A 114,386-nucleotide genomic window follows, 5' to 3' on the forward strand; every position below is an offset into this window, starting at 1 on the left:
GCGCCGCATCAGCGCGTGGATCCGCATTACCGCGCAAACCTGCGACGGTTGGACGAGGCTGCGACGCTGGAACCGCCCCACACAGCACTGGGACCTCGCCGTGACCATATGCCGCGCTCAGTCGGCCACGATTTGTCGGCCGGTGCCGCCCAGCACAAAGGCATCACGCGCGGCCAACACAGAAACCGCGAACAGCACGGCGAACACGCACAGCAAAGCAATGATCGGCACGGTCCAACCACCGCTCAGCGAGTGCAGTGCACCCATCCCAATCGGCCCGGCAGCTGCCAGAATGTAGCCGAAGCCCTGCGCCATCGTCGACACTTTCGCGGTCAGAAGCACTGACGGGGAGCGCCACACAATGAAGCTCAGGCACAGCGCCAACAGCGCACCTTGGGCGAATCCCATGAGCGTCATCCACACGTACGGGGCGGCCAGGGGTGCAAACAGCAGGCCCGTGAAGCTGCTCATGCCCAGTCCGACCGCAATCAGCATCGGCAGCCAGGTGGGCCGAACCCGCTGGGCGAATATGGGCGCCAGCAGCGATGTGACGGTTGACGGAAACACGGTGAATGCCACCATCCAGCCGGCCTGCTGTGCTGGCATACCGGCGGCCATGAAGATCGAGGGAACCCAGGTCAGCGACGCGTAGTACGTCATGGACTGGATGCCCATGGTGAGGGTCACCGCGATCGCCACCGGGTCTGCCAGCAGCTGCCGCATGCCTGCGCCCGTATCGCCGCCGCGGGCTGCTGGACCGGTCTCGCCCGGGCCCGCTTCCCCCGCCGAGGTGCCGCTCGGTTTGCCGCTGCCGCCTCGTCGGAGAAGCTGGGGAACCCAGGCCAGCAGCGCGAACACGGCCAGGCCGGCCCACGCGGCCAGCGCCCAGCGCCAGCTGCCGCCGAAGCTCTCCCGCAGCGGCACCGTCAGACCGGAGCCAAGCGAGGCGCCGATGCCGATGAACGCGGAGTACAGGCCCATCATGAGGCCGGATTTCGCAGCGAAATCGCTTTTGATGACTGCGGGGATGACCACGTTGCCCACTGCAATGGCGGCACCGACGAGGCACGTGCCGAGGAACAGCATCTGGAGTCCTGGCACGCTGCGCAGAAGAATGCCCGCGGCCAGGACAAGCAGCACGAGTCCCAGGAGTCGGCGCATCCCCAAACGCTGTGAGAGCCCCGGCGCCGCAAAGGCGAAGATGCCGAAGGCAACAACCGGGATTGTCGTCAGCAGGGATGCTGCGGCTGCCGAAAAGCCCAGATCAGCGCGGATGTCGCCAATCACCGGCCCAATCGAGGACACGGCGGCGCGCAGGTTCAGCGAAATCGCCAGCAGTCCGGCGGCGGTTATCCATGCCGCAGCGACGCCTGAAGTCCTGGGTCCGGTCATGGAGCGACTGTATCCGATACGACGGAGGCAGCCTGTCGTCGCCGGTGGCCCCGCCGCCAACCGCGGCCCGACGATGCCGCAGCCCGTCGACGCCAGACTCACGCTGTAATGCAGCTTTGCGCTGTAATGCAGCGCATTAACGCGTGAATCTGCACTACAGCGCACATCCGGACCATCCCGAACGCACAATCAGACGCCGCCGGAAGCAGCGCGCAGCCAGGCTTCAGGAACGATGCGTGCGCGGGCCGTCTTCAGCCGCACCAGGTGCTGCGTCCGCACCTTCAACTTCCGCGGCCTCTTCAATCGCCGCAATGTCATCAATCATGCTCGGCTCAGCAGAAGCGTCGTCAGCAGTTTTTCTGCGCCGACCGATGAGCGCGCCGATTTTCTTCAGCGAGCTCAGGCTCTTCCGGTCTTCGCGCAGACTGGTTATACGCGGATCGGTTTCGGCGATGAAGTCTCCCGGCATGGGGCCAAAAGCACCTGCTGCGCTTTTGATGACGACGTTGGCCATTGAGCGGTTGACCATGATGCCGACGGCAGCGCCCAGCCCGAATGGCAGAATCCGGCCGACTGTGGAGCCGACGGTTTTGGTGCCGTAGCGTTTGATCATTTCGTCGCGCATCTTTTTGATGAGCGAGTTCAGCAGGTTTGACGGGATGGTCTGTGTGACCGTCGACGCCCAGGCCCGCCCGGTGCGTTCGACGTTTGTCTGGCCTGCGACCCCGGTGTCTTCGGAGAATTGACGCACCAGCTTCCGTCCGGCTTTGCCCAGCATGAGGCCCAGCACCAGGGCGTTGGCGCGGGGGCGGTCGACAATCGTCATGCCGTGCAGTTCGGCCATGGCCTGCGCGTACAGTGCGGAGGCTTCGAGGAATCCGGCGGTTTCGGCGGCTGAGACTCCCAGGGCGGCGGTTGTGCCCAGTCCGGGGAAGACGGCGACGGCGCCGACTGCAGCACCGGAGCCCATGGCCACGTTGCGGTAGTGCTTGCCGATGATGTCGGCAAGTTCCTGTGGCGAAGCGCTGGGGTTGCGCCTGCGCATGGTTCGCAGATAGGCCAGCACCATGGGCCGCTGCACGCTGAGCAGTTTGCTCAGCGAAACCTCGACGGCCGGCTGAAGGGTGCCATCGCGGCGCACGGCGAACCCTGCGGCTTTCTGTGCGCCCTGGAGCGCTTTGCTTGTCTTAGACACGGGCCCCACTGTAGTGGTCGGTTCTGAACGGCTCCTTAGACTGGCCGTCATGAGCTCAGAACGCCGGTTCCACAAACCTGTGAGACGTCCCAACCTCGACGGCAGCGATTCGCGCCCCGGCCCGGCTGAACAGTCCGAGCTTGCCCACGAACTTGCCGGGATGGTCATCAGCGACCGCTCCCGCAAGCGGGATTCGGCCAGCACTGAGCGTTTTGTCCGTTTGGCTGACGAGCACGGCTTGGAGCAGATTGCGCAGCTGTGGGCGCGGTCTCCCGCGGTTTCGCTGCCGGGTGCGCTGTGGCGCCTGTACGCGCTGCGCACCTGGATCCGCCGCCGAGGCGCCGAAGCCTCCCGCTGGTACCGCACCGGTCTTGCCGACGGGGCTGCCGCTGTGTCGGAGGCGATAGCGGGTGCTCCGCCAATGCCCACTCCGGATGAGCTTGCCGATGTTGTCGATGAGATTATGCGCGGAGCTTTCCGCGGGGATTTCGCAATCGCCCTTGAACGGGCTTCTGCTTTTGTTTCGATTGTCACACGTGGGCGAGCTGACGATGATGCCGACGACAGCAGCCTTCGGTCTTTTGCGCAGATGAGCGAGGACTTGCGAATCTGTGCTGGCCAGTTCCGCGAGGGCCGCTTGGTTTAGCGGGACAGCACAACTGGTCTTCGTCCCACTGGGCGCATACAGTGGAGGTGTGCTCTTCGGAGCACGGGTGTCGGGCCGCTAGATGCCCCGGGCTCCAACATTTGCCGCTTCGAGCGGCCTTCCGCCGAGAGGCGCACTCGGCCCGACACCACCCCTCAGGTATTGAATAGACGAGGACAGGACATGGCCCGAAAGTCCGCGAGTGCGGTTTTCTTCGATCTGCTGGCCCAGCTGTCCTTCGCCATGCAGGAAGCCAACCTCGTCTTAGCCGAACTGTCCGGCATCGAAGCCGAACACCGGCGCAAAGCACAGGCGCAGCTGGAAGTCATCGCCGCCAACGCCGATGACCACTTCGACGCTCTGACGCGCTCCCTGCGCGAGTCCTATCTGACTCCGATCGACCGCACGCTGCTGTATCGGCTGGCCGCAGCTATGCGCGACTGCTGCTATGAGCTGCGCTCGGTCGGCTTTGCTCTGACCTCATCGGCTTTTGACGAACTTCCCGCCGGTGCGCTGGAAATGCTCGCACTGCTGTCGAACTACGCGGACAACACCAAGCGCATGACGCAGCGGCTGCCCGCCAAGTTCGACCAGTGGGAGTACACGGCTTCCGTGCACACTCTGTCCAAGCGCGCCCTCGCCCTGCGCCAGCAGCTCTCAGACACTGTGCCGGCTTCCCGCAAGGGTTCCGTGTACCTCAGTGCGGCAATTCAGCTGAGCATGACATTCCGAGACGCGTGCAACTCTTTTCAGGAGGTCGGACGCATCGTGGCAGAGATTGCTCTGACGGAATCCTGACGTGGACCCGCTGCTTGTGGCGGCCGGCCTTCTGTGCTTGGCCTACGGTGTCTCCAATGGCTTCCACGATGCCGGTGTGCAGGTGGGCAACGCAGTGGCCACGCGCACCCTGCGAAGGCGCCAAGCGCTCTTCCTCTGTGCTGGGTTCAACTTCATCGGCGCGCTCTTGGGCCAGGGACTCCTGCTGGCTCTCACCGGCCATCTGCTCACCGCGGAGACCCTGGGGCATGACCTTCTGCTCATCCTGATTCCGGGGCTGTTCGCAGCGCTTGTCATCAACACCTCAACGTATTTTCTTGCAGTCCCGATTTCGGCAACGCACTGCCTTTTCGGCGGTCTGCTGGGAGCAGGTTTCGTCTACGGAGCTCAGCCGCTCAACACAGACCTGGTCACCGACTCCCTCTTCCGCCTGGCCATCAGCCCGATCGTCGCACTGCTGGTGGCGTGGCTTGCCCTCACCGCGGTCGTTCCACTTCTGCTCAACCGCGCACCGAAACCCGTATTCCGCGTGTTCCGCCAGGGCACCGCAGTGGGCACGGCCGCCCTGTCAGCCGCCCACGGTTCACAAGACGCACAGAAAATCGGTGCGGTGTTCATAGCCGCGTGGCTTTCTTCACGCGGCAACACCAGCATGGACCAGCTGCCGGGCTATGTCCTGTGGATCATCATTGTCACGATTGCCCTGGCAATTGCAGGAGGCACCCTCCTGTCAGGGTGGCGCGTTGCCGACACGGTGTCGAGGCGACTGTCCACCCTCGACCCCGTGGGGGCAGGCACCTCGACCATGGTGGCCGCGGTCTTGTCCTATCTGGCCGCTTTCGTCTTCCGCGTGCCGATCTCAATGAGCTTCCTGGTGGTCGGCACAAACATCGGCGCCGGACTCGCCTCACCCCACAGCCGGATCGGCTGGCGCAGCCGAAACCGGCTGCGGACCCTGGTGTTCGTGCTGTCTGTGTGGCTGATGGGCATGCCCGCCAGCGCCCTGCTGGGTGCGGCATCCGCTGGGGTTTTCCGCGCAATAGCCGCCTGACATCTTTCCCGCCGACACCAGGCAACACACAAAGGAGAAGTAGTGCAAAGGGGCGCGCAGACCTTAGCCAGCACGCCCCTTCGGATCTCAGCGGACTCAGCCGTCAAGCAGCCAATCATTGGGTGCGAACAGCTCGAAGTGGACGGCATCATCTGTGAAGCCTGCCTCGCGCAGCTGACTGCGCGCATCTTCGAGGAATCCGGTGCCGCCGCACACGTAGACCTGAGCGTCCTTCGGCAGACCGAGCTTGTCGATTGACAAACGCTCAGCACCGTCAGAGTAGACGCTTTCTGCCCGGGCGTTCTCAAGATCGTCAACGAGCGCGCTGCGCTCAGCTGCGAAGACATCGGCCTTTTCGTTCGCTTCGCAATGGGCGACGACTATCTCTCGCTTCGAGCCGTGGGCGTGCAGTGCTGCGAGGATGCCCATCATCGGCGTCGTGCCGATGCCCGCTGACAGCAGAGCCACAGGCTCGGTCCCGTCGATGTCGACCACAAGGTCGCCGAAGGGAATCGTGGCGTCCAGCTGCATGCCGACCTCAGCGTTATCGCCCAGCCAGTTCGAAACCTCGCCTGCGGGAGCATCGCCTTCAGCCAGCACCCGCTTGACGACGAAACTCAGCGTGCCTTCCTCGGCGGCCACCAGCGAGTACTGGCGCAGCTGGCGGGCGCCGTCAGGCAGTTTGACGCCGACGGAGGTGTACTGGCCTGCACGTCCGGCAGGCAGCGCCGTCCCGTCGACGGGCTTGACGGTGAAGCGGACGATCGTGTCGGAAAGATCTTCGCGTTTGTCGACGACAACGCGGCGGAAGACGTCTCCGGCTTCAACTCCGGCGGAACTGTAGAGGTCCTTTTCAAAGTCGACGAGAACGCGGGCCATGATCCAGTAGACGGCATCCCAGGCTTCAGCGACTTCTGGTGTGACAGTGTCTTCCCCGAGAACCTCGACGATCGCCTCGAAAAGGTTGTCATGGACGATCTGGTACTGGTCTTCGGTGATCCCCAGCGATGCGTGCTTATGCCCGATCCGCTCAAGAAGATCGCGCGGATCCGCAGCGTCAGGGTTGACCAGCATGGACGCGAAGGTGGCGATGGAGGCAGCGAGTGCTCGCTGCTGCGCGCCGAGCTTCTGGTTGCCCCGGTTGAAGGTGTCGGCGATCAGCTCGGGGTGCTTGGCGAACATCTTTGAGTAGAACAGGGGTGTGATCTCGTCGATCTTCGAGCCGACCAGCGGCAGGGTTGCGCGGATGACGTCGGCGTGTTCTTCGGAGAGCTCGGTGCGGTCGATATCGGCCAGGTGGGGCAGCGGCTGGGTGGTCATCAGGTCTCCTTCGAGGTGGAAGAGGACGGTGTGCTCGGGGCCAGAAGGTCCAGAGCGGATGATCGGCGGACGAGTCCGCCGATCTGAACGCCGTCGAGGTGGCTGAGGAACGCCTCTTGCGCTGCGGCGAACTCGCTTCGCAGCGCACATCCGGACAGAAGCGGGCATGGAGTCGGGGTCGTGCAGCCGACGACATCGCCATCGCCTTCGAGTTCGCGGACGACAGCGCCGACCGTGGTTTCGAGAGCTCCGGGTGCCAACAGCAGTCCCCCGCCACGTCCGCGGCGCGAATCGATGAGCCCCATTCCGGCAAGCCGCGCGACGACTTTGGCCATGTGGGCCTCGGGCGCTCCTATGAGCTCGGCAATGTGCACAGTCGAGACCCGCTCGTTCGCACGGGCTAGGACCATGAGCGTGCGGAGGCTCAGATCTGTGAATCGCTCAAGCTTCATGAATCCCACGCTACATAATCTGACTTATAGACTCCAATTAAAAACCGCGGCCCCTCGCAGAGCCAGCCGGTGTTTCAGTATCCGGTGTAGCGGCCGGGCCTGTGGTTGGTGGCAAGCACCACATTGAGCACAACAACGCCGATGACGGACACCAGCACCGTCTGCCACGGACTGACAAAGAACGATGCCACCACGATGACCCCGTCGAGCACCATGAGAACAGCGCCGGCGTTCAGCCCCGCCCGCTCCTGCAGGATAAGAGCCAGGATATTGAATCCGCCCAAAGATGCTCCGTGGCGGAACAGAATGAGAATGCCGACTCCAGAAATCAGACTGCCGGTGGGAACCCCGTAGAGAATCGGGAGATCGTGAAGGCCGAGCATTGCCTCGTTGAAATCGGCCAGCGCACCCACGACCGACACTGCCAGCAGGGTCCGCAAGGTGAACCCCCAGCCCTTCTTCCAGATGGCCAAAGCGAAGAAGGGCAGATTGACCAGCGGAAACAGCAGCCCGATGGGCAGATCGACAACATAGCTGACAAGCAGCGCCAGCCCGGCTGTCCCACCTGTGACAGCTTCAGCCGAATGCAGAAGAGCCAAGCCGATGGACGTCAGATAGCTGCCGGTGATGAATCCCAACAAGTTTTCGTACCAGCGGTGGCGCACCGGGGCGGGAAATACCGGCGGCGGCACTGGGTTTTCAGCAGTTTTCGGCACTGGGCAATAATAGCCACCATGCCGCAGCAGCATTCGCGTGGAAGAACCCTTGCCGCCATCACCGCTCTCGCAGCCGGCACTTTCGGCATAGGCACAACGGAGTTCGCCACCATGGGCCTGCTTCCGAACATTGCGGAAGCGTTTTCAGCTTCCCTCACCGAAGCCGGGTCTGCGGTGACCTTCTACGCTCTCGGCGTTGTCATCGGCGCCCCGGTCATCACTGCGTTCGGCGCGAAGCTCAATCGCAAAATGCTGCTGGTCATTCTGGCCTGCATTTTCACCGTCGGCAATATTGCCGTGGCCGCAGCACCCACCCTTCCAGTTCTGCTGGCGGCCCGCTTTTTCACGGGTCTGCCGCACGGAGCCTATTTCGGGTTGGCGGCGGTGGCTGCCGCCGGAATCGTCCAGGAGGGAAGACGCGCCCGCGCCATGGCCGCCGTCGGCTTGGGGCTCACGGTTGCCGCGATCCTCGGCGTTCCCGCGGCAACCGCCGTCGGATCCCACCTCGATTGGAGGCTCGCCTATCTGCTGATCGCCGCAATCGGGGCCGTCACCGTCGTGGCCATCCTCATCCTCGTTCCCCGTGTCCAGCCGACGACCCCGCCGTCAGTGCGCGGTGAGGTTCGCTCACTGGCCAATCCGCAGGTCATCCTCACCTTGCTTGCCGGAGCGGTCGGCTTCGGCGGCATGTTCGCCGTCTACACCTACATCGCCCCCGTCGTCACCGACTTGGCTCACCTTCCCGGAGCAGCCGTGCCGTGGATCCTCGTCACCTACGGGGCCGGCATGACGGTGGGCCAGATGATTGCAGGCCCGCTGGCAGACGCCTCCATCGAACGAGGCGCCATCACCGGGGCTTCCCTCATGGGGTCCGCTCTGGTCGTCTTCGCCTTCACGGCTCACCTTCCGGTCCTGCTGTTTCTGTGCGTGTTCACACTGGGGATCTCTGGCTCTGTTTTCGTCACCGCCCTGCAGATGCGCCTGCTGCGCGATTCACATGATGCCCCGAATCTGTCAGCAGCAATGAACCATGCGGCATTCAACACCGCGAATGCGGCAGGAGCGTGGCTTGGCGGAATCGTCTTGGCCGCCGGCTACGGCCTGCGGGCTCCCGCAATTGCCGGCATCGGGCTCAACGCGGTCGGCCTGGGGCTTCTTCTGACCGCTGTTGCCCTGCATCGCAGATCACGTGCTTCGCGACAGATTCTGCCGCTGTGATTCCGCTACTCTGAAACTGTGAGCAGTGCCGTGCCGCGCACTGCCGAACACGAGAGGAGCAGCCATGCGGATTGCCCTGTTCGCCACGTGCATTGTCGACGCAATGTATCCCGAAACGGCGAAAGCAACCGTCGCGATCCTGGAACGTTTGGGCCACACCGTGATCTTTCCCCGCAAGCAGGCCTGCTGCGGGCAGATGCACATCAACTCCGGTGCTTTCGCCCAGGCCTACCCGGTCGTGAAGAACCACGTCGAAGCCTTTGAATCAGAAGAGTGGGACTGGGCGGTCGCCCCGTCGGGTTCCTGTGTGGCCTCACTGGGCCACCAGCATGGGATGATCGCCGAGTCGCAGAACGACGAGTCTCTGAAGTCGCGCGCAGATGACATCGCCGGGCGCACCCTTGAACTCGCCCAGTTCCTTACGGACGTCGCCGGGGTGAAGAACTCGGCTGATGACCTCGGCTCGTACTTCCCGCACACCATCGCCTACCACCCGTCGTGCCACGGCATGCGCCTGCTGCGTTTGGGCGACCGCCAGGAGCGGCTGCTCTCAACCGTCGAGGGTGCAACCGTCATCGCACCGCAGAACCAGGAGTCCTGCTGCGGTTTCGGCGGCACGTTCTCGGTGAAGAACCCACAGGTGTCCTCCGCGATGTTGCAGGACAAAGTCGAAGCTCTCGTCTCGACCGGAGCGTCAGTGTGCTCCGGCGGTGACGCCAGCTGCCTTATGCACATCGGCGGCGGCCTGCAGCGCCAAGAGGAGCTCATGCCGGTCATGGGCGAAACTCCCGCAACCGTCCACATGGCCCGCATTCTTGCATCGACAAAAGACAATCCGCTTGTTCTCGACCGCACCAAGGTCACAGGAGGTGCTCTGCGATGAGCCAGACATTCCTCGGCATTCCGTCCGTTCCACCGCCGGGCAAGGGCTTCCTCACGGAAGCCACCCCGTTTCCGCAGGTGGCAGAACACGAACTGACCAATGCGCAGCTGCGCGCTTCATTGACCAACGCCACCGGGACCATCCGCCACAAGCGAAACCTTCGGATCAGCGAAATGCCGGACTGGGAGGCTCTGCGCGCTGCCGGTGCGGCGACAAAGGCTCATGTCATGGCGAACCTGCCGGAGCTGCTGCAGCAGTTCGAGGAGGCCTTCACCGCCGCTGGCGGCACGGTCCACTGGGCCCGTGATGCCGACGAAGCCAACAGGATCGTCGAAGAGCTCGTCGTCGAAAACGCCCCCGTGCTCGCAGACGGCCGCCGTGAGGTCATCAAGGTCAAGTCGATGGCCACGCAGGAAATCGGCCTCAACGAATACCTCGCCGAGCACGACATCGACGCCCTTGAAACCGACCTGGCCGAACTCATCGTCCAGTTGGGCGATGACCGTCCCAGCCACATCCTGGTGCCTGCCATCCACCGCAACCGCAATGAGATCCGCGAAATCTTCAAGCGCGGCATGCCGGATGTTCCCGAAGACCTGTCGAACAACCCGGAAGACCTCGCGGAAGCCGCGCGAAAGCACCTGCGCCGCAAATTCCTCGAAACCAAGGTCGCGGTCTCCGGAGCGAACTTCGGCATTGCCGAAACCGGCACGCTCTCAGTGGTCGAATCCGAAGGCAACGGCCGCATGTGCCTGACCCTGCCGGAAACCCTGATCACGGTCATGGGAATCGAAAAGCTCCTGCCGAGCTTTGACGATCTCAGCGTGTTCATGCAGCTGCTGCCCCGGTCCTCCACCGGTGAGCGCATGAATCCCTATTCCTCGCTGTGGACAGGCCGGGCCGATGGCGACGGCCCGCAGAACGTCCACGTGATTCTGCTGGACAACGGACGTTCGCGCGTACTGGCCGACGAGGCCAGCCGCGAAGCGCTTCACTGCATTCGCTGTTCGGCGTGCATGAACGTCTGCCCCGTCTACGAACGCACCGGCGGCCACGCCTACGGTTCGGTCTACCCCGGCCCGATCGGCGCGATCCTCACTCCGCTGCTGACGGGAGTCGAAGAGGCCGCCAACGGCTCCCTGCCATACGCATCGAGCCTGTGCGGGGCCTGCTACGACGCCTGCCCCGTGAAGATCAACATTCCCGAGCACCTGGTGCGGCTGCGCAACCAGGATGTCGAAGCAAAGGAAAAGAAGAAGCCCGTCAAGGTGCCCACAAACCAGCTCGACGCTGCGCTGAGCGCGGCCAGCTGGCTGATGAGCGACGGTGACCGCTTCGGCAAAGCACAGAAGGCCCTGCCCCTGGCCAACCTCGTGTCACCTAAGACCGGGGTGAAGGCCCTGCCCGGTGTTGGCGGCAAGTGGACGCATTCGCGCACACTGCCCACCCCGCCGAAACAGTCGTTCCGCGAATGGTGGAAGAAAGAGCGAGGAGACAACGCATGACCGCCAAGCACGCAATCCTCGACCGTCTGGCCTCAGCGCTGGGCCGGCCCGTCACGGAGGGCAGCACCGAACCCGTCAGCACCGAAGCGATTCCTCGGGACTACCGCGTGAGCGCAGAAACGGGTGAAGCTGAGCGGATCGAACTTCTCACCGATCGCCTGCTCGACTATGACGCCGGCGTCTACGAGGTGCCTGCTGAGCAGGTGCCGAAGAAGGTCGCCGAACTGCTAGGCGACGCCTCCAGCATCGTCGTTCCGCACGACCTCGACTTCGGCTGGACTGAGAAGACCGGCGCGGAAGTGCTGAAGGACTCGGGTGATGAGCCCCTGTCGATTGACACGCTCGATTCGGTTGACGCCGTTGTCACGGGTGCGACAGTCGCAATTGCCGACACCGGCACCATCTGCCTGGCCGGCGAGCGCACGGGACGGCGGGCTATCACGCTCGTACCGGACCACCACATCATCGTGCTGCAGAAGAAGGACGTCTGCACGATCGTTCCCGAAGGCATCGGAGTGCTTGAAGAGCGCGGGCTGACCACCACTCCGCAGACGTGGGTGTCCGGCCCCTCAGCCAGTGTCGACATCGAGTTCCAACGCGTTGCCGGTGTGCACGGGCCGCGCACACTCGATGTCATCATCACCGACTGACGCAGGCGTCTCAGCAGGTCAGGGCTTCAGAACGAACTTGTTCTGAAGCCCTGATCTGTGTACGGACTCCAGTGCACGGCGGGCCTGCCTGAACGCGGCGGGTGAACTTTGCGAGAAGAAGCTGGGAGTTTAGGCTGAGGAGTCAATCTGACGTCCGCGCCACAGCCGGCGCAGCACAACCGGGAGGCTCTGTGAGCACCACTCAGCCGTCAGGCGGCAATGCGCATATCGCCGCCATTTCCTCAATGTCACCGGAAGACCAGGCGAGAACCGCTCGCCGGGCCGCAACCGCCGCCCTTGTCGGCACCGCAATGGAGTGGTACGACTTCTTCCTGTTCTCCACGGCTGCGGCCATTGTCTTCAACATCCACTTCTTCGCATCTGACGACAAGGTCACCGCACTGCTGGCCTCCTTCGGAACCATGGCCGTCGGCTTCGTCGCCCGGCCCATCGGCGGAATCATCTTCGGGCACCTGGCTGACAAGGCCGGGCGCAAGCTCGTCCTCATTGTCACCGTCACCGCCATCGGCATAGCCACCGGGCTCATCGGCATCCTGCCGACATTCGCCACAATCGGCGTGTGGGCACCGACCCTGCTGATTGTGCTGCGCATTGTGCAGGGGCTTGCCGTGGGCGGTGAATGGGGTTCGGCCGTCACGGCGGCCGTCGAATCCGCCCCACCGGAGAAGCGTGCACGCTACGCGGTCATGCCGCAGGTCGGCTCTCCCATCGGAACCATTCTGTCCTCCGGCGCGTTCTTCATCATCGGAGTGCTCCTGCCGCCTGAAAGCTTCGAAGCCTGGGGCTGGCGCATCCCGTTCCTCGCCGCCATTCCGCTGCTGCTGATTGCACTGTTCATCCGCAAGCACCTGGATGAAACCCCCGAATTCCAAAAGCTCATTGCAGAAGGCGAAAAGGAATCAGTCCCGTTCTTCAAGCTGCTGGTGGAAGCTCCCCTGGGAATCATCGTGGGCTTTATGACCACACTGCTGGGCGTGGCAGGCTTCTTCGTCGTGACGACCTTCGCCGTGTCCTACGGCAAGAACTTCCTTGGGCTGCCTGCCAACCTCATGCTCGCGGCGACCATGGTCGGCGCGGCCATGCAGATCGTCGTGATGATCCTCTATGGTCGCGTCGGCGAAAAGATCGGCTCGGCCCGCGCCTCGATGATCGGCGGCCTGCTCACCATCGCGTTCGCGTTCCCCATGTTCTGGATGATCGAAACCAAGTCCGCGGTGCTCGTCATCTGCGGTGTCGCAGCCGGCATCACGATCGTGTCACTGTCCTACTCCGTCAACGGCTCACTCATCACGGCCTTGTTCAAGCCCGAATACCGAACCTCGGGTGTTTCACTGTGTTCGAACCTCGCCGCCATCGTGGCAGGCTTCATGCCGATGCTCGCCACCCTGTTCCTCGGCGTAGTCGACGGCGCCTGGTGGCCTGCGCCCCTCATGCTCATGACACTGGCTGCGATCACCGCAGTCGGTTCAGCACTTGCCCCAAAGGTCAGCCTGCAGATTGAGGGGTACCGCCACTGAGGCGAATTTTCATACACCCCGTCAGCTGCAGCTGACAGAACAGAAGCCGGGCCCCGCATTGCCGAGGGCCCGGCTTCTTCGGTTCCCGGCACCTCGCGCCCTTCCCGTCCGGCACGAGAATTCTCACGGGGGTGCAACCGACCCCTCATCAGTATTGAGTTATTATACTGTCTAATGCATATTCATTAATCTGTAGGTGAGGGGCCGATCCCTACCTACAGCGGCAGCCGCTGCCGCACACCACTAGGAGCAACCGTGAAAAAAGCCCTCGCAGCACTGACTGCCGCAACCGCACTGACCCTCACAGCCTGTGGAGGCGGCGAAGCCGACGACAGCGGCCTGGTGCAAAGCGGCAAGCTCACCGTCTGCTCCACCGTGCCCTACGAGCCGTTTGAGTTCGTCAAGGACGGCGAAACCGTCGGCTTTGACATCGACCTTGCAGACAAGCTCGCTGAACGCCTCGATGTCGAAACCGAAGTGCTGAGCACCCCGTTCGAGGGCATTCAGTCGGGCACTTCGCTCGACACCGGCAAGTGCGACATCGCCATCTCCGGCATTTCGATCACCGATGAGCGCAAAACCAAGATGGACTTCACCGACCCCTACCTCAACGACAACCTCGGCATGGCCGCAGCGAAGTCGGACGGCTTTGCGAGCCTGAAAGACGTCAAGGACAAGAAGGTCGGTGTGCAGGCTGCAACCTCTGGCGAAAAGCACGCACAGGACGAAGGCATCACAACGGTGCAGTACGAAAACGGCGGCATGCTCACTCAGGCGCTCATGGCAGGCAAGGTCGATGCCGCTGTCGGCAACATCTCCGTCATCTCCGCAGCAACCAAAGCCGATGACAAACTCGAACTCGTCGAAACCTACGAAACCGGCGAACAGCTCGGCGCGGCTGCCAAAAAGGGCAACACCAAGCTGACCGAAGAATTCAACGCCATGTTCAAGGAAATGCTGGACAACGGCGAATACAGCAAACTCGTCGAGCAGTGGTTCGGCGACGAAGTCTCCGAAAGCCTCAGCGTGGCCAAGAACTCCTAAGCGGCTCCGGCGCGGCAGGCAACAATTTCTGCACCCGGATGAATTAGGCCCAGGAACACCCCAAATGTGACCCGCAGCACTGTATGGTTTTTTCTCATGAGGCGGCACGAATGGGCCTGCCGCGCTATCAAGGAGACATCGTGAAGAAAGCACTCTCGATCGCCGCTTTCGCTGCGGCAGCATCCTTCGTCCTCGTCGGCTGCGGCAGTGGAGGGGGCGACAGCTCCGCGGAAAGCAACGGAATCGAACTGATTCAGAACGGCAAGCTGATCGTCTGCTCCGACATCCCCTATGAGCCGTTTGAGTTCGTCAAGGACGGCAAGACCGTCGGCTTCGACATCGACCTTGCAGACAAGCTCGCCGAGCGTCTGGGTGTTGAAGCTGAAGTCGTCACGACTCCATTCGAAGGCATCCAGTCGGGCACCTCACTCGACACCGGCAAGTGCGACATCGCGCTTTCGGGCATTTCGATCACCGACGAGCGCAAAACCAAGATGGACTTCACCGACCCCTACCTCAACGACAACCTCGGCATGGCCGCAGCGAAGTCGGACGGCTTCAAGAACCTCGACGACGTCAAGTCCAAGAAGGTTGGTGTGCAGGCAGCGACAACCGGCGAAACCTACGCCAAGGACAAGGGAATTTCACCAGTGCAATACGAAACCGGCGGCATGATGACCCAGGCGCTCATGGCTGGCAAGGTCGATGCCGCTGTCGGCAACATCTCCGTCATCTCCGCAGCAACCAAAGCCGATGACAAACTCGAACTCGTCGAAACCTACGAAACCGGCGAACAGCTCGGCGCGGCTGCCAAAAAGGGCAACACCAAGCTGACCGAAGAATTCAACGCCATGTTCAAGGAAATGCTGGACAACGGCGAATACAGCAAACTCGTTCAGCAGTGGTTCGGCGACGAAGTCTCCGACAGCCTCAGCGTGACCGAAGACGCCAAGGGCTGACACTTCGCCCCACGGGGTGCCGCTCACCGCGGGTGGGCGGCACCCTTTCCCGAGCAGACTCCCCCATTCCCACCCCTGACCAGGAGGCACCGTGGCTCTGAGCATGAAGCAGCGCCGGCGCACATCCCTGACGATCCAGTACGCAATCTTCTTCATCGTCATCATCATTCTGGCCGTCACAATCGACTGGCCGAACATCGTCGACAAGTTCTTCAACTTCCGGATCATGGCCCAGCAATTCCCGGCCGTGATCACCACAGCACTGAAGAACACGATCATCTACACGGCCCTGGGCTTTGTGTTCGCCATGGCACTGGGCATTCTGCTGGCGCTCATGAAGCTGTCTTCGGTGGGCCCGTACCGGTGGATCGCAACGGCGTACATCGAATTCTTCCGAGGCGTCCCGGCACTGCTGGTGTTCCTCGCCTTCGGGTTCGGCATCCCCACCGCATTCCAGGTCAACCTGAACAACTACCTCACCGTCATGCTCGCGCTGGGAATCGTCGGCTCTGCGTACATTGCAGAAACTCTGCGCGCCGGCCTGCAGGCCGTGCCGAAAGGCCAGTACGAAGCGGCCCGCTCGCTGGGCATGAGCCACTCCAGGGCAATGATTTCGGTGGTTATCCCGCAGGCATTCAAAATCATCCTGCCGCCGCTGACCAACGAAATCATCATCATGACGAAGGACTCTTCGCTCATCTACCTGCTGGGTCTGCTGCCCAGCCAGTTCGAGCTCGCACTGTTCGGCAAGAACGCAATCGCCGCTCCGGAAGCCGGCCTGACGCCGCTTGTGATCGCAGGTGCCTGCTACCTCGTCATCACACTGCCCCTGGGCTGGCTGGCCCGCAAGTTCGAATCCCGCCAGCAGAAAGCGAATGGAGCCTGACATGACTGCCGAACAGACCACAGCCGTCAAACCGGCTGTCAAAATCACCGACCTGCACAAGTCCTACGGCGACGTCGAAGTCCTCAAGGGCATCAACGTCGAGGTCCTTCCCGGCGAAGTCGTCTGCCTCATCGGCCCATCGGGTTCAGGCAAATCGACCCTTCTGCGCTGCATCAACGTGCTCGAACAGTCCAACAGCGGAACAATCGAAGTCGCAGGATTCACCGCCACAGATCCCGACACCGACCTCAATGTCATGCGGCAGCACGTGGGCATGGTGTTCCAGAGCTTCAACCTCTTCTCCCACAAAACGGTTCTGGAGAACTGCACGATCGCACAGATCAGAGTTGCCAAGCGCGCCCCTGCCGAAGCGCAGAAGATCGCCCTGGAAAACCTCAAGGTCGTCGGTCTCGACCACTTGGCAGACCGCTACCCCGACCAGCTCTCCGGCGGTCAGCAGCAGCGCGTGGCGATCGCCCGAGCCCTGTGCATGAACCCCGAACTCATGCTGTTCGACGAACCGACCTCAGCTCTCGACCCCGAAACGGTCGGCGATGTCCTCCAAGCTATGCGCCGACTGGCAGGCCGGGGCATGACGATGGTCGTTGTCACCCACGAAATGAACTTCGCCCGCGAAGTCGCGGACAAGATCGTCTTCATGGACGGCGGAGTCGTCGTCGAAATGGGCCCACCGAATGACGTCATCGGCAATCCGCAGCACAAGCGCACGCAGAGCTTCCTGAAACGTGTGCTCGACCCTGACCACATGGAACACGAAATTGAATAGGAACCGAGTCAACGTAGTATCGAGGCATGCGCCTTGATCTGAGAATTGACAATGCCCACCTGCTGACAATGGAGTCCGCAGGCGAAGCCGACCCCTACGGCACCCGCGCGAAGCTGGGCTCCATCGGCATCATCGGCGATCGGATTGTGACCGTGGGCGATGAAGCCCGCGAAACCGCAGCCGATCGTGTTCTCGACGCCGACGGACGCTTTCTCACCCCCGGCTTCAACGACGTCCACTGCCACACCGCCTGGTACGGCATGACGCTGCTGGACGTCAGCGTTGAAAAGCTCGGCAGCATGGACGCCGTGTACGCAGCACTCGAAGCTGCCGTGAAGGAAAAAGCCCCCGGAGAATGGGTGACCGCCACCGGGTTCAGCCAAAACGACTACGACGGCCAGTACCCCGACATCCGGGTGCTCGACCGGATTGCCGACGGCCGTCCCTTGTTCATTCGCCAAGTGTCCGGCCACGCGGCGATCGCCAACACGGAAGCACTCGAACGCGCCGGGGTTTTCCGCAACGACTTCGAAACACCCGAGGGCGGCAAGATCGTTCGCGACGAAAACGGTCAGCCCACCGGGCTCATTGAAGAAACAGCCCAGGCGCTCGTACAGGACCTCATCCGCCCCTATTCGCGGTCGCTGCTGGTCGACGCTATTGATGCCGCCACCTCGTCCTACGCCCAGCAGGGCCTGACCAGCTTCGGCGATGCGGGCATTGCCGCCGGGTGGATCGGACATTCGCCCACGGAACTCGGCGCCTACCAGGAGGCCCGCCAGAACGGACGCCTGCACGCGCGCGGCCAGCTCATGCCGATGGCCGATGCTCTGCGACCAGTCCACGCCCACGACGACGACCACAACGGACTGGGACTCGACCTCGGCGTCGTCAGCGGATTCGGCGATGCCATGCTGCGCCTGGGACCAATCAAGATCTTCATGGACGGCGCGATGAGCTCCGAAACCGCCGCCATGTACGACAACTACGAAGGCTCGGATTCCCCCGGCTACTTCCAGGACGACCTCGAAGTGCTGCGCAGGCAGATTCTCGACACCTACCGGGCCGGGTGGTCTCTGGCGGTGCACGCTATCGGCGACAAGGCCGTGGCAAAGGCCATCGAGTTCATCTGCGAAGCCCAGGACACGTACGGTTTCCCCGCCCAGCGCCAGCCGGGACACACCATCCCCAACCGCATTGAACACGCCGCCATGGTCAGCGACCCCCAGCTTAGAACCCTGCGCGAATACGGCATTGCGGTCACCCCGCAGGCAGCCTTTGCCGATGCAATCGGCGATGCCCAGAACGCTTCTCTGGGCGAGGCTCGACGCCCCCTGCTCTATCGGGCCAGGGCATTTTTCGACAGCGGAGTTCTCCTGCCTGGCTCATCCGACCGTCCGTGTGCCGACGGCACACCCCTGCGCGGTATCCAGGCTTTTGTCGACCGGCGCACCCGCTCCGGCGACATCATGGGCTCTGCCGATGAATGCCTCACTCCCCAGCAGGCGCTTGCCGCATACACCTCGATCGCGGCGGAGGCCTCCGGCGATCTTGCCGACAAGGGAACCCTCAGCCGCGGCAAGCTGGCCGACATCGTCTTCCTCGATGACAACCCGACCGCGGTTGATCCCACCACAATCAAGGACATCAACGTCGCGGCCACCATGCTGGGCGGCCGCTTCACGCACGGAAGTCTCAACTGACCATCCCGCCCACAGCAGAAAGGAGCTGACGGTGTCCGCAGACGCCCAGGCCCAAGAATTTCTCAACGACTTTGCCACCATGAGCGGCTTCGGGCAGACCGCCCGCGGCGGTGTGGACCGGGAAGCAATGACCCAAGCGGATGTCGACCAGCGCAACTGGTTCGGCGACTGGCTCAAAGAGCGCGGCTTCAGCGTCGAAGTCGACAGGGTCGGCAACCAGTTCGGACTGTACCGCTTCCACCCCGATGCCCCGTTCGTTTTGTTCGGTTCGCACATGGACTCACAGCCGACCGCCGGCCGCTTCGACGGCGCCTACGGTGTGCTCGCCGCAGCACACGCCGCCCACCGTGTGATCGAAGCCCACCGGGAAGCGGGAACCACCCCGAAGCACAACATCGGCGTGGTCAACTGGTTCAACGAAGAGGGCTCTCGCTTCGAACCTTCGATGATGGGTTCGGGTGTGTACACCGGCAAACTCGACGCCGACACCGTGCTCAAAACCGAAGACCTCGACGGCACGTCCGTTGAAGACGCCCTGCGCGCCGGAGGATACCTCGGAACCGGCGACGGACCAGAGGCCGCGGCCTACGGTGAAATCCACGTGGAACAGGGCCGCCTCATGGAAGACGCGGGCAAGCAGATCGGGCTTGTCGAAGCCACCTGGGCTGCGCACAAATACCACCTGATCGTCCACGGCGAACAGGCCCACACGGGATCCACCGTCATCGCCGATCGCCACGACGCTCTGCTCGGCGCATCCCACCTGGTCATTGCGGCACGCGAAATCGCCGACCAATTCGGCATCCACTCCTCGGTCGGGCAGATGGTCGTCCTGCCCAACTCCCCCGTCGTTGTGCCAAGCGAAGTCCGCATGCACATGGACTTCCGCTCCCCCAGCCAGGAAAAGGTCGAACAGGCCGATGCGAAGCTGAAGGAGCGCATCAAGCAGATCGAAAGCATCGCCTCGGTCCGCATCGAAGAGGGCACCGCCCACGCGTGGGACAAACAGGCCTACCACGACGCCGGGGTAGAACTCAGCCGACAGGCGGCCGAAGATCTGGGGCTGTCGCACATGAACATCATGACCGTCGCCGGACACGATTCGACGAACATGAAGGACGTTGTGCCGACCGTCATGCTGTTTGTGCCGTCAGTTGAGGGTGTGAGCCACAACGAAGAAGAGTTCACCACCGATGACGACATGCTTGCCGGTGTCACGCACCTGACCGAAGTCGTCCGCCGCATGGCCGACGGAGCACTCGACTGAACGTGAGGCTCGAAGACTCTGCCGAGCAGCTGCGAGCGGCTCTCGCACAATTCCCCGTGGAGAGCTTCCGCAGCGTGGCCGGTGTCGGTTCGGCGACCCTGGAGATCAAAAAATCCGAGTTCATCGGCCTTGTTGCGCCTGCATCGACTGAAGAAGAAGCGCGGCGGATCATCGACGAGCAGAAACAGCTGCACCCCAAAGCCCGTCACTGGTGCACCGCCTACATTCTGGGTCCAGACGCACGCACACAGCGGTCCAATGACGACGGCGAGCCAGCAGGAACAGCAGGCGCTCCGATCCTCGATGTTCTGAACGGCAGCGGACTGACAGACACTGTTGCGGTTGTGACCCGCTACTTCGGCGGAGTTCTGCTGGGTGCCGGTGGGCTTGTCCGCGCCTACGGTTCGGCTGCTTCCGAAGCTCTTGCGCGGACGAAGATCATCACCCGCAGCCTCATCGTCCCCGTCAGTGCGCGTCTGGACTATTCGACGGCGGACACTGTTCGAGCACGCGCCGAACAGCGCGGCTGGAAGATCATCGATGCCGAGTACGCGGCGGATGTCACCGTGCACACGGGAGTTCCCGCTGACGATGTCGATGACTACGTGCGCATGCTGGCCGACCTCAGCGCCGGTGCTGCACAGCCGCTGATCGGCACACCCCGCTACGTATAGCTGTTCGCTGCGCGCAGGGGCCGTCAAGCTGCGGTCAGTCGAGGGTCGCTATTCGGCCGACTTTGGCCTGGGTGAGTGACACGATGTCCTCGGGCTGCATTTCCACCTGCAGGCCGCGCTTGCCGGCTGACACAAACACCGTCGGATAGTCTGCAATTGTCTTGTCAGCTATGACGGGGTGCTGACGCCGCTGCCCGAAGGGGCTCACTCCCCCTGTGATGAATCCGGTGCGGCGCTCGGTTTCGGCCACGCCCGCCAGCTGGGCTTTGCGGCCGCCGACGGCAGTCGCAGCGGCTTTGAGGTCCAGCTGCCCCGATACGGGCACCAGCGCGATCGTCGGCTGTCCGTCGACGAGGATCATCAGGGTTTTGAACACCCTCCCGTATTCGACTCCCAGTTTGTCAGCCGCTTCCGTTCCATAGCGGCGAGCCGCCGGATCGTGCACGTATTCGTGCAGAGAGTAGGAAACTCCCTTGACGTTGAGCACTTTGAGTGCGGTTGTCGATGCGGTCTGGGTCTTCACGAGGCTTCCTCCTGCACGGCTGCGCGTGCGGGCACAATTCCGTTTGGTCTGCCGTTAACCATATGAAAACCCGTTCGATGGCACCAAATACGGGCGAGTCTCGGTGTTTCGCCTTCAGGTAGATAAACCCTTGCGTGAACGCGAAAGCACCCCGCCGACAAGCGACGGGGTGCTTCCTTTAAGGCAGTACCGCTATATTGCGATGCTCATCTGGCCTATCATCCCTGGCCGGTGAGGATGGCGATGAGCTTCTGGATCAGGTTCATCCGCTCGTTGCCGTCTTCGGAGCCCTTTTCATTGGATTCTTCAGTGTTCTCAGTCGGCTTTTCAGGCTGAGTGGTCTCCGGTGCCTTCGTGCTGTCGGACTTCTTCGGGTCCTTCGACTTGTTCGAGTCATTGGTGTTCTTGGAGTCCTTGGACTTCTCCGACTTCTTGTCGGACTTGGACTTGTCCTCAGGCTTTGTGCTCGGTTCAGTGGTGCTCTTGTCCGACTTCTTTTCGGTCTTGCGCTTTTCACCCGCAGGGGTGAACGTCGCGTCGTCGAAGGTGATCTTGTCACCTTCAGCCTTCGGGTAGAGCGACTTGTTCGCCTTCGTCGTCCACAGGTTCACCCGAAGCTGCTGGGTTCCGTTGTCCCTCGGGACACGCTTGGTCTGAGTGTCATCCGAAAGGACAGTGCCATCTGCAAGCGATGTGATAACCCGCAGGTAGTTCTTATCCCAGACGGCTTTTGTCTTGATTGTCTGAACGCCCTTGGGGATATCAAAGCGCTTGTGGGGAACCCGGTCGCCGAAGCCCTTAAGGTCATCAGGGTAAACAGTTACCATACCGAAGGTTTTGGGACGGTCCGCGCTGCCCCAACGGGAAATCTCAATGAAGTCGATTTCCGAGCTGCCCTTCATATTGGTGTGCTTTTCCATTCCGGGCGTACGGTCAATGGCAACTTCTGCAGTGTCGTACGTAAAGATTCCAAGAACGTTGCTCGGATCCATTCCGTCGAAATCTCCGGTGTAGCTGAATTCGTATGTGCCATAACCGGTTGATTCCGTAGCAATCAGCTCAACGCCGCCGTCAATGCCCTTATTCTGAACAACAAGCTCGTCTTTGCCGTTCACATGGGCACCCTGCACCCACTTACCTTCGCCATCGCTGGGGTGCGGAGCCTGCGGACCACCCCAGCCCATGACATCATTAGTGGAGCGAATAGCCCAGTCCTGACCTGAGAATTCGATCGTCTTGAACTTGTAGTCGGTTTCAAACCGACCGCTCTCATAGGAGATCTTCGGAGGAGCGGCCTTTGCCTCTACCGCAATAGAAGCAGGAAGGACGAGCCCCATCGCCAACGGAACAATTGCATACTTTGCAAGATTCTTTTTGGTGAACACCTGCGGTCTACCCCTTCGGCTTAAATGTTTATTCAGCATCAAAGTAACATCTGGATAACATCTTTGAGCGAGTCCAAAGCGTAGCACAGCGAATTCGGCGTCCGCGATGGCAAAACCGGCTGGAAAATCGCCGAAAACAGGCATTTAGACCTATTGATTTTGGGCCCCTGGCCCCACCCTTTTTGACAGCTGCTTGAACGGCTTCCGCGTGTACTCTGGCAAAGCTCAACTCAGGAGACTTTCCGAGGCTTTTCGAAAATCACTCAAACTTTGGGTACAACGCAGGCTCGACTCGATACGGCCTAGGACTCAGCGTCAACCGAGCTCAAACGAAGCTAGGCCCAGCCCAGTTCATGCAGGCGTTGGTCATCGATCCCGAAGTGATGCGCGATTTCGTGGATGACGGTGATGTAGATCTGATCGCGCAGATCGTCGTCATCTATGGCGAAGGCGACCAGGTTGTTCTTATACAGACTGATGGTGTCCGGCGGAACGAAGCCATATGAGGAGTCGCGCTCAGTAAGCGCCACACCCTCATAGAGTCCCAGAAGATCAGGCTCTTCCAGCGGAGCGTCGTCCTCGATGAGGATGGCGACATTGTTCATGGCCTCGCGCAGCTCGACCGGAAGGTCGCTCAGTGCAAGCTCAACGACCGCAGTGAACTCGTCGTCCGAAATGCCCTTCTCCACACATCCTCCACTCTCCGTCTGACTTGGCAGTTTAGGCCGGCTCAGCGCATCAGCCGAGCCCGAATCCCCTCCGCCCAAAGTGCCGCCGCAGCCCGCGTGGCCAAGGTCACGCCGGGGCACCGCCCTCGATTTTGCATTCTCTCAAAGCGGCCTATATAGTTATCTCTGTTGCTCACCGCGGAAGCGGTCAGAAACACCAGGCCCCCATCGTCTAGCGGCCTAGGATTCCGCCCTTTCACGGCGGCGACACGGGTTCGAATCCCGTTGGGGGTACTCGAAACTTCGGTTTCAATTTAAAAGAATAAGGCCCTGTGGCGCAGTTGGTCAGCGCGCCGCCCTGTCACGGCGGAGGTCGCGGGTTCAAGTCCCGTCAGGGTCGCGGAGCACAGGGCTCTTCTGCTTCAGAAGAGCCTTTGTTCTATCGACTGAACAGCCAGTCGATGGCTCTGTAGCTCAGTTGGTAGAGCGTTCGACTGAAAATCGAAAGGTCACCGGATCGACGCCGGTCGGAGCCACCAAGCAAAACCCCTGCTTCGGCGGGGGTTTTCGCGTATTCGGACATCGTTCTCACTCCCCCTTGAATACATAGTTTGAGAGGGCCCGCTGCAGCTCCCACCCACGCGCCGCACAGCACAGCAGACCGGACAGCGCGCACAGGCTGCGCTTCCGATCTGCACAGCATGCAGGCTTTGTTAAGACCCGTTAAGATTCCTGAGAACACTCTGTGTCGCCAATCACTGCTCTGACTCCTGTTGCAGATCGCAAAGCCGCGGCAAAGCGGAGCCGGAAGGAACCACATGTCTGAATTCACTCCCTGGACTCTTCTCACTGACGCGGGAATGATCGGGGCCCTGTTGGCTGTCGGCGTGCTTCTGCGCGCGATCATGAAAACGCTCCAGTCACTGCTCATCCCGGCATCGTTCATCGCAGGCTTCCTCGGCCTGGCGCTGGGACCCAACGGCTTCGGCCTGCTGCCGTTCTCCGACGAGCTCGGCACCTACGCTTCCGTTCTGATCGTGGTTGTGTTCGCGTGTCTGGCCATGTCAGATGACTTCGACTTCCGCAAAATCAAGGGCCCCATCGTGAGCTTTTCCGCATACGGGGTGCTCATCTACACCGCCCAGATTGCGATCGGCATTCTCGCCGTCATGCTGCTTTTGGGCCCCGTGTTCGGCGCGGACCTCACAATCGGCACACTGCTGTTCGCGGGCTGGGCCGGCGGTTTCGGCACTGCAGCGGCTATCGGAGATGTCTACGCCGGTGCAGGGCACGAAGATCTGCGCTCCCTCGCTTTCACATCAGCAACCGTCGGCTTGCTCGCAGGCATTGTGGGCGGCATCATCCAGGCGAAGATCGGCGCTATGCGGGGCCACGTCAAAGAGTTCGCCGGCATGGAGTCCATTCCGAAGGACATGCGCACAGGCGTGCTCACCGGAGAAGACCGTCGCACACCCATCGGGCAGCACCGTTTCTCCGGTTCCAGCATTGAGTCCCTGGGCTTCCAGGTGGGCATAGTTCTTGCTATCGCAGGTGCTGCCTACGGCGTGACTACGCTGTTGGGCAGCTGGTTCCCCGCTGTCAGCTTCCCCACCTTCTCGGCTGCCTTCCTCGTCGGCCTGGTGGTCCGCGGTCTGTTCAAAGCAACCCGCACCACTAAATTCGTCGACCGTGACAGCCTCACCTCGATTTCCGGTTCCGCAACCGACATTCTCGTGGTCTGCGGTATTGCGTCCATTCAGATGCAGGCTGTCGCCGACAACCTCCTGGTGATGTCAATCCTGTTCGTCGTCGGTCTTGTGTTCTGCCTGGTTCTCGGTCTGCTGGTGGCGCCCCGCACCCTGCAGGACGGCTGGTTCGAAAAGCAGATCTTCACGTGGGGTTGGGCAACAGGTGCTGTCAACACCGCGATCGCCCTGCTGCGCATTGTCGACCCCAAGCTGAAATCCGGAACACTGGAAGACTTCGCCATCGCCTACATTCCGGTTGTGCCGGCCGAAGTCACCGCGGTGACGTTCGTTCCGGCGCTCGCCATGGCAGGCTTGGCCTGGCCGATCCTTGGCATTTGGGGCGGTATCGCCGCTGCTGCCGCGGTCATCTTGGCGATCGTCGCGGTCCGCAACCGCTCCGCCGTACCGACCGCCGCGTAGCCGCCCGCATCCCGCATAGATCCTGAAACGCGCCCGTCACCGATGGTGGCGGGCGCGTTCTATGACAACAGCTGCCGAGGTGCGGCTTCCGTGCACCTCTCTCCTACCCCATGACGAGGCGGAGGACGGCTGCCCGAGCTTCTTCGGCTGTTCCTGCCACTGCGGTGCGGAACTGTGCACCGGCGGCAATCAGCGCCGCTGTTGCTGCTCGCGGGTCATTGCCCAGATCGAGCACCGCTTTGGCTTCGCCGCAGGCATCGGCCTGTTCGGCGGTCTCAACGAGAACTGCTTCAACCGCTGTGCCCTGCGGGGCTCCCACGGCGAAGATGCGCGGCCGGGCAACATCCGCCTCGAGCACGGCAATGTTCTCCCACACCCTGCGACCAAGCTGGTCAGCACCGCTGACCGGTGAATCGACCTCGCCTAACGCTGGCTGACGCTCATCAATCTGCACCCACACGGTCCCGTCAGCGGCCATAAGTCGCAGGACCTCGGAATAGGCGTTGGTGAGCACATCGACCCACGCCTGCCCCGCGGCATCATCGGCCAGTCCCCCGGCAAAAGCCCGAAGAACAGATGCTGGACCGGCGAGAACCGGCCGGATTTCGACCCCTTCCTCATCGAATGCTTCGGCCCGCAGATCGAAAAGCCGTCCCGGACGCACTGGCCCGGCACTCGGGGCCGCAGCACCGGTCAGACCCGCGGGTGGTTCAAGATCGAGCTCAGCACGCAGACTCACGTGAGAGCTCGAACCGCCGATGAGCCCCAGCACAATCGCGGTCGAAACCAGCAGCGAACCGTGCGCAAAGTCGGCCGGAATCGCATGCGGTTCATACAGCCCATCATCAGCCAGCTGGCGGTACGCTGACAGTCGGGCGGCACGCATATCGGATTCATATTCGGCCTCGTCAATTTCGCCCGCGAGAAGCCGCGCAATTCCTGCATCCCGAACGTCGGCAAGGAGCTCCCGCGGAACCGACAGAGTCGTCGCGGCGGGAAAAGCACGGGAAAAGTCCACTTACATCCAGCCCTTTTTCTTGAACACCACGTACAGAACCACGGCGAGCGCGACCATCGCACCAATCGCCATCGGGTAGCCGAAGGACCAGCTGAGCTCCGGCATGTCCGTGAAGTTCATACCGTAGATCGCGCCGATGAGCGTTGGGGCAAAGAGAATGGCCGCCCAGCCGGAGATCTTCTTCATGTCGTCGTTCTGGCGCTGCGAAACGAGGGTCGAATTGACCTGCAGAATCTGATTGAGCGCATCCCGCAGCTCAGAGATGTCAGGAATAACGGTCGCCAGGTTGTCAGACACATCTTCCAGATATGTCTGCAGCTCTTCGTCTTTTCCATAGCCGTGCCGGGTGATGCCGAGCAGCAGACGGCGAATCACGCCCATCATCGACGACGAGGCCTGCTGCAGTTCGATGACCTCACGCGACAGGCGGTAAATGCGCTCGGCAACCGCGGGATCACCCGAAAACACCTGTCGTTCAATCTGCTCTTTGTCGAGTTCAAGCCCCCGCAGAACCGGAGGATAGTCATCGACGAGGGAATCCAACAGACCGTGAATGACGGCCTCCGGGCCGTGTTCCAAGAGGCTGTCGTGTTCAGACCAACGTTGAATGAAATCGGCCGAACGGCTGTGCCACGCTTCTGCGGCCGCAGCGTTCTGACACAGAATAGCCACTTGGTTGTCGCGCATGAGCACGTGAATTTCGCCGACGTCGATATCTTCTTTTGAGTCCCGGTAGACAACCGAGTTGACCACCACGAAAAGAACATCGCCATAGCGTTCGACCTTGGCGCGCTGCTCTTTGGCCTCAAGGTCCTCCACCAGCAGCGGGTGAAGATCCCACACGTCCTCAAGTTCACTCAGCTGTGCTGCAGTCGGCCGGTCAACAGCAAATGCGACCACACGGTCCTCGTGCTTGCGCGCAAGCGTGTCAATTGCCGTGATCTCGTGTTCCATGTCGATCGAACGCAGACCGAACTTGTCAAAGGACACACCCCGAATGTTGTGCCGCACGGGGGCCGGCGCAGCCGTCTTCTCACGACTTCGGCTGGCAACGCGAGGAAAGCGGAGCCGACGACTGGAACTGGAGTTGTGAGCACGAACCATGCCCTCATTCTCACACGTCCCAGCCGTCAATCCGCGTCCACTCAGAAGGCTGAGAGCAGCGGACCCTCAGACATGAGCGGCCGCAGCGACGCCAGCTCCCTGCCTAATGCCCAGCAAAGCGGCACGAGCGTGCACCAGATTGCGCAGCGACGCCTCGGTCTCCCGGTAGCCGCGCGTCTTCAGACCGCAGTCCGGGTTGACCCACAGGCGGTCTGGGCCGATCGACTTCAATGCCGCTCCCAGCAGATCCTCCAATTCGGCCGTTGACGGCACGCGCGGCGAATGGATGTCCCACACACCCGGGCCGATCTCAGCGTGGAAGCCGTCATCGAGAGCATCCAGCAGCTCCATACGCGAACGCGCCGCCTCGATCGAGGTGACATCGGCATCGAGTGCTTGAATTGCCGTGATGACCTGACCGAACTCGGAGTAGCACAAGTGGGTGTGGATCTGCGTGTCCACACGAGCTCCCACAGCGCACAGTCGGAAAGCGCGCACAGCCCACTGAAGGTATTCAGCACGGCGTTCTTCGCGCAGAGGCAGCAGTTCGCGCAGAGCAGGTTCGTCGATCTGGATAATCGGGATACCTGCGTCTTCAAGGTCGCTGACCTCGTCTGCCAGGGCGAGCGCAATCTGGTCGGCGGGCACGCTGAGCGGTTCGTCGTCGCGCACGAACGACCACGCAAGAATCGTCACCGGTCCGGTGAGCATGCCCTTGACAGGTTTGTCGGTGAGGCTGGCCGCATAGGACGACCACGGGACGGTAATCGGCTCGGCACGGCTGACATCGCCGAACAGGATCGGCGGGCGCGTACAGCGGCTGCCGTAGGACTGGACCCAGCCGTTGGCTGTCGTAACGAAGCCGTCGAGGTGCTCTGCGAAGTACTGGACCATGTCGTTGCGTTCGGGTTCACCGTGGACGATGACGTCTAGCCCGATGTCCTCCTGCAGGTCGACAACGCGTTTGATTTCGGCCCGCATGGTGTCGGTGTATTCGGCCTCGTCGATCCTGCCGGCGCGGAAAGCCGCACGAGCCTTGCGGACGTCATCGGTCTGCGGGAAGGAGCCGATTGTGGTTGTGGGCAGATCAGGCAGACCCAGGCGGGCTTTCTGCGCGGCACGGCGCTCATTGACATCGCCGCGGCTGACTTCGGCTGGCAGGGCTGCCGTGCGCTGTCGCACCGCATCATTGTGGGTGCGGGCGGATTCGGTGCGGGTGCGCTGTGCTCGTGCGGCACGCGCGAAGGCAACCTCACGGCTCTGCGTGGTTCCGGTGGCGAGTGCTTCTGCGAGTGCTTCGATTTCCGTGACCTTCTCTTCTGCAAAGGAGAGCCATCCGGCGACGTCAACGGGGAGGTTCACTTCGCCTTCAAGGGTGTAGGGCACGTGCAGCAGCGATGTCGAGGTACTCACGGATACCGGCCGGTCGAAACCGCGCAGTGTTTCCAGTTGGGTTTCGAGGTCTGCCGCCCAGATGTTGCGGCCGTCGATGATGCCGGCCACCAGGTGCGTCAGCTGGGGTACGGCCGCCGTGATCCGTTGTATGTAGTCCGGGTCGGCTTGCAGAGTAGGTTTGGAGATGTCGACTGTGAGAGCTTCGGGAGCGACTGAGGCAAGCGCATCGAGGCCTGCCCGCAGTGAACCGTAGGAGGCGGTGACTGCGATCTGCGGGCGCTCATCGCCGACCGCGGCACTCAGCAGAGTGCTGTAGGCCGATTGTGCAAGACCGGCCAGTTGGTCATCATCAGCGGCGTCGAAGTCGGCGACAAGGGCCGGTTCGTCCAGCTGCACCCATTCGACTCCCGCTTCTGCCAGGGCAGCAAGAACCACCGCGTAGTTCTTCACCAGATCGTCAAGCCGGTCCAGGGGCCGGAAGTTCGGGTAGTCTTCCGCAGCCTTTGACAGTGCCAGCAGAGTCACCGGCCCCACCAGTACGGGACGGACAGTGTGGCCTGCCGAAGCGGCTTCTTCCACGAGCGCCGTCACTCGCTGTGGGCGGGGAGTGAAAACGGTGTCGGGACCGATTTCAGGAACGAGGTAGTGGTAGTTCGTGTCAAACCACTTGGTCATTTCAAGGGCCGGGCGGTCATCGGTGCCGCGAGCAAGGGCAAAGTACTCTTCCCAATCGAGGTCTCCAGCCGCACCGCCGAGAACTCCGACGGCCGCGGCGGTTTCAAGAACCTGGTCGTAGGCGGCGAAGTCGGCAGGCACAGCGTATGGCTGATTCAGGCCCAGTTCTGTCAGTCGGCCGTAGGTTTCCAGCCGCACGGAGCGTGCCGCTGTTTCAAATTCAGCAGGCGAGATCTTGCCTGACCACAGAGCTTCGAGGGCTCTCTTGAGTTCGCGGTTCGGTCCGATCCGCGGGTAGCCGGTGACGGTCGCAGTGGGGTAAGCGGCCCAGGTGCGTTCAGTGTGAGACATGTGCGTCCTCTCATAGCTGTACCGGAAGCCGCAGTCTGACTTCCTTCGCTTGCGACACTAAAGACGATGGGCCGGTGGGCTCCCCTCTGCTGTCATCTGGCGGTCACGGAAGATCACAGTCCGTCACACGGGTTCACACAGCTTCACGACCGACCGCACCGACAGTCCTCGCGGCGATGCCCAGTCGGTTGAGCACTTCGAGCGTTGTCCGCGGGTCATTGAAGGTGTAGAAGTGCAGGCCGGGAGCTCCCGCGTCGAGAACCCGCTGGGCGAGTTCCACGGTGGCGGCCAAGCCGATGTCGCGGGCGTGTGCGGGGCTGCGGGCTCCTTCCAGCTGCTCGGTCAGCCGCTGGGGCGGCACCAGACCGGACAGGTGGGCCATTCTGTTCAGCCGGGCGGACGAGGTGATCGGTAAGATCCCGGGAATGATCGGCATGGTGACGCCGGCCAGGTGGGCTGAGCGCAGCAGGCGACTGTACGCCGAGGTGTCGAAGAACAGCTGAGTGATGGCGAAGTCCGCACCAGCCCGCTGTTTCGCGGCGAGGACGTCGAGGTCTTCGTCCGGACCGCTCGATTCGGGGTGGCCCGACGGATACGCGGCAACCCCCAGGGACAGCCTGCCACCGCAGAAGCGGGCAGCGCTGCGTTTTTCCAGCTGCCGCACACGAGTGACGAGAGCATCCGCGTGCGGCAGGTGGTTCTCCGGTGGACGGGTCTGTCCGGCGGCCAGGTCCCCGCGAACTGCGAGGAAACCGCGCACCCCGGCGTCAATGAACTGCTCCACCCATTCCAGCAGCTCGACCGTGGGAGCGGCCGTACACGCCAGGTGCGCCAAAGGCCGAAGCCGGGTGGTTGCGGAAAGCTCGCGAACAAAATCTGCCGTCCCCTGTACCCAACCGGATTTCGCTGAAGATGTGATCGCCACGTAGTCGGGCCCGTACGCTTCTAGAGCGCTGATCAGCTCCGGCAGAACCTCACGCGCCTGAGGTGTGCGCGCAGGCATGACCTCGAAAGACAGTGCGGGGCGCACGGGCCTCGGGAACCGCAGCTCGGCTGCAAAGTCTTCGGCCAGTGCGGGCGCAGATGCGGATTGTCTGCTTTGGTGTGCGTGTTCCATACGGTCACACTAGAAATCCGGCCGCGACGGCGTTCATCAATCGTCACGAAGCCGCCGCGAACAGTCAGAAAGCGTCACACGTCCCAGCCGACACGCCTCAGCGAACGTGCGGTCCTTCAGCTGGAACGGGAAAACAGGCCCAGCTTCTCCCAGCTTTCCGTGTACAGGTTGAAGGCTGCGACAGCGCTGTCAAAGTCATCGGAGTCAAGCGCATCCACCCACGAGTCAACGTAGTCCTGCGCCTGCTCAGGATCGAGCACACCCGTCATGCCGCCCAGGTCGAGCTCAAGAACCGCGTTCGGATCAAAAGTCTCCAGCCACTTGCCGAACTGGGCCGCGGATTCGACAACAGCGCGCAGCCGGGACTTCTCCCGAACCACAGACAGAGCCCAGCCCACACGAGCAGAGGCAGCCACAATGTCCGTCCTGATGAAGGTGCGCTGGGAGCCGTCCTCCGCCTCGTCAGTGCGGACCCTGTCAGCGTCGAGGTCAAAGGCGAGCCACCACACGGGTGAAACCTCCCAAGCGGCGGTGCGGGTGAACACACGGTCATCGGGGTCGTCCTGCAGCCACTCCACACGCCGGGCAGCGGCACGCCTGCGCGCGGACTTCGGCACAAGGGTGTCGAGTTCATCGCGTGAAACGTTCTCCGCCAAAGCGTCAACAGCGTGCCACGAGCGAATATCGTCCTGTACCGGGCAGACCCGCGTAATGCCATCGCCCCACTCTTCTGCCGTGAGGAAAATCGGAGTGCCGCGATAAGAATCGGCAATAGGGTCCGGTGGGAAGCTGATCAGCCGGGCGTCAGCATCGGCTGCAACAAGCTCCTCGATCATCGCGCGGTTGTCCGACACCGGATAGTCGCCGAGTTCCGGATGTGCGTCCAGCGGTTCGAAAACCCTCAGACAAACCTGATACCTGCGCTCATAAGCCATACCGTCCAGCCTAGCCGCACGGCTGAGCAAACGGCGTCTTATGGCCCGTCTCAAATGGCAAAGTGCATAGGGGTCCGATAGAATGACGCCGAACTGAAGCACACAAACGCAAACCGGGGCCTATCTTGGGTGCCCTGGATCGACGAAGAGGGGGTCGACGCCTGTGGGTCGCGGCCGCGCTAAGGCAAAGCAGATCAAGGTAGCCCGGAAACTCAAGTACTACAGCCCCGAAACCGACCTTTCCGCCCTTCAGCGGGAGCTTTCCGGCAAATCAGGATCGAACGACTACGATCAGTACGACGACGATCCCGACTACTCCGAGTACGCAGAAAAATACGCAGACTACGATTCCGACGAAGACTGACGGGCCTTAGTCTGCACGGACAGTGGGGGCAGCCAGCTTGGTCTGGCTGCCCCCACTGCTTGTTTTAGCTGGCCTGTTTTGGTCGGCGCACCGCCGGGCGCTGGTGAACTGCCGAGGTGCCGCCCCAGTCAGGCGGCACCGCTGCGGGACAGTCTCAGTCCAGCAGGATGGCCGCACCGCCGTCGACGCCCTTGGCGCCGGTGACGTAGAAGCTGTCGGATGAGTGTTTGCCGGTGTCTTCGGCAACCTCGCCTAGAATCCACGAACCGCGGAAAGAGCCCAGCACATCGTCCACGCGGTCGGCGTCGACGACGAGCACCATGCCCACACCCATGTTCCACGTGCGCTCACGGTCAGCCTGCGGAACACCTCCCAGGTCGCCCAGCACGCTGAACACCGGGGGAACCTCCCACGTGCTGCGGCGCATAATGCCGATCGAACCGGCCGGCAGGACGCGAGCCATATTTGCCGATAGGCCGCCGCCGGTCACGTGCGACATGGCGTGCACCGCTCCGGGCTGGTTTTCCAGAAGTTCGAGCAGCTGGCCGGTGTAGACCCGGGTAGGCACCAGGAGCTCTTCGCCCAGGGTGCGGCCGAATTCATCAACGCGCGCGTGCAGGTCCCAGTCGGCATCCGCGATGACGCGCCGCACCAGCGAATACCCGTTTGAATGCAGACCGGAAGCGGGAAGTCCGATGAGGACATCGCCCGTCTGCACTTTCTGCGCACCGAGCATATCGGCGGCCTCAACGACTCCCGTGGCAGCACCGGCAACATCGTATTCGTCTTCGCCCAGCAGGCCGGGGTGTTCCGCGGTTTCACCGCCGACCAGCGCAACATCGGCTTCGCGGCACGCTTCGGCAATACCGCGGACGATGTCGGCGATCCGTTCGGGAACGAGCTTGCCGCAGGCAATGTAGTCGGTCATGAACATCGGCTTGGCCCCACCGACGATGATGTCGTCAACCACCATGCCCACGAGGTCCCAGCCGATAGTGTCGTGAATGTTCATCTGCTGGGCAATTGCAACCTTTGTGCCCACACCGTCAGTGGAGGACGCCAGAAGCGGGCGGTCGTAGTCCTTGAGGAAAGAAACGTCGAACATGCCGGCGAAACCGCCCACACCGCCGACGACGTTCGCGTTGTGGGTTGCCGCCACAGCGGACTTCATAAGTTCAACGGCACGGTCACCGGCTTCGACGTCGACACCCGCCGACGCATAGGTGGTTTCGGGCCTGTCGGTCAGACGGTGGCCGTCTTCATCCGCTTGGCCTGTAGATGCAGCCGGTCCGTGCAGGGGGCCAGTCGCGGAATTCGGCGGAGTCATGTCAGCTGTCCTTTGTTCCAGATGTTCCAGAGAGTTCTGAGTCAGTCAGATCGGCTTGCGGTGGAATCGGAATCCTGTAGTCACCGGAGAAGCAGGCCGTGCACAGCTCACTGCTGTTCTGCGTTGTTGCCTCGATCATGCCGTCCAGGCTGATGTAGCCGAGCGAATCAGCCCCCAGAGAACGGCAGATCTCCTGGGTGTCGAGGCCGTTGGCAATGAGTTCGGCGCGGGTGGCGAAGTCAATGCCGAAGAAGCACGGCCACTTGACCGGTGGTGCGGAGATCCGCACGTGGATTTCCTTGGCGCCGGCTTCGCGGAGCATGCGGATGAGCGCGCGCTGCGTGTTGCCGCGGACAATCGAATCGTCCACAACTACCAGGCGCTTGCCCTCGATGTTCTCTTTCACCGGGTTGAGCTTGAGCCGAATGCCCAGCTGGCGGATGGTCTGCGAGGGCTGGATGAATGTGCGGCCGACGTAGGCGTTCTTCATCAGCCCCTGCCCAAACGGGATGCCGGATTCTTCTGCGTAGCCGACCGCGGCGGGCGTACCGGAGTCCGGGGTGGCGATCACGAGGTCGGCATCGACTGGGTGCTCACGGGCCAGACGGCGGCCCATTTCGACCCGCGAACTGTGCACCGTTTTGCCGTTGATGACGCTGTCGGGCCGAGCCAGGTAGACGTATTCGAAAACGCAGCGGGCAGCCTGCTCCTGGGCAAAGCGGTGGCTGCGCAGACCGTCTTCGTCAATTGCTATGAGTTCGCCGGGCTGGATTTCGCGCACGAACGACGCTCCGACGATGTCAAGAGCGGCGGTTTCTGATGCCACAACCCAACCGCGGTCGATCTTGCCCAGCGCCAGCGGTCGCACACCGTGGCGGTCACGCGCGGCGTACAGGGTGTTCTCGTCCATGAACACGAGGCTGAAAGCTCCCTTGATCTGCGGCAGGAGGCCCAGTGCGGCGTCAGTCAGATTGTCGGCATCGGATGATGCGAGCAGCTCCGTGATGAGCGATGTGTCAGACGATGAGTCGCGGTGGGCGCGTGTGCGCCGCGGTTTCTGCTTGTGGGCGGCAACGATTTCGCGGTGCTTGTCCAGTCGCTCATCGGCCAGGCTTTGGAGTTCGTCGAAGTTCGTGAGGTTGCCGTTGTGGCACAGCGCAACAGATCCGTAGCCTGTTGGGCCCAGGGTGGGCTGGGCGTTTTCCCAGGCGTGCGCGCCGGTTGTGGAATAGCGGGTGTGGCCGATGGCCATGTGGCCCGGCAGGGTTTCGAGGTCGTTTTCGTCAAACACCTGGGAGACGAGCCCCATGTCGCGGAAAACGAGGATCTGCTCACCGGTCGAGGCGGCAATGCCAGCCGATTGAGTGCCGCGGTGCTGCAGGGCGTAGAGGCCGAAGTAGCTGAGCTTGGCGACTTCCTCACCCGGTGCCCACACACCGAAAACGCCACATTCGTCTTGGCCTTTGTCGGCGGAGTCAACAACAGCTGTCAGGTGTCCATCTGCACGTGCCACAGTCGCTATTGTTCCACACGCTCTGCCGGATTCAGCCCTCTCGGTCTGCGCGGGTCTGTTCGGCGGCAGTCTGGTCCCGCTGCTCTTCTGGGCTGGTTTCGAGCGAGGTGCCGTCGGCTTCCTCTTCTTCGGCTTGGGCTGCCCGGGAGCCTTCTGCTGCGTCAGCTTCTGGTCCGCCCTGCTCTTCGTAGTGGCCGGTGACTTCCACGGTGCGCGCCTTGCGCCGCAGAACCGCATCCAGAATCAGTGCGACCCCGGCACCCAGCACGGCTCCGGTCAGCGCGAGCAGAACAACTCCCATGCCGACGACCGCGCCGCGGCTGTACTCCTGGCTCAGCTCGCCCATGTCGAAGGGAAGAAAAGCCAGCACACCGGCGATGAGAACTCCAACAAGCGCCCCGACGGCAGCGAAGGACCCGTACTTCGGGGCTCGACGGACGGAGACGAGGGCGGTTTTCTTCATCGGGTTCTCCAGACGACTGGGCTTGAGGCAGTTTGCGGACCGGCAGACGATTCTAGAGCACGCCGCGAAGAGGCAGATGCTCGCTCAGGTCTGAGCGGGTGCCGGAGGCTTCCACCCGGCCAGCCTTCACCTCGTCAGCGAAGTCAGCCTGCCCCGTGACCAGCAGGAGCCAGGTCTCCGGCTGGACCTCGACGACATTCGGGGGTGTTCCGCGGGAGTGCTTGGGACCCTCGATGGCCTGGGCGGCGGCAAACGGCGGGATGCGGATTTCGACCGCACCACCGGGGTTGCGCTCAGCGAATTCCTCCACGGCGTAGCGCACGGCGGTGGCGAGGGTCGCTCGGTCGACGTCACCGCTTTGGTGGTTGCGCCACTCCTGCCAAACCTCGAGTGCTCGACGCCCTTCTTCGGGATCAATGCGACGGCGGATGCTCATGCTGCTCCTCAGTGCTGTTCGGTGCGGTTCAGTTCGGGTCTCAGACCGGGAGGTCTTCGCGGTCGGCGGCTGTGCCGGTCGGGGCGTCCGGCCTGGATGCGGCGAGTTTGGATTCCGCGGCCAGCAGGCCCGCGCCGGGCAGAACTTCACCAGCATCGAGCGCGCGTCCGTGTTCGTCTGCCCCGCCCGTAACGCGCGGGGCAATATCGGACAGAACCCCCAGCGCGGCCTCCATGTTCACCGCACCTGCGGATGCAAGCAGGCGCAGGGCGACAAGTGAGGCCGGGCGCGAAGAACCGTCGAGCACTTTGACCGCAGCCGCCCAGCCATCGGGTGTAGCCATGACACACACGCCCTCGGCGCCTTTTTTGGCGAGGATGCCCAGCCGTTCGATGACGACCGAGTTCTCTTTGCCGCGGCCTTCGATTGCCCACGGGCTGCCCAAAACGGCAGACATCAGCTGATGAGCGCTCTCGGTTCTTCCAGCGGCCGCGCCGGAGATTCCGCGGGCCAGACCGGGCAGGCTCAGCGCATACACGGGGGCTCCGCACCCGTCGATTCCAGCAGCGCTGACAGCTTCACCGCAGAAGTCCTCCACTGTCTGCCGGACCTGCTTCTGCACGATCGAATCGGGGCGCAGATAGTCTTCCGGCCGTGAACCTGCGATCTTCTGTGCCATGAGGAAGGCGGCGTGTTTGCCGGAGCAGTTGAAGAACAGCCGCGATTCAGCCCGGCCGCTCATGCGCATAGCCGCCCTGTTGTCAGCATCAGCCGGTGCGCAGGATGGGCACTGGAGGTCGTCTTCGCCGAGGTTGACCGACGACAGCATGCTCGTAACAACCGACACGTGTTCGGCTTCTGCACGGTGGCTGGCGCTTGCCAGAACCGCGGCCTCCCCGGAAAGCGGCACGCCCAGCTGCATGCACGCAATCGCCTGCAGCGGTTTGAGGCACGACCGGGCGAACACCGGCTCCGCAGGGGCCCCTATCGCTGCGACGACAGCACCGCTGGGGTCTACGAGAGCCGCCGAGCCGATGTGCCGCGATTCGACGAAGTCAGAGCGGGATACGACGGCGAGCTCTTCGGAGCTGTCTGCGGTGAAGGTCTGCATGCCGTACACCCTAAGCGCACGCCGCCACGAGGTCACGTCAGAGCCCGTGCGATGTTGACGGCTAAACTTTTCGGTGTGAAGGTCTTGGTTTTGGGTTCGGGCGCCCGCGAACACGCCCTTGTCACCGGTTTGGCCGCCGATCCCGGAGTTCACGCGCTCTTCGCAGCGCCCGGCAATCCGGGTATGGCACAGGAATGTGAGATCCGCGGCGTAGAACTGACCGACCCTCAGGCGGTTGTCGCACTTGCCCACGAGCTTGCGGCAGACCTCGTGGTGATCGGCCCCGAGGCTCCCCTGGTTGCCGGTGTCGGCGATGCGCTGCGGGAAGCGGGGATCGCAGTCTTCGGCCCGGATGCCGCTGCGGCAGAGCTTGAAGGCTCGAAGGCCTTTGCCAAGGAGATCATGGAAGCTGCGGGAGTTCCCACATCGCAGTCGGTTGCCGCGGCCTCACTTACCGAATGCGAAGAAGCATTTGACCGATTCGGTGCCCCTCACGTGGTCAAAGCCGACGGTCTGGCCGCCGGCAAGGGTGTTGTCGTCACATCTGACAGGGACGAAGCTCTGGCCCACGCCCGCGCGTGTCTTGCCGAAGCGGACCGCGTTGTCATCGAGGACTTCCTCGACGGGCCCGAGGTGTCGCTGTTCGTGCTGTGCGACGGCACCACCACGGCTCCGCTGGCCCCGGCGCAGGACTTCAAGCGGGCACTGGACGACGATGAGGGCCCCAACACCGGCGGCATGGGCGCCTACACTCCCCTGCCGTGGGCTCCCGCGGGGCTGGTCGACGACGTCATTGCGCAGGTCGCACAGCCGGTTGTCGATGAAATGGCCCGCCGCGGAATGCCCTTTGTGGGCCTGCTGTACTGCGGGCTGGCGCTGACGAAGAACGGCATTGAGGTCATCGAGTTCAACGCCCGGTTCGGCGATCCGGAAACCCAGGCTGTTCTGCAGCGGCTGACAAGCCCTCTGGGCACTGTGCTGCACGCCGCGGCAACCGGTCGGCTGGCACAGCTGCCGCCGCTTGAATGGGCCGACAAGGCGGCCGTCACGGTTGTCATGGCCGCGCAGAACTACCCGGCCAGCCCCGCCAAGGGCGATGTCATCACCGGCATCGACCAGGCCAACGCACTGGAAGACGTGCACGTGTTCCACGCTGGAACGTCAACGACTGAAAGCGGCGAGCTTGCAACCAGCGGCGGACGCGTTCTGTCGGTGACCGCACTCGGTGCCGATCTTGCCGACGCGCGCAGCCGCGCCTACGAGGCCGTTGACCTTATTGAGTGGCGCGGCGAGCACCATCGCACCGACATTGCCCAGGCCGCGGCAGAAAACCGCATCACGATCCCGCAGGGAGGAAGCCGATGACAGGCCACCAGGTTGAGGCAGTCGCCGTTCCGGGCTGGAAGCACGTCTACTCCGGCAAGGTCCGCGACCTCTACGTGCCCGAAAGCGCCGAGTCGATTGAGGTCGCCCCGTCACTGCTCATGGTCGCATCCGATCGCATCTCCGCCTACGACTTCGTACTGGAATCGGAGATCCCCCACAAGGGCGCCGTCCTCACCGGGCTGTCCGCCTGGTGGTTCGACCAGCTGGGGGACATCGTCGGCAACCACGTGGTGAGCGCCGATGTGCCCGCTGAGGTTGCCGGGCGCGGACTCATCTGCGAACCGCTCACCATGTTCCCCATCGAGTGCGTGGCACGGGGCTACCTGACCGGATCGGGGCTGGCCGACTACCAGCGAACCGGAGCTGTCTGCGGAGTGGCGCTGCCCGAAGGGCTCGGCGAATCCGATCGTCTTGCCGATCCGATCTACACGCCCGCGGCAAAAGCCGAGGTCGGCCAACACGACGAAAACATCACCTTCGAGAAGTCAGCCGACATGCTCGGCGAAGCTGATGCACAGGCTCTCCGGGAGCTCACGCTCAAGGTGTATGCGCGGGCTGAGGAAATCGCCCGCGAGCGCGGCATCATCCTGGCTGACACGAAGTTCGAGTTCGGCCGCAACGGTGCCGGTGACATTGTGCTGGGAGACGAGGTGCTCACCCCGGACTCCTCGCGCTTCTGGGACGCACACGACTATCAGCCGGGCAGATCGCAGGCGAGTTTCGACAAGCAATTCGTCCGCGACTGGCTGACCAGCCCCGCATCGGGCTGGGACAAGAACAGCGGACAGCAGCCCCCACAGCTGCCCCAGGACATCATCGAAAAGACCTCGGCACGCTACATCGAGGCCTTCGAAAGGATCACGGGCGACCCCTTCCCAGAGCGCTCGACCACCGTGTGACCGCACCGGCCGGAAAGTGGGCCTGACGGCCTACGGGGCCCGGGTCCAACACCTGGTGAGGCGGCTGCGCGGCTCATCGTAAGTGCCTTCGTACGTTGTTAAGATGATGGCGCCGTCATCACCGGAGCGAACGAAGGAGCGCAGGTGGCACGTTACATCGTCGAGGTCATGCCGAAACCCGAGATCCTCGATCCCCAGGGCAAAGCCATCGGGGCGGGACTCGATCGTCTGGGATTCTCCGGTTTCGCGGTTCGCCAGGGCAAGCGCTTTGAGCTTGAGCACGACGGCGAACCCACGGACGAAGTCCTCGAACAGGTGAAGAAGGCAGCCGAAACGCTGCTGGCCAACACCATCATCGAAGACGTTGTCGGCGTCTACCCCGCTGAGGACGGCAACAAGTGACCGCCACCCGCACCGCCTACACCGACGGCGGACCACTTATCGGAGCCCAGCGCTCAACCACGGTGCTCGAGGGGGCCCAGAACGTGCGCATCGGCATTGTCACGTTCCCCGGCACCCTCGACGACCGCGACGCCGCTCGGGCCGTCACGCTCTCGGGAGCACAGGCCGTGAGCCTGTGGCACGCGGATGCAGACCTCAAGAGCGTCGACGCTGTGATTCTGCCGGGCGGCTTCAGCTACGGCGATTACCTGCGCTGCGGCGCTATCGCCCGCTTTGCTCCCGTCATGGAGTCCGTGACCGCCGCAGCCGAGGACGGCATGCCCGTCCTGGGCATCTGCAACGGCTTCCAGGTTCTGTGCGAAGCCGGACTGCTGCCCGGAGCTCTCGTGCGCAACTCCGCCCAGCAGTTCATCTGCAAGGACCAGGAACTCGAAATCGTCAACGCCGACACCGCCTGGACCCGCGACTACGAAGCCGGCGAAAAGATCATCATCCCGCTGAAGAACGGCGAAGGCTCCTTCCAGGCTCCCGCTGAAACCCTCCGGGAGCTCGAAGCGGACGGCCAGGTGCTCGCCCGCTACGTGGGCGCCAACCCCAACGGATCAATCGACCTCATCGCGGGTGTGACCAACAAGCGCGGCAACGTCGCAGGACTCATGCCCCACCCCGAACACGCTGTCGAAGCCGGCTTCGGCCCCGATTCCGCTTCCGGCATGCGCCAGGGCGTCGACGGTCAGGGGTTCTTCACGTCCGTGCTGCGCACAGTTTTGGAGAAATGAGTTCATGAGCGAAATGGATACCCTGCTGCGACAGGCTGCTTTCGGATCGGTCGAAGCCCAAAGGACCTTTGAATCTCTTCTGGCCCAGACCAATGGCGAATGGGAAGTCGACCTGCAGCGCGGGCACATTGTGTTCGGCGATCAGCTGCACGCCGACGTCCATCTTCTGGGTTCCACCGACACTGTGTCCGGAACCTGGCGGTGGGCGTGGTCGGAGCTCAGCGACTTCTCCGGTCCCGTTGTCGAACTGGCCAACGCAGTGCGCGACTACGGTCAGAGCGAGGGGATCAACGACCTCACGCTCGATGAGTTCAAAGCAGGTGATGACGACGCCCTCGGCCTGGTGATCGCCGCCAAGCGGATCACGGGCCACTGGGTGCACTACCCGCTGAAAACCGGCACGATGACCGTCTGGACTCTGCTGGACGTGCACGGACTGGGCGAGCTCGGACCGACCATCCGCTCCGTCGTCAAAGCGCTGGCTGCCGGTGTGAAGTCAGGAAGCATCACCGGTCACAGGCAGGCGCTGCTTGACTATGCGGCGCTGCGCGGCTTTGCTGTCGCTCCCCTGGAGGGCACCAGCCTGCGGATCCTGCTGACCGACGGTTCAGCTGACATCGACTTCGACAAACACTCCCGCCTGACCAGCTGCCAAGTTCACGCACCGCTGGCTGGCGAAGCTGAGGCGCAGTTCACCGCCGCGCAGCCGGTTGCACCGCAGTCGGTGCCGATCGAAGTCGACTTCAGCGTGCTTGAACAAGTCGATGAAGAACCGCGTGCCGAAGAGGCCACCCCCGCCCCGGGCGAACACTACTCGGGCGTCGGCGAAGTCAGCGAACCAACACCTGCACCCACGGAACCCGAAGAGGCCGAGGCGCCGCAGGCTCCCGATTCAACCGAGGCTCCTGAAGCCGCAGAGGCTCCCGAAAAGCAGGAAGCGCCTTCGGAGTCGGCAGAGGAAGACACATCGGAACCCGAGCCCAAAACCGAGAGCCCGGCACCGGTCGAAGACCAGCCCAAGAAGAAAAAGGGATTCTTCGAAAGGCTGTTCGGCCGATGACGAGGACGGAAGCGGCCTTACCGGCTGCTGCTATTGCGGCTCTGCTGCGCTGACGGGTCGCACCCGCGAGCCCCCTTTGTGTCTGGGGTCACTTTGCGCCGGTAGGGTGTCGGCATGACCGAAGAAGCTCACTCCCCCGCATACATCCCCACCCTCACGTCACTTCTCGATGCGCCGCGCACCACTGGTCTGAGCTGTCGCCGTGACGGCGGTCCCCTGTTGGCCTCCGTACAATCGCTGGACGGCACGGGGCGCTCCTACGCCACGCATCTGGCTGAGCTCGCCGGTGATAAGAACACCGATTACGCGACCCCACGGCGTTTGACCCGCGGAGCAGCTTCGATCGGTGCGACAGATATCGCCGACGACGGCTCGGTGTTCTTCACCGCCAAGCGTGCCGGTGATGACGGCGAAGAACCCGGCGACGCCGCACTGTTTCTGCTTCCGGCCCGCGGTGAGGCGCGTCGCATTGCCACACGCCCCGGCGGTTTCGGCCAGGTCGTCTGTCGCCCCGGTGTGCTTGTGGCACAGCTGGCAGTGCACTCGCAGGCGAACAGCGAAGAAGAACACGCTGAGCTTGCCAAGAAGCGCTCAGACGCGAAAGTCTCCGGCATCCTGCACGCTGAGTTCCCCACCCGCCGCTGGGATTCCGACCTCGGGCCGAGTGTGAACCGACTGGCGGTGGCACAGCTGCCGCAGGATTTGGGGAAGCTGAGCTCCACCTCGGACGATTTTGCGCTCAAGCGCGACGGCGACGGCCTTCCGCCGCTTCTGGACTTCACATACCCGCAGATGCCGGACGGCACTCTCATCGCGTGGGAGGTTTCCGCCGACGGCGCGTGGGCGCTGGTGACAGTGCGGCGGACACTCATAGACCACATCGACCAGGTGAGCATCCACCGGGTCGACCTGACCGGCGAACACGCGCCCCAGCAGCTGCTGACGTCCCAGCCCACGGACGCGCGCTGGCTGGGTGCGCTCAGCCCGGATGATTCGCGCGTAGTCATTGAACACGTCGCCGAATGGATGCCCAATCAGGATTTGGACCCTCAGACCTACGTCCACTCCGTTGACAGGGCTGGCGGGTTGACCGGTGAGCAGCGCCTGTGGCCGGAGTTCGACCAGTGGTTTGACACTGTGTGGCTCGATGACAGCACGCTTGTGGCCGCATCCGATGACCACGGCCGCGGTTCCGTGTGGATCGGTGGTCTGAACGATTCGGCCCCGCGCAGGCTGGCTGGCGGTCCGGGGCAGAAGTACACCTACTCCGGGCTTGCCGTACACGACGGCCGCGTGGTGGCTCTGCGCTCTGCCATTGACTGCCCACCGCAGCCGGTGGCAATCGACCCGACCAGCGGTGAGGTCACCGAACTTGCCAATCCGACCGGAGCGGTCAAGGTGCCGGGTCGGCTTGACGAGGTCACTGCGACTGCTGAGGACAGCACCGAGATTCGCGCCTGGCTGTCGCTGCCGGAAGGCGACGGCCCACACCCGCTTGTTGTGTTTGCACACGGTGGTCCGTGGGGATCGTGGAATGCGTGGACCTACAGGTGGAACCCGGCACCGTTTGTGGCTGCCGGCTTTGCGGTGCTCCTGCCGGATCCCGCGATTTCCACCGGCTACGGCCAGAACATGATTGCCCGCGGTCAGCAGCAGCTGGGCGGCACACCTTTCACCGACATCATGGCTTTGACCGACGCGACCGAAAAGCGCGCTGACATCGACTCTGTGCGCACGGCTTTTGCCGGTGGGTCCTACGGCGGCTATATGACCAACTGGGTTGCTGGGCACACGGGTTCGCGCTTTAAGTGCGCTGTCACCCACGCGTCCCTGTGGAACACGGAATCCATGGGCCGGACAACCGACAATTCTTCGTGGAACGACGCGATGGCCGGTCAGTCGCGGGAGTACTCACCGCACCTGTACGCTGCCGACATCGAAATCCCCATGCTCGTCATCCACGGCGACAAGGACTACCGGGTGCCCATCGGCCAGGGTCAGGAACTGTGGTTTGACCTGCTGCGCAAGACGAAGACCCCAGCTGGGCCGGACGGGCTGACGCAGCATCGCTTCCTGTACTTCCCCGACGAGGGCCACTGGATTTTGGGCCGCGGCAATGCGGAGGTCTGGTACCGCACATTCATCGACTTCCTGCGCCACCACGTGCTGGGCGAAGAAACCCAGACGGCAGCGGAACTTGGCTAGGACAGACTCGCCGGGTCATGGCCGACTGCTGCGGCCGGGTGTGCTGTTCACGTACACCTGGCCGCCGCTGCTCGCGGCAATCGGCAGCGTCGTCTTAGGAGTAACCGACTCGCTGTTGATAGCGCACTATTCGACATCGGCACTGGCCGGTGTGGCTCTGGGTGCGGCACTGTATGAACTGCCCATCAACGCGCTGCTCGGCGCACTCATGGCCTACCGTATTTTGGCCCCTCGTCAGCCACAGGGTGACGATGGCGGCCTGGAAACAGGTGGTTTGGCAATCGCCCTGAAGCGAGTTCTGCCGTTTGCCGCCCTGCTCTCATGCGCTGGCGTGGCCGCGTCCGCCTGGGGCTTTTTCACGCTCAGCGACGCCACATGGTCGGCGGCTCTGTCATACAGTGCGGGCCGCGCACCGTCCCTCGTCACAGAAATCGCCGGGGCAACCATGGCGATTGCTCTTGTGGCTTGGGGTCGGACGAGCGTCCCACTGATCGCCTTTTTGATTTCCGGTCCTGCAAACCTTCTGCTGGACGCAGTGCTCATCTACGGTCTCGGCCCTGCACCGGAGCTCGGGGCCTTCGGAGCTGGTATTGGGAGCACCATCAGCACAATCCTGCCGCTGTTTTTCCTCGCGGGCCTCATCGCAAGACACCGCACACAGAACAAACCGAGCGCCGAAGTCCGCAGGAGCTATGCCGAGTGGCCAAAGCTCGCCTGGCCTGCAGTGGGCTCCGCGGTCGTGGACTACGGCGGAAATGTTGTCTTCACGCTGATTCTCGCCGCCTCGGGCACAGCCGCACTGGCGGGAATGCGCTTTGGCGTGCAGGCCCATCTGCTCGCATTCATCTTTGTATCCAGTGTGTCGTCCGCAGCCCTGTACATCCTCGGCAAGGTCTATGCGGAAGACCCGAACACCATCCGAGGCGGAGCGAGGGAAGTGCGCAGAACGTTCTTCTTGATCGGAGCTGCTGTCGGCTTTCTCGTGCTGCTGGGTGGATTTGCTGCCGCACCGTTTTCGTCACCTGATTCCGATGTCGTCTCCGCCGTCCGTCTCTCGACTGCTGTCGTCGCGCTGCTGTGCCCCATCGCGGGATTGACGTACGGCAATGTCACTCTGCTGCGGCTGTTCGGGATGACGAACCGCGAGTTCGTCAGCAATGCGCTGGGTGTGTGGTGCGCGCAGATTCCCCTGGCCCTGCTTTTCGTTCTGCTGGCAGACGGAGTGCTTCCCTTTTTCGGCCTTTTAGCCTACTGGGCCCTTCGCTGTGCGGTGAGCCACCGCCAGGTGACACGGCATGTACTCGCGCGCAGCCTGTAAGGCAGCCAACCCGCTTGTTACTGTGAAAACGATGACAACCGCTATCGAAGGAGCATCGTGAAAACTGCACGCCTACTCACCGCTCTCAGCGTTTCCGCTGTCATGCTGTTCACCGGCTGCAGCGGAGGAAGCGGGGGCACCACTGAAGCGAACAAGGATCGCGACTGGGGCGACTGCACGCCCGCGGAAAACTCCAAACCGCTCGACGGCGTTGAAAGCGCAGAAGACGAAGACAAATCCGTGACCGTCGCCGCGTTCAACGGTTGGGATGAAACGATCGCGACCGCGCACCTGGCCAAATATCTTCTGGAGAAGAACTACGACTACTCGGTCGAAGTCAAGATGTTCGATCTGGCCCCCGGCTTTGTCGCCACCGCCAACGGTGATGTCGACTGGATGTCATCGTCAATGCTGCCGGTCACCCACGCAAAGTACATCGAGGAATACCAGGACAAACTCGAAGACCAAGGATGCTGGTACGACCAGGCCCAGAACGTCGTGGCCGTCAACGAAGATGCCCCGATCACCAAACTCAGCGAGCTGAAGGACCACAAGGACGACTTCAGCGGCGAGATCGTCGGCATCGAAAAGGGCTCAGGCCTCATGGGCGCAATGGAAAAAGACGTCATCCCAGAATACGGCCTGGAAAACTTCAAGCTCATCTCATCGTCGACCCCGGCAATGCTCGCAGCTTTGAGCAAGGCTGAGAACAGCGGCGACAACATCGCCGTCACTCTGTGGCACCCGCACTGGGCGTACGACGAGTTCAACATCCGCGACCTCGAAGACGACCTCGGTGCCTTCGGCGACCCAGACTTCCTCTACTCGTTCTCACGTGTCGGCTTTACGGATGAACACCCGCAGGCAGCGCAGGCCCTGAAGAATCTGGCGCTGACCCCAGAACGTCTGGAGGGCCTGGAGAAGGTCATGGCCAAAGACTACGACGGCAAAGAACCGCAGAAAGCCGTCGATGAATGGGCTCAGGACAACCAGGACTTCTTCGACGAATGGCAGGGCGGCGGCCTCAGCGCAGACAGCTGATTTCCGCCGCATAACGTCATCTTCACTTCACGGCCCGTCATACACCCGTCATGTATGACGGGCCGTGAAACTGTGTGACCGCTTAAGCTCCCCACGAGGCAGGGCTCTGGAAGCCTCACAGCTATGACTGGACTGCACACACCCCTTTCGCCGCTGAGCTTCCTTGAGCGCAGCGCCCGCGTCTACCCCAACCGCACAGCCGTCATCGACGGCGAAACCGCACGCACATTCGCCGAGTTCGCCGCCGATGCCCAACACCGCGCACAGCTGCTGGCCGACCTCGGCATCCGCCCTGGCGACCGCGTGGCCTACATGGCGCCGAACACCCTCGAAATGGCAACCGCTCAGTTCGCGGTGCCGCTGGCCGGTGCTGTCCTCGTCCCGCTGAACATCCGCCTGACCAGCGCAGAAATCCACTTCATCCTCGAACACTCCGGCGCAAGGGTCTTCGTCATTGACGCCGAATACATCCCGGTTGTCCAACCGCTGATCGGCCAGCTCACAACCGTCGCGACCATCGCCGTCGACCGCACTGCCGACCCCGCCGCACACCTGCCTGAAGGCTTCGTCGACCTTGCGGACCTCCTAGCCCAGACCCAGCAGCCGGGAGCAGACCAGACCGGGCAGGCACCTCGTGAGTTTCAGTGGGCGCCCCACAGCGAACTCGACCCGCTGGGCATCAACTACACATCCGGCACAACAGGCAATCCCAAGGGCGTCATCGTCACCCACCGTCAGGCGTACACAAACGCCATCAACCAGGTGATCCACTCCCGCTTCGACACCGACAGCGTCTACCTGTGGACCCTGCCGATCTTCCACTGCAACGGCTGGTGCGGCGTGTGGGCGCTCATCGCAGCCGGCAGCACCCAGGTGTGCCTGCGGGCAGTGCGCGGACCGAAGATCTGGGAGCTCATCGACCGCCACCGGGTCACACATTTCAACGGCGCACCGACCGTCGTGCGCACTGTGCTGGCCACCGACGAAGCCCACCGGCTGAACTACACACTGCGCGTCACCTGCGGCGGAGCGCCTCTGGACCCGCGCACGCTGGCCGATGTCGAAGCCCTCGGATTCTCCGTCACCCACTCCTTCGGCATGACCGAAACAGCCGGTCCTTACACGATCGCCTACGAACAGGACGAGTGGAAGGACCTCCCTGCTGAGACCCGGGCGGCTCTGCTGGCCAGGCAGGGTGTGGGGCAGATCGGCTCCAGCGAACTGCGCGTTGTTCAGCGCGAACCCGACAGCGATGGCCTTCTTGTCGATGTGCCCGCCGACGGAGCGACAATCGGCGAGGTCGTGGTGCGCGGCAACACCGTCATGGCCGGCTACTACCGCAACCCCGAAGCCACCGCGAAGGCCTTTGCAGGTGGCTGGCTGCACACCGGGGACCTCGGCGTTATGCACGCAGACGGCTACGTCGAACTGAAGGACCGCGCAAAGGACATCATCATCTCCGGCGGCGAGAACATTTCGACCATCGAAGTCGAGCACGCCCTGGGCGCGCACCCGCTGGTGGCCGAAGCCGCCGTTGTCGGAGTGCCCGACCCCAAGTGGGGCGAACGCCCGCGCGCCTACGTCGTCACCCGCGAAGGCGCAGAGCTTGAGGACGATGTGCTCACAGCACACCTGCGAGCCCGCCTTGCCGGTTTCAAAGTTCCGCGCGAATACCGCTACGTGGCTGAACTGCCCAAAACATCAACGGGCAAAATCAGCAAGGTCCAGCTGCGGGAGGGCTGAAACGCCGCGCCCAACAGCGCCGCCGACTACACGGCAAGCTCAGCAGCCGCACGGCAGGCTCAGCCGCCCCGCCCTCACATGCCGACTGACACGCAGCTGCCGCACGTGGGGTGCAGGCCCGCGCGGGTGCACGCTTCGCAGCGCAGGAACTGCTGGCGGCAGCTTTCATTGGCGCAGTTGACGAATTCCGGGGTGCGTTTGCCGCACTCCAAGCACGAGCCCAGAGACTCCGCACCGGAGCCGAACTCCATGTGCATGCGCTTGTCGAACACGTACAGCGAACCGTCCCACAGGCCTGAATTGCCGTAGGTTTCGCCGTAGCGGACAATCCCGCCGTCCAGCTGGTAGACCTCGTTGAAGCCGCGGTTCTTCATGAGCACCGACAGCACTTCGCAGCGGATGCCGCCGGTGCAGTAGGTCACCACCGGGCGGTCCTTATATTCGTCATATTTGCCGGATTCGATTTCGTCAATGAAGTCCCGCGTGGTCTCGACATCCGGCACGATCGCACCGCGGAAGCGCCCGATTTCGGCTTCCATTGCGTTGCGTCCGTCAAAGAACACGACGTCGTCACCGCGTTCGTCCATGAGCTTGTGCAGGGCACCCGGTTTGAGGTGCTCTCCCCCGCCGATCACACCGTCGGCATCGACCTTGATTTCATCCGGCGCAGTGAAGGTGACAAGCTCGGGCCGGACTTTGACCGACAGGCGCGGGAAGTCGTCACCGTGGCCGGTTGACCATTTGATGTCGGCCTTTTTGAACGGTTCGTAGCTCTTGGTGATGCGCACGTACTTTTTGACGTCGTCGATGTCCCCGCCGAGCGTTGCGTTGATCCCGTCTTTGGAGATGATGACGCGGCCTTTCAGCCCGCACCCTTCGGCGAGCGCGTGCTGCCACAGGCGCACGGCTTCCGGGTCAGCAAGAGGGGTGAATACGTAGAAGAGGACGATTTTCTGCACCGACATAGTCTCAATTGTATTGAGCACCCCAACTGCCGAAGCGCCGGTCACTGCCCGCGGCCCCGCTCTCCAGAGGCTGGACGCACCGGTTCCCGTCAGCTGTTTCGTCGCATGAGAGCCGTATGAGACCTGTGCCACAATGCGCGTATGGACGTTTTCTTCAAGCGAGGCGGCGCGCACAGCTTCACGGCCACACAGCACACCTCGGGAGCGTGGAACCCGAAAGAGCAGCACATTTCCCCTGCTCTGGGGCTCATCACCCACATCATCGAATCTGACGCGCAGGCTCGCGGGCAGGAGCACCTGCAGATTTCGCGGATCAGCTTCGACATCTACGGCGTGGTGCCGATTGCAGCCTTTGACTACAGCGTCGAGGTGCTGCGGCCGGGCCGGACCATCGAACTGGTCGAGGTGCTGCTCACCTATGACGGGCGGGTCATTGTGCGGGCTCGTGCCTGGCTGACTCTCGAGGCGGAGACCGCTCCTCTTGCCGCCTCGCCTTTTCCGGAGCTCACCCCGCTTGCGGACATGGAGTGCTTTTCCGGTTCGAGCGTGTGGCCGGGTGACTACATTGCCACTCTGCGGGCTTACCGGCACCAGTTCGAGCCGGGGCGTGCGCACTTCTGGCTGGCTTCCACGGCCGATCTCGCCGATGAGCCCACCTCGCAGTTCGCCAAGTCTGCTGCCCTGTTCGATACCGCCAACGGAATGTCAGTCCGCGAAGATCCGCGGAAGGTCGCATATCCCAATGTCGAGCTGACCGTCACGTACATTCGCAAACCCCACGCCCCCGTACCGGGAATCACGCCGCAGCCGGTCCCCCAAGACCCTGTCGGTCTGCCCTGGCAGGCCGGGGATGTCAGCGTCAGCTTCGGACCCAGCGGCATCGGCTTAACCCACACTGTGTGGCATGACGCCTACGGCCCGTTTGCCGTCGTCACACAGTCCCTGACAGTCCGGCCGATCAGCTGAGCGGCACCTCGTCATCTTCGGACAGCAACCCGGTTCAGCCCCCTCGGCCACATGCCCCACGAAGGCACCCGCGCGGTAGGATGACCACGTCAATCCCCGTCATCCCGCGCACCCGGATCCGCGCAAGCAGCGCACCAACGAGAGGACGTCGACAGGCATGTCATCCACGAACCCCTCCGCCGACAAAAAGGTCAAGGAGACCGTCGAATACGCGGCCGCCAACCCGGATGTCGAACAGGACTGGGCGTCACTCGGTCTGAAGGAAAACGAGTACGACGCGATCCGCGAAGTCCTCGGGCGCCGTCCCACCTCGGCAGAGCTGGCCATGTACTCCGTCATGTGGTCCGAGCACTGCTCCTATAAGTCCTCCAAGGTGCACCTGCGCAAGTTCGGCGAATACCTCACCGAAGACATGAAGAAGCACATGCTCGTGCCGATCGGCGAAAACGCCGGTGTTGTCGACATCGGGCAGGACTGGGCTGTCACGTTCAAAGTCGAATCCCACAATTCGCCGACCATGGTCGAGCCCTACCAGGGTGCCGCCACGGGTGTCGGCGGCATTGTCCGCGACATCATCTCCATGGGTGCGCGCCCGGTTGCCGTCATGGACCAGCTGCGCTTCGGCGCGATCGACCACCCGGACACCGCCCGCGTGTGCCACGGAGCCGTGGCCGGCATCGGCGGCTACGCCAATTCGCTCGGCCTGCCGAACATCGGCGGCGAAACCGTCTTCGACCCCGCCTACCAGGGCAATCCGCTGGTCAACGCGCTGGCCGTCGGAATCATGAAGCACGATGACATCCACCTGGCGAATGCCTCCGGTGCAGGCAACAAGGTTGTTCTGTTCGGTGCGCGCACCGGCGGCGACGGCATCGGCGGTGCCTCCATCCTGTCTTCCGAAAGCTTCGAAGAGGGCTCTGAATCCAAGCGCCCCGCCGTGCAGGTGGGCGACCCGTTCAGCGAAAAGGTGCTCATCGAGTGCTGCTTGGAGCTGTTTGCAGCCGACACCGTGGAGGGCATCCAGGACCTCGGCGCGGCCGGTATTTCCTGCGCGACCTCGGAACTGGCCTCCAACGGCGACGGCGGCATGCACATCGCACTGGACGACGTCCTGCTGCGCGACCCCACGCTGACCCCCGAAGAGATCCTCATGTCGGAATCTCAGGAGCGCATGATGGCAGTTGTGCGGCCTGAAAAGCTCGACGAGTTCATGGAGATCGTGGGCAAGTGGGAAGTCGAAACTTCGGTTCTCGGCGAAGTCACCGACACCGGCCGCCTGGTCATCGAATGGCACGGCGATGTCATTGTCGACGTTCCCCCGCGCTCCGTCGCCCACGACGGCCCGGTCTACGAACGCCCCTACAGCGAACCGTCCTGGCAGGCTGAAACGCAGGCCAACACGGTCGACGCCGCAGGACTGGCCCGCCCCGAAGGCGGCGATGAACTGCGCCAGACCCTGCTGGACCTCGTGGCCTCACCCAACCTGTGCTCGAAGGAATGGGTCACCAACCAGTACGACCGCTACGTGCAGGGCAACACCGCTCTGGCCTTCCCCGACGACGCCGGTGTTATCCGCGTCGACGAGGAAACGGGCCTGGGCATTGCACTGGCGACCGACGCCAACGGCCGCTACACCTACCTGGACCCGGCAACCGGCGCCCAGCTGGCACTGGCCGAGGCCTACCGCAACGTCGCCACCACCGGTGCGCGGCCAATGGCGGTGACCGACTGCCTCAACTTCGGTTCGCCGGAAGACCCCGCAATCATGTGGCAGCTGGCCACCGCAATCGAAGGTCTCGCCCAGGGCTGCCAGGCTCTCGGCGTTCCCGTCACCGGCGGCAATGTGTCGCTGTACAACCAGACCGGCGACACCGCGATTCTGCCCACCCCGGTTGTCGGAGTCATGGGCGTTTTCGACGATGTCACCCGCGCCACCCCGTCGGGCTTCACGGGTGCTGGCCACGCCATCTACCTGCTGGGCGAAACAGAAGAGGACTTCGGCGGTTCGGCGTGGGCGGATGTCGCGCACGGCCACCTGGGCGGTCTGCCGCCTAAGTTCAAGCCCGAAGCTGAACGCGAACTCGGCGAAATCCTCATCAACGCCAGCCGTGACGGCATGATCGACACCGCGCACGACCTCTCCGAGGGCGGCCTGGCGATCGCCGTGGCCGAAGCGGTCATGCGCTTCGGCATGGGTGCGCGCATCTGGCTGGACGAAGTCATCAAGCGCGACGGCGTGGACCTGTTCACCGCGCTGTTCTCCGAAACCGCAGCGCGTGCAATCGTCGCCGTGCCGCGTTCGGAAGAAGTGCGCTTCACCGATATGTGCACCGCCCGGAACTTCCCGCACGTGCGCATCGGCATGACTGATGCTGGAGAAGACAACCGGGCGAGCCTCGAAGTGGTCGACCAGTTCACCATCGGCCTGCAGGAGCTCCTGGAAACCTCCAAGGGCACCATGCTGAAGCACTTCGGCTGACCGTAAGCCAACTTACGAGGTGCCGCTCACCTGACAGGTGAGCGGCACCTCGTTGTCTGTGCGCCGGGAAGGGCGGTGGGCGCGGCTGGGGTTCGGCGGGGAGGCCGGATGGAATGTCCGAGGGTGCCGATAGTGTTGACCATGAGAGAACTCAGACGACTAAGGAGGGTCCATGAGCTCGAACTACGCGGTGACAAACCCGGCCGACGGCCAGGTCACAGCCGAATACGACACCATCTCCGACGCCCAGCTGAGCCAGGCGCTCGACACAGCGGTCGAAGCCCAAAGGCAGTGGGCTGCGCGTCCCATAGAAGAACGCGCAGCCATTGTGAAGAAAGCCGCCCAGCTGTTCGACGAACGCGCTGACGAACTCGGCCACATCATCGGAAAGGAAATGGGCAAGCGCCACTCAGAAGGCGCAGAAGAAGCCCAGTTCTCCGCTGAAATCCTCAACTACTACGCGGACAACGGCGCAGAGTTCTCAGCGGACAAGAAGCTCGACACCCCCGGCGGCACCGCTGTGCTGCAGAGTCGGCCCATTGGGGTTCTGCTGGGCATTATGCCGTGGAACTTCCCGTACTACCAGGTGGCCCGCTTCGCTGCACCGAACCTGGTGCTGGGCAACGGCATTGTGCTCAAGCACGCCGAGATCTGCCCCGAATCCGCGCAGGTCATCGAAGACATCTTCCGCGAGGCCGGTCTGCCCGAGGGCGTGTACACCAACGTCCGGGCATCTCACGACCAGATTGCCGAAGTCATTGCCGATAGCCGCATTGCCGGTGTATCGCTGACCGGTTCGGAACGCGCCGGCGCCATTGTGTCGGAGCAGGCGGGCAAGGCTCTGAAGAAGGCCGTGCTCGAACTCGGCGGTTCCGACCCGTACGTCATCCTCGACACCGAGGACGTCAAGAAGGCAGCGCAGGACGCCTTCGCCACCCGTATGTACAACACGGGCCAGGCGTGTGACTCCAATAAGCGCCTGATCGTCATGGACGACGTCTACGAAGAATTCGTCGACGAACTGGTCCGCCTGGCCGCAGACATGAAGCCCGGCGACTACACGAGCGACGATCCCACGGTCTACCAACCGCTGTCCTCGCGCCGCGCGGCCGAAAACCTCGCAAAGCAGATGGAGCAGCTGAAGGAGGCCGGAGCCACCATCCGCACCGGCGGCGAACTCGCCGACGGCCCCGGCGCCCACTTCAGCCCCGCCGTCGTAACGGACGTTCCGGTGGGCTCAGATGTCTACTACGAAGAGCTGTTCGGCCCGGTGCTCGTTGTGTACCGCGTCAGCTCTGACGAAGAGGCCCTGGAACTTGCCAATGATTCTCGCTTCGGGCTCGGCGGCACCGTGTTCAGCACCGACACCGCGCGGGCCGAAGCGCTGGGCAGCCGCCTGCACGTGGGCATGGCCAAGGTCAACTCCTACGACACCGATTCGGCCGCTCTGCCCTTCGGCGGTGTGAAGAACTCCGGCTACGGACGTGAGCTCGGCCCCGTGGGCATGGACGAATTCGTCAACAAGCGCCTGTTCTACACCAAGGAGGACTGAATGAGCATGGACTACAAGGTCGTCAACCCCGCTACGGGCGCGACCGTCGAAACGTTCCCCGCCATCACCGACGACGAACTCGAAGCGGTTCTCGCCAAAGCAGAAAAAGCCCAGCGCGCATGGGCTGAGCTCGACATGAGCGAACGGTCGAAGATCGTCAGCCGGGTTGCCGACCTCTACGATGAGCGCGCCGAAGAACTCGCCGACATCATCGGCGTCGAAATGGGCAAGCGCCGTTCGGAGGCCGTTGGCGAAGCCCAGTTCTGCAGCCGCATCTACCGCTACTACGCCGACAACGCTGCAGAATTCACCAAGGATGTCCCACTGGATGCACCCGGCGGCAAGGCTGTTATGCAGCACCGGCCGGTCGGCACCATTCTGGGCATCATGCCGTGGAACTTCCCGTACTACCAGGTGGCCCGCTTCGCAGCGCCTAACCTCATGCTCGGCAACGCGATTGTGCTCAAGCACGCCGAAATCTGCGCAAAGTCTGCCGGTGTGATGGAAGAGATCATGCTGGAAGCAGGCGTGCCCGAAGGCGTATTCCAGAACATCTACGCCAAGCACGACCAGATTTCGAAGGTCATTGCCGACGACCGCATCGCCGGTGTATCGCTGACCGGCTCCGAACGCGCCGGTGCCGCAATTTCGGCGCAGGCGGGCAAGGCCCTGAAGAAGGCCGTGCTCGAACTCGGCGGTTCTGACCCGTACATCGTGCTGGACTCCTCCGACGTCAAGGCCTCGGCTCAGCTTGCCTACAAGACTCGCCTGTTCAACACCGGCCAGGCGTGCAACTCCAACAAGCGGATCATCGTCATGGACGACATGTACGAAGAGTTCGTCGACGAACTGGTCCGCCTGGCATCTGAGGCCACCCCCGGCGACTACACGAGCGAAGACCCGAGCGTCTACATGCCGCTGTCTTCGCGTGCGGCAGCGGAGAACCTCTACGACCAGATTCTCCGGGCCAAAGACGCAGGCGCCACCATCCGCACCGGCGGGCAGATCTCCGACGAGGGCGCCTATGTGTCGCCCACTGTCATCACCGACATCCCGGTGGGTTCGGACATCTACTACGAAGAGTTCTTCGGTCCGGTGCTCGTGGCCTACCCGGTTTCATCTGACGAAGAGGCCCTGGAACTTGCCAACAACACCCAGTTCGGCCTGGGCGGCACAGTATTCAGCGAAGACGTCGAACGCGCCCAGAAGGTCTCTGACCGGCTGGAAGTCGGCATGGCTTCGGTCAACATCCCCAAGGCCGGTGGAGAACACCTGCCGTTCGGCGGTGTGAAGCGCTCCGGCTACGGCCGTGAACTCGGACCGGTCGGCATGGACGAATTCGTCAACAAGCGCCTGTACTACGTGGCTGACTGACACAAGCCGTGCTCAGCTGAGCACAGCCAATCCAGCCAAGCGGCGCCTCGTCATTTTCTGGCGGGGCGCCGCTTGTGTTACGCGAATGTTCCAAAATGCGTCAACGCCCCAGCACGCATGTTCGCCCGTTCATATGATGAAAAAAATTTCTTCAAGGAAGGAGCACCATGACCATTCGCGTTTCCCACGCCGGCTCGCTGCCGCGCACCGACAAGCTCATTGCCGCCAACGCCGCACGCTTTGACGACTCCATCGACAAGGAAGAATTCGGCCAGCTGCTGACCGATTCCGTGGTTGACATCGTCAAGCGCCAAAACGACATCGGCATCACCGAAGTCAACGACGGCGAATACGGCCACGCAATGGCCGCCGAAAGGGACTACGGCGCCTGGTGGCACTACTCCTTTGAACGCACTTCGGGCTTGGAGCTGCAGGAAGTGCACTTCCACAACGCTCCCCCGGTGCGTTCCGAACCGGGCAAGGTCGTGCTGACCAGCTTCCCCGACCGCCGTGACCGCCACCTGTTCCCCGGCGTGTACGGCGACGCGGAAGCTTCTGGCGCTGACACCGGCCAGCAGCAGCAGTTCCCAGTGGCCGTAGAGCCGGTGCGCTACGTCGGCCAGGAGCTCATCCAGCGTGACATCCAGAACCTCAAACAGGCCTGCGAGGCAGCCGGAATCGACCCGTCGACCGCCTACATCAACTCACTGGGCCCGAGTTCCGCAGCACGCATCCAGAACGGCTACTACGACAGCGACGAAGAGTTCATCTGGGCCATGGCCGATGTCTTCCGCGAAGAGTACCTGGCGATTGCCGAAGCCGGTTTCATCATCCAGATCGACGACCCTTCCATCGCTGAGAACTGGGACCAGATCAACCCCGCACCCAGCTTCGAAGAGTACCGCGAGTTCACGCGCCCGCGCATCGAAGCGCTCAACCACGCTCTGCGCGGCATCGACCCGCAGCAGGTGCGCTTCCACACCTGTTGGGGCTCCTGGCACGGCCCCCACGTGACCGACCTTCCGTTTGAGGAAATCGTCGACGACGTGCTGAGCATCAACGCCGCAGGCATTACCTTCGAGGCTGCGAACGTCCGCCACGAACACGAATGGCGCATCTGGGAAGACACTAAACTGCCCGACGGCAAGTACATCATTCCCGGCATCGTGTCGCACTCGACGAACATCGTGGAACACCCGCAGCTGGTCGCAGACCGCATTGAGCGCTTTGCCCGCCTGGTAGGCCCGGAGAACGTCGTCGCATCCACCGACTGCGGTCTGGGTGGGCGCATCCACCCCGAGATCGCCTGGGCGAAACTCGAAAGCCTCGCACAGGGCGCTGAAATCGCCTCCAAGCGCCTGGGCAGCTGACCCAAATCAGCTGCGCTCACCAAACATCGGCACGCAGCCAAGCGGCGCCTCGTCATTCATCTGACGAGGCGCCGCTTGCCTTTTCCCTAACCGCCCCTCACCCGCGGGCACCGGTTCTTCGAACCGGCGGCCTACCGTTTGTCGCGGGAGGCGATGACGGCGAAGACCGTGCCGAAGATGCCGATGAAGATCTGCCCGCACAGGCCCAGCAGAGACATCATGATTGCCCCGCCTTCGCTGACCCACACGGCCAGGACAATCGTGCCCAGCAGCGCAATCCCGGCGATCCAGGGGGCTGCGGCAATGTAGATGAACGCAGCCCGGTGGGCGCGCTGCCACACTTCTGGTGACCGGCGGGTGGCGCCCATGCGAATGCCCCAGCGGTCATTGGGGCCCAGGCGGCCGGCGGCCGCCGCACGTGTCGGCACCCACAGAACCGCGGCCAGGCCGATGCCCAGCAGTGTGAAAACCGCCGCTGTGATCAGCCCCGGGCTCATTGTTCACCGCTTTCAGCCAGGCCCAGGCGGTCGAGCATCCAGGCGGTCCAGAACGCTGCTTCGCGCCACGCGTCATAGCGTCCGGAGGCCCCGCCGTGACCGGAGGTCATATCGGTTTTGAGGATGACGTCCGCGCCGACTTCGCGCAGACGGGCAGTCCACTTAACCGGTTCGACGTACAGAACCCGGGTGTCGTTGAGTGAGGTGATCGCGAGAATCGGCGGATACTGCTGCTGTGTGACGTTCTCGTACGGCGCGTAGCTGCGCATGTACTCGTAGAACTCCTTCGAGTGCAGCGGGTCGCCCCATTCTTCCCATTCGATGACGGTCAGCGGCAGTTCCGGCATGAGCATCGAAGTGAGCGAATCGACGAAGGGAACATCCGCGATGATCCCGGCGAAGCGATCCGGGGCCATGTTCGCCACCGCACCCATGAGCAGTCCCCCGGCAGAACCGCCGCGGGCAACCATGCGCTCCGGCGATGTCCAGCCGGTGCTGATCAGGTGGTCGGCCACGTCAATGAAGTCGGTGAAGGTGTTCTTCTTGAACTCCATGCGGCCCTGCTCGTACCAGTGGCGTCCCATTTCACCGCCGCCGCGAATGTGGGCGATTGCAAATACGACGCCGCGATCCAGCAGGCTCAGGCGGACCGCTGAGAACGCCGGGTCCATGGAAGCCTCATAGCTGCCGTAGCCGTACAGGTTCAGCGGTGCCGGGCTGCTGCGGTCAATCGCGTCGGTGCGCCATACGAGACTCACCGGAATCTGTGTGCCGTCGGCAGCCGTCGCCCATTCCAGGGTCTGCGAATATGCGCCGAGGTCAACACCGGGAACCTCTGTCACCTTGCGAATCTGCTTGCTGTCCGGAGTGCAGTCGGCAACCGTGTGGGGGCGCACGAGCGAACCCATGGTGACCCGCACGTGCGGCTGATCGAAGGAGTGGTTGTCCGCTGCTATGAAGCGGTAGCCCGCGTCTTCACCCGAATCAACTTCCGTCATGGGCCGAACACCGTCTTCGGCCGGTGCGCTCAGGTCGATGAGGCCGACCCGGGCGAAGCCCGCGCGCCGGTAGCCCACGGCAATAAGACCGCTGAACGCCTGGACTTCCTCAATGCGCATGCCGCCCACATCACGCAGCACTTGGGACGGCTGTGCTGTCGGATCAGCTGCCGGAACATCGGCGATGTCGAAATCGGCCCTGTCGCGGTTGTGGACGATGAGGAAGCGGTCCTCACCGTCGATAACAGCGTGTTCGACCGAATAGTCCACGTCCTGTTCTCGCGGCCACACCGGCTGCGGTTCGGCTGTCGGGTCTGAGGTCGGAATGAACCAGGTGCCCGAGGTGGTCTTCGCTTCGGTTGAGATGAACAGGAAGTCACCGGTGCGGCTAAGCTCAGCGCCGACGAAGAACCTTTCGTCGTCTTCTCGGAACACAACTACGTCGGCGTCAGTTGAGTCTCCCAGGGTGTGCCGCCACACGGTGTCGGGGCGCCAGGAATCGTCAACGGTCGTGTAGTAGACGTGGGTGCCGGTGCCGTCGAAGCACGCGCCGTAGAAGATGCCGGGGATTTCGTCGGGCAGGTCTTCACCGGTTTCCAGATTGCGGATGCGCAGAGTGAAGCGCTCATCGCCGACCCTGTCAACGGCGTAGACGAGCAGCCTGCCATCGGGGGAAACGTCGAGGGAGCCGACGGCGAAGAAACTGCTGTCACCTGCTTCGACATTGAAGTCGATGAGCTGCTCTTCACCGGCCAGCGCCACTCCGGGTTCGATCTCCGGCGGAGTCCAGGCCTCGCCGCCGCCTGCCGCGCCGGGTTCACCGGCCCCAACATCACTGACCGGAACACGGCAGTACGCCGGGTAGTTCTTGCCCTCAGAGGTGCGGGTGAAGTACCAATAGCCGCCGCGGCGAGCCGGAACCGACAGGTCGGTTTCCTTTGTGCGAGAGCGAATCTCTTCGAAAATCTGCTCGCGCAGATCACTCAGATGCGCCGTACGGGCATCCGTGTACGCGTTTTCGCGGTCCAGGTAGTCACGGACCTGCGGACTGTCCTTTTCGCGCATCCATTCGTAGTTGTCGACGAACGTATCGCCGTGGAAGGTCCGCTCGTGGGGAACCTTCTGCGCGGGTTCGGGTATCTGCGGGGTTTGGTGCATGGCACAAGGGTAGCCGTCTTCCATCCGCCAGAAGAACGGTCCGGCGGATCAGTCCAGAAGGTCGTGGCGGACGATCGACTGTTCGCGGTCGGGACCGACACCGATGACCGAAATCCGGCAGCCGGACATCCGTTCGAGAGCCAGCACGTAGTCCTGCGCGTTCTTCGGCAGATCCTCAAAAGTCCGGCAGCCGGAGATGTCTTCCTTCCAGCCGGGGAACGTTTCATAGATCGGCTTGGCGTGGTGGAAGTCCGACTGCGACATCGGCATTTCGTCAAAGCGCTCACCGTCGACCTCATAGGCCACGCACACCGGGATCTCGTCCAGATCATCGAGCACGTCGAGTTTGGTCAGCACGTAGTCGGTGAAGCCGTTGACGCGGCTTGCATAGCGGGCGATGACCGAGTCAAACCAGCCGCAGCGACGCGGCCTGCCGGTGTTCACGCCGAATTCCCCACCCTGCTTCTGCAGGTATTCGCCCATGTCGTCAAACAGCTCCGTAGGGAACGGACCTGCGCCCACGCGGGTGGTGTAGGCCTTCACAATGCCGACCACGCGGTTGATGCGGGTGGGTCCAATACCGGATCCAACACAGGCACCGCCTGCGGTGGGGTTCGAGGACGTGACGAACGGGTAGGTTCCGTGGTCAACATCGAGCATGGTCGCCTGACCGCCCTCCATGACGACGACCTTGCCGTCATCGAGAGCCTTGTTCAGCAGCAGTTCGGTTTCAGTGACCATGGGCGCAATGCGGTCGCGGTACTGCGCGAAGTACTCCATGATTTCGTCAACCGTCACATCGCGGCGGTTGTACACCTTGACCAGAAGTTCATTCTTCTGGCGCAGCGAGCCTTCGATCTTCTGCCTGAGAATCGATTCGTCGAACAGGTCCTGCACACGGATGCCCAAGCGTGCCGTCTTATCCATGTAGGTGGGGCCGATGCCCCGACCGGTGGTGCCGATCGCGCGCTTGCCCAGGAACCGTTCGGTGACCTTGTCCAGCGTCTGGTGGAACGGGGCGACAAGGTGGGCGTTGGCCGAGATCTTAAGCTTCGACGTGTCAGCACCTCGGGCTTCCAGACCGTCGATTTCGGAGAAGAGCGCTTCGAGGTTCACAACGACGCCGTTGCCGATCACGGGCACAACATTCGGCGACAGAATGCCAGCCGGCAGCAGCTTGAGTTCGTACTTTTCGCCGCCGACAACCACCGTGTGCCCGGCGTTGTTGCCGCCGTTGGGCTTGACGACATAGTCGACCTGGGTTCCCAGGATGTCTGTTGTCTTGCCCTTGCCTTCGTCGCCCCACTGGGCACCGACGACCACGATTGCAGGCATTCGTCACCTCACGTTGACTTCTTCACGCGCTGACAGCGCATACAAAAAGGCGGATGACCGCCGTTGCGGCACCAGTTTAGCCGATGCGGCCGAATGTGATGCGGGGCACTGCGGTGACGCAGCCTGCGCGTGAGCCGCCCGGCGCCTCGTCAGCTGCCGGAGCCGATGCGGTCTATGGCCTCCGGATCAGAGTCGCGGAGGAACTTCTCGATCCGGTGGGCTTCTTCGGCTTCGCCGATGCCGGCGGCAGCGCGCCCCAGGTTGTACAGGGCCCGCAGGAAGCCGCGGTTGACCTCGTGGGAGTACGGGATCGGCCCAACACCGCGCCACCCGGCCTGGCGCAGCGCGTCGAGACCGCGGTGGTAGCCCACGCGGGCATAGGCGTAGGAGTCCACCAGGCGGCCCTCGGAGAAGGCTTCGTCGGCCAGCTCAGCCCAGGCCAGGCAGGAGGCCGGAAGGTCGTGGGCGACGTCAATGGGCTCTTCGCCTGCATCCAGGCGACGGCGCGCTTCGACATCCGGGTGGTCATCGGGCAGGTAGGTGGGCTGTGGGCCCAGCTGCGATGCGTCGAGGTTGCCGATGTGTGCGGGTTTGCCGAGCGGCTGACTCATGTCTCTCCTTCAGCGGGGTGCGAAACGCAGGATGCGCTTCACTCGTTGCTTTTGACAGCGGGCGGCTGGACGGCAAAGGGATCAGTGGTCAGAGCGCCGAAGACGCCGTCCTTTTCAAGCTCTTTGAGCCGGTCTTGTGATTCAACGCCGGAAGCCCACACGCGAATTCCCGCGCTGTCGTAGGCGTCCGTGTCCAAACGGCCCTCGGCTGCTTCGAGCGCGACCATTGAAATCCCGGCCTCCCGCAGTTCACCGGCGGTGGTCGATGTGACCTCACCTGTGTACATGCCGGCGGCTCCGGCTTCCTCTGCCGCACTGAGGACTTCCAGCGATGTCGAACGCACAATGAGCGCATCCGGGTTTGAGCGCTTTTCGGTGATGTCCAGGACGTCGGTGAGCACTTCCTGCGATTCGACGCCAGGCGCGAACACCAGGTACTTGCCATAGCGCTTCATGGCGTCGTCAAATGTGATCGGGGTGCCTGGGCGCGTCTGCTCTTCACTGTCGTCTTTGCTCTTGGCCGGCGGGATCTTTGCCGACAGGAAGTTCGCTGTCGCGGTCTTGTCCAGAGGGCGAGACAGGTTGAGGTCGGCCTGTGCGGTGTCGGCGTTGGCCAGCACGAGGTCGCCGTCAGCGGTCTTCGCCAGATCGATCGCAGGGAGGTATCCGAACTTGGCGTTCTCTTCCAGAGCTTCGCGGGAATTGGCCGGCAGAGAATCCGAACCGCCGCCGAGTGCCGCCACCGCGGGCGTGTTGAGGCCGTCGACCGTCAGCCGGTCCTTGGGCGAGAAGACGAAGACCGCCACGGCCACCAGAATGCCCACAAGCACGAGCGCTCCGGCAATGAGCGGCGCGTTGAAACCCTGTCCCGGCTTTTTGCCGAACTCGAACTTTTTGCCCATCAGCGGTCCTGTTCTTCTGCCCGGGTGCCGCCTGTGTCTGTTCTGGAGCGGTCGGCATCCCCGTGGTCGGCTCCCGTGACGATGCCTTTGAGGAAGCCGGTTCCCCACGCAATGTGCATTGTCGGCACAGCCGCGACAAAGGCTGCTTTTTCCCGGCGGTCGGCGTCGGGGGCTGAAACGGCCAGCGCCGAAACAGCGGCGGCATAGGTGGCAGCTCCCATCTGTGCTGCGCCGATTCCCCAGCGCACCGGTGTCGGCAGGCGGCGGGCAGCGCCCGCAGCCTGCAGCGCTGTGCCCACCGCGGCGGCGGCAAGACCGCCGACCAGCACGGGTGGGGCGAAATAGCGCAGGCTGTTGCGGGTTCTGTGGCGGCGCACGATTTCGGCCCGCCACTTGCCCGTCGCATAGAACTGCTGGGCAACGCTGCGGATATCAGCGCGCGGCCAGTAGGTCACGGTGAGTTCGGGGTTGAACCACACCAGCCCGCCGGCAGCGCGAATGCGCAGGTTGAGTTCCCAGTCCTGGCCGCGGCGCAGGGTGGGGTCAAAACCGCCCAGCAGCTCAAAGACTTCACGCCGGAAGATGCCCAGGTAGGCGGATTCGCTGGGGCCGGCCTGCGCGCCGGAGTGATAGGCCGGGCCGCCCAGACCGATGGGCGACATGTAGGCGCGGGCAACGGCTTTTTGGAACGGGGTGTCCCCCACCGCGCGCATGAGCCCGCCGACATTGGCAGCACCGGTTTCGCGCAGCGTGTCAACTCCGAGTGCCGCGTAGTTTCGCGGCAGTTCGGAGTGCGCATCCACCCGGATGATCACCGGGTAGCGAGTTTCGGCAATTGCCAGGTTGAGGCTTGTAGGGGTGTCGCCCGCGGGGTTGTGGACCACCGTGACGCGCGCGTCTTCGCGGGCCATGCGCTCAGCGATTTCAGTCGTCCTGTCGGTCGACGGCCCCAAGCCGATGACGATTTCCTTCGGCCCCAGGTACTCCTGGTCCAGCACCGTCTGCACGGCGCGTTCAATCCGCTTCTCTTCGTTGAGCACCGGCATGATGAAAGACACGCCCGGACGCTCATCGAGTTCCCACAGCTGGGATAGGTCAATGCTCACGCAGCTCACCTGTGTGCTTCGTATTCTTTGACAACGTCATCAGTATCGCCGTCGGCCATGAGGACGCCCTTTTCAATCCAAATCGTCCTGTTGCACGTGTCGCGGATCGACCGCATTGAGTGCGAGACGAGGAAAACTGTACCGGCCGATTCCCGGATGCCGCGGATGCGGGCTTCCGACTTCTCCTGGAACTGGCGGTCACCGACCGCGAGCGCTTCGTCGACGATGAGGATTTCGTAGTCCTTTGCCGTGGCAATCGCGAACTTCAGCCGCGCGGTCATACCCGAGGAGTACGTGCGCATCGGCATGTCAATGAACTCCTGCAGACCGGTGAACTCGACGATTTCGTCGTACTTCTCTTCGATCTCTTCGCGCTTCATGCCCATAGCGAGGCCGCCGAGGATGATGTTCTGGCCTCCGGAGAGGTCGCGGATGAGTGCTGCGCCGACACCCAGGAGGTTCGGTCGGGACCTCGCGTAGACGGCCCCCTCGGTGGGCGGGATGAGACCGGTGAGTGCGCGCATGAGCGTCGACTTGCCGGATCCGTTCGTGCCGATCACACCGATTGATTCATTAGCGTTGGCCGCAAAGGACACGCCTTTGAGAGCTTGGACTTCCTTATAGCTGCGCTTGCGCTGGAACAGCCCACCGGCCTGCCCGGGAGTCATCCGCTTGCCCGTGGCCAGTGTTTTGAACGTGATGTGAAGGTCGTCGACGACGACGACCGGTTCGCCTTCGCGGGGCTTGGATTCCATATCAGCTTTCTCGACCATAGCGCTCCTCTGCTCGCCAGAAGAAGATCGTGCCGATGATCAGCAGGCCAAACGCCCACACCGCCAGGTGCCACCAGTAGTTCCAGTGGATTTCATAGGCGTCCATGAGGATGCCGCGGCCCAGTGACAGCACCTCGAACAGGGGGTGCCAGTCGAAGATGGCCTTGAGCACCGGCTTGTCTTCAACAAGTGCAAGAGGGTTGAAGAAAACACCCGAGGTGTAGAAGATCATGCGCGAAATGAACGGCGTGAACTGGCTCAAGTCGCGAAAGTGGACCGTCAGGCGGGCGAAGATGAGCGCCACCCCGGTGTTGAGGATCGCAAACAGAGCCACCAGCGGGATCATGAGCAGCCACTGGAGGTTCGGCAGATCGCCGCCGATTATCACGAGCACTGCCATCAGCAGCAGGGTCGGAATGAAGTTGAAGAACTCTTCGAGCACCTTTGCCAGGGGCAGCACCATGCGCGGGAACGGCAGGGACTGCACGAGAGCCGTGTTCGAAATGATCGACTTCGCTCCGCCGTTCATCGACGAGTTGTAGAACTCGAGCATGAACACGCCGATGATGACATAGGGGGCGAAGTTCGGCGGTCGGCTGCCTGCGAGGATGAAGCCGAACACCAGGCCGTAGATGAGGGCGGAGAACGACGGGCGCAGAAGCACCCACAGCTGACCCAGGCGATTGCGCTCATTGGCGCTGCGCATGCGATAGCGGGCCAGAGTCACTGTGAAGTCGCGCCGCCGCCAGACTTCGCGCAGGTAGGCGAGGAACGGCGCCCTGGCGCCCACCCGCTCGAGTGAGTGCTCAGCGGCGAAATCACTCATAGACATGAACGCGCGACTCTTCCTTTGACGTTGATGAACACAAAGATTCTACCGAGTGGCCAGATGAACTTTGCTCATGTGGCTTTTAGGCGATTCGCCCCGCAGGCTGGCGCACGCGTCTGCGCATGTCGAAGTCCGGTGCTGCGGCTTCTTTCCTCGTCACCGCACCCGGCATCTGATGGCCTTCTGCGATCGCGTCGAGTCCTTCTGCAAGGACCGGCCCGAGCAGGCGCTTTGCGGCATTGTGCGCCGGAGGCAGGCCGATTGTCTCCACCCGCAGCACGACGCTGTCTTCTTCGGGACCGCTGAAGAACAGCAGCTGTCCGCGACCTGCGCGAATATCGCCCAGCGCAACCGGGTTGGGGTCGCACGCACTGTATGAGGCCCCTGCCGTGAACACCCGGGTGGTGCCCTGGAAGCTCCAGCGGGAGGGCACCTCTTGCCACCTGGCATCGACATCCTCACCGGCAAGTACCCGGCCCAGCCACAGCCCTTGGGAAAGCGCTGTCGGCTCCGCACCGCCGTCGCCCAAACCTGCGTTCGGGCCCTCGACTGGTTCGGCGCAGTCGCCCACGGCCCACACGCCGGGCACCACCTGCAGGTCAGCGCCCACGGCCAGGCGACCGGAGAACGTCAGCGGCCACGAACACTCCGGGAGCACCGGGCGGGAACCGACCGCGGCAGCCCACACATCGGCAGATGCGACATCCGGGTTCGGGTCGTGGGGAACACAGCGCACGCCCGCAGCCTCATTGAGCGCAAGCACAGCCCGGCCCAGTTCCGGGCTGGTTCCAGGCAGGGGAAGGTCGCCGCGCAAGTGCAGCGACACCTCCACGCCCCGATCGGCTGCCGACCGCGCGATCTCAAGGGCCAAGAAGCCCGAGCCCAGAACACCCAGCCGCGGGAGGGACCCAGTGGACTTTGGAGCACCGCCTTCGACGCTGGCTTCTGGGTTCAGGTTGGCGGACTCGGTGCCAAGCACAGCAGCACGGAGTGCTTGCGCCTCGGGAAGGGAGCCCACGGTGTATCCGCCTGGAATCGGCGAGCGGCGCGGACTCAGTCCGGTGGCAATGACAATCGATTCGGCCTCCAGCACCCGGCCATCAGCCAGGTGCACGGCACCCTGTTCGACGCGCACGGCTTCTGCCGTGATGCGTGCTGTGCCCGGAGGAACGGGCAGCGGAGTGACGGTGAGCTCGTCACCAAAAAGCCCGTCGGTCAGGGGCGGCAGTTCAACAGGTTCGTCCCGTGGGTCAACAATCACGGCGGTCTTTCCAGCACGCGACAAGACCTGGGCGATCTGGCTGCCGGCAGCACCGCCGCCGATAATCACAATGTCCGACTTCTTCACGCCACCACTGTACTCACGGCAGCAGACCACGGCCGCGCAGTGCGCTTGACCTCTGCCAGGCCCGGACACCGCGCGCCCACCCCGCATGGCAGACTGACCGTATGCCCAACGAACAGCCCAAACCCAGCGATTTCCCGCTGAGTGCAATTGAAAAGATCCGCTACGGCGACACCGACAGGCAGGGTCATGTCAACAACGCCGTCTACGCGACCTACTTTGAGTGCGGCCGCGTGGAGATCATCCAGTCCATGGAGGATGTCTTCGGTGCCGACGACGCCTTTGTGCTTGCGACCATCACGATCGACTACCTGGCTGAAGTGCTGTGGCCCGGCGAAGTCGAAATCCGCACGCGCCTGACGAAGATCGGCAATTCGTCAATCGCCCTAGAGCAGCTGCTCATCAACGAAGGCGAAGTCCGCGCCAAGGCGACCTCCGTCATGGTCATGACGAACACCTCCACCCGCCGTTCAGCTCCGCTGCCCGAGACGGCCAAAGAGCGCCTGCGCACCTTCATGTGACGTCTACACCCTGCTGCGCCGCATAATCCGGCCGCCGGGTACTGTCCCCAGACCAAAGAACGAGGTGCCGCTCACCTTCCCCGGGTGAGCGGCACCTCGTTGAGTTCTCGGCTGGGGTCGGTGTTCTCAGCCCCGCAGGGAACGTGCCAGCTTGCGCCGGGTTTCCTGTTCCACGGGGTCTGGTACGGGCAGCGATGCGATGAGCCGCTGCGTGTACGTGTGCTGTGGTGCGCCGAGCACCTGTTCGCCGGTGCCCTCTTCGAGCAGCTCTCCGTGGAAGAGCACTCCCAGGCGGTCCGACAGCATGTCGACTACAGCGAGGTCGTGGCTGATGAACAGTGCGGCGAAGCCGAATTCATCCTGCAGCTGGGTGAACAGCTCAAGCACACGGGCCTGGACTGATACGTCGAGGGCGGACGTGGGTTCGTCGGCTACCACCAGTTCGGGCTGCAGGGCCAAGCCGCGGGCCAGCGAGCAGCGCTGACGCTGTCCGCCGGACAGTTCGTGCGGATAGCGGTCGGCGTAGTGGGCCGGAAGCTGGACGGCGTCGAGCAGGCGGATGACTTCGCTGCGACGGTCGCGTTCGCTCATGCCCTGCCGGTGTACCCGGAAGGGTTCGGCAATGCAGTCCCCGATTGACAGGTGCGGATTGAAGGATGCGGCGGGGTCCTGGAACACGAAGCCGATCTTCTGCCTCAGCGGCTTGAATTCCTTTTCCTTGAAGCCGACCATTTCCTGATCGAAAACCCGCAGGGAACCTCCGCTGGCACGGGTCAGACCGGCGATGGCACGGCCGATGGTGGTTTTGCCGGAACCGGATTCGCCCACCAGGCCGTAGACCTCGCCTTCGCGGATGTCGAAGTCCACGCCCGTGATGGCCTTGAAGTCCGGTTTGCCGAAGCCGCCGCGGTAGGTGATCTCCAGACCGCGAGCCTTGACGATGGTCTCAGCGTCGGCAAAGGGATCAGCGGTATTCTCCCCTGCCGAGGCGCCTGCAGGCTCGGCATCTTCCTGCGCCTGAGCTTGCCCCACCTGGGTTTTCTGCACCTGAGCGCGCCCGGAGGCCGGGCCACCCCTAAGCGTGCGGATTTTGGGCACCGCAGCCAGCAGGGACTTGGTGTACGGGTGCTGAGGGTCTGCGAACAGTGAGCGGACCTCGGCAACTTCGACGAGCTCACCGCGGTACATGACGGCAACCCGGTCTGCAAGGTCGGCGACGACTCCCATGTTGTGGGTGATGAGCACGATCCCGGTGGAGAATTCGTCTTTCAGCGACCGCATGAGGTCGAGGATTTCCGACTGGACTGTGACATCCAGTGCGGTTGTCGGTTCGTCGGCAATGACCAAGTCCGCGCCGAGGGCCAGGGCCATGGCGATGACTATGCGCTGCTTCTGTCCGCCCGAGAACTGGTGTGGGTAGTAGTCGAAGCGCTCCTCGGCCTGCGGGATGCCGACCTTCTCCATGGCTTCGACGGCGCGCGCCCGAAGGTCTTTTCTGTTCGCCTTGGGGTCGTGCGCGCGCAGGCCTTCCGTGATCTGCCAGCCGACGGGGAAAACGGGGTTGAGCGCGGTGGACGGTTCCTGGAACACCATCGCTGCTTTGCGGCCCCGCATGCCGGTCAGCTGGGAGGGAGCCATTGTCAGGACGTTTTCACCGGAGACGACAACCGCGCCTTCTGCCACGGCAGTTTCCGGAAGCAGCCGCAGGATGGTCTTGGCGGTGACGGTTTTGCCGGAGCCGGATTCGCCGACCACGGCAAGCACTTCGCCGGGGTCGACGGTGAGGCTCACACCCTTGACGGCGTTGACATCACCGGCGTCGGTGGTGAAGGTGACGCTGAGGTCCTCAATCGACAGCAGATGTTCAGACATTCTTGCTCTCCTTTGATTTCCGGCCGCGGCGGGATTTCTTGCGCAGACGCAGGCGCGGGTCGTTGAGGTCGTTCATGGATTCGCCGACCAGCGTGATGCCGATGACCGTGAACACGATCGCAAGGCCGGGGAACAGAGCAGTCCACCAGATGCCCGATGTGACATCTGAGAGCGACTTGTTGAGGTCGTAGCCCCATTCGGCGGCAGAGGTCGGCTCGATGCCGAAGCCCAGGAAGCCCAGCGCGGCGAGTGTGAGGATCGCCTCGGAGCTGTTGAGGGTGAAGATCAGCGGAATATTGCGGGTGGCATTCGGGTAGATGTGGCGGGCGATGATCCGCAGGTTGGAATCACCCAGAACCTGCGCTGACTCGACGAACGGTTCGGCCTTCAGCCGCACTGTTTCAGAGCGGACCACGCGGAAGTACTGCGGGACGAACACCACCGTGATCGAAATGCCCGCCGCGAGGACACCGCCGATGACGGTCGACTGTCCGCCGGAGATGACGATTGTCATGACGATTGCCAGCAGCAGCGACGGGAACGCGTAGATCGCATCGGCCACGACCACGAGCACACGGTCGAGCCATCCGCCGATGTACCCGGACAGCAGACCGAGGATCACACCGAGGAACACCGAGGCGAGGACTGCTACGACGATGACGAACACCGCTGTGCGAGCACCCCAGATGACGCGTGAGAAGACGTCGAAACCGGTGACGGTCGTTCCCCAGATGTGCTCCGCCGAAGGTGCCTGCTGCGGAACGAAGCGCCCGTTTTCATCACCGAGGTCGGCATAGCCGTACGGGGCGATGAGCGGAGCGAAAACAGCGCAGATGAGCACGACGCCGCAGATGATGAGACCTGTCACCAGCATTCCCCTCTGCAGTCCAGAGGACTGGAGGACGTGGCTGATGACGGGCAGCTTCTTCCACCAGGGCTTCTGCGCGTAGCTGCCGGAGGAGTCCTTATCAGCGGCCGTGGATGCTGCCGGTGGGGTTTCGGGAGTGTTGAGGGTGCTCATCAGTACCTCACTCGGGGGTCGATGAAGGCGACGATGATGTCGACAATGAAGTTGGTGACCGCGACGATGACCGCCAGCATGACCACGATGCCCTGCACGGCAACGAAGTCACGCGCCTGCAGGTACTGGAACAGCTGGAAGCCCAGGCCCTTCCATTCGAAGGTCGTTTCGGTCAGCACAGCGCCGGCCAGCATGAGGGCGATCTGCATGCCCATGACGGTGATGATCGGAATGAGAGCCGGGCGGAAAGCGTGGCGAGTAGTCAGGCGGAACTCGCTGACACCTCGGGAGCGGCCGGACTCAATGTACTGCGCACCCAGGGTGCCGATCAGGTTCGTGCGCACCAGACGCAGGAATGTGCCCCCGGTGATCAGGCCCAGCGCGATCGCCGGAAGAACGGCGTGGGACAGAACATCGCTGACAGCAGCGAAGTCGCCGATCCGCAGCGCGTCGATCAGGTACAGGCGGGTGGGGGCGACAACCCCGTCCAGCAGCACCTCCGTGCTGCCGGATGCGCGACCGGACACCGGCAGAACCGGCCACAGGACACCGAAGACCAGCTTCAGCAGCAGACCGATGAAGAACACCGGGGTGGCGTAGGCCAGGATGCCGAAGATCCGAAGCACCGCATCGGGTGTGCGGTCACGGTATTTCGCGGCAATCATGCCCAGCGGAATGCCCACGAGAAATGCGACAACCAGCGAAAACAGCACAAGCTCCAGGGTGGCGGTGCCGTACTGCGCGAGAACCTGCGTGACGGGGCGGTTGTCCGACACCGTGGTGCCGAAGTCACCGCGCAGCAGATTGCCCATGTACTCGAAGTACTGGATGAGCAGCGGGCGGTCGTAGCCGGCTTCGGAAACGCGCTGGGCCAGCTGCTCTTTTGTCAGCCGACCGCCGAGGCTGGCGGTGATGGGGTCACCGGTGATCCGCATGAGGAAGAAGACGAGCGTGGTGAGAATCCACACCGTCGGAATGATGAGGAGGAACCGGATCAGCAGATAGCGGCCCAAACCGGAGCCGCGACTCTTCGCCGTTTTCTTCTTCTCCGGTCCGGCCGGACCGGATGCGAGATCCGGAATTTCGACACTGGCTGTCATAAGAGCTTCCGTACGTAGAGGGGATGTGCCGACCGAAATTCGTCGGCCGCCGCTTGCACACGCGGGCGGCCGACGAACCCAGGTCTGAGAATCAGGCGAGGCCGCCGCGTCCATCAGGTGTCAGCGGCGGCCTCACAGGGAGTGATTACTTGCTCAGCATCGACAGGCGGAACTGGAACGACGGGTCGAGCGTTTCGTCAATGCCCTTGACGTTCTTGTCCGCAACGGCGATCTGGTTGCCCTGCAGCAGCGGCAGCGTGGGCAGCTGCTTGGCCAGGTCGTCCTGGATGTCGCCGATGAGCTTTTCGCGCTTGCCTTCGTCCGGCTGCGAAACCTGTTCGAGCAGCTTCTTGTTGATGCTGTCGTCCTGGAAGTGGTTGGCGAGGAACGCCGGTTCTTCCTTGGTGTTGTAGAAGAACGGAACCAGGTAGTTGTCAGCGTCGGAGTAGTCCGGGAACCAGCCCAGCTGGTACATCGGGTAGACGTCGTTGGTGCGGTCCTTGGCGTACTGCACCCACTCGGTCGACTGGAGGTCCACCTTGAACAGCTGGGTGTCTTCCAGCTGCTTCTTCACAGCGGCGTATTCGTCACCGGAAGACGGCCCGTAGTGGTCCGGGTTGTACTGCAGCTTGATGTTGACCGGGGTTTCCACACCGGCGTCTTCGAGGAACTTCTTGGCGGCGTCTGTGTCCGCGCCGCCCTGCTTGTCGCCGTAGAGGCCCTTGAGTGATTCGTTTGCACCCTTCATGCCTTCGGGCACGTAGGAGTACAGCGGCTGGTATGTGTCCTTGTAGACGTCCTTGGCGATTGCCGCGCGGTCAACGGCCGATGCCATGGCCTGGCGGACGGCCAGAGCCTTCTTTTCGTCCGGGTTGTCGGACTTCGCACCGTGGGGCATCGTGTCGAGATTGTACACGATGTAGCGGATTTCGCCGCCGGGACCCTTGTGGACGGTGAGGTTGTCCTTGCCTTCGAGGTCTTCAATGTCGGTCGGCGACAGCGAACGGTAGGCGACGTCGATGCTGCCCTTTTCGACATCGAGCTTCATGTTGTTCGCGTCGGAGTAGTACTTCATCTGCACTTCGGCGCTCTTGGCGGCCTCGCCGCCGCCGGAGTAGCCGTCGTACTTCTTGTAGGTGACCAGTTCGTTGAACTTGTAGGTGTCGATTTCGTACGGGCCGGCAAAGGCCTTGCCCTTGACGATCTCGTCGTCCTTCGTGATGGCGTCGGCGGCGAAGACGTCTTCGTCGACAACCGGTCCGGCCGGGCCTGCAAGCACCAGCGGGAAGGTCTGGTCGTTTTCGCGGTTGAGCTTGAAGACGACCGTCTGATCGTCGGGGGTGTCAATCGAGTCGATTGCGGTCAGCAGCGAAGCCGGTCCGTTGGGGTCCTGGATCTTGGTCTGGCGCTCAAAGCTGAACTTGACGTCCGAAGCGGTCAGTTCATTGCCGTTGGCGAACTTGAGGTCCTTCTTGAGCTTGACTTCGTATTCGCCCGGCTTGACGAAGTCAGCAGATTCCGCGATGCCCTCGCGGATTTCCGAGGTCCCGGGCTTGTACTCCATGAGGAACGGGAACACCTGCTGCATGACGAAGAACGAACCGTTGTCATAGGAGCCCGCAGGGTCGAGCACAGTGATCTTGTCGGTCGTGCCGACGCTCAGGGCGCCGCCTTCACCGGAGTCGGAACCTCCGGTGGTCGAGGACGAGCATGCACTCAGTCCCAGTGCCAGGGCGGCAGCTGCAGCAGCCAGTCCCGCCGCACGCTTCTTTACGGCCATGAAGCCATCCTTTCGTTGCGAACCGCCAGACCGGCGGCCCAGACCATTGCCGCGACCGCATTCATTGAATATTCACAGGTCGCTCAGGGTGCGTTAAGAATACCAAGGTCTGAGCCTTGAGTGTGTCTCAGGTAACCCAAAGAACGAGGTGCCGCTCACCTTTTCGGTAAGCGGCACCTCGTTCTGTGTTCAGGCGGGAGCCCTTCAGCTCATCTTCGTCCCAGCGGAGCCGAGCTGCTGGCAGGCTTCGACAATGCGGGCGGCCATACCGGCTTCAGCTGCACGGCCCCACGCGCGGGGGTCGTACATCTTCTTGTTGCCGACCTCGCCGTCGACCTTGAGAACGCCTTCGTAGTTGGCGAACATGTGGTCGGCCACGGGGCGGGTGAACGCGTACTGCGTGTCGGTGTCGATGTTCATCTTGACCACGCCGTAGGACACCGCGTCGGCGATCTCCTGCGCGGTGGAACCGGAACCGCCGTGGAACACCAGGTCAAACGGCTTGTCCTTGCCGTACTTCGCACCGACCTCGTCCTGGATTTTCTTCAGCAGCTCAGGGCGCAGGCGGACGTGCTCGGGCTTGTAGACGCCGTGGACATTGCCGAAGACCAGCGCGGTGATGTAGCGGCCTCGCTCACCCAGGCCGAGCTTTTCGACAATTGCGATCCCGTCTTCAACAGACGAGTACAGCTTTTCGTTTTCGCCGCCCTTCACACCGTCTTCTTCGCCGCCGACCGCGCCGACCTCGATTTCGAGGATCTGCTTGGCCCGGCTGGTCAGTTCCAGCAGCTCTTCGGCGATTTCGAGGTTTTCGCCGACCTCAATGGCCGAACCGTCCCACATGTGCGACTGAATGAGCGGGTCTTCTCCGCGGTCAACGCGCTCCTGGGATACCTGGATGAGCGGCTTCACCCAGTCTTCGACCTTGTCCTTCTGCGCGTGGTCAGTGTGCAGGGCGACCGTCACGCCGTAGTTCTTGGCAACCGTGTGAGCGTATTCGGCCAGCGCGATCGAACCGGTGACCCGGTCTTTGACAGTTGCACCCGAGGCGAACTCAGCACCGCCGAAGGAGAACTGGATGATGCCGTCGGATTCGGCTTCCGCAAAGCCGCGCAGCGCGGCGTTGATGGTCTGGGAGCTCGTGACGTTGATGGCCGGATAGGCGAAACCGCTCGCTTTGGCCCGGTCGAGCATTTCGGCGTACTGATCAGGGGTCGCAATTGCCATGAACACTCCTGCGCTTAGGGGATTGCTTCAGTCGCAATCATTCTACGCACCCGATTTTGACCGTAGTCTTAACAGCATGAGCCCAAGCACAGACTCTGCTGGCCCGGTCGACGGCCAGCCCACCGGCGCCTCGCCCGCGTTACCTGCAGGCCCTTCACTCGAACCCGCAGACCCCGCCGCACCCGCGCGCACCAATCTCCTGCAGGCGGCGGCCTGGGCGCTGTGGGACTGGGGCAGTTCGGCGTATTCGGCCGTGATCGTGACCTTTGTGTTTGCCCCGTACCTCGTAAAGGCGGTTGCCGACGACCCGGTTTCGGGCGCCGCCGCCCTCGGTTGGGCCTCCGGCCTGGCGGGCCTGGTTGTTGCGGTTGTCGCACCCGCCGCCGGTGCGCGTGCCGATGCGAAATCACGCCACAGGCTCCTGCTGACCACCTACACCGGCATTGTCGTCGCCTGTATTTTTGCGCTGGCGTTCATCAAGAGCGAACCGGTGTTCTTCTTGCCCGGACTGGTCTTCTTGGCCGCGGCGTCCGTTTTCTTCGAACTCGCCCAGGTCAGCTACAACGCAATGCTGGGACGGATTGCCGCACCGGGCAGCGTGGGGAAAGTGTCGAACATCGGCTGGGGCTTCGGCTACCTGGGCGGTCTGGTCATGCTGCTCATTGCGCTGTTCGCCTTCATCCTTCCCGAAGTGGGGCTCTTCGGCGCCGTCAGCGAAGACGGTTGGCGGTTCCGACTGGTGGCAGGTGCTACCGCCGTGTGGTTTGCGGTGTGGGCTGTTCCGCTGATCTTCCTGGCCCCGCACGATGCATCGCGCGCCGAGGCCCCGATTGCCCGCGCCCGGTCGGGCAATCGGGTCGCACACTGGTTCACCAGCTGGAAGCAGGACTACGCGGACCTGTTCCGCAGGCTGAAAGACCTCTTCCAGAACGACCGCCAGACCTTTGTCTTCTTCATCGCCTCAGCTGTTTTCCGCGACGGGCTCACCACGATCTTCGCGGTGGCCGGGGTGCTCGCCGCATCCGCCTACGGCTTCACGGAAACCGATGTGATCTACCTGGGAATCGCCGCGAATGTCGTGGCCGCCATCGGATGCCTGGTGTCGGGCCCGCTCGACGATGCGGTCGGGCCCAGAGCCGTCATCATCACCGGGCTTTCCTGCCTGTGCATTGGTGCAGTGCCCATCCTGCTGTCTGACAACGCGACCGTGTTCTGGGCGTGCGCCCTTTTCCTGTGTCTGTTCGTCGGACCGGTCAATGCGTCGAGTCGTTCGTTCCTCACCCGCATCACTCCCCCGGAGCGGGCAGGCGAGAACTTCGGCCTGTACGCAACCACGGGCCGAGCCATCAGCTTTCTGGGACCGTGGCTGTTCAGCCTGTCAATCACCATCTTCGGCTTCGAGCGCGCCGGTGCCGCCGGCATCATCGTCGTTCTGCTTCTGGGACTCACGCTCATGCTCGCAGTACCGCGCACCGGCCCCGGCCACAGGCGAGCCGAACAGGCCGCCCAGTCATGACTGGTCCAGCCCCGACCGGCACCTGGGCAGCACAGGACCGGCACCTCGGCACGACAAGTCCGGCGCCTCCGGCAGGGCTTTCGCCAAAGCAGCCGACAGCGTTTACCCGGTACTGACAGACACAGATTTTTCTAAAGTGCGGGGCGGGCCATAGTATGGGCTCAAACCAACCAAACGAACGATCAAATCTGATCGGGGAAGAGGACCGATGGACAGCCTTTTCAGCAAAGAAGAGTTGGAATTCGCAGAAGAGATGCGGAACTTCTACCGCACTGAAATTCCCGAAGACATCCGCTACCGCGTGGCAATCGGCCAGGAAGTCTCCAAAGACGACATGGTCACCACCCAGCGCATCCTCAACAAACACGGCCTGGCCGTGCCCAACTGGTCGCTTGAGTACGGCGGCCGCGACTGGACGCCTGTCCAGCGCCACATCTACCTGGACGAAATGCAGACGGCCTGCGTTCCGCACCCGCTGCCGTTCAACGCATCCATGGTCGGCCCCGTGATCGACACCTTCGGCTCGAAGGAAATCAAGGACCGCTTCCTTCCGGCGACCGCCAACCTCGACATCTGGTGGTCGCAGGGCTTCTCCGAGCCCAACGCCGGATCTGACCTCGCATCGCTGAAGACCTCAGCTGTGCGCGACGGCGACAAGTACATTGTCAACGGACAGAAGACCTGGACCACGCTCGGCCAGTACGGCGACTGGATCTTCTGCCTGGTGCGCACCGACCCCAACGTCAAGAAGCAGGCGGGCATTTCGTTCCTGCTGATCGACATGACCTCGCCGGGTCTGACCGTCCGCCCCATTCAGACGATCGACGGCGGCGTGGAAGTCAACGAAGTGTTCTTCGAAAACGTCGAAGTCCCCGCTGAGAACCTCGTCGGCGAAGAGAACAAGGGCTGGACCTACGCCAAGTTCCTCCTGGGCAACGAGCGCACCGGAATCGCCCGCGTCGGCGAATCCAAGGTCAACCTGGCTCGCGCCAAGGCCTACGCGGCAGCGACCAAGACACAGCGCGGCTCCCTGCTGGACGACCCGCAGTACTCCACCCGGATCGCCAAAATCGAAGCCGAACTCAAGGCACTCGAAATGATGCAGCTGCGCGTTCTGTCCACCCAGGTGGCAGGCTCCGACGCGCCCGACCCGCGGTCGTCGATCCTCAAACTGCGCGGTTCGGAACTCCAGCAGGACATCACCGAACTGCTCATGGACGTCGTCGGCCCCCAGGGCATGGACTTCGTCGACTCGGCACAGGTCAGCGATGGCTTCACCAACCTGTCCCAGGCAGCGGTCTCAGCCACGCCGCGCTACTTCAACACGCGCAAGGTGACGATCTACGGAGGCTCCTCCGAAGTCCAGCGCTCCATCATCTCCAAGGCCATCCTGGGTCTGTGACCTGCTGAAGAACGAGAGGTATAGAAAATGGATCTTGAACTCAATGACATCCAGCAGGAACTCAAATCGACCGTCGGGCGCCTGCTGAAAGACAAGTACAGCGCCGAAGCGCGCGAAGAGATTCTGCGCTCGGAGGCCGGCTGGAGCCAGCAGATGTGGGACCAGTTCGCACAGCTGGGGCTCATGTCCCTGCCGATTGAAGAAGAATACGGCGGCGCTGGCATGGGATTTGCCGAAGTCGCCGTCGTCATGGAGGCATTCGGCCGCGCACTCGTGCTCGAACCGTACCTGCCTACAGTCATCCTGGGCGCAGGCCTCATCCAGGCCGCCGGCAGCGAAGAGCAGAAGTCTGAACTGCTGCCCGCGGTTGCCGCAGGCGAACTCAAACTGGCCTTTGCCGCTCAGGAACCGGCTGGCCGCTATGACTTCCTCAACCCGACCACCACGGCGCAGGCCTCCGGTGACGGCTACACCGTTTCGGGTGAAAAGGCACAGGTCATCGGCGGCGATGCAGCCGACACCTTCGTCGTCACAGCAAAGGTCGACGGTGAACTCGGACTGTTCCTCGTCAAGGCCGACGCCGACGGTGTGACCGTCGACCCGCGCACCCAGGCCGACGGTCTGCGCAGCGCATCCGTCCTGTTCGACGGCGCACCGGCCCAGCGTCTAGAGGCCGGCGACCCGACGGCGGCCGTCGAACGCGTCCTCGACACCGCTCAGGCGGCCCTGGCCGCTGAAGCCGTCGGCGCAATGGAAGCCGCCCTGTTCATGACGGCCGAATACCTCAAAACCCGCGAACAGTTCGGCGTGCCGATCGGCGTCTTCCAGGCTCTGCAGCACCGCGCAGCAGACGCCTACGCAAAGCTCGAAGAAGCCAAGTCGATGGCGCTGTACTCCAAGCTCGCAATTGAGGCTGACACCGAAGGAGACTCGAAGACCCGCCACGCGGACGTGCTGGCCGCCAAAGTCATCATCGACCAGTCGGCAAAGCACATCTTCGAAGAGTCCATTCAGATGCACGGCGGCATCGGCATGACGATGGAATACCCCATCGGCCACTACGCCAAGCGCCTGACCGTCATCCCCCGCACCTTCGCAGCTCCCGACCAGGCCCTGGTCGAACTCGGCGAAGCCGGCGGTCTGCTCGAACCCTACGCAGCTGATCTCTGATACGTGCGGCTGAGCCGAGCACCGGCTCACGCAACACAAAGCACGAGGTGCCGCTCACCAAAATGGTGAGCGGCACCTCGTGCTTTTGTCATCTTCTGTCACCCGCGAGCGGGGGCGTCTGAAACCAGCTGGACGTATGGCTCTCAGCTGACGGTCTGGCCGAATTCCCACCTGCGGATCCAGGCGTGCATGGCGATTGCCGCCGCGGCTGCCGCGTTCATGGAGCGGGTTGAGCCGTACTGCTGGATCGACAGTACGGCTTCGCACGCTTTGTGCGCGCTGTCCGTCAGACCGATCGACTCCTGGCCGAACAGGAAAACGCAGTCGCGCGGAAGGTCGCAGCTTTCCAGCGGCGTGGAATCGGGGAAATTGTCAATGCCGATCAGCGGCAGACTTCGCTCAGCACACCACGCGGCCAGATCATCTGCACTGGGGTGGTGCAGAACGTGCTGGTAGCGGTCGGTGACCATGGCGCCTCGGCGGTTCCAGCGCTTTTTGCCGACAATGTGCACAGCAGCGGCATTGAAGGCATTTGCGGTGCGCACAACCGAGCCGATGTTGAGGTCGTGCTGCCAGTTCTCAATGGCCACGTGGAAGCCGTGGCGGCGCTGGTCGAGGTCGGCGATGATCGCCTCCATCGTCCAGTACCGATAGCCGTCGACGACATTGCGGCGGTCACCATCGCGCAGCAGTTCGGGATCGTAGCGCTCATCCCGGGGCCACTCGCCCTCCCACGGGCCAACCCCGTGGGAGGGCGCGGCAGCCCCCGCCGGTTCTGCAGACTCTGCTGGCATTGCAGAGTCTGCAGCGGGCGGGGTCGGCTCAGTCATCCTCGTTCACGGGCTCGCAGGCCTTCTTCTTGGGCTTCTTGGAGTCGGCCTTGTCACTCTCGCCCTTGGATGCCTTACCGCCAGCCTTTGCCGCACTGCTCTTGTCGACCTTGGCAGGCTTTTCTGCACCCTCAGCTTCGTCAGCTTCCTCGGCCTCGTCTGTGTCTGCAGGCTTCGCAGCTTCCTCACCCTTGGCGGCCTTGCCCTTCGGCTGGCTCTTGAGCTTTGCCTTTGCGACGGCGGGACGACCGGCGATGCCCGCGCCCGAAAGCACCGTCGAGGTGTAGCGCGACACTGCAAGCATGACGAGCACAAACGCGAGCACAGCTGCCGAAGCGGCGGACACGAGGCCATACCACCACGGGGCGGCGGTCAGCAGGTACAGCGCACCCGCACCGGTCGGTTCGGCAAACGGCAGCCACGCGGCCACTTGGGGCGCAGCGTCGGCCATGAACGGCAGCATCGGCAGAAACGCCATGACAACGATGACGACACCTGCGATAGCCGCAGCGATCCGGCGGCCGCGCTGTGTGGCGCCCATTGCGATGAGGGCGAAGAGCGCGATCATCGCAATCGAGTAGAACACGTAGCTGAGCACAAACCAGCCGAGCGCAGGCAGCGCCGCGTAGACCTCACCGGCCAGGCCGATGATGGACATGCCCAGCAGGCCGACGACTGCCGTGATGACCAGCAGAAGCAGAGCCAACTGCGTCAGACCCCATATGCGGCCCCACAGTGCTGCACGCGGCGGAATGGCGGAGACGATGATTTCGCTGGTGCGGGTGCGGCGCTCTTCGCGCACTCCCCGGTAGACCAGCGAGCCCAAGCTCAGCCCGGCCAGGAGAGTCAGTGCAGCCATGGTCCAGGCCACGACTTCACCGGTCGCGGGGTCAATGGGCCCGCCGTCGACGTAGGTGATTTCAGGCGTGTTGACGAGTTTGTCGAGAACCGCCTTCGGAATGCGGTTCTTGGCGATCAGCTGGTCGTTGCCCTGACCCGTGGGGTCCTGCAGGAGGAAGGCGTCGACCTTGCCGCTCTTGACGGCATCCTGGCCCTCTTCAATGCTCGTGACGATCGTGACGGTCATGCCCAGCTGCTGTTCGACCTGCGGAAGCTGCTGTTCGACCTGGGCCTTCTGCTCTTCAGGCACCATCATGGCGACGGTTTCGCCGCTGCCGGCTGATACGCCAGTCCGCGAAAAGCCGATGATGAGCGCTGCCAGCACACCGATCACAAGCACGAGCGCAGTCGCAGCGAACAGCGGGCTGCGCAGCGCCTGAGAGGTTTCGCGGTTGGCCACAAGGTAAGTGGCCTGCCCGCCGGTGAGGTCGCGGAACTCTGACACGAGCCCCGTCTTGGTTTCGTCACCCGTGTCCTCGCGCAGCTCATCGGGCACCTCGGCGAGCTTCCCCATGGGCTCGTCACCGAGGCTGTGCGGGTCGAGGGCCTGCCCTCCCCCGCTTAGGTCCGTGTACGAGGTGGTGCTGATGTTGTCGTGATCCTCACTGCGATCCTTGTTTGCCATCAGACGTCCTCCTTGAAGATCTCCCGCAGGCTGGCGGGCTGAGCGGCGGTTGTGGCTGCGCGGCCCTTTCGCAGCTGTTCGGCTGTTCCGTGGGCGATGACACTGCCATGGCCGAGCACCAGGATGTCGTCGGCGTACTGCTCGATGAGATCCCAGTCCTCAGACGTGACGATGATGGGCACACCGGCATCCGCGTGGTCGGACAGCAGACCGAAGACGAGCTTGGCAGATGCCATGTCGAGGCCCTCACCGATTTCGTCGATGACGACGACATCGGGGTCAGCGGCAAGCATCGCGGCGATGTGCACGCGAGCCTGCTCTGTGCCCGACAGCTGGGACAGTGGAACATAGGCGCGGTCGGACAGTTCGAGCCGCGCCAGCAGGGTGACGGCGTTGCGCTCAGCCGCGCCGAGCGTCATACCGTGCAGGCGGGCCATGTAGACGATCTGCTCCATGACTTTCATAGAGGGGAAGCCGCCGCGTTCGGCAGGCAGGTAGCCGAAGTTCTGGCGGTCGCCGCCGACGAGCTCGTTGTCTTCGAGCTTCACGGTGCCGCTTTCGGGTTCGATAACGCCCATGATGGCGCGAGCGAACTCGGTCTTGCCAGCGCCCTTGGGGCCCACAACACCGAGGATTCGACCCGGAACGGCTTTGACGGATACGTCGTCGAGCCACAGTCTGCGCTGCGACTTCACAGTGATGGACGACAGTTCGAGCACAGGGTGTCCTTTCCTTTGCGGACTTTCGCCGCGTGACTTCAGTCCAGACCGAGGTCCGCGGTGGTCAATGCTGTCAGATAGCGCAGGCCTTCTGCTTCGACGCGTTCGCGCGCCCCGGTGTTGCGGTCCATGACCACGACGACGGCGACGACCTCCGCACCGGCTTCGCGCAGGGCTTCCACAGCGGTGAGGACCGATCCGCCGGTTGTCGAGGTGTCTTCAACGGCAACGACGCGACGGCCGCGCACGTCCGGGCCCTCGACACGCTTGCCCATTCCGTGTTCTTTTGCCTGCTTGCGCACCACGAAAGTATCCAGCGGGGTGCCGCGGCGAACCGAGGCGTGCATGGTGGCGGTTCCCACCGGGTCGGCGCCCATTGTCAGCCCGCCGACGGCGTCGACCTCGCTCAGCAGGCCTTCGGCTTCGAGGACGTCAAGGACGATGTCGCCCACGAGTGGTGCGGACCGGTGATCGAGAGTCACCAACCGCAGGTCCAGATAGTAGTCGGCCTGCTTTCCCGAAGACAGGGTGAAGCTGCCGCGTTTGACTGCAAGTGAGTCGATGAGCCTCAGCAGCTCCTCGCGCGTCTGCGCGGGATCGTGCGAACGTGTGTCGGTCATGGCCGCCATTGTATTCGCGAGCCGGCTGAACGCAGAACGCCGCTACTGGTCACCGGCAGCTTCATCGGCATGAAGAACGAACGGGATCATCTCCGCAGGTGCGCCGTTTGCCCGTCTGAAATGGACCTGGTAGTCAACAACAACATCGCGAGCTTTATCCCCGCTTCACCCGGACACCTTGGCACCGGGTCTCCACCTGACGAGCCTCCGCCCGCGCTTTAGCAACAAAAACTCCCGCCAGCAGTGGTTGCTAAGGCGTGGATCTGTGGCTATCGGGAGTTTTCTTGCGGCTAACGGGTGGATCTCGGCTAACGCGTGAATCTGTTGCTACCGGGGTTTTTTGGGCAATCGGCTCACCCACCAAACGATCGAAGGCCCGGCTGTCAGCTGCCGGGCCTTCGGAGCACTCCCCTCGAGTACCTGGACGCATCCCCATACGTCCGTGAGATCTACTCGATCCCCACCGAGTAGACGTGATTCAGCTTACATAGATAAAAATTCTTTTGTCTGCATATTTTCACTATGCGGACAGCATTTTCGCGAAATATCGCCTATTGTCAGTCCGCACTGCTTCTGCACGAGCGAACATGCGCCTTCAGAGCACAGCACCCGTGACCGTGTCAGCGGCAGCCGTTAGGCTGGCCTCGTGCGAATTGTGAATTGGAATGTCAACTCGATCCGAGCCCGCGCCGAGCGCATCGGGGCTTTTCTTGACCGCTCAGACGTCGACGTCCTGGCCATTCAAGAACTCAAGTGCCGCGACAGCCAGTTTCCCGAAGACATCTTCTCCTCCCGCGGCTATGACGTCACCTACCACGGGCTCAATCAGTGGAACGGCGTTGCAATCGCCAGCCGCGTCGGCTTGGACAATGTCGAAAGCGGGTTTCGGGGAATGCCCGAATTCAACGATGCACTCGAAGCGCGCGCACTGTCAGCCGACACCGGCGGGGTGCGCGTCTATTCGCTCTACGTGCCCAACGGCCGAGAACTCGATCACCCTCACTACCACTACAAACTCGAATGGCTGAACCGCCTGCGCGATGTCGCAGCACAGCGGCTCGCCGCAGACCCCGACGACCGCTTTGTCATGGTCGGAGACTTCAATGTCGCACCACTGGACGAAGACGTCTGGGACATGGAGGCCTTTGCCGGCCTGACGCACGTGTCCGAACCCGAACGCGAAGCATTCCGCAATCTCGCCGACGCGGGCCTGAAGGAAACCACGCGCCAGTTCACTCCTGGCCCCGGCGTCTACACCTACTGGGACTACCAGCGTCTGCGCTTCCCCAAACGGGAGGGCATGCGCATTGACTTCCAACTGGCCTCACCCGCTCTGGCCGCAACCGCTGTCGACGCCCACATCGACCGTGAAGAGCGCAAGGGCAAAGGAGCATCTGACCACGCGCCCGTTTGGGTCGACTACCGCATCTGACAGGGAGTTCTCAATGCCAGCTCAGCCGCCGACGAACCCGCCGCCGGGCCCCTACGGGCCCAGGCCGCAGCCGCCGCACTACGGCAACATCCCCCAACAGCCCGCCTCCTTTCCCGCACCCCCACCACCGCCGCTGCCACCGCCCAAGAAGAGCAACACGGGGCTGATCATCGGGCTCGTCGGCGGCGGACTGGTCCTGGTGTTTGCTTTCCTCGGCATGGTGGGCCTTGGCATCTTCGGCTTCGTCGCCCTGAAATCAGAGCCCACCGCCGAACCGTCCCCGGGTGACTCATCCCCCACCAGCCGGCCCGCGCCGTTGCCGTACAGCTCCGACAAGCCCAACAGCCCGCCTCCCCCAAACGCCGATGTGAAGAGCAACCTGGGGCAGCTCAGAGCAGGCGACTGCATTGTCGACCTTTCCAACGGGACGGCCCCGACCACCGTCCCCTGCAGTGATCCGCACGTCCACCAGATCTACTCGGTGGGCCGCACGCCCAGCCAGTCGGGCACCTACCCCGGCCTTGAAACCCTCAAGCGCGACGGGAGCACCTACTGCAAAACCGCGCGCTTTGAACTCGACTCCGACCGCGCCAACGCGGACGGCCTCAAAGTGGTCTACTTCACCCCCAATGCCACCGCCTGGCAAGACCCCGAAAACCGGCGCATCATCTGCGCGGTCCAGCGCCCGGACGGCTCAGATATGACCGAGGACTACAGCCAGACCGCATAATCGGCTGGTGAACCACACAGCACTCAGGGGCGCGGAGTATTCTCCGCGCCCCTGAGTGCTTAAGCGGTGACTGTCAGTCGGCGTGCTCGACCGGAACAATCGACAGCCCGCCGGATTCGGCAGCGTCGACGCGCACGGTGTCGCCATCGCGCACTTCGCCTGCCAGAATCTCCTTGGCCAGGCCATCGCCGATCGTGCGCTGCACCAGACGGCGCAGCGGGCGAGCGCCGAATGCCGGATCGTAGCCTTCCTGCGCCAGGTAGTCAGCAGCTTCGGGCGTGATCTCCAGGGCAATGCGGCGTTCACTCAGACGCTGCTGCATTGCGTTGATCTGCAGATCGACGATCCGCGCCAGGTCTTCCCTGCTGAGGGCATCGAACATGACAACGTCATCCAAACGGTTGAGGAATTCCGGCTTGAACGCGGTGCGCACCACGTCCATGACCGAATCCTCTTTTGTCTTGGCATCGAGCGTCTGGTCGACCATGAACTGGCTTCCCAGGTTCGACGTCAAAATGAGCACCGTGTTGCGGAAGTCAACGGTTCGACCCTGACCGTCGGTCAGCCGACCGTCATCAAGCACCTGCAGCAGAATGTCGAAGACATCCGGGTGTGCCTTCTCCACCTCGTCCAACAGGACCACGGAGTACGGCCTGCGGCGAACAGCCTCGGTCAGCTGACCGCCCGTTTCGTATCCGACGTAGCCCGGAGGGGCGCCGACAAGCCGGGCCACCGAGTGCTTTTCGCCGTATTCGGACATGTCAATGCGGATCATGGCGCGCTCGTCGTCAAACAGGAAGTCGGCTAGGGACTTGGCCAGTTCCGTTTTGCCCACACCGGTCGGCCCCAGGAACAGGAACGAACCCGTGGGACGGTTGGGATCAGAAACCCCGGCGCGCGCACGGCGGATAGCATCCGACACGGTTTCAACGGCCTTCTTCTGGCCGATGAGCCGCTTGCCGATGTGCTCTTCCGCGTGCAGCAGCTTCTCCCGTTCGCCTTCCAGCAGACGACCGGCGGGAATGCCCGTCCACGACGATACGACTTCGGCGATGTCGTCGGCCGTGACCTGTTCGCCCACCATCTGCTTGGCCTGGGATCCGGCAGCCGATTCGGCTTCTTCTGCCGCGGCGATCTCCTTTTCGACCTGCGGGATTTCGCCGTACAGCAGGCGCGATGCCGTTTCGAGGTCCGTGTCGCGCCGCGCAATCTCCGCCTGGCTGCGCAGATCATCCAGCTTCTGCCGCAGTTCGCCCAGGCGGTTCAGACCTGCACGCTGTGATTCCCAGGCCGCGGTCAGACCGGACAGGTTTTCCTGCTTGTCTGCAAGGTCTTCGCGCAAAGCCGCCAGCCGCTCCTTCGAAGCCTCGTCGGTTTCAGCTGACAGCGCCATCTCCTCCATTTTGAGGCGATCGACATCGCGCTGCAGCTGGTCGATTTCGACAGGTGCCGAATCGATTTCCATGCGCAGACGGCTGGCGGCCTCATCTACGAGGTCGATGGCCTTGTCCGGCAGCTGCCTGTCGGTGATGTAGCGGTTCGACAGCGACGCGGCGGCAACCAGGGCGGAGTCTGCGATCGTCACCTTGTGGTGAGCTTCGTAGCGCTCCTTCAGCCCGCGCAGAATGGCAATCGAGTCCTCCACGCTCGGCTCTCCCACGAACACCTGCTGGAACCTGCGCTCCAAGGCGGGGTCCTTTTCGATGTTCTCGCGGTACTCGTCAAGCGTTGTCGCACCCACCAGCCGCAGTTCGCCGCGGGCCAGCATGGGCTTGAGCATATTGCCCGCATCCATTGCGGAATCGCCCGTGGCACCCGCACCGACGAGCGTGTGGATTTCGTCGATGAAGGTGACGATCTGACCTTCGGAGTTCTTGATCTCCTCAAGAACGGCCTTCATGCGCTCTTCGAACTCACCGCGGTACTTTGCGCCTGCCACCATGGCCGACAGGTCGAGGCTGACCAGCTGCTTGCCGCGCAGGCTTTCGGGAACATCGCCTGCGACCATGCGCTGCGCGAGACCTTCGACAACGGCGGTTTTGCCCACACCGGCTTCGCCGATGAGCACCGGGTTGTTCTTTGTGCGACGCGACAGCACCTGAACGACCCTGCGGATTTCGGAGTCGCGGCCGATGACGGGGTCGAGTTTTCCGTCGCGGGCCTGCTGGGTCAAGTCGATGCCGTACTTCTCCAGCGCTTGGAAGGTGTCTTCCGGGTTTTCACTGGTGACCTTGCGACCGCCGCGGACTTCCGGCAGGGCGGCAAGCAGCGCGTCGCGGGTAATGCCTTCGGCACTGAGCAGCTTGCCGGCTTCACCGGAATCGGCCGCGACACCCAAAAGGAGGTGTTCGGTTGAGACGTACTGGTCACCGAGTGCCTGCATTTCCTTTTCGGCGCTGCTGATGACCGACAGCCCGGCCCTTGAGAGCTGCGGTTGGCTGACGGACGATCCGCTGGCAGACGGCAGTCCGGCAACGACAGCCTGAGCACGGCTGCGAATATCCTGGGGACGTCCGCCCAGGTGAGTGATGAGGGCTCCGGCAATGCTGTCTTCGCCCTCAAGCAGAGCGGCGAGAAGGTGCGCAGGCTCAACCTGCGAGTTTCCACGCTGCGCTGCGTCCTTGATCGCGGTGGACAGAGCCTCCTGCGATCGTGAGGTGAATTTGGTGTCCATGGGGACACCTCCCTTCCTGCAAAACTATGTTCATACAGGTAACTTCAACAAGGTTGAGTCTATTCCGCTCAACCTAAGATTTCTGTCCTTGATTCTTTTCGCGCCGCACGGTCTTTGGCAGACTGAACACATGTCTGAAGAACTGGTGACGCTCGAATACGACGGCCCGATTGCGCTCATTACCCTCAACAGTCCCGGAAACCGCAACGCCATGTCCCGGAAGATGATGAACGAACTCATCGACTCCTTCCGCACAGTCGGCAAGAACACGGAAGTTCGGGCCATCGTCCTCGCGTCGACCGGCAAGGTTTTCTCCGCAGGCCATGACCTGCGCGAAGTCCAGGGAAGCGATCACGCAACCCAGCAGAACATCTTCGACACCTGCACCCTGCTCATGCGGATCATCCAGTCCATTCCGCAGCCGGTCATTGCAGAAGTGCAGGGCCTGGCAACCGCGGCGGGCTGTCAGCTGGTGGCCACCTGCGACCTCGCTGTGGCTTCTGAAAGCGCATCCTTTGCCACCCCCGGTGTGACCATCGGCCTGTTCTGTTCAACTCCGATGGTCGCGCTGTCGCGCGCGGTCAAACGCAAAACGGCCATGCGGATGCTCCTGACCGGAGAGCCGATGAAGGCAGAAGAGGCCTTCCAGCGCGGCCTTGTTTCACACACCGCACCCGCCTACGCCCTGCGCGAGCGCACACTCGAAGTGGCCCGCACCGTCGCCCAGTCCTCGTCGACCACGGTGTCGATCGGCAAGCGCGCCTTCTACGAGCAGATTTCCCTGAGCACAACCGAGGCCTACTCCCGCATGGGCCGGGTCATGGCCGACAACGCCGTGCTCACCGACGCACAGGAGGGCATTACGGCTTTTCTTCAAAAGCGCTCCCCCGAGTGGACCCACGGTCATTCCGAAGCCGAGGGCCTCGTCAGCAAGGACATTGACCGCGCCTAGCCGACACCGTCCACACGACACTGCTCGGGCAACACCGGCCGCATACCGGCCAAAGCGGTGCGAGCGCGCTAATCTGAGCCTATGACTGTTCTTGTCACCGGCGCTTCCGGATGCATTGGGCGCGCCGTCATCTCCGCACTGCGGGCAGCCGGCCACACCCCGGTGAGCGCAGGGACGTCTGCCCCTCATGACGATTCGGTCGAACACATCGAATGGGACATCCGCACACCCGCGGACAGCCGTGTGACCGGCCGTGACATCAGCGCCGTCGTCCACGCCGCCGGTGTCAGCGGCGGAGGCCTTTCGCAGCAGGACGCCCACGGCGTCAACGTCACGGGAACCCGCAATGTGCTCGACGCGTTCCCCAAAGCCCGCTTCATCTTCCTGTCCTGTGCCGATGTCTATGATCCCCGCCGCGGGCTCCGGGACATCTACGAAGAGCACGGACCTGCGGACCTTGCGTGCTTTACCACCGAGTACGAACGCTCGAAGGTCGAAGCCGAAAAGGTTGTCACCCGCCTGCGCCCGGACGCGCTCATCCTGCGCCCGGCACCCGTCTACGGTCCGGGCGACCGACGCAATTTCCCTTTTCTTCAGTCACTTGCCACTAAGAAGGGCGTTATCGAACTGCCCGGCGGAGGCCGCCAGAAAACAGCATTGGCCAGTGCTGAGAATGTCGCCGCAGCGGTTATCGCCGGTCTGCGGCACCCGGAAGCCTACGGGCCGATCAACGTGTCAGACCCCGAACCCTATGTTCTGCGCGATGCGATCAACACGTTCATGGCCCGCACCGGCCTTGGGCCCTACAACTTTGACGACCGGGCCGCCGACCTCGCGCTGACAACGGCCTGGCTGCGCGAGAAGACCGGCCGCAGGCCAAAGGACGGGCTCGACCGCTTTGCGGTGCGCCGGATTGCCCAGTCCCGCACTCTCAATCTGGGCCGCCTGCGCAGACTTCTGCACGTCGAACCCGTTCAGGGGCTCGCCCGCAGGGACAGCTGAGACTGCCCGGCACCTGCCCCTCCCCATCCGCGGCCGCCGTTTCTTCGCACCGTTTCTCGGCACCGCCTCCGACCGTCACAGGCGGCATTGACGCAGGTCACACCGCACGTCGTATCATGAAGCGCAAATGCTCATCGGGCGCTGCGGCCAGGGAAGGTCGGGCGCTCTTTTTCCGGAAGGACATCGTGGCTGAACTCAAAAAGTCGCTCGGCCTTTTCCAGCTTTTGGCATTCGGCGTGGCCGGCGTCATCGGAACCAGCTGGATCTACACCAACTCCAAGCTCATGGACTCCTACGGCTCCGGCGGCATGGTCTTCGGCCTGCTGCTCGGTGTTCTCCTGGCTTCCTTTGTCGCCCTGGCCTACTCAGAGCTGACGGCAGCTTTTCCCCGCGCCGGCGGTGAAGTGGTCTTCTCCTACACCACGATGGGCCGCGGTCCGGCGTTCTTCACCGGCTGGATGCTGCTGGGCGCCTATGTGTCGTCCCTGGCGTTCTATGTCACGGCCTTCGGCTTCCTGCTGAGCAATTTCGTGCCCGCCATGAAGACGATGCCGCTGTACACCATCAACGGTGAAACCGTGTACCTGCCGGTGCTGGCCGTCGGCGTCATCCTCACCCTGCTGATGTTTGCGCTCAACTGGTTCGGCATTGAGATCGGCGGGCGCGTGCAGATGTTCATGTTCGCAGCAATTGTGCTGATCGGCGCGGCCCTCATCGTCGTGGGCTTCGCAAGCGGCTCACCGTCGAACTTCTTCCCGGCCTATGCCGAGGGTGCGGCTCCGGTGTCTGCCACCCTGCGCTTCATCATCCCCGGTATGACCTTCCTGGCCGGTTTCGGCCTTGTCGCAGTCCTTGCCGAAGACGCGAAGATCTCACCGAAGCGCGTAGGCCGCGCCGTGGTCCTCACCGTCATCACCGCCGGTCTGTTCTACACCGCGGTGCTCGCCGCAACCGCGTGGGTCATGCCGTGGCAGGACGTCGCGAAGATGGACCTGGGCACCGTGTCAGCGTTCACCGAGGCGGGCTTCCCCGTTCTGGGCTCGGGCGCCTACGCGATTGCGTTCCTCGGCCTGCTCACCAGCTTCCTCGGCCTGTTCGTGGCAAGTTCGCGCATCATCGTCGCCATGGCCCGCGGTCAGCTGCTCCCGCCGAGCCTGGCCGCCATCAACCCCAAGAGGCAGACTCCCGGCCGCGCTCTCATCGTCACGACTGCCGTCACCCTTGCCCTGGGCTGGCTCGGTCCGGGTGCCGTTGTGTGGTTTCTCGACACCGGCGGCGTGTACCTGGGCGTTGTGTGGTTCATGGTGGTGCTCGCCAAGTACCTGCTGCCGCGGCGCTACCCGCAGGCGGTTCGCCGTTCCAAACTGTCGTTCCTGCCCGCAATCGGCGGACTGGGCGCCATCGGCGTCATCGTGTGGGCGCTGGCTCCCGGAACCTCGTCATCGCTGGTGTGGCCGGCGGAGTACATCATTCTGGGCGCTTGGATGCTGCTGGGCGCCGTCATGTACGCATTTGCGGCCAGCCGCCGCACGATCGGCTACGACGAGGGTCTGCACGAAATCCTCGGCGATTCCTACGCCAATCTCCACGTTGACGAAGCCAAAGCTCAAACAGCAGAAAAGGAACAGTGAGAGTGCTTTCGCCCACTGCACGCGAAGCCATTGTCGACACCATTCGCCGTGAAACCGCGCGCGTGCCGGAAACGGCGTTCGGAATCATCTCGGACGGCCAGCTGCACGAGGTCGACGGCCGGGACCGCATCTTCCGGGTCGCCTCGATCACGAAGTCGTTCACGGCGGCTGCCCTGACCGGTCTGGTCCGGGGGCTCGTTCCGGGCAAGCCGGTGCGAATGGACGATGCTGTCCTCGACTGGGTGCCCGAACTGGCCGATGCCGGGTGGGCTGAGGACGCTGTCATCGACGATCTGCTGCGGATGTCTTCGGGTCTGCCCACGGATGACCCGTGGGCAGACCGCCAGGAGTCGATGTCTGCCGAGGACTTCTCTGAACTTCTGGGCAAACCTGCGATTCGCGACTTCCCGGCCGGCACGGCCTACCGCTACTCGAATCTGGGCTACGCGGTTGCCGGCCTCGTGATCGAACGTGCCGCGCAGAAGCCGTTCGCACAGCTGATTGACGATGTTTTCCTCACACCCCTGGGCATGACGTCATCTGGTTTTGATGTCCGAAGGCTCGATGCCGACCGCCTGGTCACGGGATACCGGCGCAACCGGGACGGTGAATTCGAACCGCAGGCCGTTTCGCTGCCCGGAGCGTTCTCTGCCATCGGCGGGCTGGCTTCGACCGTGGATGATCTTTCGGTGTGGGTGCGCGCCCACATCGACGCCCTCAGCCCCGAAGGCGACGATGCGGCGTTCCGGGCTCTTGCCGCCGCCACGGGCGACGACACGCCACAGCGAGCACGGCTGTGGCGGCGAGTGCTGGCTGACCAGCAGCAGCCGGTGCGAGCCATGGAGATCACGCACGGAACATCTGCAACCGGGCCGGAGGGAAGCGAGCAGTTCGCGGTCAGCGGAGGCTACGGTCTGGGTCTGCGGTGCTATTTCGACACTCGCTACGGCAGCTTCGCCGGACACTCCGGGGGCTATCCCGGCTTCGGATTGCACATGCGGTGGCACGCGGCCAGCCGCACCGGGGTCATTCTCTTCACCGCGCTGACCGGCTACCCCACGGAAGCCGTCACCTCCAAAGCACTCGAAGCCGGGCTTGAAGTCCAGCGCGGCGAAGATCCCGACAACCGCGCATGGCCGCGCTCAGAAGCGCCGACTGCGACCCCCACCGGACCTGCTGCCGGACGAGTTGTCCCCGTTCGGTCCGTCGCTGAGTTCCTGCCCGACGAACGTGCTCTGGAACTGGCCCGCATCGCCGAAAACATGATCCGCACGGGTGACGACAGTGCGGCTGAGAGCGTCTTCTCCATGAACGTCGACCTCGACCAGCCGCGCCGAGAGCGCCTTGCAGCATGGGCCGCAGCCTGCGAACACACGGGAGACATCGAACAGGCGAGCATCAAGCCCCGGTTCACCGGCGCCTCGTCAGCTCAGTGGACCGTCACCGGAGCAGCCGGAAGCCGCACCGTGACCATGACGCTCAACCCCTACCAGCAGATCCAGGGGCTCAGCATCCGCCTGCACTGACCGCACTGACAATCGGCCCAAACCCGGTCCGAGCACGGCCCACCCCGGTCCGTGCGCACAGAACAGGGGCCGCGAGAAGATCCTGTGATCCTCCCGCGGCCCCTTGTGCCGCTGTGTGCAGCGTGAGTCTTATTTGGTGTTCGGCAGAATGAGGCCGTCCCACTTTTCGTTGATGAAGTCCGCCATGTCCTGTGAGGTCAGGATCTTGTGCAGCTTCTCGATGCGCTCGTCGTCCTTGAGCTCAGGGCGGGTGGCCAGCACGTTGTAGTACTTCGAGCCCTCTTCTTCAGACGCGATGATGGTGTCCTTCGTCAGCTTTGCCGGGATGGCATAGGACGAGGTGACGAATGCGGCATCGTCGTCTTCAAGGGTGCGGGGCAGGCTCGCGTTGTCGACTTCCTGGAACTTGAAGTTCTTCTTGTTCTCAGTGATGCCGTCGGGCTTGGTCGCGCCGTCCTCAATCTTGATGACGCCGGCGTCCTGCAGCAGTTCGAGAGCACGGCCTTCGTTCGTCGGGTCATTCGGGATCGACACGACAGCACCGTCGGGAAGTTCGTCAAGCGACTTGTGCTTCTTCGAGTGGAAAGCCGCGGCCGGCAGGTAGATTTCGCCGACCGATTCGAGATTGCCGCCGGCTTCCTTGTTGTAGGTGTCAAGGAAGTCCTGGTGCTGGAACAGGTTCGCGTCAATCGAACCGTCGGCCAGCGCCGGGTTGGGGGTGTTGTAGTCGTTGAACTCGACGAACTCGACCTTAATGCCTTCCTTTTCGGCGAGGTTCTCCGCCACGTAGGTCAGCATTTTACCGGCCGGGACGGCAAGCGCTCCGACCTTCAGCGGGGTGTCAAGCGATGCGTCTTCCGCATTCTGTGCACCGCCGCCGCAGGCCGACAGGGTGAGGCTGAGAGCAGCGACTGCGGCGATGATGCCGCGACGAGCCGATACCTTCATTGTTCTCCTTAGGTGGGTTTTTCTGTGTGTTTGTCTGCAGGCTGTCAGATCTGCCGGCTGAAGAAGCCACGGTGGCGGGGTTTGGCGCGCCCGTAGCGCTTGGCGACGAAGCTCAGGGCCGTCTGGATGATCTGCACCAGCACAAACAGGATGATGATGACGGCGATCATGTGGATCGGCGAGTACATCTGGTGCCCGTAGGAAATCGCGACCTGGCCTAGGCCGCCGCCTCCGACGGTGCCGACCATCGCCGAGAAGTTGATGATCGAAGTCAGTGTGGTTGCCGTGCCCAAGATGATCGACGGGGTTGCTTCGGGCATGATGACGCGGCGGATGGTCAGCCACCTGGACGCACCGAGGGATTCGGCGGCCTCCAGCAGGCCGGGATCGACTTCGCGCACTGCAATTTCAACCATGCGGGCGAAGAACGGGATCGCAACCAGCGTCAGCGGGACGGTCGCGGCCTCCGTGCCGATGAACGTGGGCCGGCCGGTGAGCACCTGCATGACAAAGCGCGTTGTGGGAATGAGCGCGATCATGAGCACGATGAACGGCACCGAGCGGCCGACGTTCACGACGAAGCCGAGCACCCAGTTGATGATCGCGCCGAGCCAGCGCTGGCCGAACGGCGCGGCGAGGAAGCCGTCCTTTTCCGTTGCGACGAGCACAATGCCCAACGGCAGCCCCACCAGGAGGGTGAAGAGCATCGCCACCGAACCCATGAACAGGGTTTCCTGGGTGCCTTTCCACAGAACTCGGAAAAGCTCCGGCCAGAAGGCGGGGTTGTTGATGTCGGTCATGCGGTACCTCCCTGCTGGCCTGCACGCCACGCTGTGAGTCCGCGCGCGTGGAAACTGTCGACGACCGCCTGGGCCTGCCGGGCGTCGCCGGGCACAGCCAGGCGGGTGCGTCCGACCTGCTTGCCGTCAACGGTTTCCAGCGCGGCGCCGAGAATTGAGACGTCGATGTCGAGTTCGCGGGCGAGTTTGACGACCGCACCGTCGGTGGCTTCGCTGCCGAAATAGGTGACGTCGACGATTTCGTGTCCGTCAATCGGCGCGTAGGTTCCGACGGGGAACAGTTCGTCGGCAATCCGGCTGCCGGGAGAGGTGATGAGCTCCGGTAAGGTTCCCGTTTCCTGCACCGCACCGTCTTCCATAAGAGCCGCGGAATCGCAGATGCGCTTGACGACGTCCATCTGGTGGGTGATGAGCAGGACGGTCAGGTCGAGTTCGACGCTGAGCTTTTTGATCAGATCGAGAATCGATCGGGTGGTTTCGGGGTCCAGTGCGCTTGTGGCTTCGTCGCTGAGCAGCACTTTGGGCTCTGCCGCCAGTGCGCGGGCGATGCCGACGCGCTGCCGCTGTCCGCCTGAAAGCTGGCGCGGGTGGTGGTCGGCCCTGTGTGACAGGCCGACGAGTTCGAGAACCTCGCCGACGCGCTGACGGCGCTTGGCTCGCGGCTGGCCGACCGCTTCGAGGGCGAAGTCGACGTTGTCTGCCACGGTGCGGTTGCCCACGAGGTTGAAGTGCTGGAATACCATCCCGATGTCGTGGCGTGCCTCTGACAGGCGACGGCCGCGCAGGGAGCTGATGGGGTGCTCGCCGACTGTCACGGTCCCCGTGTCTGGGCGTTCGAGCGCGTTGACGCAGCGCAGAAGCGTGGACTTTCCGGCGCCGGACTGGCCGACAACACCGAATATGCTGCCCTGCTCAACATGAAGCGAAACATCGCGCAGCGCGTGGACTGCGGATTCTCCGCTGCCGTAGGTGCGGCTGACACCGTCAATTGTGATCATGAAACCTCCGGCGACGATTGTGGACTACCGGATTCCGCTGCATGAAATCATGTGACGGTTTGAGACAGCGCTGTGGCGTGAATTACATTTTTGTTTCCGCTGATCAGCTGAGGTATGCGCGGATTTCCTCGACCCACGCTTCGGCCGCTTCGAAGCGCTCAGCCGTCATCCGCGGGTCTACCGGTTCGACCGATGTCTCCGCCGCCGGATAGGAGCCGAGGAACTGAACGCGCCGGGCCAGCCGGTGCACACCGGCGAGCGCCTGGGCAATCCGCGGTTCGGCCACGTGGCCGACAAGGTCGAGGGAGAACTGGTAGAGGCCCAGCCCGTCACCGGTCGGCCGCGATTCAATGCGGGCGAGGTTGACTCCGCGAGTGGAGAACTGTTCGAGCAGTTCGAGCAGCGATCCCGCCCGGTCGGATGCCAGTGCGGCGACGATCGTCGTCTTGTCCGCCCCTGTTGCCGGCGGCATCGCGGCGGGCTTGCGCACCAGCACAAAGCGGGTGACGGTGTCGTGGCGGTCGCCGATGTTCTCGGCGAGCACATTCAGCCCGTACCGCTGGGCGGCCAGTGCCGGACACACGGCGGCCTGGTAGTCGGCGTCACCGTCTGCTGTCGCCCGGGCAGCCGCAGCGGTGCTTGAAGCCGGCACATATGCGGCGCCGGGCAGGTGCTTGGCCGTCCATCCGCGAGTCTGCGCTTCCGCGTGGGGGTGGGTGCCGAAGGCCGTGATGTCGTTCAGCTGCGTTCCGGGCCGGGCTGCGAGCACAAAGCGGACATCCATGAGGGTTTCTGCCACGATCTGCAGCTCCCCGTGTCGGGTGAGGGCGTCGAGTGTGGCGGGCACGCCGCCCTCAACCGAGTTCTCCATGGGCACAACGGCCCCGGAGAGCTCACCGGCGGCTACTGCCGCAAGCACTTCGTCCACGCTGTTTGCGGGAATGCGCTGCGCGTTCGCAAAACCGCGTTGGGCGATTAGGCGCAACAGCGCAGCCTCCGTGAAGGTTGCGGCCGGGCCCAGGAAGCCGAAGCGCAGGGTGTCTGTCATCGGATGGTCAGCTGACGCGAAACAACTCCGGCGCGCGCACGGCGCTCGTCTGCGCTCAGCGGCTCGGTGTTCTTCAGCGCCTGGGCGAGAAGTTCGGCGAAGTCGCCCAGGACCGCATCGACGTCATCGGCTGTGACATCCGCGCCTACTTCCCACACCGGGATGACGATGCCCTGCGTGCGGAAGGTGCCCAGGTAACGGCCGATGCCGCCGAGGGTGTTCTTGCCGTCTGCGTGCAGGCGAGCCAGGGCGTCCATGACGGTGTCTTCGTCCTCGCCGATCGCCCAGCGGACATAGCGGCCGTCGCCCATTTCGGTCCAGTAGGCACCTTCGGCTTCGACGAGCTTGTCGGTGGGGCTGATGAGGTTGTTGGCCTGTTCGATTGCCGCCTGGGTGTCTTCGTCGTCATCAAGCGAACCGTCTTGCGGAATCCAGTAGTCGAAGGTTTCGTGCACGCGCACCTTGAACGGAGCGTCAAGATCGAGGATGTCCTGCAGGCGCGGCCCAGTTCCGGGGCTGCTGGTGGCTCCGACAAAACCGCCGGGCTCCATGTCCTTGACTTCCAGCAGGGCTGCGGCGAGATCGCGCGAAGGGTCGGGGCTGGACACTGGGACCTGGAGTCCGCCGAGGATCACGCCGTCGTGGCGCTTGTGTGCCTGCCAGGCGGACGGCAGCAGCGAGGCGATGAGGACTTCGTCCCCTCCGAACTCATCTTTGAGCTTCGCAGCAGCGGTTGCCGCCGGGACAAGCTCTTTGAGGCTGACGATGTCGACTTCGAACGGCAGACCCTCGTAGGGGCGGGGCACAAAAGCTGCGGCCTGAGCTTTCGCAAGGCGCTTGGCGATGACGTCTTTTGATGACTTCCTGGACTTCTTTCCCATGCCGCACAGTCTACGTGTGCGCAGGTCCCGCTTATACCACTGGGCGCTCAGAGCCCACGGACAGGCCCTGCCCGATTGGGCATGGGCCACGCCGTACGCTCTAGGCATGCTGTACCCCGGACTGCAGGCAGATAAGGTCGCCGCCCGACACCGCCGCTACGCGGAAGCGCTCATGGCGGCCAGCTTCACCTTCGAGCTGCTCACACCCGAACTCAGCGACGACGTCGAAGCGCTCATCACGGGTCTTGCGCCAACACCCAAGCCCGATTCGAAGACGCTCGTGCCGTTCCACGTGGGCGACCAGGACGCCGGCCTCGTAGCGCTCAACGAAGACGGCGAGATCGTTGCAGCACTCGTTGTCACAGCGGTTGACTTCAGCTCCGACGGCGAACAGAACCACACCGCCACGGCGCTTTTCATCCGCGGCCTGGCAACCGACCCGGACTTCCGGGGCAAAGGCCTGGGCACGGTTCTGCTGGGCATGGCCCCGCAGATTCTCAAACAGGCGGGGCTTCCGACCCGCTGTCGGCTCATTGCGCAGATCCCCCAGGAGCGCGCCACGTTCTTCCACCGCGCGGGCTTCCAGGTGTGGGAACCGGGAACCGAAACCCCGCAGGCAGTGGACGAAATGATGGGCAGCCTCCTGCCGAAGACCGCCCACGAACCCTGCCTGACCTTCCGCGAAGTCGCCTGAGCAGAGCCGCCCAACCGGCGCCTCGTGATTTTCAGCAGACCCACCCGCACAGCGGCAGGCGCGTTGGGCCGCCCACACGTTCAGAAACAGGTTGCAACCCTCCCCCAGGCTTGGGAGGGTGAAGTCATGGATATCGTCAAGGGCTTTCCGTACGGATCCCCGCCGCGCTTTCACTGAGCAGGCGGGCACAGCAGCACTCCGCCTGATCAGCCGACCACCATCACCAGATCAGACAAGGGAGTTCCCATGAATCACAATGTCATCCTCACCTGCGCCCTGACCGGAGCCGGCGACACCGCCGGCAAATCCGAACACGTTCCGGTCACCCCCGAAGAAATCGCCCAGTCCGGCATCGAAGCCGCCAGGGCCGGCGCATCTGTCATCCACATTCACGTACGCGACCCGCAGACCAAGCAGGGTTCGCGCGAAACCGAGTTCTACCGCGAAGTTCTGCGCCTGGTGCGCCAAGCCGACGATGTCGACCCCGTCATCAACATGACCGCCGGAATGGGCGGGGACGTGGTCCTCGACCCGCAGAACCCCACCCAGTTCGCTGACGGCACCGACCTGGTCAACCAGGCCACCCGGCTCACACACGTCGAAGAGCTCCGTCCGGAGATCGCAACGCTCGACTGCGGCACCCTGAACTTCGGCGAAGGCAGCCAGATCTACATCTCCACCCCGGACATGATGCGCGAAGGCGCTGCCCGCATCCGCGAACTCGGAGTGAAGCCTGAACTGGAGATCTTCGACACCGGCAACCTGTGGTTTGCCAATGTCATGTACGAAGAGGGCCTGCTGGATGACCCCGCCATGTACCAGCTGTGCATGGGCATCCCCTACGGAGCTCCGGTGTCGCGCAAACTGCTGGATGCACAGGTCGACCTGCTGCCGAAGAACTCGGTGTTCACCAGCTTTGCCATCGGCCGCAACCAGCTGCCGTGGGTCGCCCAGTCGGTTCTGGCCGGCGGCCACGTCCGCGTGGGACTCGAAGACAACCTCTACCTGTCCCGCGGAGTCAAGGCCACCAACGCCCAGCTCACCGACCGCGCAGTGACGATCATCGAATCGCTCGGCGCTTCCGTGGCAACCCCGAACGAGGCCCGCGAAATTCTCGGCCTCGAAAAGCGCTGAGGGGGCTGATTCTCAGATGACAATCGCACTGCGCCGAATTGACGACATCACCCAGGTAACGTGCGTCGGCGCCGGAACGATCGGCGGCGGCTGGGCCGCGTACTTCCTGTCCCGCGGACTGAGCGTCAAAGTGTGGGACCCTTCCCCGGACGCCCCGGAAAAGCTTGAGCGGCTGATCGACAACGCCTGGCCTGCCCTTGAAGCCCTCGGCCTGCAGCCGGGTGCGGACAAGGCCAACTGGTCTGTCCACACCGACCTTGCCGAAGCGCTGGCCGGTTCCGGCTTCGTCCAGGAGTCCGCACCGGAAGTCCTCGACATGAAGCAGGACCTGCTGGCCGATATTGCCCGCTTCTCGGATGCGGATGCCGTGATCAGCTCGTCCACATCGGGCTATTCGATGACGGACATGGCACAGAAGGCACAGGACAAATCTCGTCTGGTTGTGGGCCACCCCTTCAACCCGCCGTACCTCATTCCGCTGGTCGAGGTGGTCGGCGGCGAGGAAACCGCGCCGGAGGCTGTCGACTGGGCTGCCGAGTGGTTCGATGCGATCGGCAAGTCCGTCATCAAAATGGACCGCGAGGTTCCCGGCTTCATTGCCAACCGCCTGCAGGAGGCCCTGTGGCGCGAAGCTCTGCACATGGTCAACGAAGGCGAAGCCACCGTCGAGCAGATCGACCTGTCGATCACCGACGGCCCGGGCCTGCGCTGGCCGCTGCAGGGGCCGATGCTCACCTTCCACCTGGCAGGCGGTGAGGGCGGCATGGCCCACATGCTCGACCACTTCGGCCCGTCGCTGCTGAGCCCGTGGACCCGATTGACAGCACCCGAGCTTACAGACCGTCTGCGAGACATGGTGGTCGAAGGTTCGAACGAGGAAATCGACGCCCGCACGTTCAATGAACTCGTGCAGGCCCGCGACGCCTCGATCATTGCCGTGCGCCGGGCAATTCAGGACATCCGCGACACCTATCCGGGAGGGCGCGAACGAGGCGCCGCCGCGGCTGCCGCGGGTGCCGCGGGTGCCGCGCAGGCCCTGTTGGGCTCACCCAACGACACCCAGGAGGACGAATGACGGCGATCGCCCCGTACCGCACGGAGATCAAGCAGGAGTGGATCGACTACAACGGGCACCTGTCCGAGGCATACTACGTGCTCATCTGCGGTTTCGCCACGGACCAGCTCATGATCGACATCGGTCTTAACGAGGACTACCGGAAGACCACAGGATGTTCGCTCTACACGGTTGAGACTCACCTGCGATACCTGCAGGAGATCGGCCTGGGAGCACAGGTCGAGGTCCGCCCGCGGATCATCGGCGCCGCCGGCAAGAAGCTGCACATCGCCTATGAAATGCTGCACGGCGAGGACGTTCTATTCACGGAGGAGGTCATGTGCCTGCACGTGGATCAGAAGGCCGGCCGTGCCGTCGACTTCCCCACCGAAGTGCTTGAACGCCTGCAGCCGCTGATCGAAGAAGCACCCGCATGGTCGGGACGTTCGATCTCCATGTGATGAACCCACGGGCCTAATTTTGGCCTGATCTTCAGATTCGGCCTTTGGCCGACAGTTGCCGCCAGCAGCGCCCCCATCAGCTCAAACAGCTGATGGGGGCGTTTTTCTCGCGCATGCTTTTCAACATTCGCGTCGCCGTTGCACCACGATGGTGTTACCGTGATTCGCACCAAGGTAACCCGAACTTTTCGAAAGCAGGCGGATAATGGCGCACGACAACGGCACATCTCCGGCTGCTCGCTCGCGGGAAGCTGCTTCGCGGTCGCACACCGACCGCACGTTCAGCCGCCGGCAGCTCTTGGGCACCGGCGCCGCCCTGAGCTCAGCTGGCCTGCTGAGCGCCTGCGGAGTGAGCGCTACACCAGAATTCGACCTGTCGAAGCCCGTCAAGGGCGGCAGACTGCGGGTGGGACTGACCGGCGGGACATCGGCCGACACCGTGGATGCGCACGTGGCCGTCAACACCACCGACATCTGCCGCATGCACAACATGTATGAGGGCCTGCTCTCGCGCGGGCCTGATTACGAAGTCGAGTACCGGCTGGCAACCTCGGTCGAACCGAATGACGACGCCACGGTGTGGACCGCCAAGCTGCGCGAAGGCGTGAAGTTCTCCGACGGGCGGGAAATGACATCTGAAGACGTCATCGCCTCCTACGAGCGCATTCGCAACCCCGACGACCCCAAGACGAGCGCCGCTGTGTTGGCAACCCTGGACTTCATGAAGGCCAAGGGTCCCTACGAGGTCGAGTTCCACTTCAAAGAGCCCAACAGCATCTTCGACGACCCCATGTCGGGCTACACCACCACAATCGTGCCGAAGGACTACGACCCGGAGAACCCCGTGGGGACCGGCCCGTTCATGCTCAAGTCCTTTGAACCGGCGCTTTCAACCGTGCTGGAGCGAAATCCGCACTACTGGGACGGCACACCGCACCTGGATGAGATCGAGCTGCTGAACTTCAACGACACCGATGCCGTCATCAACGCGCTGCTGTCGAATCAGGTTGACTGCGTCGCGCAGATCCCCGTGTCGCTGGCCAAGGTGATCGAAGCCGATGAGCGGATGAGGCTCCTCAATTCCAAAACGGGCATGTGGCTGCCTTTCACCATGCGCGTGGACAAGAAGCCCTTTGACGATGAGCGCGTCCGCCAGGCTTTCCGCCTGGTAGTTGACCGCGAGCAGATGATCAACCAGGTGCTCTCCGGCTTCGGCCAGGTGGGCAACGACATGTTCGGCGTCTACGACCCCGACTACCCCAAACAGTTTCCGCAGCGCCGCCGCGATGTCGAAAAGGCCAAGCAGCTGTTGGCTGAGGCCGGCTATCCCGACGGGCTCACGGTTGAGCTCGTCACCGCCCCCATCCAGTCCGGGACCGTCGAAGCCGCTCAGGTCTTCGCTCAGCAGGCCCGCGACGCCGGCATCACCGTCAAGATTCGCCGCGTAGACACCACCACGTTCTTCGGCGACAACTACCTCAAATGGGATTTCGCTCAGTCGTTCTGGTACACCCGCAACTTCGCCCCGCAGGCCGACCAGTGCCTCATGGACAATTCCCCGTTCAACGAAACGAACTGGGCCAGCGATAAGACAGACGACATCATCAAGAGAATCCAGGCTGAAACCGACCCGGAGAAGCGCAGGAAGATCGTGCAGGAAGGTCAGAAGCAGCAGTACGAAGAAGGCGGATACATCATCTGGGGCTTCGCCAATCAGGTCGACGCCTACCAGAAGTACGTCGGCGGACTCACCGAAAGCGCAACCGGCATCCCCCTGTCGAGCTTCCGGTTCCGCGATGTCTGGATTGCGAAAGCGTAGGCGGAAACCATGGCAAAGCTCATTTTCAAACGACTGCTCATCAGCGTTTTCGTACTGTTGGCGATTTCCATCATCATCTTCGCAGCCACCCTCCTGCTGCCCGGCGACCCCGCGCGGGCCATCCTCGGCCAGCAGGCGACACCGGAAAGGCTTGCAGCGCTGCGCGAGCAGATGGACCTCGACAAACCGGCCATCGTCCGGTACTTCCTGTGGCTGGGCGGCCTGTTCACCGGCGACTTCGGAACCTCGGCCGCCACGGGAGGACCAGTCTCACAGCTGCTGGTCCCGCGGATTGGCAATTCGATCATCCTCATGGTGCTCGCCGCCGTCGTCTCCGTGCCGGTCGGCCTGTTCCTCGGCATTGTGTCGGCCATCCACCGTGGCCAGCGCCGCGATTCGGCCATCACGTGGGTCACACTTGTACTTGCGGCCATGCCGGAGTTCGTCGTCGGCGTCGGCCTCATCACGATCTTCGCAACAACTGTCTTCCCGATCCTGCCCGCAGTCACAATGTCCCCGCCCGGCACCCCGGTGTGGCACCTGCCGCTGCAGCTCATCCTGCCCACACTGACCCTGGCGCTCGTCGTCGCGCCCTATATTGCGCGCATGATGCGGGCGACAATGGCGGAAGTTCTCGACTCCGGCTACGTCGAAATGGCAAGGCTCAAAGGCGTGCCTGAACGCACTGTCATCCTGCGCCACGCCGTTCCACACGCCATTGGGCCGGTTGCCCAGGTCATCGCCATCCAGCTGGCCTGGCTGGCCGGCGGTGTCGTAGTCGTGGAGTTCCTCTTCCGCTACCCGGGCATCGGACAGGCTCTCATCGATGCGGTCACCTACCGCGACGTCCAAGTGGTCCAGGCCATCACGCTGCTCGTGGCAATTGTGTACATCGTGGTCAACCTGTTGGCTGACATCGTCGGCATCGTCACCAACCCGAAGCTGAGGAAGTGAACATGTCAGCTCCGCAGAACCTCACACCGACCGACGGCGCGCTCGAACACGCGGCACTGGGCGAATCGAACGCCGACGGCGACATCAAAGAGTCCCACAGCCGCCCCCCGCACGTCCTCAAGCGCATCTGGGCCCAGCGAGAGGGCAAGATCGGCGTGATCATCAGCGCCGCCGTCATCGCCCTGGCACTCTTGGGCCCCCTGTTGGCAGCGCCCATCACGGGTGTCACACCCTATGAGTTCATCGGCCAGCCCTTCTCTGACCACGGCCTGTTCGGCACCGACAATCTCGGACGCTCCGTGGGCTCGCGCTTCCTGGCCGGCGGTCTGCTGCTGCTCATCTATTCGGTGCTGGCCACCGCACTCGGCCTGGCCGTCGGCGCGGTCTTCGGGATGCTCGCCGCCTACACCGGCGGCACTGTGGATTCGCTCATCATGCGCATCAACGATGTGTTCCTCGCCGTTCCGCAGCTGGTGTTCGCGCTGCTTGCCATCACAATTGCCGGCCCGCGCGGATGGGTGCTCGTGCTCATCATCGGTCTGACCCACGCTCCCCGCATTGCCCGCGTTGCCCGCTCGGCGACCCTGAGCGTCATCAGCGAGGACTACATCCGGGCAGCCGAAATGTACGCGGTTCCGCGCTGGAAGATCATCGCCCGCGAAATCCTGCCGAACATCACCGGCCCCATGGCTGTCGAAGCTGGCCTGCGTCTGACGTATTCGATCGGCGCGATCGCCTCGCTGTCCTTCCTGGGGCTGGGCATGCAGCCCCCGCAGGCCGACTGGGGCCTGATGATCAACGAAAACCGAATCGCCCTGACAGTCCAGCCGTGGGGCGTTCTGCTGTCGGTGATCGCCATTGCGGTTCTGACGATCGGCACCAACCTGCTGGCGGACGCAATTGCGCGTGCCACCGCCTCGACGAATGTGGAGCAGTGATGACGACACACCCCAATGTCCTCGAAATGCGCGGACTGCGCGTCGAAGCCGTCGGCGGCAGCGAAATCCTCCACGGCATCGACCTGACGGTCCGCCGAGGTGAAATGCTCGGGCTCGTGGGAGAGTCCGGCTCGGGCAAGACCACAGCAGGCCTTGCCGCCATGGGCCACTTCCGCGCCGGGCTCGTGCAGACCGGCGGAACTTCGACGATCTACCCCAACCCACCGCGCGAGGGCCGGGAGAAGATCGTCGTGGAAGAGCTCACCGATGACGAAACCCGGTTTCTGCGCGGCGAGCGGATCGCCTACATTCCGCAGGACCCCGCGCTCTCACTCAATCCCGCCATCCGCGTGGGCGAACAGATCCGGGAAGTCCTCGACATCCACGGCTACGGCGATTCTGAGAAAGATCGGGCCGACCGTGTTGCCGAAGTCCTCGAAGACGTTGGGCTGCCATCGGACAGGGATTACCAGAAGCGCTGGCCGCACCAGCTGTCCGGCGGTCAGCAGCAGCGCATCGGCATTGCAATGGCGTTCGCCTTGTTCCCCGATGTCCTCATCCTCGACGAACCGACCACCGGGCTGGATGTGTCCACACAGGCGCACGTGCTCGACACCATCCAGCAGATGACCAAGCGGCACGGGGTTGCCGGAATCTACATCACCCACGACCTCGCCGTGGTCGCCGACGTGACAGACCGCGTGGCCGTCATGCTGCGCGGCGACATCGTCGAAGAGGGACCCGTCTCACAGGTGCTGCGCGACCCCCAGCATCCGTACACTCAGCGGCTGCTGGCTTCGGTGCCGGACCTGGCGGGCCGAAAGACCATCGGCGGAACCGAGGCGAGCACCGCCAGCGGCGGCATCCCCACCACCGCGGAGACCCCGTCCACGCCCGCCCCGGTGCTCGAAGTCCGGGATCTGAAGCTCGCATACGGTTCGAACACCGTGCTGCGCGGCATCGACATGCGACTCGAACCGGGCCGCTGCACCATGCTCCTGGGCGAATCGGGCTCCGGCAAAACCACGCTGTCGCGTTCAATTGCGGGTCTTATCGACCACTACACGGGCTCGGTGAGCCTGGACGGTGAGGTCCTGCCGAACAGCACGCGCAAGCGATCGGTCAAACAGCTCCAGGGTCTGCAGTACGTGTTCCAGTCCCCGTACTCGTCTCTCAATCCGCGGCGCACAATCGGCGAGTCTCTGACGGTTCCGCTGGAGATGAACCGCGACCTCTCACCGGCGCAGCGCCGCGGCTACGTGGAAGAAGCCCTTGATGCAGTGCGTTTAGGCCGGTCGTTCTACGATCGCCGTCCCGGCGACCTCTCCGGCGGCGAGCGCCAGCGCGCGGCAATTGCCCGCGCCCTCGTCAACGCGCCGAACGTGCTGGTGTGCGACGAAGTGACAAGCGCCCTCGATGTGTCGGTGCAGGCTTCGATCATCGGCCTGCTGCGCAGACTGAAGGTCGAACGGGGCCTGGCGATGCTGTTCGTGACCCACAACATCACGCTCGCCCGTCACATCGCCGATGACATTGCTGTGCTCAACAAGGGTGAGATCGTCGACTTCGGTCCTGTCGACGAGGTGTTCCGCTCACCTTCGCACGCCTACACAAAAGCCCTCCTGGAGGATGTCCCCACTCTCTGAGGGCAGCGACCGAAGCAACGGCAGGGGGCGGCGTGCACTTGGCACACCGCCCCTTGCCGTTCAGTCAGGACTTCGCGTCTTCTTTTCCGCTGGTGCCGCCGGGCCGGTGCGGCAGGATGACCTCTTCGTACACGGCTTCGCCGAAGGGCACATAGTCCGTGTCAGGGTCGTACCACTGGTCCATAGTGCCGAAGTCTCCGCCGTCGGCGTAGCCGAGCTCCTCCGCTTTTTTCTGCCACTTTTCGAGCACTTCGGCAAAGCGCTTCTCGGTTCCCTCTTCAAGCAGACCCTGTTCTTCCACGCTGCCAGCAAGCTCCCGGTTGAATCCTCTGAGCTTGTCCTGCAGGGGCTTTTCCAGCGGTTCGATTGTTCCGCCCAGGGCGCGGATCTTCTTGACGGCTTCGTGATTGCCGCCGATGGAGCGGCCCATCTGGCCTTGGAACGATCCGCCGTAGCTGTCGAAGATGATCTGCTTATACGCCAGCGGCAAGGTGGCGAACCGCTGACCGGCAATGACAGCGCCCACCGCCCGGGGAGCCGAGGTGTCGGTCAGGTATCCGGTGTAGCGCGCCACATCGAACAGTCCGGCTTCCACAGACGGCACCATCTGTCCCAGCGTGCAGTCGATTGTCTTGCGCTGCAGGGCTTCGTAGGTTTCCGTGTAGTCAAGGGACACCGGGGTGCCGCCGAGCGCTTGAACGTAGCCGACCTGCGAGCGCGCACCCACGCGGATCTGCCGGCCGCCGTAGTCGTCGATTCCGAAGCCGTCCGTATTGCACTGGCTTGAATAGCTTCCCGAGGCAGAAACCGGGTTGAGCGGGTACACGCCTTTCTTTTCGTACTGTTCCAGAACCTTGCCCGAAGCCCAGCCGATCTCGGTTGAGGCTGCGTTGGCGACCATCTCGCCGACAAACGGCGACGGGTCGGCTTCGGACAGCAGGTCTCCAACCGCGCTGGCTGCTGGGAATTCCTGCGGCAGATAGGCCGGCAGCGTGTAGGCCAGGTCCAGGCGACCGTCGGAGAGGGCATCGAACACTTCGCCGTAGCCTGCGATCGCCTGTCCGTAGATGATCTTGATGGTGATCTTGCCGCCGGAGCGATCGCTTACCTCTTTTACCCACCGCGGGGCCGAGGCGATCTCTTTGTTCTTCGGCGAAGCTTCCGATGGCTGGTAGGTCAGCGTGACCGGCGGGAGGTCTGCAATGGTTTCGAGCACCTCGTCCCTGGAGGCCCCGTAGGCGTAGCCTGTGCCCGAACCCTGCCCCGACAGTGCGCCGCCGGCAACCGAACCGGCGCACCCGGTCAGGACCACCGCTCCAGCGGTGCAGACCGCGGCGAGCGTCCTCATCGTGCGGGAGCGTGTCATCATCGTCCTCCTGCGGTTTCGAGCAGAGCGGGCAACCATTCGGCGACCTGCGGAAACGCGATCATAAAGATCAAAAAGAGCAGCGGGATCGGCAGGAACCACACGAGCGAGCGGAAAACATCGCCCAGGGTTATGTCGGTACCCAGGTTGACATCCGGCTTCTTGGCGATCGTGTGGACGATGTAGGAGAGGATTCCCACCGGCGGTGTGATCATGCCGATCTCACCGAGCAGCACCACGAAAACCCCGAACCACAGCGCGCTCACGCCCATCGCCTCGACCGCCGGCAGCAGGATCGGCACTGTCAGCAGCATCATCGCCAGGGTGTCGAAGAACATGCCCATCACCAGGTAGACCACTATGAGCAGTACGAGGAAGCCCACGCGCGAGAGCCCCAGGCCGGTGACGAAGCCGGTGAGAATTTCAGCCAGGCCGGTAATGGCCAGCAGGCGGGTGAGCATTTCGGCCCCGATCATGATGAAGAAGATCGCCGCAGAAGCACTCACGGTGGCAAGCGCGGCCCGGGCAACACAGGCAAAGGGCCTGTTCCCGCGCTGCTCGATAAGGGTGAGGATGAGTGCGGTCAGAGCCGCTGCGGCACCGGCTTCCGTCGGGGTGAAGGCCCCGGAGAACATCCCGCCGAACAGCACTACGAGGATGACGGGGAAGCCCCACACCTCCCCCAGTGAGCTCAGCCGCTGCGCCCACGTGGCAGAAGGAGCCGGGCCGTTGCCCCGACCGACGAGCTTCGGCGACACAATGCCGAGCACCAGGATGAACGTTGCGACGAACACTGCGACCAGCAGGCCCGGCACAGCACCTGCCACCAGCTGCGGGCCGACCGGCACCGAGGCGATTCCGGCGTAGACCACCAGGAGGATGGACGGCGGAATGAGGTTGCCGGGAAGACCGGCGACAATGACCGAGCCGAGTGCCACCCGCTTGTCGTAGCCTGCGCACAGCATTTCCGGAATCGCGGCCCGCCCCAGCGCGTAGGTCATGCCGATTGTCGAACCCGACACTGACGACAGACCGGCACCGGCCGCGGTCGTGCCGATTGCAAGGCCGCCGGGCAGCCACGAGAACCACCGGTCGGTGGCCCGGTAGATCTTCTGCGTCAGCCCCGACTGGGACAGGAGCATGCCCATGAAGATGAACAGCGGCAGCACCGAATAGGTCCATTTTGCGGTGGCCGTGTAGGGGGTCGTGGCGAGGATGTTGACGGTTGCGGGGATCCCGGAAAGACCGTAGACGCCGATGATCGACGGGATGGCCAGCGCTGCTGCCACGGGAACACCCAAGAACATCAGCACGAGCATCATCGCGATGCACCACGCGCCGGCAATCGGCGCGGTCGGCGACAGGAAGAAGGCAGCAACTGTCCCAGCCAGCAGCGCTGTGCCGACGAGCATGACACCCATGCTGCGCGGCTGGAAGCGCGTGTTGCGCGGAAGGAACGAGGTGCCGGGCCCCGCGCTGATCCGCGGACGGCCGGCCTTTTCCGGCAGGGGTGTTGTCATTGTCATGGCCGGACCTCCGTGCTGCTCGCGCCGTCTTCAATCTGCTCGGTGTTTTCGGCGTGCTCAGCCTCTGCGATTTCCCTGTCGGCTTCCGACACGTAGATCTGCTCGGGATCGTCCGACAGGACTGTGCGGAAGCAGCTGAGCGCTTCGAGAGCACAGATGAGCGTCATCAGCCCGAATACGGCAGGCAGGAGGAAGAACACCGGCCACGTGATGATCGTCGTCACCCCGGCGGTCGCGCCGAGCTCCATCTGCTCAAGCGCGCGCTGCAGGCCGAACCACGCAAACCCGGCGCACACCGCCGCGGTGGCCGAATTCGCAAGCAGCATGCACCAGCCTGCGGCTCGCGGACTCATACGGTCCAGCAGGAGCGCCACCACAATGTGTTCGCGCTGCAGCTGGGCTACGGGTATGCCCAGAAGCGCGATAGCCGGCAGATACCAGAACCCGGCTATCTCATTTGTGCCGTAGATGGGAGTGGAGAAGAAGAAACGCAGAAGTGCGTTGATGACCACGTGCAGCATCATGGTGACGATGACGAGTGCCGTGATGACGCTCAGCACTCTGCCCAGCAGCTTCGACAGCTGTTCCATGCGCAGACCCCTTCATTGCGGCCGACGGAAACTGGGAACATCCTTTCAGACAAACAGGCCGGGCGGAACATCTTCGACAAGGTTTTTATCTGCGACGAAAAGTCACATGAACTCAGAATCCGCAGATCAGACCGGGTGCGCAGCTGACAGCTCCACGCAGTTTCAAACGATCGTTCAACCCGGTGTCGCGCCGCGCTGCCCGGCCCTCTATTGTGGGGAGCAACACAGCACACCTTCCAAGGGGACTCATTGACCGACATCGTGATCTGCTCACCCGTCCGCTCTGCGGTCGGGGCCTTCGGCGGACAGTTCAAGGACATCCCCGTCGAAGACCTCGCATCCGAGGTCATCACCGGACTGATGAGCGCTTCCGGGCTGCCCGGCGAAGCCGTTGACAGTGTCATCCTCGGCCACTGCTACCCCACAATGGAAGCCCCTGCACTGGGCCGCGTGGCAGCCCTCAACGCGGGGCTGCCCCTGACTGCCGGGGGTTCACAGGTTGACCGCCGCTGCGGGTCCGGCCTGTACTCGGTGCTCCTGGCCGCCGGTGAAATCGCCACCGGCGCATCCGCGGTGGTCATCGCAGGCGGCGCCGAATCCATGAGCCGCGCACCCTTCTACGCCGAAGACATACGCTTCGGGGTGAAGACACCCGGCATCAGCTTCAAAGACGGGCTCTCGCGCGGTCGAACCACGGCCGGCGGCAAAAACCATCCCGTCCCCGGCGGCATGATCGAAACCGCCGAGAACCTCCGCGCTGACTACGACATCAGCCGGGCAGAACAAGACGCCCTGGCCGTCGAATCCCACCGCCGGGCAGCAGCCGCCGTCGAAGGCTGGCGCTTTGCCGACGAGATTGTGCCGATCACCATCCCCGCAGGCCGCAAGAGCCCAGAACACCAGGTGACACAAGACGAACACATCCGACCCGGCACCTCGGCGGAAAAGCTCGGGAAACTCCGGCCGATCATGGCCGGGCAGGACACCGGCGCGACCGTAACAGCCGGCAACGCCTCCGGCCAGAACGATGGCGCCGCCGCCTGCATCGTGACAACCCGGGAAAAGGCAGACGAGCTCGGCCTGACGCCGATGCTGCGCCTGGTGTCCTGGGCACAGGCCGGTGTTGACCCCACCCGGATGGGAATCGGCCCCGTCCCAGCAACAGCAGCGGCACTGCGCCGGGCCGACCTCAGACTTGCCGATATGGACCTCATAGAGCTCAACGAGGCCTTCGCCGCCCAGGCGCTCGCGGTCACCCGCGAATGGGGCTTCGGGGAGTTCCCCGCAGAAGGCGAAACACCCGAATCCAGCGACTTCGCACGCATGAACGTCAACGGTTCCGGAATTTCGCTCGGCCACCCGGTCGGTGCGACAGGAGCGCGCATCCTAGCAACCCTGGCGCACGAAATGCACCGTCGCGACGCTCGATTCGGGCTCGAAACCATGTGCATCGGCGGCGGACAGGGCTTGGCCGCTGTGTTTGAGCGGATCTGAGGGAGCACCCGGGAAACATGTGGAACACACCACAGGATCCCGTCACAGCTCATTTAGACAAAACGGTAAGAAAAACCTTGTTTTTTGGTTGATACGATCAAGAAACAGCACCTTCGAACAACCGAAGATCGCGGGAAACCGCGAATCCTCAGGAAGGATGACAACCCCATGCGGATTGTTACTTTTGTGAAGTACGTTCCGGACGCCGCCGGCGATCCCGAATTCCTCGATGACAACACCGTCGACCGCGAAAGCGACGGCCTGCTGTCGGAGATCGACGAATACCCCGTCGAACTCGCTCTGACACTTGCCGAAGACGCGGACGACGCCGAAGTCATCGCCCTGACCGTCGGCCCGGACGACGCCGTCGACGCCGTCCGCAAGGCCCTGCAGATGGGCGCCGACTCCGGTGTTCACATTGTCGACGACGCCATTGCGGGCTCGGACGCACTGGCCACCGCGAAGGTCCTCGCCGCCGCAGTGAAGAAGGTCGAAGAAGAAGAGGGCCCGGTCGACCTGATCCTCACCGGCTTCGCATCGACCGACGGCAACACCTCGGTTGTCCCGACCCAGGTTGCCGAACTGCTCGGCCTGCCCGCCGCAACAGTTGTTTCGGCAGCTGAACTCGACGGCCAGACGCTCAAGACCCGCCGTGACGGCGACACCTCGTCGCGCACCGTCGAAGTGCAGCTGCCGGCTCTCGTTTCGGTCACCGACCAGACGAACGACCCGCGCTATCCGTCCTTCAAGGGCATCATGGCCGCTAAGAAGAAGCCCCTGGAAGAGTACGAGCTCTCCGAACTCGGCCTCGACGAAGGCGAAGTCGGCGCAGCCGGTTCGTACACCGAGGTTGTTGAAATCGCCGCCGCCCCGCCGCGCCAGGCCGGCGAAGTCGTCACCGACGAAGGCGAAGGCGGAAACCAGCTCGTCGAGTGGCTCGCCTCGAAGAAACTCGTCTGATCCCTGCCCATATCGAATCTCTAAGGAAGATTTATGTCTGAAGTACTCGTACTCGTTGACCACGTGGGCGGAACCGTTCAGAAGTCCACGTTCGAACTCCTCACGGCTGCCGCCCAGCTGGGCGAACCCGTCGCCGTTTTCGTCGGCTCGGACGCTGACGCCCAGACCGCTGCCGCTGACCTCGCCAAGTACGGCGCCGCCAAGGTCCTCGTCGCATCTGACGCTTCGCTGACCGAGTTCCTCGTTGCCCCGCAGGGCGAGCTCGTCGCCTCGCTGGTCGAATCGCGTCAGCCGGCTGCCGTTCTCGCTTCGGCTTCTGCCGACAACACGGAAGTCCTGGCCCGCTCGGCCGCGAAGACCGGTTCGGGTGTCATGACCAACGTTTCGGACCTCGACGGCGAAGGCCAGGGCACCCAGTCGGTGTTCGCCGGCGCCTACACCGTCAAGTCGAAGGTCATCAAGGGTGTTCCGCACATCCTGCTCAAGCCCAACTCGATCGAAGCTGCCGAAGCATCCGGCGCCGGTGCTGTCGAAGCTGTTGACTTCACCGCATCAGACGCAGCCAAGACCGCCAAGATCACCGCTGTGGAAGAAAAGGCCTCCTCGGGTCGTCCCAGCCTGACCGAAGCTGCTGCCGTTGTTTCGGGTGGTCGCGGCACCGGCGGCGACTTCGGCCCGGTTGAACAGTTCGCCGACGCCATCGGCGCTGCCGTGGGTGCTTCGCGCGCCGCTGTGGACGCCGGCTGGTACCCGCACTCCTCGCAGGTCGGTCAGACCGGCAAGGTCGTCTCCCCGCAGCTGTACGTTGCAGCCGGCATTTCCGGTGCTATTCAGCACCGTGCGGGTATGCAGACCTCGAAGAACATCGTCGCGATCAACAAGGACGACGAAGCTCCCATCTTCGAACTGTCTGACTACGGCGTTGTCGGTGACCTCTTCACCGTTCTGCCGCAGGCCACGGAAGCAGTCAACGCACGCAAGTGATGTGACTGCCGCTCTGCCGACGGGCGCCTCGTCTTCTCTGACGAGGCGCCCGTCGCCGTTTCTGCCCGCTTGTGTGACGCGCGGGTAAAGTGGGGCGTGTGCCTGACCGTACTGATCTGTTTCCCCGCCGCACAAAGGCGAAGCTGACCCGCACCTCGTGGGCCTATGCCTGGGCGCGGACAATTCAGCGCTTCGGCGACGACCGGCGCATGGATTCGGCTGCCACGCTCAGCTACTACTTTCTTCTGTCTGTCATCCCGGCCCTCGGCGCCGGGATTTCCATGTTGACGGTGTTCGGCCAGGGCCCGGCAACGGTCGAGGCGATCCTCCAGGTGTTTCAGCAGGCGACGGGCTGGTCGCGCCTGCAGAGCCTGTACGAACCTCTCATGTCCATGGCGCGGTCTTCTGCCAACCTTCCCGTGTTCATAGGCGGCATCGTTCTGTCTTTGTGGTCTGCCGGCCGCTATGTGCGCACTTTCGGCCTGATGGTCAACGATGTCTTCGAAGTCAGCGAGGGGCGCGCCTGGTGGGCGCTGCGGTTTCAGTCATTTCTCGTGACCCTGCTTCTGATTCCGCTGATCATTGCGATCTTCGGTCTGCTGACGGGCCGGACGGACTGGCTGGAGTTCTTCAATGTTCCCGATTCGGCACTCTTCGCCTGGAAAGTCGCACGGTTCCCGCTGATTGTTCTGTTCATGTTCTTCACGATTGCGGTGCTGGGCGCGTGGACGTCCAATGTCAAACGACCACAGCGCAATCCGCTCACAGTCGGCGCGGGTGTGGCTCTTGCCGCGTGGCTGCTGCTGACCGCCGCCGTGTACTTCTTTGTCATCACGGTCGGCTTGGCGTCCGCCTACGGCGCTCTGTCGATTCCCTTTGTGCTGCTCACCTGGCTGTGGCTGACGAACCTGGCGCTGGTCTTCGGCATCCAGTTCGACTGTGAAATGCTGCGGGCCAGGCGCCTGCAGTCCGGCATTCCCGCCGAAGCCGACATCCTCCTGCCGCCGAAGGCCACCGGCCGGATCATAGGTGTGGAGCGGCGTGAATTCATGCTGTCGTATCTGGGAGCGCAGCTTCGCCGCTCGGAGGGCCGCACTGTCGGAAAGGTCGAATACGCGTCGTTCCTCGCCGACCCCACCCTGCATCGACTCAAGAAGCTGCGGCTGCGATTCGGCTCTGGGCGAAGTCACGATTAGCACCCGGGCGAGGGCTGATTTCTGCTTTAGACTGAAAGAGGTCGCCCACTACAACAGGAGTGAAAAATGAAGAAGCGCTACGTACTTCTGGCCGGACTGGCTGTTGGATTCGTGCTCGGTTCCCGCAGCGGACGCCAGACCTACGACAAGCTGAAGTCCGAAGCCGAAAAGGTGTGGAACAGCCCCGATGTCCAGGCCGGCGTTCAGCAGGTCACTGAAACGGTCCGCGAACAGGGCCCGGAAGTAGCCGAGAAGATTCAGGACTCCGTGCGCGAAAGCGTCGAGAAGGTCCGCAAGAGCTGATCTTCTCTCTCAGCGGGTGTGGAGCGCGGTCACTGGCCGCCTCCCGCCCGCTTTTCTGTGCTGGGACGGACAGCCGAAGAGCTCAGTGCCGCTGAAAAGAATCAGTGGGCACGGCCGCACTCCCGAACGCCGTCTGGCGTTGCCGTGCGGCTTTTCTCCCGTACGGTGTTGTTCAGAGCTCGATGCGTCGAGCGGCCTGCACGACGCGGTTGACAGCTCCTAGGGTGGCGATCATCGCCGGATCGAGGCTCTGTCCCGTTCCGGGATCAGCTGCGTCGACCATGGCGACCACAAGCTGGCCTCCGACTCCTGACTTAGCCAGGCTGAGGGCTTCTGCGGTCATTCCACCGCGGATCTTGAACTGCCCAACACCCACGGCGGTGCGTGCCTGCGCTTCGGCCTGGAAGGCATTGCGGTCCACCAGACCCACTTCGATCTGCTCTTTGAGCAGGGTGGGATCGCGCTGCCATACGTCTGGGTCGATTACGCCGACCGTGGGGAGTTCACTGAGAACATCGAAGATCTGCCCATCAGACCCTCCGGCGTCATACCACTCTTCAAGTTTCTGCAGAGCTTCCAGTCCGGGCCCGTTTGCGAATGGGCCCCCGCGCACCGACGGGTCGAAGAAGTCGTCGGGCGCTGCCTCAGAGAAGAGCGGGTGGCTGCCGGACCGGGTGGGAATTGGGCCGCTGCCAATGAAAAGTTTCATATTGGGACGATAGCCTCGCCCAGGAGCAATAGAGAGACCCAGAACACTCTTTTCAAGCAGTTCGCACCCAGGGTCCTACGATTTCAGTACCAGGGCCCCTACCAGCCAAAGCGCCCGCCCAGTCCGATATTCCACCCACGGGCCCAGTCTGTCGTGGGCCTGGGTCCGGCCCGCGTCTCAGCCCTCCGGGATCATGATGGTAACGGCCTCTGCGATGCAGGCGGGACGCTCCTCACCTTCGATTTCGATTGTGTGGGTCATGACCACCTGAATGCCGGAGCTCTTGACGTTCACCTCGGTCAGTTCGACAGTGTCGCGCAGTCG

At 63.2% G+C, this 114,386-nt stretch carries 102 protein-coding genes and 3 tRNA genes (1 of these 105 only partly in view); 57 read left to right on the forward strand and 48 right to left on the reverse strand.

Going from position 1 to position 114,386, the window contains the following annotated elements:
- Positions 1–117: 117 nt before the first annotated feature.
- Together HMPREF2757_RS07895 and HMPREF2757_RS07900 are read right to left on the reverse strand one after the other, a co-directional pair.
- The gene (locus HMPREF2757_RS07895; RefSeq protein ID WP_226829326.1) at positions 118–1,392 is read right to left on the reverse strand and encodes an MFS transporter; all 1,275 of its coding nucleotides are present in this window, start codon (positions 1,390–1,392) and stop codon (positions 118–120) included.
- 223 nt (positions 1,393–1,615) lie between these two features.
- A complete protein-coding gene (locus HMPREF2757_RS07900; RefSeq protein ID WP_070574996.1) occupies positions 1,616–2,587 on the reverse strand; it encodes a hypothetical protein in 972 nt (323 codons plus the stop codon).
- A gap of 49 nt (positions 2,588–2,636) precedes the next feature.
- On the opposite strand from HMPREF2757_RS07900, the gene HMPREF2757_RS07905 reads away from it, so the two are divergent.
- The 3 genes from HMPREF2757_RS07905 (at position 2,637) to HMPREF2757_RS07915 (ending at position 5,061) form a co-directional block, all read left to right on the forward strand.
- Positions 2,637–3,233, forward strand: a complete 597-nt coding sequence (locus tag HMPREF2757_RS07905; RefSeq protein ID WP_226829324.1) for a hypothetical protein — start codon at positions 2,637–2,639, stop codon at positions 3,231–3,233.
- A gap of 183 nt (positions 3,234–3,416) precedes the next feature.
- Positions 3,417–4,031, forward strand: a complete 615-nt coding sequence (locus HMPREF2757_RS07910; RefSeq protein WP_070574999.1) for a DUF47 domain-containing protein — start codon at positions 3,417–3,419, stop codon at positions 4,029–4,031.
- A gap of 1 nt (position 4,032) precedes the next feature.
- The gene (locus HMPREF2757_RS07915; RefSeq protein ID WP_070575002.1) at positions 4,033–5,061 is read left to right on the forward strand and encodes an inorganic phosphate transporter; all 1,029 of its coding nucleotides are present in this window, start codon (positions 4,033–4,035) and stop codon (positions 5,059–5,061) included.
- A gap of 96 nt (positions 5,062–5,157) precedes the next feature.
- Here the strand turns inward: HMPREF2757_RS07915 and HMPREF2757_RS07920 are convergent, their stop codons facing one another.
- The 3 genes from HMPREF2757_RS07920 to HMPREF2757_RS07930 all read right to left on the reverse strand — a co-directional run bounded on the left by HMPREF2757_RS07920 (position 5,158) and on the right by HMPREF2757_RS07930 (position 7,549).
- Positions 5,158–6,381, reverse strand: coding sequence for a globin domain-containing protein (locus HMPREF2757_RS07920; protein WP_070575005.1), 1,224 nt, complete (start codon positions 6,379–6,381; stop codon positions 5,158–5,160).
- A complete protein-coding gene (locus tag HMPREF2757_RS07925) occupies positions 6,381–6,833 on the reverse strand; it encodes an RrF2 family transcriptional regulator (protein WP_070575009.1) in 453 nt (150 codons plus the stop codon). The genes HMPREF2757_RS07920 and HMPREF2757_RS07925 overlap by 1 nt, the downstream gene beginning before the upstream one ends.
- A 74-nt stretch (positions 6,834–6,907) precedes the next feature.
- Positions 6,908–7,549: a YitT family protein gene (locus tag HMPREF2757_RS07930; protein WP_141750224.1), complete on the reverse strand. Its 642-nt coding sequence runs from the start codon at positions 7,547–7,549 to the stop codon at positions 6,908–6,910.
- Positions 7,550–7,567: 18 nt separating this feature from the next.
- Here HMPREF2757_RS07930 and HMPREF2757_RS07935 point away from each other — a divergent pair, with 18 nt between their 5' ends.
- The 12 genes from HMPREF2757_RS07935 to HMPREF2757_RS07990 all read left to right on the forward strand — a co-directional run bounded on the left by HMPREF2757_RS07935 (position 7,568) and on the right by HMPREF2757_RS07990 (position 20,663).
- Positions 7,568–8,767: an MFS transporter gene (locus tag HMPREF2757_RS07935; protein WP_070575016.1), complete on the forward strand. Its 1,200-nt coding sequence runs from the start codon at positions 7,568–7,570 to the stop codon at positions 8,765–8,767.
- A gap of 64 nt (positions 8,768–8,831) precedes the next feature.
- The gene (locus HMPREF2757_RS07940) at positions 8,832–9,650 is read left to right on the forward strand and encodes a (Fe-S)-binding protein (protein WP_070575019.1); all 819 of its coding nucleotides are present in this window, start codon (positions 8,832–8,834) and stop codon (positions 9,648–9,650) included.
- On the forward strand, positions 9,647–11,155 hold the full coding sequence (locus tag HMPREF2757_RS07945; RefSeq protein WP_070575023.1) for a lactate utilization protein B: 1,509 nt from the start codon (positions 9,647–9,649) through the stop codon (positions 11,153–11,155). Before HMPREF2757_RS07940 ends, HMPREF2757_RS07945 begins: the two co-directional genes overlap by 4 nt.
- On the forward strand, positions 11,152–11,805 hold the full coding sequence (locus HMPREF2757_RS07950; protein WP_070575026.1) for a LutC/YkgG family protein: 654 nt from the start codon (positions 11,152–11,154) through the stop codon (positions 11,803–11,805). The genes HMPREF2757_RS07945 and HMPREF2757_RS07950 overlap by 4 nt, the downstream gene beginning before the upstream one ends.
- Before the next feature lie 191 nt (positions 11,806–11,996).
- Entirely contained in the window at positions 11,997–13,343 is a 1,347-nt protein-coding gene (locus HMPREF2757_RS07955; protein ID WP_226829322.1) for an MFS transporter, read from the forward strand.
- 255 nt (positions 13,344–13,598) lie between these two features.
- Entirely contained in the window at positions 13,599–14,387 is a 789-nt protein-coding gene (locus HMPREF2757_RS07960; protein ID WP_070575031.1) for an ABC transporter substrate-binding protein, read from the forward strand.
- A 140-nt stretch (positions 14,388–14,527) separates the two neighbouring features.
- The gene (locus HMPREF2757_RS07965) at positions 14,528–15,346 is read left to right on the forward strand and encodes an ABC transporter substrate-binding protein (RefSeq protein WP_083304203.1); all 819 of its coding nucleotides are present in this window, start codon (positions 14,528–14,530) and stop codon (positions 15,344–15,346) included.
- Between the two features lie 91 nt (positions 15,347–15,437).
- A complete protein-coding gene (locus tag HMPREF2757_RS07970; protein ID WP_070575036.1) occupies positions 15,438–16,232 on the forward strand; it encodes an amino acid ABC transporter permease in 795 nt (264 codons plus the stop codon).
- Between the two features lies 1 nt (position 16,233).
- Positions 16,234–17,019: an amino acid ABC transporter ATP-binding protein gene (locus HMPREF2757_RS07975; protein WP_070575039.1), complete on the forward strand. Its 786-nt coding sequence runs from the start codon at positions 16,234–16,236 to the stop codon at positions 17,017–17,019.
- A gap of 26 nt (positions 17,020–17,045) precedes the next feature.
- Positions 17,046–18,722 carry an amidohydrolase gene (locus HMPREF2757_RS07980; RefSeq protein ID WP_070575051.1) on the forward strand — a complete coding sequence of 559 codons (1,677 nt, stop codon included), beginning with the start codon at positions 17,046–17,048 and terminating at the stop codon, positions 18,720–18,722.
- A gap of 31 nt (positions 18,723–18,753) precedes the next feature.
- Entirely contained in the window at positions 18,754–19,989 is a 1,236-nt protein-coding gene (locus HMPREF2757_RS07985) for a M20 family metallo-hydrolase (RefSeq protein ID WP_070575056.1), read from the forward strand.
- A gap of 2 nt (positions 19,990–19,991) precedes the next feature.
- On the forward strand, positions 19,992–20,663 hold the full coding sequence (locus HMPREF2757_RS07990; protein WP_083304181.1) for a YigZ family protein: 672 nt from the start codon (positions 19,992–19,994) through the stop codon (positions 20,661–20,663).
- Positions 20,664–20,697: 34 nt separating this feature from the next.
- Here the strand turns inward: HMPREF2757_RS07990 and ybaK are convergent, their stop codons facing one another.
- From ybaK to HMPREF2757_RS08005, 3 genes are all read right to left on the reverse strand, one after another.
- Entirely contained in the window at positions 20,698–21,186 is a 489-nt protein-coding gene (gene ybaK, locus HMPREF2757_RS07995) for a Cys-tRNA(Pro) deacylase (protein WP_070575060.1), read from the reverse strand.
- 218 nt (positions 21,187–21,404) lie between these two features.
- Positions 21,405–22,571 carry a hypothetical protein gene (locus HMPREF2757_RS08000; protein ID WP_070575063.1) on the reverse strand — a complete coding sequence of 389 codons (1,167 nt, stop codon included), beginning with the start codon at positions 22,569–22,571 and terminating at the stop codon, positions 21,405–21,407.
- 335 nt (positions 22,572–22,906) lie between these two features.
- Positions 22,907–23,260, reverse strand: coding sequence for a metallopeptidase family protein (locus HMPREF2757_RS08005; RefSeq protein ID WP_070575066.1), 354 nt, complete (start codon positions 23,258–23,260; stop codon positions 22,907–22,909).
- A gap of 200 nt (positions 23,261–23,460) precedes the next feature.
- Between HMPREF2757_RS08005 and HMPREF2757_RS08010 the strand changes: the two genes are divergently transcribed.
- The 4 genes from HMPREF2757_RS08010 (at position 23,461) to HMPREF2757_RS08025 (ending at position 25,407) form a co-directional block, all read left to right on the forward strand.
- A tRNA-Glu gene (locus HMPREF2757_RS08010) sits at positions 23,461–23,533 on the forward strand.
- Positions 23,534–23,565: 32 nt separating this feature from the next.
- A tRNA-Asp gene (locus HMPREF2757_RS08015) sits at positions 23,566–23,639 on the forward strand.
- A 63-nt stretch (positions 23,640–23,702) separates the two neighbouring features.
- Positions 23,703–23,778 (forward strand) — tRNA-Phe (locus HMPREF2757_RS08020).
- A gap of 279 nt (positions 23,779–24,057) precedes the next feature.
- Positions 24,058–25,407, forward strand: a complete 1,350-nt coding sequence (locus HMPREF2757_RS08025; RefSeq protein ID WP_070575068.1) for a sodium/glutamate symporter — start codon at positions 24,058–24,060, stop codon at positions 25,405–25,407.
- A 103-nt stretch (positions 25,408–25,510) separates the two neighbouring features.
- Here HMPREF2757_RS08025 and HMPREF2757_RS08030 read toward each other — a convergent pair whose 3' ends face one another.
- The 5 genes from HMPREF2757_RS08030 to HMPREF2757_RS08050 all read right to left on the reverse strand — a co-directional run bounded on the left by HMPREF2757_RS08030 (position 25,511) and on the right by HMPREF2757_RS08050 (position 32,002).
- On the reverse strand, positions 25,511–26,425 hold the full coding sequence (locus HMPREF2757_RS08030) for a uroporphyrinogen decarboxylase/cobalamine-independent methonine synthase family protein (protein ID WP_070575071.1): 915 nt from the start codon (positions 26,423–26,425) through the stop codon (positions 25,511–25,513).
- A complete protein-coding gene (locus tag HMPREF2757_RS08035) occupies positions 26,426–27,415 on the reverse strand; it encodes a magnesium and cobalt transport protein CorA (RefSeq protein WP_226829320.1) in 990 nt (329 codons plus the stop codon).
- Positions 27,416–27,595: 180 nt separating this feature from the next.
- A complete protein-coding gene (gene metE, locus HMPREF2757_RS08040) occupies positions 27,596–29,950 on the reverse strand; it encodes a 5-methyltetrahydropteroyltriglutamate--homocysteine S-methyltransferase (protein WP_070575078.1) in 2,355 nt (784 codons plus the stop codon).
- Positions 29,951–30,083: 133 nt separating this feature from the next.
- The gene (locus HMPREF2757_RS08045; protein WP_070575081.1) at positions 30,084–31,067 is read right to left on the reverse strand and encodes a methylenetetrahydrofolate reductase; all 984 of its coding nucleotides are present in this window, start codon (positions 31,065–31,067) and stop codon (positions 30,084–30,086) included.
- A gap of 116 nt (positions 31,068–31,183) precedes the next feature.
- Positions 31,184–32,002, reverse strand: a complete 819-nt coding sequence (locus HMPREF2757_RS08050; protein ID WP_070575084.1) for a DUF8083 family protein — start codon at positions 32,000–32,002, stop codon at positions 31,184–31,186.
- 163 nt (positions 32,003–32,165) lie between these two features.
- On the opposite strand from HMPREF2757_RS08050, the gene HMPREF2757_RS08055 reads away from it, so the two are divergent.
- Positions 32,166–32,366: a DUF3073 domain-containing protein gene (locus HMPREF2757_RS08055; RefSeq protein WP_070575086.1), complete on the forward strand. Its 201-nt coding sequence runs from the start codon at positions 32,166–32,168 to the stop codon at positions 32,364–32,366.
- A 154-nt stretch (positions 32,367–32,520) separates the two neighbouring features.
- On the opposite strand, the gene purM is transcribed toward HMPREF2757_RS08055, so the two are convergent.
- The 5 genes from purM to HMPREF2757_RS08080 are packed head-to-tail and all read right to left on the reverse strand — an operon-like array spanning position 32,521 to position 37,216.
- Entirely contained in the window at positions 32,521–33,693 is a 1,173-nt protein-coding gene (gene purM / locus HMPREF2757_RS08060; protein ID WP_256278292.1) for a phosphoribosylformylglycinamidine cyclo-ligase, read from the reverse strand.
- A 1-nt stretch (position 33,694) separates the two neighbouring features.
- The gene (gene purF / locus HMPREF2757_RS08065; protein WP_070575088.1) at positions 33,695–35,206 is read right to left on the reverse strand and encodes an amidophosphoribosyltransferase; all 1,512 of its coding nucleotides are present in this window, start codon (positions 35,204–35,206) and stop codon (positions 33,695–33,697) included.
- A gap of 31 nt (positions 35,207–35,237) precedes the next feature.
- Entirely contained in the window at positions 35,238–35,669 is a 432-nt protein-coding gene (locus HMPREF2757_RS11920; RefSeq protein WP_070575091.1) for a hypothetical protein, read from the reverse strand.
- 52 nt (positions 35,670–35,721) lie between these two features.
- Positions 35,722–36,105 (reverse strand): sterol carrier family protein, encoded by a 384-nt coding sequence (locus tag HMPREF2757_RS08075; RefSeq protein ID WP_070575094.1) that lies wholly within the window; start codon positions 36,103–36,105, stop codon positions 35,722–35,724.
- Positions 36,106–36,145: 40 nt separating this feature from the next.
- A complete protein-coding gene (locus HMPREF2757_RS08080) occupies positions 36,146–37,216 on the reverse strand; it encodes an asparaginase (RefSeq protein ID WP_070575357.1) in 1,071 nt (356 codons plus the stop codon).
- A gap of 75 nt (positions 37,217–37,291) precedes the next feature.
- Between HMPREF2757_RS08080 and purD the strand changes: the two genes are divergently transcribed.
- From purD to HMPREF2757_RS08125, 9 genes are all read left to right on the forward strand, one after another.
- A complete protein-coding gene (gene purD / locus HMPREF2757_RS08085) occupies positions 37,292–38,581 on the forward strand; it encodes a phosphoribosylamine--glycine ligase (protein WP_070575360.1) in 1,290 nt (429 codons plus the stop codon).
- A complete protein-coding gene (locus tag HMPREF2757_RS08090) occupies positions 38,578–39,501 on the forward strand; it encodes a phosphoribosylaminoimidazolesuccinocarboxamide synthase (RefSeq protein ID WP_070575097.1) in 924 nt (307 codons plus the stop codon). The genes purD and HMPREF2757_RS08090 overlap by 4 nt, the downstream gene beginning before the upstream one ends.
- Before the next feature lie 144 nt (positions 39,502–39,645).
- Positions 39,646–39,903, forward strand: coding sequence for a phosphoribosylformylglycinamidine synthase subunit PurS (purS, locus tag HMPREF2757_RS08095; protein ID WP_070575100.1), 258 nt, complete (start codon positions 39,646–39,648; stop codon positions 39,901–39,903).
- Between the two features lie 38 nt (positions 39,904–39,941).
- Positions 39,942–40,682, forward strand: coding sequence for a phosphoribosylformylglycinamidine synthase subunit PurQ (purQ, locus tag HMPREF2757_RS08100; RefSeq protein ID WP_070575363.1), 741 nt, complete (start codon positions 39,942–39,944; stop codon positions 40,680–40,682).
- A 4-nt stretch (positions 40,683–40,686) separates the two neighbouring features.
- Positions 40,687–41,742, forward strand: a complete 1,056-nt coding sequence (locus HMPREF2757_RS08105) for a DUF6882 domain-containing protein (protein ID WP_070575103.1) — start codon at positions 40,687–40,689, stop codon at positions 41,740–41,742.
- 114 nt (positions 41,743–41,856) lie between these two features.
- Positions 41,857–43,947, forward strand: coding sequence for an alpha/beta hydrolase family protein (locus HMPREF2757_RS08110; RefSeq protein ID WP_070575106.1), 2,091 nt, complete (start codon positions 41,857–41,859; stop codon positions 43,945–43,947).
- Entirely contained in the window at positions 43,940–45,265 is a 1,326-nt protein-coding gene (locus HMPREF2757_RS08115; protein ID WP_141750225.1) for a hypothetical protein, read from the forward strand. Before HMPREF2757_RS08110 ends, HMPREF2757_RS08115 begins: the two co-directional genes overlap by 8 nt.
- A 57-nt stretch (positions 45,266–45,322) precedes the next feature.
- A complete protein-coding gene (locus HMPREF2757_RS08120) occupies positions 45,323–46,306 on the forward strand; it encodes a glycine betaine ABC transporter substrate-binding protein (RefSeq protein WP_083304183.1) in 984 nt (327 codons plus the stop codon).
- 123 nt (positions 46,307–46,429) lie between these two features.
- The gene (locus HMPREF2757_RS08125) at positions 46,430–48,049 is read left to right on the forward strand and encodes a long-chain-fatty-acid--CoA ligase (protein WP_070575113.1); all 1,620 of its coding nucleotides are present in this window, start codon (positions 46,430–46,432) and stop codon (positions 48,047–48,049) included.
- A gap of 74 nt (positions 48,050–48,123) precedes the next feature.
- On the opposite strand, the gene HMPREF2757_RS08130 is transcribed toward HMPREF2757_RS08125, so the two are convergent.
- On the reverse strand, positions 48,124–49,014 hold the full coding sequence (locus HMPREF2757_RS08130; protein ID WP_070575366.1) for an oxygen-dependent tRNA uridine(34) hydroxylase TrhO: 891 nt from the start codon (positions 49,012–49,014) through the stop codon (positions 48,124–48,126).
- A gap of 141 nt (positions 49,015–49,155) precedes the next feature.
- Between HMPREF2757_RS08130 and HMPREF2757_RS08135 the strand changes: the two genes are divergently transcribed.
- The 5 genes from HMPREF2757_RS08135 (at position 49,156) to HMPREF2757_RS08155 (ending at position 56,755) form a co-directional block, all read left to right on the forward strand.
- Positions 49,156–49,980 (forward strand): acyl-CoA thioesterase domain-containing protein, encoded by an 825-nt coding sequence (locus tag HMPREF2757_RS08135; protein ID WP_070575115.1) that lies wholly within the window; start codon positions 49,156–49,158, stop codon positions 49,978–49,980.
- A 157-nt stretch (positions 49,981–50,137) separates the two neighbouring features.
- Positions 50,138–52,459: a phosphoribosylformylglycinamidine synthase subunit PurL gene (gene purL, locus HMPREF2757_RS08140; RefSeq protein WP_070575118.1), complete on the forward strand. Its 2,322-nt coding sequence runs from the start codon at positions 50,138–50,140 to the stop codon at positions 52,457–52,459.
- A gap of 172 nt (positions 52,460–52,631) precedes the next feature.
- Positions 52,632–54,011 carry an NAD-dependent succinate-semialdehyde dehydrogenase gene (locus HMPREF2757_RS08145; protein WP_070575121.1) on the forward strand — a complete coding sequence of 460 codons (1,380 nt, stop codon included), beginning with the start codon at positions 52,632–52,634 and terminating at the stop codon, positions 54,009–54,011.
- Positions 54,012–55,385: an NAD-dependent succinate-semialdehyde dehydrogenase gene (locus HMPREF2757_RS08150; protein ID WP_070575124.1), complete on the forward strand. Its 1,374-nt coding sequence runs from the start codon at positions 54,012–54,014 to the stop codon at positions 55,383–55,385.
- Between the two features lie 167 nt (positions 55,386–55,552).
- Positions 55,553–56,755, forward strand: coding sequence for a cobalamin-independent methionine synthase II family protein (locus tag HMPREF2757_RS08155; protein ID WP_070575127.1), 1,203 nt, complete (start codon positions 55,553–55,555; stop codon positions 56,753–56,755).
- 131 nt (positions 56,756–56,886) lie between these two features.
- Here HMPREF2757_RS08155 and HMPREF2757_RS08160 read toward each other — a convergent pair whose 3' ends face one another.
- The 9 genes from HMPREF2757_RS08160 to HMPREF2757_RS08200 form a co-directional block, all read right to left on the reverse strand.
- A complete protein-coding gene (locus HMPREF2757_RS08160; protein WP_070575130.1) occupies positions 56,887–57,252 on the reverse strand; it encodes an SdpI family protein in 366 nt (121 codons plus the stop codon).
- The gene (locus tag HMPREF2757_RS08165) at positions 57,249–59,408 is read right to left on the reverse strand and encodes a S9 family peptidase (protein WP_070575370.1); all 2,160 of its coding nucleotides are present in this window, start codon (positions 59,406–59,408) and stop codon (positions 57,249–57,251) included. Before HMPREF2757_RS08165 ends, HMPREF2757_RS08160 begins: the two co-directional genes overlap by 4 nt.
- A gap of 48 nt (positions 59,409–59,456) precedes the next feature.
- A complete protein-coding gene (locus HMPREF2757_RS08170) occupies positions 59,457–60,743 on the reverse strand; it encodes an adenylosuccinate synthase (RefSeq protein ID WP_070575132.1) in 1,287 nt (428 codons plus the stop codon).
- A 149-nt stretch (positions 60,744–60,892) separates the two neighbouring features.
- Entirely contained in the window at positions 60,893–61,354 is a 462-nt protein-coding gene (locus HMPREF2757_RS08175; protein WP_083304184.1) for a DUF3151 domain-containing protein, read from the reverse strand.
- Between the two features lie 38 nt (positions 61,355–61,392).
- The gene (locus tag HMPREF2757_RS08180) at positions 61,393–62,256 is read right to left on the reverse strand and encodes a hypothetical protein (protein ID WP_070575135.1); all 864 of its coding nucleotides are present in this window, start codon (positions 62,254–62,256) and stop codon (positions 61,393–61,395) included.
- Positions 62,256–63,362, reverse strand: a complete 1,107-nt coding sequence (locus HMPREF2757_RS08185) for a glycosyltransferase family 2 protein (protein ID WP_070575376.1) — start codon at positions 63,360–63,362, stop codon at positions 62,256–62,258. Before HMPREF2757_RS08185 ends, HMPREF2757_RS08180 begins: the two co-directional genes overlap by 1 nt.
- 5 nt (positions 63,363–63,367) lie before the next feature.
- Positions 63,368–64,135, reverse strand: a complete 768-nt coding sequence (locus tag HMPREF2757_RS08190; protein WP_070575139.1) for an ABC transporter ATP-binding protein — start codon at positions 64,133–64,135, stop codon at positions 63,368–63,370.
- Positions 64,119–64,967: an ABC transporter permease gene (locus tag HMPREF2757_RS08195; protein WP_070575141.1), complete on the reverse strand. Its 849-nt coding sequence runs from the start codon at positions 64,965–64,967 to the stop codon at positions 64,119–64,121. Before HMPREF2757_RS08195 ends, HMPREF2757_RS08190 begins: the two co-directional genes overlap by 17 nt.
- A gap of 79 nt (positions 64,968–65,046) precedes the next feature.
- Entirely contained in the window at positions 65,047–66,312 is a 1,266-nt protein-coding gene (locus HMPREF2757_RS08200) for an FAD-dependent oxidoreductase (RefSeq protein WP_070575144.1), read from the reverse strand.
- 101 nt (positions 66,313–66,413) lie between these two features.
- Between HMPREF2757_RS08200 and HMPREF2757_RS08205 the strand changes: the two genes are divergently transcribed.
- Positions 66,414–66,830, forward strand: a complete 417-nt coding sequence (locus HMPREF2757_RS08205) for an acyl-CoA thioesterase (RefSeq protein WP_070575146.1) — start codon at positions 66,414–66,416, stop codon at positions 66,828–66,830.
- A gap of 126 nt (positions 66,831–66,956) precedes the next feature.
- Here HMPREF2757_RS08205 and HMPREF2757_RS08210 read toward each other — a convergent pair whose 3' ends face one another.
- The 5 genes from HMPREF2757_RS08210 to fbaA form a co-directional block, all read right to left on the reverse strand.
- A complete protein-coding gene (locus HMPREF2757_RS08210) occupies positions 66,957–68,702 on the reverse strand; it encodes a dipeptide ABC transporter ATP-binding protein (RefSeq protein WP_070575149.1) in 1,746 nt (581 codons plus the stop codon).
- Entirely contained in the window at positions 68,695–69,723 is a 1,029-nt protein-coding gene (locus HMPREF2757_RS08215; RefSeq protein WP_083304187.1) for an ABC transporter permease, read from the reverse strand. Before HMPREF2757_RS08215 ends, HMPREF2757_RS08210 begins: the two co-directional genes overlap by 8 nt.
- Positions 69,723–70,823 (reverse strand): ABC transporter permease, encoded by a 1,101-nt coding sequence (locus HMPREF2757_RS08220; RefSeq protein WP_070575151.1) that lies wholly within the window; start codon positions 70,821–70,823, stop codon positions 69,723–69,725. Before HMPREF2757_RS08220 ends, HMPREF2757_RS08215 begins: the two co-directional genes overlap by 1 nt.
- A gap of 145 nt (positions 70,824–70,968) precedes the next feature.
- Positions 70,969–72,603 carry an ABC transporter substrate-binding protein gene (locus HMPREF2757_RS08225; RefSeq protein WP_070575154.1) on the reverse strand — a complete coding sequence of 545 codons (1,635 nt, stop codon included), beginning with the start codon at positions 72,601–72,603 and terminating at the stop codon, positions 70,969–70,971.
- A 204-nt stretch (positions 72,604–72,807) separates the two neighbouring features.
- On the reverse strand, positions 72,808–73,830 hold the full coding sequence (gene fbaA / locus HMPREF2757_RS08230) for a class II fructose-bisphosphate aldolase (protein WP_070575157.1): 1,023 nt from the start codon (positions 73,828–73,830) through the stop codon (positions 72,808–72,810).
- Between the two features lie 76 nt (positions 73,831–73,906).
- On the opposite strand from fbaA, the gene HMPREF2757_RS08235 reads away from it, so the two are divergent.
- From HMPREF2757_RS08235 to HMPREF2757_RS08245, 3 genes are all read left to right on the forward strand, one after another.
- Positions 73,907–75,346: an MFS transporter gene (locus tag HMPREF2757_RS08235; protein ID WP_226829316.1), complete on the forward strand. Its 1,440-nt coding sequence runs from the start codon at positions 73,907–73,909 to the stop codon at positions 75,344–75,346.
- Between the two features lie 208 nt (positions 75,347–75,554).
- Complete coding sequence (locus tag HMPREF2757_RS08240) at positions 75,555–76,748, forward strand: acyl-CoA dehydrogenase family protein (protein ID WP_070575161.1); 1,194 nt, start codon at positions 75,555–75,557, stop codon at positions 76,746–76,748.
- A gap of 27 nt (positions 76,749–76,775) precedes the next feature.
- On the forward strand, positions 76,776–77,918 hold the full coding sequence (locus HMPREF2757_RS08245; RefSeq protein ID WP_070575163.1) for an acyl-CoA dehydrogenase family protein: 1,143 nt from the start codon (positions 76,776–76,778) through the stop codon (positions 77,916–77,918).
- Between the two features lie 143 nt (positions 77,919–78,061).
- Here the strand turns inward: HMPREF2757_RS08245 and HMPREF2757_RS08250 are convergent, their stop codons facing one another.
- The 4 genes from HMPREF2757_RS08250 to pyrE are packed head-to-tail and all read right to left on the reverse strand — an operon-like array spanning position 78,062 to position 81,621.
- Positions 78,062–78,748 carry a TrmH family RNA methyltransferase gene (locus HMPREF2757_RS08250; protein WP_370919391.1) on the reverse strand — a complete coding sequence of 229 codons (687 nt, stop codon included), beginning with the start codon at positions 78,746–78,748 and terminating at the stop codon, positions 78,062–78,064.
- On the reverse strand, positions 78,741–80,273 hold the full coding sequence (locus HMPREF2757_RS08255; protein WP_070575166.1) for an ABC transporter permease family protein: 1,533 nt from the start codon (positions 80,271–80,273) through the stop codon (positions 78,741–78,743). Before HMPREF2757_RS08255 ends, HMPREF2757_RS08250 begins: the two co-directional genes overlap by 8 nt.
- On the reverse strand, positions 80,273–80,992 hold the full coding sequence (locus tag HMPREF2757_RS08260; protein WP_070575169.1) for an ABC transporter ATP-binding protein: 720 nt from the start codon (positions 80,990–80,992) through the stop codon (positions 80,273–80,275). The genes HMPREF2757_RS08255 and HMPREF2757_RS08260 overlap by 1 nt, the downstream gene beginning before the upstream one ends.
- A 38-nt stretch (positions 80,993–81,030) precedes the next feature.
- Entirely contained in the window at positions 81,031–81,621 is a 591-nt protein-coding gene (gene pyrE / locus HMPREF2757_RS08265; protein ID WP_083304189.1) for an orotate phosphoribosyltransferase, read from the reverse strand.
- Between the two features lie 637 nt (positions 81,622–82,258).
- Between pyrE and HMPREF2757_RS08270 the strand changes: the two genes are divergently transcribed.
- Together HMPREF2757_RS08270 and HMPREF2757_RS08275 are read left to right on the forward strand one after the other, a co-directional pair.
- On the forward strand, positions 82,259–83,044 hold the full coding sequence (locus tag HMPREF2757_RS08270) for an exodeoxyribonuclease III (protein ID WP_070575174.1): 786 nt from the start codon (positions 82,259–82,261) through the stop codon (positions 83,042–83,044).
- 13 nt (positions 83,045–83,057) lie between these two features.
- On the forward strand, positions 83,058–83,774 hold the full coding sequence (locus HMPREF2757_RS08275) for a hypothetical protein (RefSeq protein WP_070575177.1): 717 nt from the start codon (positions 83,058–83,060) through the stop codon (positions 83,772–83,774).
- Between the two features lie 73 nt (positions 83,775–83,847).
- On the opposite strand, the gene clpB is transcribed toward HMPREF2757_RS08275, so the two are convergent.
- Entirely contained in the window at positions 83,848–86,448 is a 2,601-nt protein-coding gene (clpB, locus tag HMPREF2757_RS08280; RefSeq protein WP_070575179.1) for an ATP-dependent chaperone ClpB, read from the reverse strand.
- A 130-nt stretch (positions 86,449–86,578) separates the two neighbouring features.
- Between clpB and HMPREF2757_RS08285 the strand changes: the two genes are divergently transcribed.
- From HMPREF2757_RS08285 to HMPREF2757_RS08300, 4 genes are all read left to right on the forward strand, one after another.
- Positions 86,579–87,400, forward strand: coding sequence for an enoyl-CoA hydratase (locus HMPREF2757_RS08285; RefSeq protein ID WP_070575183.1), 822 nt, complete (start codon positions 86,579–86,581; stop codon positions 87,398–87,400).
- 81 nt (positions 87,401–87,481) lie between these two features.
- Entirely contained in the window at positions 87,482–88,402 is a 921-nt protein-coding gene (locus tag HMPREF2757_RS08290; RefSeq protein ID WP_070575186.1) for an NAD-dependent epimerase/dehydratase family protein, read from the forward strand.
- A gap of 185 nt (positions 88,403–88,587) precedes the next feature.
- The gene (locus tag HMPREF2757_RS08295; RefSeq protein ID WP_070575188.1) at positions 88,588–90,033 is read left to right on the forward strand and encodes an APC family permease; all 1,446 of its coding nucleotides are present in this window, start codon (positions 88,588–88,590) and stop codon (positions 90,031–90,033) included.
- A gap of 2 nt (positions 90,034–90,035) precedes the next feature.
- The gene (locus tag HMPREF2757_RS08300) at positions 90,036–91,559 is read left to right on the forward strand and encodes a serine hydrolase domain-containing protein (RefSeq protein ID WP_070575191.1); all 1,524 of its coding nucleotides are present in this window, start codon (positions 90,036–90,038) and stop codon (positions 91,557–91,559) included.
- 129 nt (positions 91,560–91,688) lie between these two features.
- Here the strand turns inward: HMPREF2757_RS08300 and HMPREF2757_RS08305 are convergent, their stop codons facing one another.
- The 5 genes from HMPREF2757_RS08305 to HMPREF2757_RS08325 all read right to left on the reverse strand — a co-directional run bounded on the left by HMPREF2757_RS08305 (position 91,689) and on the right by HMPREF2757_RS08325 (position 96,234).
- Entirely contained in the window at positions 91,689–92,507 is an 819-nt protein-coding gene (locus HMPREF2757_RS08305; RefSeq protein WP_070575194.1) for a MetQ/NlpA family ABC transporter substrate-binding protein, read from the reverse strand.
- A 44-nt stretch (positions 92,508–92,551) separates the two neighbouring features.
- Positions 92,552–93,307 (reverse strand): methionine ABC transporter permease, encoded by a 756-nt coding sequence (locus HMPREF2757_RS08310; protein ID WP_070575197.1) that lies wholly within the window; start codon positions 93,305–93,307, stop codon positions 92,552–92,554.
- Positions 93,304–94,305: a methionine ABC transporter ATP-binding protein gene (locus HMPREF2757_RS08315; protein ID WP_070575200.1), complete on the reverse strand. Its 1,002-nt coding sequence runs from the start codon at positions 94,303–94,305 to the stop codon at positions 93,304–93,306. The genes HMPREF2757_RS08310 and HMPREF2757_RS08315 overlap by 4 nt, the downstream gene beginning before the upstream one ends.
- 103 nt (positions 94,306–94,408) lie before the next feature.
- Positions 94,409–95,353 carry a prephenate dehydratase gene (gene pheA / locus HMPREF2757_RS08320; RefSeq protein WP_070575203.1) on the reverse strand — a complete coding sequence of 315 codons (945 nt, stop codon included), beginning with the start codon at positions 95,351–95,353 and terminating at the stop codon, positions 94,409–94,411.
- The gene (locus tag HMPREF2757_RS08325) at positions 95,350–96,234 is read right to left on the reverse strand and encodes a DUF5926 family protein (protein ID WP_070575206.1); all 885 of its coding nucleotides are present in this window, start codon (positions 96,232–96,234) and stop codon (positions 95,350–95,352) included. The genes pheA and HMPREF2757_RS08325 overlap by 4 nt, the downstream gene beginning before the upstream one ends.
- A 106-nt stretch (positions 96,235–96,340) precedes the next feature.
- Here HMPREF2757_RS08325 and HMPREF2757_RS08330 point away from each other — a divergent pair, with 106 nt between their 5' ends.
- The 8 genes from HMPREF2757_RS08330 (at position 96,341) to HMPREF2757_RS08365 (ending at position 104,934) form a co-directional block, all read left to right on the forward strand.
- Positions 96,341–96,928 carry a GNAT family N-acetyltransferase gene (locus tag HMPREF2757_RS08330; RefSeq protein ID WP_070575209.1) on the forward strand — a complete coding sequence of 196 codons (588 nt, stop codon included), beginning with the start codon at positions 96,341–96,343 and terminating at the stop codon, positions 96,926–96,928.
- 246 nt (positions 96,929–97,174) lie between these two features.
- Positions 97,175–98,062 carry a beta-keto acid cleavage family enzyme gene (locus HMPREF2757_RS08335; RefSeq protein ID WP_070575213.1) on the forward strand — a complete coding sequence of 296 codons (888 nt, stop codon included), beginning with the start codon at positions 97,175–97,177 and terminating at the stop codon, positions 98,060–98,062.
- A gap of 16 nt (positions 98,063–98,078) precedes the next feature.
- A complete protein-coding gene (locus tag HMPREF2757_RS08340) occupies positions 98,079–99,137 on the forward strand; it encodes a 3-hydroxyacyl-CoA dehydrogenase NAD-binding domain-containing protein (protein ID WP_083304191.1) in 1,059 nt (352 codons plus the stop codon).
- On the forward strand, positions 99,134–99,577 hold the full coding sequence (locus tag HMPREF2757_RS08345; protein ID WP_070575217.1) for a thioesterase family protein: 444 nt from the start codon (positions 99,134–99,136) through the stop codon (positions 99,575–99,577). Before HMPREF2757_RS08340 ends, HMPREF2757_RS08345 begins: the two co-directional genes overlap by 4 nt.
- A 205-nt stretch (positions 99,578–99,782) precedes the next feature.
- Positions 99,783–101,396, forward strand: coding sequence for an ABC transporter substrate-binding protein (locus HMPREF2757_RS08350; protein WP_083304192.1), 1,614 nt, complete (start codon positions 99,783–99,785; stop codon positions 101,394–101,396).
- Positions 101,397–101,405: 9 nt separating this feature from the next.
- Positions 101,406–102,350 carry an ABC transporter permease gene (locus HMPREF2757_RS08355; RefSeq protein ID WP_070575220.1) on the forward strand — a complete coding sequence of 315 codons (945 nt, stop codon included), beginning with the start codon at positions 101,406–101,408 and terminating at the stop codon, positions 102,348–102,350.
- Between the two features lie 2 nt (positions 102,351–102,352).
- Positions 102,353–103,288: an ABC transporter permease gene (locus HMPREF2757_RS08360; RefSeq protein ID WP_226829312.1), complete on the forward strand. Its 936-nt coding sequence runs from the start codon at positions 102,353–102,355 to the stop codon at positions 103,286–103,288.
- Entirely contained in the window at positions 103,288–104,934 is a 1,647-nt protein-coding gene (locus HMPREF2757_RS08365; RefSeq protein WP_070575223.1) for an ABC transporter ATP-binding protein, read from the forward strand. The genes HMPREF2757_RS08360 and HMPREF2757_RS08365 overlap by 1 nt, the downstream gene beginning before the upstream one ends.
- A 64-nt stretch (positions 104,935–104,998) precedes the next feature.
- On the opposite strand, the gene HMPREF2757_RS08370 is transcribed toward HMPREF2757_RS08365, so the two are convergent.
- Genes HMPREF2757_RS08370 through HMPREF2757_RS08380 form a run of 3 tightly spaced genes read right to left on the reverse strand, consistent with a single transcriptional unit; the run spans position 104,999 to position 108,416 of the window.
- Positions 104,999–106,303, reverse strand: coding sequence for a type 2 periplasmic-binding domain-containing protein (locus HMPREF2757_RS08370; protein WP_256278293.1), 1,305 nt, complete (start codon positions 106,301–106,303; stop codon positions 104,999–105,001).
- The gene (locus tag HMPREF2757_RS08375; RefSeq protein WP_070575229.1) at positions 106,300–107,826 is read right to left on the reverse strand and encodes a TRAP transporter large permease; all 1,527 of its coding nucleotides are present in this window, start codon (positions 107,824–107,826) and stop codon (positions 106,300–106,302) included. The genes HMPREF2757_RS08370 and HMPREF2757_RS08375 overlap by 4 nt, the downstream gene beginning before the upstream one ends.
- Positions 107,823–108,416: a TRAP transporter small permease gene (locus tag HMPREF2757_RS08380; RefSeq protein ID WP_070575232.1), complete on the reverse strand. Its 594-nt coding sequence runs from the start codon at positions 108,414–108,416 to the stop codon at positions 107,823–107,825. The genes HMPREF2757_RS08375 and HMPREF2757_RS08380 overlap by 4 nt, the downstream gene beginning before the upstream one ends.
- A gap of 249 nt (positions 108,417–108,665) precedes the next feature.
- Between HMPREF2757_RS08380 and HMPREF2757_RS08385 the strand changes: the two genes are divergently transcribed.
- The 5 genes from HMPREF2757_RS08385 (at position 108,666) to HMPREF2757_RS08405 (ending at position 113,353) form a co-directional block, all read left to right on the forward strand.
- Entirely contained in the window at positions 108,666–109,910 is a 1,245-nt protein-coding gene (locus HMPREF2757_RS08385) for an acetyl-CoA C-acetyltransferase (RefSeq protein WP_070575235.1), read from the forward strand.
- A 168-nt stretch (positions 109,911–110,078) separates the two neighbouring features.
- The gene (locus HMPREF2757_RS08390) at positions 110,079–110,870 is read left to right on the forward strand and encodes an electron transfer flavoprotein subunit beta/FixA family protein (RefSeq protein ID WP_070575387.1); all 792 of its coding nucleotides are present in this window, start codon (positions 110,079–110,081) and stop codon (positions 110,868–110,870) included.
- Between the two features lie 33 nt (positions 110,871–110,903).
- Positions 110,904–111,854 (forward strand): electron transfer flavoprotein subunit alpha/FixB family protein, encoded by a 951-nt coding sequence (locus HMPREF2757_RS08395; protein WP_070575238.1) that lies wholly within the window; start codon positions 110,904–110,906, stop codon positions 111,852–111,854.
- Between the two features lie 98 nt (positions 111,855–111,952).
- Positions 111,953–113,050: a YihY/virulence factor BrkB family protein gene (locus tag HMPREF2757_RS08400; protein ID WP_070575241.1), complete on the forward strand. Its 1,098-nt coding sequence runs from the start codon at positions 111,953–111,955 to the stop codon at positions 113,048–113,050.
- A 66-nt stretch (positions 113,051–113,116) separates the two neighbouring features.
- A complete protein-coding gene (locus HMPREF2757_RS08405) occupies positions 113,117–113,353 on the forward strand; it encodes a YtxH domain-containing protein (RefSeq protein ID WP_070575244.1) in 237 nt (78 codons plus the stop codon).
- Positions 113,354–113,525: 172 nt separating this feature from the next.
- Here the strand turns inward: HMPREF2757_RS08405 and HMPREF2757_RS08410 are convergent, their stop codons facing one another.
- Positions 113,526–114,062: a hypothetical protein gene (locus HMPREF2757_RS08410; protein ID WP_070575246.1), complete on the reverse strand. Its 537-nt coding sequence runs from the start codon at positions 114,060–114,062 to the stop codon at positions 113,526–113,528.
- A 177-nt stretch (positions 114,063–114,239) separates the two neighbouring features.
- A protein-coding gene (locus HMPREF2757_RS08415) for a MaoC family dehydratase (protein ID WP_070575248.1) crosses the window boundary here: on the reverse strand, positions 114,240–114,386 show its final stretch. 312 nt of this gene lie beyond the right edge of the window; only the last 147 of its 459 coding nucleotides appear in the window; its start codon lies off the right edge, out of view — the gene reads right to left on this strand; its stop codon occupies positions 114,240–114,242.

Source organism: Brevibacterium sp. HMSC063G07 (assembly GCF_001810665.1).
In the GTDB taxonomy this organism is placed as follows: domain Bacteria; phylum Actinomycetota; class Actinomycetes; order Actinomycetales; family Brevibacteriaceae; genus Brevibacterium.

What these genes read in the sequence shown, in the direction of transcription:
- HMPREF2757_RS08130 (WP_070575366.1), bottom strand. Translation starts at nt 49,014, where the DNA reads ATGTCGGTGCAGAAAATCGTCCTCTTCTACGTATTCACCCCTCTTGCT.
- HMPREF2757_RS08135 (WP_070575115.1), top strand. Translation starts at nt 49,156, where the DNA reads ATGGACGTTTTCTTCAAGCGAGGCGGCGCGCACAGCTTCACGGCCACA.
- HMPREF2757_RS08145 (WP_070575121.1), top strand. Translation starts at nt 52,632, where the DNA reads ATGAGCTCGAACTACGCGGTGACAAACCCGGCCGACGGCCAGGTCACA.
- HMPREF2757_RS08050 (WP_070575084.1), bottom strand. Translation starts at nt 32,002, where the DNA reads ATGGCTTATGAGCGCAGGTATCAGGTTTGTCTGAGGGTTTTCGAACCG.
- HMPREF2757_RS08315 (WP_070575200.1), bottom strand. Translation starts at nt 94,305, where the DNA reads ATGATCACAATTGACGGTGTCAGCCGCACCTACGGCAGCGGAGAATCC.
- HMPREF2757_RS08090 (WP_070575097.1), top strand. Translation starts at nt 38,578, where the DNA reads ATGACAGGCCACCAGGTTGAGGCAGTCGCCGTTCCGGGCTGGAAGCAC.
- HMPREF2757_RS11920 (WP_070575091.1), bottom strand. Translation starts at nt 35,669, where the DNA reads ATGAAGAAAACCGCCCTCGTCTCCGTCCGTCGAGCCCCGAAGTACGGG.
- HMPREF2757_RS08405 (WP_070575244.1), top strand. Translation starts at nt 113,117, where the DNA reads ATGAAGAAGCGCTACGTACTTCTGGCCGGACTGGCTGTTGGATTCGTG.
- HMPREF2757_RS08195 (WP_070575141.1), bottom strand. Translation starts at nt 64,967, where the DNA reads ATGTCTATGAGTGATTTCGCCGCTGAGCACTCACTCGAGCGGGTGGGC.
- HMPREF2757_RS08330 (WP_070575209.1), top strand. Translation starts at nt 96,341, where the DNA reads ATGCTGTACCCCGGACTGCAGGCAGATAAGGTCGCCGCCCGACACCGC.
- HMPREF2757_RS08235 (WP_226829316.1), top strand. Translation starts at nt 73,907, where the DNA reads ATGAGCCCAAGCACAGACTCTGCTGGCCCGGTCGACGGCCAGCCCACC.
- HMPREF2757_RS08225 (WP_070575154.1), bottom strand. Translation starts at nt 72,603, where the DNA reads ATGGCCGTAAAGAAGCGTGCGGCGGGACTGGCTGCTGCAGCTGCCGCC.
- fbaA (WP_070575157.1), bottom strand. Translation starts at nt 73,830, where the DNA reads ATGGCAATTGCGACCCCTGATCAGTACGCCGAAATGCTCGACCGGGCC.
- HMPREF2757_RS08360 (WP_226829312.1), top strand. Translation starts at nt 102,353, where the DNA reads ATGTCAGCTCCGCAGAACCTCACACCGACCGACGGCGCGCTCGAACAC.
- HMPREF2757_RS07945 (WP_070575023.1), top strand. Translation starts at nt 9,647, where the DNA reads ATGAGCCAGACATTCCTCGGCATTCCGTCCGTTCCACCGCCGGGCAAG.
- HMPREF2757_RS07925 (WP_070575009.1), bottom strand. Translation starts at nt 6,833, where the DNA reads ATGAAGCTTGAGCGATTCACAGATCTGAGCCTCCGCACGCTCATGGTC.
- HMPREF2757_RS08340 (WP_083304191.1), top strand. Translation starts at nt 98,079, where the DNA reads ATGACAATCGCACTGCGCCGAATTGACGACATCACCCAGGTAACGTGC.
- HMPREF2757_RS08075 (WP_070575094.1), bottom strand. Translation starts at nt 36,105, where the DNA reads ATGAGCATCCGCCGTCGCATTGATCCCGAAGAAGGGCGTCGAGCACTC.
- HMPREF2757_RS08290 (WP_070575186.1), top strand. Translation starts at nt 87,482, where the DNA reads ATGACTGTTCTTGTCACCGGCGCTTCCGGATGCATTGGGCGCGCCGTC.
- HMPREF2757_RS08205 (WP_070575146.1), top strand. Translation starts at nt 66,414, where the DNA reads ATGCCCAACGAACAGCCCAAACCCAGCGATTTCCCGCTGAGTGCAATT.
- HMPREF2757_RS08345 (WP_070575217.1), top strand. Translation starts at nt 99,134, where the DNA reads ATGACGGCGATCGCCCCGTACCGCACGGAGATCAAGCAGGAGTGGATC.
- HMPREF2757_RS07950 (WP_070575026.1), top strand. Translation starts at nt 11,152, where the DNA reads ATGACCGCCAAGCACGCAATCCTCGACCGTCTGGCCTCAGCGCTGGGC.
- HMPREF2757_RS08350 (WP_083304192.1), top strand. Translation starts at nt 99,783, where the DNA reads ATGGCGCACGACAACGGCACATCTCCGGCTGCTCGCTCGCGGGAAGCT.
- pheA (WP_070575203.1), bottom strand. Translation starts at nt 95,353, where the DNA reads ATGACAGACACCCTGCGCTTCGGCTTCCTGGGCCCGGCCGCAACCTTC.
- HMPREF2757_RS08395 (WP_070575238.1), top strand. Translation starts at nt 110,904, where the DNA reads ATGTCTGAAGTACTCGTACTCGTTGACCACGTGGGCGGAACCGTTCAG.
- HMPREF2757_RS08110 (WP_070575106.1), top strand. Translation starts at nt 41,857, where the DNA reads ATGACCGAAGAAGCTCACTCCCCCGCATACATCCCCACCCTCACGTCA.
- HMPREF2757_RS08365 (WP_070575223.1), top strand. Translation starts at nt 103,288, where the DNA reads ATGACGACACACCCCAATGTCCTCGAAATGCGCGGACTGCGCGTCGAA.
- HMPREF2757_RS08375 (WP_070575229.1), bottom strand. Translation starts at nt 107,826, where the DNA reads ATGACAATGACAACACCCCTGCCGGAAAAGGCCGGCCGTCCGCGGATC.
- HMPREF2757_RS08210 (WP_070575149.1), bottom strand. Translation starts at nt 68,702, where the DNA reads ATGTCTGAACATCTGCTGTCGATTGAGGACCTCAGCGTCACCTTCACC.
- HMPREF2757_RS08390 (WP_070575387.1), top strand. Translation starts at nt 110,079, where the DNA reads ATGCGGATTGTTACTTTTGTGAAGTACGTTCCGGACGCCGCCGGCGAT.
- HMPREF2757_RS07905 (WP_226829324.1), top strand. Translation starts at nt 2,637, where the DNA reads ATGAGCTCAGAACGCCGGTTCCACAAACCTGTGAGACGTCCCAACCTC.
- purM (WP_256278292.1), bottom strand. Translation starts at nt 33,693, where the DNA reads ATGACTCCGCCGAATTCCGCGACTGGCCCCCTGCACGGACCGGCTGCA.
- HMPREF2757_RS08325 (WP_070575206.1), bottom strand. Translation starts at nt 96,234, where the DNA reads ATGGGAAAGAAGTCCAGGAAGTCATCAAAAGACGTCATCGCCAAGCGC.
- HMPREF2757_RS08170 (WP_070575132.1), bottom strand. Translation starts at nt 60,743, where the DNA reads ATGCCTGCAATCGTGGTCGTCGGTGCCCAGTGGGGCGACGAAGGCAAG.
- HMPREF2757_RS08240 (WP_070575161.1), top strand. Translation starts at nt 75,555, where the DNA reads ATGGACAGCCTTTTCAGCAAAGAAGAGTTGGAATTCGCAGAAGAGATG.
- HMPREF2757_RS08275 (WP_070575177.1), top strand. Translation starts at nt 83,058, where the DNA reads ATGCCAGCTCAGCCGCCGACGAACCCGCCGCCGGGCCCCTACGGGCCC.
- purL (WP_070575118.1), top strand. Translation starts at nt 50,138, where the DNA reads ATGTCATCCACGAACCCCTCCGCCGACAAAAAGGTCAAGGAGACCGTC.
- HMPREF2757_RS08025 (WP_070575068.1), top strand. Translation starts at nt 24,058, where the DNA reads ATGTCTGAATTCACTCCCTGGACTCTTCTCACTGACGCGGGAATGATC.
- metE (WP_070575078.1), bottom strand. Translation starts at nt 29,950, where the DNA reads ATGTCTCACACTGAACGCACCTGGGCCGCTTACCCCACTGCGACCGTC.
- HMPREF2757_RS08080 (WP_070575357.1), bottom strand. Translation starts at nt 37,216, where the DNA reads ATGCAGACCTTCACCGCAGACAGCTCCGAAGAGCTCGCCGTCGTATCC.
- HMPREF2757_RS08160 (WP_070575130.1), bottom strand. Translation starts at nt 57,252, where the DNA reads ATGAGCCCGGGGCTGATCACAGCGGCGGTTTTCACACTGCTGGGCATC.
- HMPREF2757_RS08150 (WP_070575124.1), top strand. Translation starts at nt 54,012, where the DNA reads ATGAGCATGGACTACAAGGTCGTCAACCCCGCTACGGGCGCGACCGTC.
- clpB (WP_070575179.1), bottom strand. Translation starts at nt 86,448, where the DNA reads ATGGACACCAAATTCACCTCACGATCGCAGGAGGCTCTGTCCACCGCG.
- HMPREF2757_RS08175 (WP_083304184.1), bottom strand. Translation starts at nt 61,354, where the DNA reads ATGAGTCAGCCGCTCGGCAAACCCGCACACATCGGCAACCTCGACGCA.
- HMPREF2757_RS07940 (WP_070575019.1), top strand. Translation starts at nt 8,832, where the DNA reads ATGCGGATTGCCCTGTTCGCCACGTGCATTGTCGACGCAATGTATCCC.
- HMPREF2757_RS08105 (WP_070575103.1), top strand. Translation starts at nt 40,687, where the DNA reads ATGAGCGAAATGGATACCCTGCTGCGACAGGCTGCTTTCGGATCGGTC.
- HMPREF2757_RS08245 (WP_070575163.1), top strand. Translation starts at nt 76,776, where the DNA reads ATGGATCTTGAACTCAATGACATCCAGCAGGAACTCAAATCGACCGTC.
- HMPREF2757_RS07935 (WP_070575016.1), top strand. Translation starts at nt 7,568, where the DNA reads ATGCCGCAGCAGCATTCGCGTGGAAGAACCCTTGCCGCCATCACCGCT.
- pyrE (WP_083304189.1), bottom strand. Translation starts at nt 81,621, where the DNA reads ATGGCGGCCATGACCGACACACGTTCGCACGATCCCGCGCAGACGCGC.
- HMPREF2757_RS08355 (WP_070575220.1), top strand. Translation starts at nt 101,406, where the DNA reads ATGGCAAAGCTCATTTTCAAACGACTGCTCATCAGCGTTTTCGTACTG.
- HMPREF2757_RS08310 (WP_070575197.1), bottom strand. Translation starts at nt 93,307, where the DNA reads ATGACCGACATCAACAACCCCGCCTTCTGGCCGGAGCTTTTCCGAGTT.
- HMPREF2757_RS08335 (WP_070575213.1), top strand. Translation starts at nt 97,175, where the DNA reads ATGAATCACAATGTCATCCTCACCTGCGCCCTGACCGGAGCCGGCGAC.
- HMPREF2757_RS07895 (WP_226829326.1), bottom strand. Translation starts at nt 1,392, where the DNA reads ATGACCGGACCCAGGACTTCAGGCGTCGCTGCGGCATGGATAACCGCC.
- HMPREF2757_RS08180 (WP_070575135.1), bottom strand. Translation starts at nt 62,256, where the DNA reads ATGGGCAAAAAGTTCGAGTTCGGCAAAAAGCCGGGACAGGGTTTCAAC.
- HMPREF2757_RS07920 (WP_070575005.1), bottom strand. Translation starts at nt 6,381, where the DNA reads ATGACCACCCAGCCGCTGCCCCACCTGGCCGATATCGACCGCACCGAG.
- HMPREF2757_RS08045 (WP_070575081.1), bottom strand. Translation starts at nt 31,067, where the DNA reads ATGGAACACGCACACCAAAGCAGACAATCCGCATCTGCGCCCGCACTG.
- HMPREF2757_RS08250 (WP_370919391.1), bottom strand. Translation starts at nt 78,748, where the DNA reads ATGACTGAGCCGACCCCGCCCGCTGCAGACTCTGCAATGCCAGCAGAG.
- HMPREF2757_RS08155 (WP_070575127.1), top strand. Translation starts at nt 55,553, where the DNA reads ATGACCATTCGCGTTTCCCACGCCGGCTCGCTGCCGCGCACCGACAAG.
- HMPREF2757_RS08190 (WP_070575139.1), bottom strand. Translation starts at nt 64,135, where the DNA reads ATGGTCGAGAAAGCTGATATGGAATCCAAGCCCCGCGAAGGCGAACCG.
- HMPREF2757_RS08215 (WP_083304187.1), bottom strand. Translation starts at nt 69,723, where the DNA reads ATGAGCACCCTCAACACTCCCGAAACCCCACCGGCAGCATCCACGGCC.
- HMPREF2757_RS08305 (WP_070575194.1), bottom strand. Translation starts at nt 92,507, where the DNA reads ATGAAGGTATCGGCTCGTCGCGGCATCATCGCCGCAGTCGCTGCTCTC.
- HMPREF2757_RS08410 (WP_070575246.1), bottom strand. Translation starts at nt 114,062, where the DNA reads ATGAAACTTTTCATTGGCAGCGGCCCAATTCCCACCCGGTCCGGCAGC.
- HMPREF2757_RS08285 (WP_070575183.1), top strand. Translation starts at nt 86,579, where the DNA reads ATGTCTGAAGAACTGGTGACGCTCGAATACGACGGCCCGATTGCGCTC.
- HMPREF2757_RS08370 (WP_256278293.1), bottom strand. Translation starts at nt 106,303, where the DNA reads ATGATGACACGCTCCCGCACGATGAGGACGCTCGCCGCGGTCTGCACC.
- HMPREF2757_RS08220 (WP_070575151.1), bottom strand. Translation starts at nt 70,823, where the DNA reads ATGACAGCCAGTGTCGAAATTCCGGATCTCGCATCCGGTCCGGCCGGA.
- HMPREF2757_RS08165 (WP_070575370.1), bottom strand. Translation starts at nt 59,408, where the DNA reads ATGCACCAAACCCCGCAGATACCCGAACCCGCGCAGAAGGTTCCCCAC.
- HMPREF2757_RS08125 (WP_070575113.1), top strand. Translation starts at nt 46,430, where the DNA reads ATGACTGGACTGCACACACCCCTTTCGCCGCTGAGCTTCCTTGAGCGC.
- HMPREF2757_RS08255 (WP_070575166.1), bottom strand. Translation starts at nt 80,273, where the DNA reads ATGGCAAACAAGGATCGCAGTGAGGATCACGACAACATCAGCACCACC.
- HMPREF2757_RS07975 (WP_070575039.1), top strand. Translation starts at nt 16,234, where the DNA reads ATGACTGCCGAACAGACCACAGCCGTCAAACCGGCTGTCAAAATCACC.
- HMPREF2757_RS07910 (WP_070574999.1), top strand. Translation starts at nt 3,417, where the DNA reads ATGGCCCGAAAGTCCGCGAGTGCGGTTTTCTTCGATCTGCTGGCCCAG.
- HMPREF2757_RS07980 (WP_070575051.1), top strand. Translation starts at nt 17,046, where the DNA reads ATGCGCCTTGATCTGAGAATTGACAATGCCCACCTGCTGACAATGGAG.
- HMPREF2757_RS08380 (WP_070575232.1), bottom strand. Translation starts at nt 108,416, where the DNA reads ATGGAACAGCTGTCGAAGCTGCTGGGCAGAGTGCTGAGCGTCATCACG.